Here is a 112567-nt window from a genome sequence, read left to right as displayed (position 1 = left end):
AAGCCGATGATCGGCGTGGAGATCTCCATTCGCGACGTCATGACGGGCGAGGAGTTGCCGCCCAACGAATCCGGAGAAATTGTCGCGCGCAGCAGAAACAACACACGCGGATACTGGCGACGTGAACGCGAAAGCGCCGAATTGTTCACGCACGACGGCTTTCTTCGAACGGGCGACGCCGGGCACCTGGACGACGAGGGCTACCTGTTTGTCACCGACCGTCTCAAGGACATGATCATCACCGGCGGCGAGAACGTCTATCCGATCGAGGTGGAATCGATTCTGGCCGAGCATCCTTCGGTTGCCGAAGTAGCAGTTGTCGGGGTTCCCGACAAGCGCTGGGGTGAATCCGTCACCGCGGTGATCAAACTGGTCGACGGTGCAGACGTGCCAAGCGTCGACGAGCTGATCGCCTTCAGCGCAGCGAGGTTGGCGTCGTACAAGAAGCCCAGACAGATCCATTTCGTGGACTCCCTACCTCGCAATGCGAGCGGGAAACTGCTCAAGTCGAGCCTGCGAACCACGCTGAGTGCGAGCGGAGAAGCATCGTGATCGTGACCGAAGACGTCGGCGTCGCACAACGCGAGGCCTGGGCGAAGAACATTCTTCCGCCGGTGGAACAGGTACGGGACGGTTTGTGGTCGATTCCGGTTCCTATGCCGGACAACCCTTTACGTTACGTGCTTGTCTACGCACTCGCGCTCGACGACGGGCTTGCACTCATCGACGTCGGTTGGGATCACGAACAGTCGTGGCAGGCTCTCGTGGACGGCATCGCGTCGATCGGTTGCCACGTTTCCGAAGTGCGGTATGCGGCAATCACACACCTGCATCCCGATCACTTCGGTCTGGCGCCGCGTCTTCGGCAAGTCAGCGGCGCAACACTGGCAATGCATGTGGCTGATGCGACGCTACTCGGATACCACGGTCCCGAGCAGACACGCGAGGACATCACCGGCTGGAATGTGCAACTGTCCGAACTCGGAGCGCCGACTGCAGTACTCGACGCGTCTCGGGTCGATCTGGTGCGGTTCGGCGAGCATGAATCAATCGACGTTGTTCTGGGCGATGGCGATCCACTCGATCTACCGGGATGGAATCTCCGCGCGCAATGGACGCCGGGGCACACACCCGGACACCTCTGCTTCGTGGAAGAGGACAGGGGCTTGTTGTTCAGCGGTGATCACATGCTGCCGCGGATCAGTCCGAACATCTCCACGGTTCCCGGTGAACTCGAGAATCCGCTGCATCGCTACCTGCTCTCACTCGAGGCAACAACAGCCTTGGGTGAATGCGAGGTGCTGCCCGCACACGAGTATCGATTCCGCGGGATCGCCGATCGCGCACGTCAGTTGATGGGACATCACGAGGCGAGGCTGTCGGAAATCGTTGCGGCCGTTGCGGCCGATCCCGAATCGACGGCCTGGGAACTGTCGCGCACGATCTCCTGGTCTCGCCCGTTCGATCAGATGTCGCCGCGACTACTTCGCCTGGCAGTCCGCGAAACCCACGCTCATCTGGTGGTGTTGGCCAAGCGCGAGATGGTGACCGCGTCCGGCCGTTCGCCCGTGCGATGGAGTCTTCGATCGCTGTGACCATTCAAAAATTCTCATCACGGAAGTAGGAACCGAACATGAGCGTTGTGCTCACCGACTTCGCCGACGGCATCGCCGTCATCACACTCAATCGACCCGAGGCCAAGAATGCGGTCAACCTCGAACTTGCACAAGCCTTGGCTGCGGCGATCGACGAGTTCGAGGCGAGGTCAGATCTTACTATCGGCATTCTGACCGGATCTGGTGGAACCTTCTGCGCCGGTATGGATCTCAAGGGATTCGCGCGCGGAGAACGGCCGTCACTCCCCGGTCGTGGATTTGCCGGATTGACCGAGGCCCCGCCGTCGAAGCCGCTGATCGCAGCGGTCGAGGGTTGGGCGCTGGCAGGCGGCTGTGAACTGGCCTTGGCGGCCGACCTGATCGTGGCGTCTACCGATGCGAAATTCGGCTTGCCCGAAGTGAAGCGGGGGCTTGCCGCTGCCGCCGGCGGTCTTCTGCGTCTGCCCAAGATCCTGCCGTATCAGCTGGCCATGGAGATCGCAATCACCGGTGACCCGCTCAGCGCCACGTTGGCGCATCATCACGGGCTGGTCAATCGGCTCGCCGAACCTGGACAAGCACTGGCGGTCGCACGTGAACTTGCGGCGCGGGTGGCGGCAAACGGTCCATTGGCAGTTCGAGCAACCAAGCAGGTCCTCGCGATGTCCGCGAAGTACACCGACCCGGATGCTTTTGTCGCGCAGCGCGAATTCATCGATCCGGTCTTTGCTTCCCGTGATGCCAAGGAAGGCGCCACGGCATTTGCCGAGAAGCGTTCTCCCGTGTGGAGTGGCTCGTGAGTGCCGAAACCATCGAGCGTGCGGCCGTCAGTGTCGAGCGCATCGGCGCTGTTGCCACGATCGTGCTCGACCGACCACACCGTCGCAACGCCCTGGACCTTGAGGCCTGGATCGCTCTGCGCGAGGCACTGCACGAACTTCAGGAGGACGCGCAGATTCGCTCCGTGATCCTGACCGGCGCGGGCGGCACCTTCTGTGCGGGCTCCGATCTCGACAAGCGAGGCTCGTCGCACCCGCTCGATCGCATGCGAGTCATCAATGCAACCGCGATCGCACTGGGTGAGTTTTCCAAGCCCCTGGTGGCGAAGGTCGAAGGGTTTGCGGTCGGAGCCGGATGGAACATGGCATTGCTCTGCGACTTCGTGGTGGCGGCACAGGGTACGAAGTTCAGTCAGATCTTTGCCAAACGGGGGTTGTCCGTCGACTTCGGCGGGTCGTGGATCCTGCCGAGACTGGTCGGCGTCCAGCAAGCCAAACGTTTGGTGATGCTCGCCGAGACGATCGACGCACGGGAAGCCTACGAACTCGGATTGGTGACCTATCTGGTCGAACCGGCCGAACTCGACGAACGCACGGCCGAACTTGCGCAGCGGTTGGCTGACGGTCCGCCTGCCGCATTGAGTCAGTCTGCTGCCATGCTCGAGCAGCACACCTCGCTGACCTTACGAGAGGCGTTGGACAACGAGGCGAGGGCACAGGCCGTCAATTTCGCGACGGACGCTACCGACGCAGTTCGAGCCTTCGTGGAAAAGCGCGAACCGGTCTTCACCGGAGAGTGGGCGGTATCAGGGGCACCTAGAGTGGAATGAGGGATGCATCGCTGGTCGTATGATGGGTGAGTGGATCTGCACTTTGTTACCTACTTCGTCGCTGTTGTCGACCACGGTGGGATAACGAAGGCGGCTCAGTCTCTCTACATTTCGCAACCTTCGCTTTCTCAGGCGATTCGTACGCTTGAACGCCGATTGGGTGCCACTTTGTTCGACCGGACGGGAAGACGTCTGGTCCTCACCGATGCTGGCCGCACATTCGATCTCGCGGCCAGGCGAATCCTTGCCGACGTCGAGCGCGCGAAGGCCAAGGTGACCGCCGTCCGTGAACTCGAGTTCGGTCGTGTCGACGTCGTGTCGTACTCGGCATTCTCGATAGATCCGATGGTCGAGTTGGTTCGGCGATTCCGGGTCAACTTTCCGAAGATTGTCGTGCGGGTTCTCGATACCTTCGGGCCGGCCGGAGTGGATACTGCCCTGAGGCGTGGATCCGCCGAGGTCGGAGTCACCGATCTGAGTATCGGATACGAAGGTCTGGTCACCGCACCGATAACGACCCAGGAGATGGTGCTCGCCACACATGTGTCGTTGTCCGACAGGCTTGTGAAACCGTTGGTCGATCCGGTTCGGCGCGACGTCCTCCATGCTCTGCCACTGGTGGTAGATCTCGGAGATCAATCGAACCAATTCCGTTCTCTGCTCAGTGCCGGTGCAGAGAACGTCGTGGTGGATTGTGTGCATCCCGTGACCACCTGGGAACTCGTACGTCGGGGCATCGGAGCCACGGTTGTGCCGAGAAAGGTTGCGCAGCAACAGATGAAGGATGTGCTCGCGTTCTCGTTCGATCCGCCGCTGGCCCGAGACGTCGGTCTTGTCTATCGCGCCGGTGAGCAGTCACCCGCGGCCGCCGCTTTCATCGCAACAGCAGCCGAAATGGCCACCGCTTCTGCAGGATCCACGGCGAAGGAGTGAACTGTGGAATTTCGGCAGATGGAGTACTTTCTCGCGGTTGTCGAGAACAAGGGAATCAGTGGTGCGGCTGCCGCGCTGGGCGTCGCTCAGCCGACAGTGTCTCAGGCACTGCGCGGGCTGGAACGCGAACTGGGAGTAAGGCTCTTCCATCGGATCGGGCGGGGGATGGTGCTCAGTGCGGCCGGACGCAGTCTGGTCGGGCCGAGCCGTCAGGTGCTCCGCGATGTTGCTGCCGCCGAGGGGCAGTTGACTGCTGCTGACGGCGCCGTCGTCGGTCGACTCGACATCATGGCGTTTCCCGCTCTCACGTCCGGGACCATCGTCGATCTGATCGCCGAGTTCTGCATTCGGTATCCCCGGGCGCGAGTGAGGTTTTCGGAGTTGGAGCGTGAAGACAATCTCGATTCTCTGATCCGTGACGGCCATTGCGAATTCGCGGTTGCCCATTTGCCCCTCGAAGCAGCGAAGGGATTCGAGATCATCGAGCTGGGGGAACAGGACTATCGACTGGTCTATCCTGTCGGAACCGAACTTCCGGAAGGGCCGGTGCGCCTTGCCGAGATGCCCGACATTCCCATGGTTTTTGTTCCTCGCGGAGCAGCGATGGGCGACGCTATCGAAGACTCGATTCGCAAGGCTGGGACGAGAACCGAGCTCGCCGTCGTCACTGAGCAGCGGGAATCGAGGCTGCCCATGGTCATTGCCGGGCTCGGCGGGTCGTTGGTCGAGCGTGCCGTGGCGAAGTCGATGCCGGGACAGGTTGTGGAGCGGGCCTGTGAGCCGAGATTCCTGCGGACGTACGGGCTTGTCTTCGACCCGTCCATCCTTTCTCCGGTGGGGCAGGCATTCGTGGACTTGGTGCACGAATGCCTGCCGGGCTAGAGACGGCAGATGCGTTCGCGCGCAGCATCGAACTCGGCGGCGAGACGCTCGACCACTGCGTGTGTCGGAAGGACAGCGTCGATCGGTCCGATTCCCTGACCGGCGCCCCAAATGTCGCGCCACGCCTTGGCATCGGTGTCGGTCGTCGCGAAACTCATTGCGGAAGGATCGGATTCGGCTAGGTTGTCCGGGTCCAATCCCGCGGCCTCGATGCTGCCGCGCAGGTAGTTTCCGTGTACTCCGGTGAACAGGTTGGAGTAGACGATGTCGGAGGCCCCGGAACCCACGATCATCTCCTTGTACGCGGGATCGGCGTTAGCCTCTTCGGTTGCGATGAATGCCGAGCCGACGTAGGCCAAGTCGGCTCCCGCAGCGAGTGCAGCGAGAATCGAATCTCCGTGAGCGATGGCGCCAGACAACAGAACTGGACCGGCGAACCACTCCCGGATCTCGAGAATCAGAGCGAACGGTGATTGCGTACCGGCATGACCACCGGCACCGGCAGCTACCGCAATCAGTCCGTCGGCACCCTTCTCGACGGCCTTGCGCGCAAAGCGGTTGTCGATGACGTCGTGAAGGACGATTCCGCCGTACGAATGAACGGCATCGTTGATGTCGGTGCGAGCGCCGAGCGAGGTGATGACGATGGGCACCTCGAACTCGGCGATGGTTGCCAGGTCCTCTTCCAGTCGGTTGTTGGACCGGTGGACGATGAGGTTGACAGCAAAAGGTGCGGACGGATTTTCCGGGTGCTCACGATCGTGTTCCTCTCGCGCCACCGTGATCAGCTTGAGCCAATCCCGTAGCGCTGATTGTGGGCGAGCATTCAGTGCCGGGAACGACCCGATGATCCCAGCGGTGCACTGTGCGATGACGAGGTCAGGAGTCGAGATGATGAACATCGGTGAGGCGAGAACCGGTACCCGCAACCGAGAGGTCAGATCGGCGAAGGTTGTCATCTAGGAACCACCTGTCTTGTCGACGGATTCGAGAAGCCTCGAGCGAAGGTCGGTCTTGAGGACCTTGCCCGCGGCGGAGGTGGGGAGTAGTTCGACCTCGACAACTTCGCGAATCTTCTTGTACGGCAGCACCTGTTCGGCGACAAACGACTTGATCTGCTCGGCGTCGAATTCAGTTCCGGGAATCATCACGACAAAAGCCACCGGCTCTTGACCGTTGCTTCCCACCTCGCGGCCGACGACCGCAGCCGTCGAGATCGCCGGGTGTGAGACCAGAATCTCCTCGAGTTCACGGGGGTAGACGTTGTACCCCTTGTAGATGAGCATGTCCTTGGCCCGGTCGCAGATGAAGAGGTATCCGTCCGAATCCTCGTATGCGATGTCTCCGGTGTCCAGCCACCCGTCGACAAATTGCTGTGCGGTGGTTTCCGGGTGGCCGAGATAGCCGTCGGTGACCTGAGGTCCGCGTACCCATAGTTCGCCGCGTTCGTTCTCGCCGAGAACTGTGTGCCTGTCGATCTGGTCGCGAATCTGGATCTCGGTGTCGAAGATTGGGAACCCGACGCTGCCCTGACGGTATTCCGAACCGTTGATCAGCGGAGCTGCCGTGACAACACAGGTCGCCTCGGTCAGCCCGTAACCCTCGACGACAAGAGCTTTGGGAAATGCGCGGCGGAGAGCTGCTAGCGTGACGCTGTCGATCGGGGCGGCGCCCGAGGACACGACGCAGACGCTGTCGGTGTTGCGCACGTTCGCGTCGGGGTGGACCGACAGTGCGTGCCACATGGCTGGTGAGCCGGTGAGATAGGTGGCGCCGTGCTTTTCGATCAATTCGAGCATTCGACCGGGTTCGAACCGGCCGGCAAAAACTTGAGTGAGGCCGGAAATCAACAGGAACGACGTGTTGAGCAACGAATGTGCGTGGAAGAGAGGCGAGACCACGATGGTCGCCCCCGTTCCCGGCGTCGGCCCGAGCACGTCGAGGCCGTCGATGGGCCTCGGCGTGACGAGTCCGTCGGCACCTACGTCCAACTCGTGCCCGGTTCGCCAGCCACACATCTGAGTGACGTTGCCGACGACGTTGCGGTGAAGAACGCGAACGCCTTTGGAAACTCCGGTGGTGCCGCCGGTGAACGCAATGTGCGCGACGTCGTCACCTCGGACGGAGGCAGGGGTGAATTCGGTGGGTAGGCCCGCGATGAAGGAGCCGAACGCGACGACGGCCTCTGGTGCGTCAACGGCGACGTCGGGGTCCTGAACCATGACGATCGTGCGGACGGAGGTTCCCGACGCTGCCCCGAGGAGTGTGTGCAGCTGTGCGCTTTGAGTGACAGCAGCGACGGCCGACGTCTCCTCGATCTGCTTGCGCAATCCCGGTTCCGGCTGCAATGGGTTGACCAACGTGACCGTTGCCCCGGCCTGCAGGCAGCCGTAGTAAGCCTGCAGGAACTCGACGCAGTTTCCGAGGTGCAGCAACACGACATCACCGACACCGACCCCGGACTGTCGCAGCGCGCCGGCGAATTGTGCACTGCGCTCACCGAGTTCGCGGAACGTGCATGTACGCTCACCGTCCACGACGGCGAGGCGGTCACCGTAGAGAGCCGCCATGCTGGGCGCCCAGTACGCCATGGTGGTGTCTGGATACTGCATGTTGTGGCGCAGTTGTGGATTGGCAGTCATGCCCCCGCCCGTCACCTGGGTGCCATCCGGATAGCGCCGTCGAGTCTGATGGTTTCGCCGTTGAGGTAGCCGTTTTCGAGGATCGATACCGCCAGCTGGCCGAACTCGTCGGGGCGACCCAACCGCGACGGATTGGGAACCGAGGCTTCGAGGCCTGCCCGCACGTCTTCGCGCAGACGTGCCAGCAATGGTGTGTCCATGATGCCTGGCGCGATGGTGTTGACGCGGATACCTCGGCTGGCGAGATCGCGGGCAGCGGTGACGGTCATACCGACGATCCCGGCTTTGGATGCCGTGTAGTTGATCTGGCCGATCTGACCTTCGAAGGCTGCGACCGACGCCGTCATGACGATGGCGCCGCGCTCACCGTCCACGACATCGAGTTCTGCCATCCGCTCGGCGCCGAGACGGAGTGCGTTGAACGAACCGACGAGATTGAGTTTGACGACGAACTCGAAATCCTCGACCGATCCGGCTTTACCGTCCTTGTCGAGAATGCGCATCCGACGTCCGGCGCCGGCGCAATGGACAACAGCGCGTAAGCCACCACGCTCGTGCGCCGCGTCGAGTGCTTCCGCGAATTGTTCGCTGTCGGTGATGTCGGCCTCGACGAACTGTGCCGCAGCCCCGAGATCGGCTGCTATCTGCTTACCTTCGGAGGATGGCAGATCGATCAGGGTGACGTGTGCTCCGGCGTCGAGCAGTCGTCGAGCGGTTGCCAGGCCCAAACCTGAAGCGCCGCCGGTGATCGCGGTGGAAAGTCCCTCGAGTTTCATAAATCAGTTCTTCTTTCCTGCTGGATGACGAGTAGACCGGACAATGACGTCGGGTCAGATCAATTCGAGAATTGTCGCGTTGGCCATGCCGCCGGCTTCGCACATCGACTGCAGTCCGTAACGGATTCCGTTATCGCGCATGTGATGCGCGAGCCGAGTCATCAGAATTGCGCCGGATCCTCCGAGCGGGTGGCCGACCGCGATCGCGCCGCCGAGCGGATTCAGACGATCGATGGCGGCGCCGGTTTCCGCCAACCAGGCCAGTGGGACGGGCGCGAATGCCTCGTTGATCTCGAAGGCGCCGATGTCGTCGATGGACAACCCTGACCGCTCCAATGCCTTTGCCGTGGCGGCAATCGGACCGGTGAGCATGATGACAGGATCATCGGCCGCGACAACTGCTGTGTGAATACGGACGAGGGGCTTCCAGCCACGTGCTCGGGCGTACTCACTGGTCGTGACGAGTGTGGCGCCCGCTCCGTCGGAAATCTGAGAAGAGTTGCCGGCGTGGATCACTCCGTCTGCGTCGAACGCTGCCGGCAGTTTCGCGAGCGACTCCAGGCTTCCTCCTCGCCGAATTCCTTCGTCCTGAGATAAGTCGGCGATCGGAGCAATCTGTCCGGTAAATGCACCCGCATCGGTAGCGCGCGCCGCGAGTTCGTGTGAGCGGAGGGAGTATTCGTCGAGAGCCGTCCGTGTGAGTGCCCATTTGCGAGCCATCATCTCGGCGCCGGTTCCTTGACTGAATCCGTCGACGCCGAATCGTTCGAGTACCGAAGCGGGAAAATGCTCACCGTTCTTGCTGGCAGTTCCCATCGGCACTCGCGACATCGACTCGACGCCGCCCGCTACGACCACGTCGTTCTGACCGGAGATGACGGTGGCCGCGGCGAAGGAGACTGCCTGTTGGCTCGATCCGCAGGCGCGGGTCAGCGTGACCCCGGGAACGCTGTCGGGCCAACCGGCGGCGAGTGCGGCTGTGCGGGCGATGCTTCCGGCTTGTTCGCCGACCTGACTGACGCATCCCCAGATCACGTCGTCGACCGTTGCCGCGTCGAGTCCGGTCCGTTCGGCGAGTGCACGCAGCACGTGTGCAGACAGATCCGCCGGATGGATCTCCGAGAGGGCGCGGCCGCGTCGGCCGATCGGTGTACGTACTGCGTCGACGATGACGGCATCTCGCATGTGTCTCTCCTGCTGTTCGTGCCCGGTGTTGCGACTGTGCGGTCGGGGCGTGCTTCGAGTCGATCACGAGCAAGGGCGACCCGGCAATGTCTTTCGGTGAATGGCTTTGTTAGCGAATGGCTATGAGATCTCAGCCGCGAATGAGCTTTCGGTCGCGGTCGGGATTGGCGAAGACGAGTACCAGAACCGCTGCAATGACGCCGATGATGCCGATTGCCTGGAAGGACTGGGCATAACCGTCGGCAGCCGTTGCGGCGTTATCCACGATGACTCCCGTTGCGTAAGGCGCAATCAGGCCACCGATCGACATGATGGCGAGGAAGAATCCCATGGTTCCGGCAGTCTGCTGCGGCGGGCACAGTTCGGAGATCGCGGCGTTGATGAGTGGGAAAGTGATTGCCGAGAATCCGTAGCCGATCGACACCATGGCGACCGCGAGGGCGGGAGCGGAGATCTGGGGGAGGAACAGGAGAATCGATCCGCAGATCAGAACGCCGACACAGGGAACGATGATGCGAACTGTGCGAGACGTGAAACCGCGGCCGATCAACTTGTCGGTGACGGAACCGGAGGTGATCATGAGGATCAGGCCCACGATCGACGGCAGTGCAAACATCGAACCGGCTTGCATCGCACTGTAACCGAGGCCGACCTCGAAGTACGACGGCAGCCAGGTGAGGACGACGGTGGTCAGCGCGTAGATGGCGGCGATGAGGAAGCAGCAGCTGACAAACGTTCGGGAGAGCAGGATCTTGCGCCACGGAACGTTCGGTTCGGTGACTGCTTTTGCAGTCGTCTCGAATGCTACTTCGGTATCTGCTTGCTTGGTCGCCTTGACTGCCTTGCTCGTGTACGGGCCTTCGGACCAACCGGCCAGCCAGCAACCCATCCACACCAGACCGAGAACGGAGAGCGAGAGAACTGCTGCGCGCCAACCGTAATGAACGGCGATGAACGTCAGCACGGGAGCGAGGGCGATCTTTGCGACGGAAGCGGATCCGGCGAGCATCGCGCCGGGAAGGCCGCGTTTGGCCGGTGGGTGCCACGAATATGCAGCGGTGTGCATCAGAGCCGAACTGGGTCCTTCGGCAAGTCCGAGCAGCATCCTCGAGACGATCAGCATTGCGAGACTTGCGCCGAGAACGAGGGGGAGCATGACCACGGACCAGATCGCCGCCAAGATCAGCAGCGCCCAACGAAGGGTCAGGTACTTGTTCAGGGGTCCGGCCATGAAGCCACCGATGCAGAACATCAGGAAGAACAGTGAGCCGACCATGCCGATTTGCGACGACTTCAGTCCGAGCTCACGTGCAAGCGGCTGAGCGATGATTCCGAGGACTGCTTTGTCGGCGTAGTTGACGACGTAGAGGAAGACGACCAGTCCGGTCATCGTCCATGCACGCTTGCGGGTGCCGAAGACCGGGACGACAGACGATTCTGGTTGGACGTCGTTACGATGCTGCGCGATGTTGGTCACGGGCGTCCCTTCGAGGTTGGTAGGCGGTGGCGATCGTGATCGAAGCACGGCCTCGAAGCGATCGATTGTGTGCGTTGCCGGCAGTCCTATTCAACGTGTTCTGGATCACTTTCGGCAATGTCGCGTCGGTGATCGGAACGATAGCGGTTACCTATGTATCGCAGGTCAGGGGGTATTGGAATGCCCTATCGGACACATAGGTGATGGGTGTTGGATCGCACGCAGCAAATTGAGGCAAGGTGAGAAAAAGGATCACCCTCGTTTCCCTTGACCGACTGGAGTTCATACATGCAGCGCACCGTGTTCAACGAGGATCACGAGGCATTCCGGGCAACCGTCCGCGATTTCATCGCGAAGGAAGTGACGCCAGTCCACGAGAAATGGGAAGAAGACGGTCACCCGCCCCGTGATTTCTATCGCCGGTTGGGTGAGCTGGGCGTACTCGGAATTCAGGTTCCGGAGGAATATGGCGGAGGCGGTGAGTCCTCGCTCAAGTTCAATGTCGTCGTAGCTGAGGAAGTTGCCGCGGCCGGGGCGTCGTTCGGCTCGCAGTCGGTCCATACGAACCTGATCCTGCCGTACCTGCTCGAGTACGCAAACGAGGAACAGAAGAATCGGTGGCTGCCCGGGTTTGCATCCGGCGATCTGATGTTCGCGATTGCGATGACCGAACCGGGAACGGGTTCGGATCTGGCGAACATCGCGACGTCGGCCAAGCTGTCCGAGGACGGTACGCACTATGTGCTCAACGGAGCCAAGACGTTCATCACCGGCGGGGTGCTTGCCGATCGCATTCTGGTGGTGTGCCGGACCGCGCCCAGTACCGCGGAGAACCGTCGTAGTGGATTGTCGATTCTGGTGGTCGATACGTCGTCACCGGGTTTCTCGGTGGGGCGCAAGATCAACAAGATCGGGCTCAAGACCTCGGACACCGCGGAGCTGTCGTTTGTCGACGTCCAGGTGCCCGTCGAGGATCGGCTCGGCGAGGAAGGTGACGGCTTCAGCTATCTGACCCACAACCTGGCGCAGGAACGACTGACCATTGCTTTCGGTGCGGCCGCGACGGCCACTGCAGCACTTCGATTTGCCATCGATTACGTCAAGGATCGCAAGGTCTTCGGCAAGCCGGTTGCGGCGTTCCAGAACACCAAATTCGTTCTGGCGGAGTGCGCTACCGAAGTTGATGCAATCCAGTTGGTGTCCGACAACGCACTGGAGTGTCATGACCGTGGCACGCTGACCATCGCCGATGCAGCAAAGGCAAAGCTGTTCTGTACCGAGGCGGCCGGTCGAGTAATCGACAAATGCCTCCAGTTGCACGGTGGGTACGGGTACATCACCGAGTACCCCATCGCTCGCCTCTACGCTGATACACGCGTCACGCGAATCTACGGTGGTACAAGTGAAGTCATGAAAACCATCATTGCCAAAGATCTTGGCCTCTGACAGTTCCCTTGCGCGCATACAACTTCGGCCTCGGAAAGCATCCCGAGGCCGAAGTTGTATGCGGGTGATCAGAGTGAGGCAGTGCCGACTATGCCGTTCTTTGCCAGTTCGGCCGCACGATCTGCAGTCGTGCCGAGGATCTCGGCCAGTACGGTCACGGAATCTTCGCCGACCACCGGGGCGGGTCCGGTCGTGAAGTGAGTTCCGTTGAATGATGCGGGATGACCGGCGGCGAGGTAGGAACCGATACGAGGTTGTTCGAGCGTCGTGAACATCGGGTTCTTTTCGAGTTCGCCGGATTCGACAACCGTTTCGAAACTCCGGTAGCGCTCGGACAGGATCGATGTCTTGTCCAGTGCTGCAGCAACTTCGGCGCCAGTGTGTTCGCGGAACCATCGCGAGAACAGTGCGGTGAGCACCTCGCGGTGGGTGTACCTGTCGGCTTCGGTGGTGAAATCTGCGCCCAGTGCGGCTTCGACGGCTTCGACGGCGACGGTTGTGCCGGTCATGGCCGTGAGGTCACGGAAATGGCGGGTGGTCAGCGCGACGATCATGAAACGTTCGTTGTCGCTGGTGAGGAAATCGATTCCGTACGTTCCGTACACCGCGTTGCCGCCGGACGTGCGGCTGTGTCCGTTGATCTGGACCTCGGTGAAGTACCCGAGTGTGCCCGCCGTTGCGAGCGCGACGTCTTCGAGGGGGAGCGTGATCTGTGAACCCTCGCCGGTGTTGTCACGTTTGCGTGCTGCGGAGGTAATCGCCAGTGCCGCATGCAATCCACAGGCCATGTCCCAGGCAGGGAGTACGTGATTGACGACGCCGGCGTGGTCTGCAGGCCCGGTCATCATCGGAAATCCCAACCCGGCGTTGACGGTGTAGTCGACTCCGGGGGAGCCGTCGCGGCGGCCCAGGATTTCGAGGGTGATGACGTCCTCTCGCAGGGCGGCGAGGGTGGTGTGGCTCATCCACGCGCGTCCGCCCGCGTTGGTGACCAGGATGCCGTTGCCGGGGCCGGGTGCGGTGACCAGTTGTTGCACCAATGCCTGTCCCTCTTCGGAGCGCATGTTCACGGCGAGTGACTTCTTGCCCTTGTTCAGACCCGTCCAGTAGATGCTCTCGCCCTGGTCGGTCACCGGCCAACGGTTGTAATCGGAAGCGCCGCCGATGGGATCGATTCGGATGACCTCGGCGCCGAGTTGGGAGAGAGTCAGCCCGCACAGGGGAGCCGCGACGAAGCTGGAGATCTCGATGATGCGGAGTCCTGCCAACGGGCCGGCGGAGGTGTTCTGGGTGGTCATGATGGTCCTTAGCGTGTCGGTCATGCCATCAGAGCTGTGAATCGCCAGTCCAGCACGGGAGTGTCGGTGGCAGAGCTGTTGTGGGAGTAGACAAGTGATCGAAGCTCGACGGCAGTGCCGTGTTCGAGTGGAGTGGCGCTCTCGACGCGGAGTTCGCTGGTGAGTGTATCGCCTTCGTGGACGGGTCCGGTGTGATCACATGAGTGCCATCCGAGGACGGTGACCAGGTTCGGGAGTGCCCGAGTTGCCTGCGCGAGGGCGATACCGATGGTGTGGCCACCGTAGACAAGACGACCATGGGCGCCGACGCGTTCGTCGTGATGTGTCGCCGCGATGTTGAGGCTCAACCGGGCGAGCTCGGGTGCGCTGGAGACGACGTCGCCGCTGCTGCGGTGGATCGAACCGACCAATTCCGGCTCGAAGTGCTTGCCGGGAACCTTGTTTCGATAGGCGTCGAGGTTCCAGTCTTTCGGCGTCACGTACGGGGCGAGCGCGTCAGGGCCGATGGACGACAGATCGTCGTCGTGCCGCGTGCGCCCGTCGTCTGGATTGCCGCTCAGTGGCAGCATCGCACATCGGTAGAAGTCGAGAACGGTGTTGCCGTTCTGGTCGGTGGACGTCATCCGCAGTGCCGCAAGGCCGGTGGGGGCGCGGCCGGGCTTGGACGAGTTTTCGCGCAGTCCTACCACCTCGGTACGCGTGTACAGGGTGTCGCCGAGTAGTGGGAAGCGGTGGAATCGCAGTCCGCGGTAGAACAGGTTGGCCTTCACATGGTGGGTAACCACCGTGGACTGGCCGATCGCGATGTCGGTTACCAAGCCGGGATTGGCAACGGGTGCAGCACTTCCCGTAACTGCAGTCGAGAGATGGGCGTCGAGGGAAAGTCGCATCCGGTCGCCGAGGATGGCCTGATGGGTGGCGGCGAGGCCACTCGTCAGCGTTACGGCGGGCGCTTCGTCGTAAACCTGCCCGTGGGTGAGCTCGTCGAAATACGGTCCACCTACATAATGCTCGGCGGCGTAATGGTCGCTCCCATTCTGTGTGCTCATACGCTGACTCCTTCTGCTCGGGCAAGTGTGCGACGTGCTGCGACGGCGACGGCTTCGTCGAGCATCTGGCCGTCGAGTTGCGCTGCGCCGGCGCCGGAGGCTTCGGCTTCTTCGAGTGCGCCCAGGACGCGTCGAGCGTCGGTGACATCGGAGTCCGATGGTGTGAATGCCTCAGTAGCGGAATCGATCTGTGCCGGGTGGATAACCCACTTTCCGTCGAATCCGAGCGCGCTGGTCCAGGCCGCGGAGTGGCGGAAGGCGTCGTCGTCGGTGATCCCGAGGAAGGGGCCGTCGATGGCAGCGATACCGGCAGTGCGGCAGGCGATCAGAATTCTGTCCTGCACGGCCAGCCAGTGCTCCGGGAGAGCGGTCCGCGAGCGTCCCAGTGCTGCACCGAGATCGGCGTATCCGATGACGATTGCCTGAAGGCGCGTCGTCGATCGGGTGACGGCGTCGACGTTCGAGACGCCCAACGGTGTCTCGATAAGCGCCTGCAGGGTAACGGAGTTTCCGCCTGCTGCCACGAGAATTCGCTGCGCTTCGAGGAGTTCCTCGGGAGACTCCACCTTCGGGACTATCGCACTGGTCAGCGATTCGCCGAGTGTGCCGCACGCGGTCATGTCGCCCTCGAACCACGGGGTGGTCGGTCCGTTGACGCGCACGGACACGGTTCGGGTTGCGCCGAACTCGCGAACGAGTTCGGTGACAAGCTCGCGGGCGGCGTGTTTATTGGCCGTGGTGACGGCGTCTTCGAGATCGAGGATCACCTCGTCCGCGGTCGAGTTCAGTGCTTTGCGTGCTTTGCGCTCGTCGCTGCCGGGCGCAACCAGGGCGGTGCGGCGTCGGACAGTTGGGTACTCGTTGTTTGTCACGTGTGTCGATTACCTCGATCAGGGCCCAAATGTACGGCCAGTTGAAAATGTGGTGAGTTGCCGTGAATCAGTCGAAATTGCGTGGCTATTTCCAGAATTGCACTGGTTTTCCCACGATGCTGGCAGCATTTGCGGGTGACTGTCAAGGCGAAGTGTTGACAAAGGGCCAACAATGGCTAAATATGGCCGTACAAACTTTGAACAATGTCGAGGCGGATTCATGCTCAAGCTCAACGACGAAGAGACCTTCCTGGTCGACACGGTGCGATCGTTCATAGATCGCGAGGTCAAGCCTTCCGTGCAGGAGGTGGAGCACGCGAACGAATATCCCGAAAAGTGGATCGACCAGATGAAGCAGATCGGGATCTACGGCCTCGCCATTCCCGAGGAATACGGTGGATGCCCTGTATCGATGCCTTGCTATGCGCAGGTAACCCAGGAGCTGTCCAGAGGTTGGATGACGCTAGCGGGTGCGATGGGTGGCCATACGGTGGTAGCCAAGCTCATCACCCTGTTCGGCACCGAGGAACAGAAACTGAAGTATCTGCCGCTGATGGCAACCGGTGAAATTCGAGCCACCATGGCTCTTACCGAACCGGGTGGTGGCTCCGATCTGCAGGCGATGACAACCAACGCCAAGAGTGACGGTACCGATCTGGTCATCAACGGAGCCAAGACCTGGATCACCAATGCGCGGCGATCCGGTGTGATCGCACTGTTGTGCAAGACGGATCCTTCGGCAAGTCCGCGGCATGCCGGTATCTCGATCGTCCTGGTCGAACAGGGCGAGGGGCTCAACGTTTCCCGTGATCTCCCCAAGCTCGGCTACAAGGGCGTCGAGAGCTGCGAGTTGTCCTTCGACAACTACCGCATCTCTGAAGACGCGATCCTCGGCGGCGTGCCTGGTAAGGGTTTCGGTCAGATGATGAAGGGCCTCGAAACCGGCCGTATCCAGGTGGCTTGCCGGGCGCTCGGTGTTGCGACCGCTGCACTCGAGGATTCGCTTGCCTACGCGCAGCAGCGTGAAAGCTTCGGCAAACCGATCTGGAAGCATCAGTCGATCGGTAACTACCTCGCGGACATGGCGACGAAGCTGACCGCGGCTCGGCAATTGACCTGGCACGCGGCAGAGAAGTACGACAGCGGCGAGCGGTGCGACATGGAAGCCGGAATGGCCAAGCTGTATGCGTCCGAGGTCGCCATGGAAATTGCGTTGTCCGCGGTCCGCATTCACGGTGGCTACGGTTATTCGACGGAATACGACGTAGAGCGCTACTTCCGGGACGCCCCACTGATGATCGTGGGCGAGGGCACCAACGAGATTCAGCGCAATGTCATCGTCGCGCAGCTGGTTGCGCGCGGTGGTCTGTGACCACTCGGTGAGCCAGTAGAATCTGAATGCTATGAGCGGTAAGGAAAGAGAGACGGAGCCGGCGTATCAACGCCTCTCCCGTGAGCTTCGTCAGCAGATATCCGCCGGAACTTACCGCGACGGCCTTCAGCTACCCACCGAATCCGAACTGGCGGCGCGGCACGGCGTGAGCCGCCAGACGGTTCGACGAGCATTCCACGACCTGGTTTCCGAAGGCATCGTGTATCGGGTCCCGGGTCGCGGCACGTTCGTGACGGAGAACACCGGCCAGTATCTGCGGCATCTGGGGTCCATCGAAGACCTGATGAACCTGTCGAAGGACACGACAATGGAAGTCGTCGCGCCACTGGTTCGGCGTGTGGACATCGAAGCGGCAAGCAGGCTCCGGTTGGATACGGATGTGGTGTATACGGTGGTGTTTCGCCGATTTCACGAGGGCATTCCCTTTGTGCAGACTACCGCGCACCTGCCCGAAGCGGTTGCCCGTCACATCGTCGACGCACCCGAAATGTTGGCAGGTGCCGTCAGCTCCTATACCGTGATCGGGTTATTGGAGCCACTGTTGGACAGTCCGATAATCGAAGCAGCGCAGTCGATTACAGTGGCACCGGCTACTGCTGACGTTGCCAGGGACGTGAATTGTGAACCCGGGCATGCGATGTTGCGCGTCGATCGCCTGTATACCAACGCTGCCGGTCTGGCCAACGAATTGTCCGTCAGCTACTTCCTGCCCGAGCAGTACACCTATCGAGTGACGCTACGACGAGGCGCGCACTAGCGGTTCCCGCGGTCGTATCTCGTTGTCACCCAAAATCTCTCAGGAGAGACCATGCGAGTATTCAACGGAATCGACGACGTCGAGTCGGCAGTAGGCGAGCACCTCGGATACAGCGAGTGGTTTCCGGTCACCCAGGAGCGAGTCGACAAGTTTGCCGACGCGACAGAAGATCACCAGTGGATTCACGTGGATCCCGAACGCGCCGCGCAGGGTCCGTACGGCGGCACCATTGCACACGGCTACCTGACCCTGTCACTGCTGCCTGTGCTCGGTGCCCAGGTGATGCGCGTCGACGGCATTGCCATGACTGTCAACTACGGCAGCAACAAGGTTCGCTTCCCAGAGCCGGTCAAGGTCGGTTCGTCGGTTCGCGCAGGCGCTGAAATTCTGTCGTTCGAGCGCACTGCGAAGGGCGCGACGATTGTCGTGCGCTACACGATCGAGATCAAGGGCGCTACCAAGCCTGCGCTTGTTGCCGAGACGGTTCGCCTGCTTGTCGCCTGATTCATTCTCACACTTACAGAACAAGATTCGAGGAAATCATGAAACGAGCAGCGCTGGTTGCGCCGGTTCGGACCGGGGTGGGCCGCTTCGGCGGGGCACTGCGTGACGTACCTGCCGAGACTTTGGCAGCCACAGTGATCAAGGAGACGGTTCGTCGCAGCGGCATCGACCCTGCCCGCATCGACGATGTTGCGATGGGGCAGTCGTACGCCAATTCGGAGGCACCGTGCATCGGCCGGTGGGCAGCGCTCGAGGCCGGGCTTCCCATCTCGGTTGCCGGTTTCCAGACGGATCGCCGATGCGGAACGGGCCTGCAGGCCATCATCACCGCGGCGATGATGGTTCAAACAGGCGCTGCTGATGTGGTTCTCGCGGGCGGTGTCGAATCAATGAGTGGCATCGAGCACTACACCACCGGAGCGCGGTGGGGCACCAAAGCCGGTGGGCTGCAACTGTTCGACAGGCTTGATCGTGGGCGTGAGCGGTCACAGCCGGAGTGGCGATTCGGCAAGATCAGCGGCATGATCGAAACCGCCGAGAATGTTGCGCAACGCTGCGACATCAGTCGCGAGCAGTCTGATCAGTTTGCGGTGGACAGTCATCGCAAGGCGACGGCAGCGCGAGATTCCGGCCGTTTCGACACCGAGATCGTCTCCGTGGAACTGACCGATCGTAAGGGCAACGTCACGGAGTTCCGCAGCGACGAGGGAATTCGCGACGACACGTCGATGGACACACTCGGTCGGTTGCGGACCGTCACGAAGGGTGGCGTCGTCACGGCCGGAAATGCCAGTCAGCAGAATGACGCTGCGGCTGCGATGTTGGTGGTTGCCGAAGATCGACTGGACGAGTTGGGTCTCGAACCGATCGGCTTCCTGGACAGTTGGGCTGCCGCCGGCTGTGAACCCGCGCTGATGGGACTCGGACCCGTCGCAGCAGTATCGAAGCTCTTTGCCCGGACCGGCGGCAGCTTCTCCGATTTCGAGTTGGTGGAGCTGAACGAGGCATTTGCGTGCCAGGTTCTCGGCGTCGTGAAGGAATGGGGCTTCGAGGACCTCGATCGGCTGAACGTCAACGGGTCCGGAATTTCACTCGGACATCCCGTCGGTGCGACGGGTGCCCGAATGACGACTACAGCCCTGCATGAACTCAGTCGCCGCGGTAGCGGAAAAGCGCTGCTGACCATGTGTATCGGCGGCGGGCAGGGCCTGGCCGCTGTGGTGGAATCCGCCTGAGCGTCCCCTGGGTACACTCCGTATGAGGGATAACAGCACTACGGAGGCGGTCGGGCATGGAGTCAAGCGGCGCTTTGAACATCGCCGATGTCCGGCGCGGGCAGGCGGCGCTCGAGGGCCTGGACGTGACTGTGTGGTCCAACAGGTTTGAACTGCTGTCCGATGCCAATCGCCTTCGGCTTCTCCTGTGTCTGCATCACGCGCCGGGGATCTGTGTCACGGACTTGTCCGTGGCATTGGGAATGAGCGGGACGGCTGTCTCGCATGCACTTCGGCTGCTTCGGAGCCAGGGGTGGGTGACAGCCACGCGAGACGGCCGTTCGATGCGTTACCAATTGGCTGACGACACCGTTCACCAGCTACTTCACTCGATCGGCGCCACGCACTTCGGCGACGATCCCACACATGGTCACTCGCACGACTGAACTACCACGCCTGAACTACGGAGTGGCGAAGAATTTCTCCACTGCCGGTGCGGCATTCGGGTTTCCGTTCATGATGCCGTTGCCCAGACCGATACCCGTTCCGATGGCTCCGCCGACGATGCATCCGGCGATGAAGTTGGGGAAGATCGACAAGCACCCAATCCCGATACCCGTGGCCGCACCGCCGAGCGTCGACTGCAAGCCGCCGTTGTTCCACCCGATATTGATTTCGTTCGTCATGGTGTCGAACGCAGCTTGTTTGGCATCGTTACCGGGGAAAAGCGTCGCTGCAGTTGGACTGTTCGTGCTTACCGGTTGGTTGAACGGATCGAAGCCGGTGTTCGGAGCTGCAACAGCCGTGCCGGCGCCTGCGCCGACGGCAGCAACGACAATCGCGGTCATGGTCAGAGTTCGGGACAGTTTCATGGGGAAAGCCAATCTGTCTGTGTGGAACTTTCGGGCACAAGCGGACCCGTCGACTTCCTCGCGACGGGTCGTGACAAGTGGCTACCCGGCTCCGATACCTCTGAAACCGCCCAGTCTCATTCGTTATTCGACACTCGAGCGCGGAGCGCTTCGTTCTCGGCGGCGAGCCTGGCAACGTCCGCCTGGAGTGAGTCGATCTGTTCCTGTAGTGGCCTGCGGGCAAGCGCCAGAGATTCGTCCATTCGTTCCTTGTCGTAGCGCGGAGTGATGTTTCGCGCGCAGTTCCAATCGAATGCTTCCACGTCGATGACTATCGAGCGCTGCGCCTTGGCCGACATGATGCCGCCGGGAACCTCCAGAAGTTGTTGCAGCAGCGTGGGGTCGGCATCGGCGTCGACTACGTGAGCGCGGCCGTAGATTTTCAGGCGGGTTCGTGTCGGATAGTCGACGACAAAGAGCGAGACGCGGTTGTTGGTCTCGAGGTTGCCGAGTGTCACGAATTGTTGATTTCCGGGCAGGTCGGCAAAGCCGATTCGGTTCGGACCCAACACGTGGAGAAACCCGCGGGGACCACCACGATGCTGGATGTACGGCCAACCGTCGGAAGTGACCGTGGACAGAAAGAACGAATCGACAGATGTAACGAAACCCTGAGCGCGAGAGTCGAATTCCATGGGGCCGGTATCGGGATGATCGAGTTTGGATCCGTAGATCGTGAAACTGCCCGACTCGCGCTGGCGCTCGACAGCAGCGGGTGAGAACGCGATGTGTGCGTATCGACTCGACATGATTACTCTCCTTGCGCTCAGTGCCAACAATGATCTTGCGCTCAGTGCCAACGGTGATCGGCGATTGCGGTGCGCGGCCCGAACTTCGGTTTGACGGCCTGGCCGCTGACCTGCAGGAGCCGGACCGCCCGATACCGATGCGGTTGCAGGGGAGCGAGGTACTCGACCATACGAGCGTCGTCGATCGGTTCGCCGAGGAGTGACCAGCCGACAACTGCGGCGAGATGGTAGTCGCCCACCGACAGAGCGTCCGAATCGCCGAATGCACGCTGGGCCACCTCCGCGGCCGTCCAGATTCCGACGCCGGGCACGGCTCGCAATCGCCTCGTCGCCTCCGCCCTCGAGAAGGTCGACGCTTGCTCGAGCCGATCGGCGACCCGAGCGCACTGCACGATCGTCTTGGATCTTGCCGGGTCCACGTTCGCGCGATGAAACTCCCACGACGGCATCCGTCGCCACTGATCCGCGGTGAGTGGAACTCGCATTCCGTCGGGCGCCGGTCCGGGAGCTCGTTCTCCGAACTTGGTCAGCAGACGTCGCCACGCTGCAAAGGCGTCGACGCCGTGGACACGTTGTTCGAGGATGGCGGGGACGAGAGCCTCCATGACGCGTCCGGTGCGTCCGATCCGCAGATGCGGGAAGCGTCGATGAGCTTCGGCCAGCTTGGGATGTTCGGGAGCAAAATCGTCGGCTTCGTCGTCGAGACCGAGCAATGCTTCGGCTCCGCTCAGGAACTCCGTAGCGCCGACGCCCCACGACTGCACGCGGACGGTGTGGCGATCCGACTGTGTAATGCGGTAGGTCACAGGACCCGAAAGTTGGCGGGAAACTCGCCAGATCGCGCCGTCCGGGGTACGCCTGTGAGCGGGGTCGCCAGGTCCGCGCTGATGCGGGCTGAGCGTCAGCGCGGCATCGAGTGGTCGCTGAGAAGTCACCGTGACTTCGGCAGCCTCGAGTTTCGGCGTCATCGTCGGCCAGCGTATCTGCAACGGTCGCCCCGCGTTCAGACACATGTCGGTGGGGCAACGTAAGGTCCGAGCCATGATCATCGTGAGCACCGACGGATCCTGTCTGCGCAACCCCGGCGGAGCTATCGGCTGGGCTTGGGTAAATCACGAGGGTCCGTCGATGTCGGGCGGCGAATCATCCGGAACCAACCAGATCGCCGAGTTGAGGGCGCTCTTCGAGGCCGTTGTCGCTCACCCCGGAGACGAGCCTTTGCTCATCGAATCGGACTCCCAGTACGCCATCAAATGTGCATCCGAGTGGCTGCCGAGTTGGAAGCGCAAGGGCTGGAAAACCGCGGGCGGCGGCGCTGTCAAGAACCTGGAACTGGTGCAGAGCATCGACCGTGCCATCACCGATCGTGTCGGGCCGGTGCGTTTCCGTTGGGTCCGCGGGCACGTGGGCAACCACTACAACGAGATGGCCGACAAGCTGGCAGGCGAAGCCGCCCGTGCGATTGTCTCCGGGGACATCGAGTCGGTACCACTTGCTGCGCAGACACCGGTGCCGGTGAAAAAAGAAGTAACCGCCGTGAACTCCTCGTACAAGGAGAAGTCCACGACGGCTGTCGAACCGGAAGATCTGTTCACACTGTTCTAAAAAGGCCTTCGGCCCTGTGCGCCTTTTTGGTAGTGGGCACTACCAAAAAGGCGCACAGGGGGCGCAGCCCCCTAGATCAAGCTGCCCTCATGCACCGCTCGATCGAATGCCGGCAAGGGACCGCCGGCACGCAGGGTGGTGGCGAGTGCCGGATCAGCCAAGTGCAAGCGGCCGATCGCGATCAGATCGAACTCTCCGCTACCGATGCGCTCCTCGAGCTGGGGGATGTTGTCCACGACGGGTGCAACGCCTTCGATGCGACTGTCGCGCAACGACTTTCCCAGGCCGACGCTGCCCACGGCCATGGTGACGGCGCCAGTCAGCTTCTTGGCCCAGCCGGCGAGCGAGAGGTCGCTGCCTTCGAAGGCGGGAACGTCGAAGCGTCGGATGCTGGCGTCCAGCACATCGACCCCGGCATCGACCAAAGCGCCCAGGATCACGCCCAGCTCTTCCGGGGTTTCCGCGATCTTCGCGGTGAAATCCTGCTGCTTGTGCTGGGAGAAGCGGTAGATGATCGGCAGATCGGGGCCGATGGCTTCGCGGATCGCCGCAACGACGGCTGCGGGGAATTTGGTACGACGCTCCAAGTCGCCGCCCCACGCGTCGTCGCGCCGGTTGGTGCCTTCCCAGAAGAAGGAATCCAGTAGGTAGCCGTGGCCGCCGTGGATGGCGATGCCGTCGAAGCCGAGCTCGACAGCGTGCTTCGCACTGCGGACGTAGGCGGCGATCACGTCTTCGATGTCCTGCTCGGTCATCGCGTCGGTTGTTGCCTGAGCGCGCTCGACGTAGGCGGCAGAGTACGAGGTGACACCGAGCGGGCCCCACTCACCGGACGGGCGCATCGGTTTGAGCGAAGGATCCATCTGCGTCATCGCGCCCCACAACGGGCCGACGTGCCAGAGCTGCGGCACGATCTTGCCGCCGGCGCCGTGAACGTCGTCGATGACCTTGCGCCAGCCGGCCTGAGCGGCGGGCGTATGCAGGTTGGGGACGTTGGCATGGTCGACCGCAGTTACGTGGTCGATCGCAACGCCTTCGGTGACGATCAGGCCGGTGCCGCCCTCAGCGCGTCGACGGTAGTAGTCGGCGACATCCTGACCGGGGACGCCCTCGATGGAGTAGGTCCGCGTCATCGGGGACATGACGATGCGGTTGGGCAATTCGAGCGAACGAATGCGCAAAGGCTGGAAAAGGGGACTGGTCATGTCAATCACAGTGCTTTCATGAATCGGAAGAATCCGGGGTCCTGATCGACGCGCAACCTCGTGAGAGTGCGGTAGCTGATCAGCCACTTACCGTTCTCTTTGCGGTATTCCTCGTGGTAGTGGCCGTAGCCGTGCAGGTGCAATTCCTTCTCACCGTCGTTCCACCACAGCATGTCCTCCATCGCCCAGATTCCCGTGGCGGTGGTGGGGGAGGTCAACACGATTTCAGGTGTGTGTGCGTGGTGCGCCGTGGTGAGAGGAATCTCGCCGTCGAGCATGTTCCGGATGGCGTTGGTGAGTTTCTCGATACCGACCACCTGATTGGAGGTGTCACCGGTCTTGGGTTGCTTGTCCGTGGGGAGGCCGCCCCAGGTTTCGCTGACGACGTCCTCGGTGTGCAGTGTCGGGTAGATATGCCACTGCTTGGTGTCCATGCAACGCAGGCGAGCCGAGAAGACCTTCTTGATTTCCTCGATTGCGAGTAGTTCCTCGACAGGACTGAGTGACGCGACTTCGGACTCGGTCAAAGACATGCAACCTCCAGCAGTAATCGGCAAGATGCCTTCAGATTCGAGTGCGTACGGCCTTGCCGTCAATCACCTGTCTCAGTGAGCGCGACAACACTCGGTATGGTCGAGCAAACGGAAGGAGCGCTCGCTATGTGCGTAGATACGGATTCGGTCCCCGGGGCCGAGGAGATCGCCGCGGTTCGGGACTTTTGGGATGAGCTGGGTGTTCCGGGCTTGATCGACGTTCACACCCATTTCATGCCCAAGAGTGTCATGGACAAAGTGTGGGGGTACTTCGACTCGGCAGGGCCGATGATCGGTCGACCATGGCCGATCACGTATCGCCTGGTGGAAGAGGAACGCGTACAGCGGCTGCGTGAATTCGGAGTCCGCGCCTTTACCTCGATGATCTACCCGCACAAGAACGCGATGGCTGAGTGGCTCAATCAGTGGGCCGTCGAGTTTGCCGCCCAAACGCCGGATTGCCTACATACGGCCACGTTCTATCCCGAAGAGACGGCCGCGTCGTACGTCGGGAAAGCGTTGGAGTCGGGCGCGCGAATCTTCAAGTCCCACATCCAGGTCGGCAATTACGACCCTAACGATCCGTTGCTCGACAACGTGTGGGGCCAACTCGAGGACGCCGAGACACCCATCGTCATTCACTGTGGCTCAGGGCCGGCGCCGGGTACGTTCACCGGGCCGGATCGAATCGCGTCGTTGCTGGCGCGCTACCCGAGGTTGCCGCTGATCATCGCGCACATGGGTATGCCGGAGTACAGCGAATTCCTTGATCTTGCAGAGGCGTACGGGAATGTGCGCCTGGACACCACCATGGCGTTCACCGACTTCACGGAAGAGCAGTGTGCCTTTCCCAAGTCGGATATCTCTCGCCTGATCGACATGCAGGACCGGATACTCTTCGGGAGCGATTTCCCGAACATTCCGTACCCGTATCTCAAATCGTTGCAAGCACTTACGCGGTTCGATCTCGGGGACGAGTGGTTGCGCGCCGTCGTACACGACAACGCGGCCAAGCTCTTCTCGGTGAGCTGAGCTCACCGAGAAGAACTTCGACTCAGCGCAGTGAAGAGCTTCGCTCAGCGCAGTTTGATACTGCCGCCGTCGGCCATCAACGTCTGACCGGTCATGTACTGCGAGTCGTCGCTCGCGAGGAACACGACGACGGGAGCGATGTCGGTTTCGGGATCACCGATACGTCCGAGAGGAACCTTGGCAACCGACGCGGCTGCACGCTCGGGGAAGGCTTCCTGCCACTTGACGACGCCTTCGGTTGCGGCGAACGGGCAGACCACGTTGACGCGGATGCCTTCCGGCGCCCACTCGTTGGCAACGACGCGGGTCAGACCGCGCACAGCTTCCTTGGCCGCTGCGTACGACGTCTGGGTGGGCATACCGTCCAAGCCTGAACCGGAGGCGAAGTTGATGACCGAACCCTTGGTCTTCGCCAGTTCGTCGTGGCACGCCTGCATCAGGTGGACAACCGGGTAGAAGCCGGTGTTGAAGGACAGGTCGAACATGTCCTGCGTGGTTTCCAGCAGCGGGGCCTGACGAGACGCGTGAGCGTTGTTGACCAGGATGTCGAGCTTGCCGAACGCCTCGAGTGCGGCGTCGCGGATCTGCTCTGCCGAACCTGCGGCGGCAAGGTCGACGTTGAGGAACTTGCCGGCGCCGGCCAGTTCCTGCTCGAGGGCCTGGCCCTGCTCGTCGTTGATGTCGACGAACAGGACCTTCGCGCCTTCACGGGCAAAGACTCGGGTGATTGCGCGACCGATTCCGCCGGCGCCGCCGGTGACAATCGCTACCTTGCCGTTCAACCTCATGAAAACGCTCCTTCTGTGTTTGATGCTGTTTAGACGGTTGCGGTCTCGTCGACTGCGAGTGCGATCTTCTCGAGGCCGGCGATGCTGTAAGCAGCGTAGGTCTCGTAGGGGCCACGGCCCGAGAAGTACGACGAGAGCTGACCACCGAGCTCCTCGACGGTGAACGCGGATCCGGCTGCGTCGAAACGGTTCTCGACCTTCGGTGCTTCCATCAGCGCCACCATCTTGCCGTAGACGACAAAGACCTGTCCGTTGATCTCGTCCGAGGCGGGCGAAGCCAGGTAGCTGACCAGAGTTGCAACACGCTCGGGTGCAAGCGGATCGAGACCGGTGACGCCGGTGTTGTTCTCGCCGAACGCATCTGCCGTCATTGCGGTCCGGGCGCGCGGGCAGATTGCGTTGCTGCGGACGCCGTAACGGGAGAGGCCGGCTGCGCTCGAGAGCGTCAGAGCCGTGATGCCGGCCTTGGCTGCCGAGTAGTTGGGCTGTCCGGCGCTGCCGAAGAGGAAGGCTTCGGAGGAGGTGTTGATGATGCGTCCGTAGACGGGAGCATCGGCTGCCTTGCTTGCGGCGCGCCAGTGCACTGCAGCTGCATGGGAGGTTGCGGCGTGGCCCTTGAGGTGCACGCGAATGACGTCGTCCCAGTCGGATTCGGTCAGGTTGAAGATCATCTTGTCGCGCAGGATGCCCGCGTTGTTGACGAGGATGTCGAAGGAGCCGAAGTTCTTGACGCCTTCCTCGACGAAGCGCGCACCGAGAGACCAGTCGGAGACGTCGCCCGTGATGGCGATGGCCTGTCCGCCTGCAGCCTTGATCTCGTCGACCACGTCATTGGCTGCGGGGCCCATGTCGTTGACGATGACGGCTGCGCCGGCTGCTGCGAGGCCGAGTGCCTCCGCGCGGCCGAGTCCGGCGCCGGCACCGGTGACTGCGGCTACTTTGCCTTCCAAGCTCAGTGATTGCGTCATGTCGTGCTCCTTCGATCCGGGTCAGAAATTAGTATTCATTCTAATTTGTTCAATCTATTTTGGCGTAAATTCGGCAAAACTAGCAGAGTCAAAATCAGAATTAGTTCTAGTTTTGATCAGAAATGCGAGCCAGAACACTACAGTCCCGGTCAGTGGGAGCGGTGATGTAGGTCACGAGCTGGACATGCCACCTTGTGGCTACGCGCCGACCGGGCGCGCACGCACTTGCGTCACCGCCGACACTGCCCGGAGCAACCCATGTTCAACGACTCGCCTGCTCGGAAGCATCTACGCCCCAGCCAATCGTCGGAGATCCTCACAGCAGGATCCGCTCTGGCTGCATCGGGTGGAACAACGGGAGGATCTGCGCAGCTCCTGGCATCGTTGTTGGGACGTCGGATCGGCGGATGACGCACTCGAAGTATCACTAGATGCGGCCGGGCCGGACCTGCCGCACCTGAAATAACGGAAGGCACCAACAGTGTCACTGAATTTGGCAGATCTGTACGAGGGCGTAACGGACTTGATCTCGGACCGCACGGCAATCGTGTGCGACGGGCGTCGACGGACATACGCGGAACTCGACGAAGGCTCGAACCGCATCGCCCATCACCTCGCGAGTGTTGGCGTCGGACCGGGAGATCACGTCGCCTTGCACATGCGCAACAGCATCGAATACGTCGAGAGCCTGTTGGGCTGCCTCAAGATTCGCGCAGTGCCGATCAATGTCAACTACCGCTACGTCGATGCCGAGCTGACGTACCTCTACAACGACTCCATGGCGGTCGCACTCATCGTCGACGAGGAGTTTGCCGACACCGTCGCGTCGATCCTTCCCACAACGCCCGGCGTCAAGCATGTTGTCGTCGTCGGCGAGGCCGAGCTTGCCGGCGTCGACAGCATCAGTTACGACGTTGCAACGCAGGCGCAGTCGGCCAAGCGAGACTTCGGGCCGCGCAGCGAAGACGACCTCTTTGTCATCTACACCGGCGGCACGACGGGTATGCCCAAGGGCGTCATGTGGCGTCACGAGGATTTCTACTTCGCAGCGCTCACAGGTGGAAACCCGTTCGGCCCTCCGCACGTCAAGGCCGAAGATCTGTACGCCGCTGTGCCGCACGTCCCCGCGATGAACATGCTCAGCACTGCACCGCTGATGCACGGCGCGGCGTCCTACTCGTTGTTCACCGGATTCTTCATGGGCGCCAACGCAATTCTGATGGCGCGTTTCGACGCGAAGAAGACGCTCCAGCTTGCCGGGAGTGAAAAGGCTGTCTCCATCACCGTTGTCGGCGACGCGATGGCGCGCCCGCTCGCCGACGAATTGGCTGCGAACGCCGCGGAATACGACCTCAGCACGGTGGGCATGGTCTCGTCCGGCGGAGCGTTGTTCTCGCTCTCCCTGCGTGAGCAGTTGAAGTCGATTCTTCCGAACCTGATCATCCGCGACGGTTTCGGTTCGTCCGAGTCCGGCGTCGACGGCAACCTCGAGATCGGCGCGGACGGCTTGATGCGGATCGCCGCTCGCGACGAGACTCGTGTCGTGGACGATCGGATGCGTCCGCTCGAGCCCGGTTCACCCGAGACCGGGTACATCGCTCGTTCCGGTCACGTTCCGGTCGGATACTTCAACGATCCCGTGAAGACGGCAGCGACGTTCCCCGTCGTCGACGGCGTCCGCATGTCGGTTCTCGGCGACATCGGACGGGTCGAGGCCGACGGCTCGATCGTTCTGCTGGGGCGCGGTTCTCAGTGCATCAACACCGGTGGCGAGAAGGTGTACCCCGAAGAGGTCGAGCAGGCACTCAAGAGTCATCCGGCTGTTCTCGACGCCTTGGTTGCCGGAGTGCCGGACGACAAGTTCGGCGAGCGCGTGGCTGCGGTCATCACCACTCGTGACGGTTTCGCTGTCCCGGACCTCGCCGAGATCGGTGAGCATTGCGCGTCTCAGGTCGCGCGGTACAAGGTGCCTCGTACCGTCGTGAGCGTGTCGGAGATCCGTCGTTCTCCCAGTGGCAAGGCCGACTACCGCTGGGCCAAGGCAACTTTGACGGAAGCTAACTAGTTCGACGTCATCCAGCGCGTTTTGTGAGGGACGCGCTGGATGACGTTCGGGCAGAGCAAGAAGAGCTAGTTCGCCACCCCTGCGGCCAAGAGGGCGCGGGCTTCGGGGCGGCCGTCGAGGAGCGCGTTCGTACGCAATTCGACCTTCCAGACGCCGTCGTTCTTGACCAGTTCCCACCGGTTCGCGGTGATCCGGAGAACCTTGAATCCGGACGGGTTCTCGGGATCCTTGATGACGAGCTGCGAGTGGCAGGTTGCGACGGCTTTGTTGCCGTCGATGCGGATGTGCGCCGGCGTCATCATGTGCGCTGCGCCGTTCATGATCCAGTTCTGATGAGCGGCACTGCGCACCATGGCGCGGAGTTCGCCACGGCCGTGCATTGCTCCCGTGTCGACGTCGTAGACACCGTCCTCGAGCCACAGGTTTGCGACCTCGTCGGCAGATCCACTGTCGACGGCCGGGCTGTACGCGGTGAGCAGTTCGGTGATGGCCAGCTTGTCTTCGAGCAATTCGACTCGGGCAATCAGTGATTCGACCAGGGCAAGTGAGTTGCTCAGTGCGGTGGCGTCGGTCATCGGCATTCCTTACGTAGACGAAGTGGATCAATCAGGTGAAATCGATGCCCTCGGCGAGGGCGATGCGGTGAAGTTCCTCGAGTTGTTCCGCGAAGTGCTCAGCGCTCGACGCGCTGATCGACGTGCTGGCGATCGTGGCACCGGCGTCGCGGACTCGGGTCAGTGAGCGGACGACGCGTTCCGGGTCGCCGAGCGGATCGAAGGCTGCGCCAGTGGACAAGATGACGTCGAAGTTCTCGGGGAGCGGCGCTGCCGCGAGCATGTCCGCGAGCTCCGAGAGGCGCAGTCCGAAGGGAACCCAGCCGTCGCCATGGGTGAGTGCGCGGCGCAGTGAGCGCTTGGTGCGGCCACCGATCCAGAGAGGCACTCGTGGTTGGACGGCGTGCGGCTCGACAACAAATCCCGAGTAGTCGTAGAACTCGCCGTGGTACTCCGGGAGCGGAGTGGAGAGCGAGGTGCGCAGCGCTGCGAGGGCGTCGTCGGCGCGAGCTCCACGATCGGTGAACGGAGCGTTTATGAGATCGAATTCTTCTTTTAGCGTCCCGACTCCGAGGCCGAGGACAAGTCGCCCGTTGCTGACCCGATCCAGCGTTCCGTAGCGCTTCGCGATCTCCAGTGGGTGGTGGTATCCCAGCACGAGCACTTGAGTTGCGAGCCGAATAGTGCGTGTTCGAGCCGCAAGATATCCGAGTGTTGCGAGCGGATCCCAGTAGGTTCCGCCGCGTTCTCCGGCTATTTCTGTGGGAACTGCGATATGTTCACTGCAGGTCAGGTGGTGAAAACCGAGGCGATCAGCAGTTTCGGCGATCTGTGCGACCTCGTCGATCTCAGCCGTCGCTTCCCAGTCTGATCGGGTGCTGGGGTGCTGGATCAGTACCGGTGTGACGAGTCCGAGGTGCATCGAGCGTTTATAGCTGCGACGAGCAGTTCTGGCACAGAAATTTCCGGTGATCGGGATGAGATTGTCGGATTGGCTTTCCAGATACTGTGACCTGGGTTATAGTCACTAGAATCAATTCCAGTTTCCGGGAGGCGTCAATGACCATCGTTGAAATCAACGACACCATGACCACTGCTCAGCCGACCAGCGCTCAGGCTAAAAAGGATCTTCCGCCGTCGATGGTCGAGCGGATGACGCTGATTCTCGACGCCTTCGACGGACGCGCAGCACGGCTCACCCTGGAAGAGGTGGCGTGCCGCACGCAGTTGCCGCGCTCCACCGTCCACCGCATTCTCGATCAGCTCGTCAAGCTCGACTGGGTAGATCACGCATCGTTCGGCTACTGCCTCGGACGGCGTGCACTCGGCCTCGGTGGCGGCGACGGTGGCCACAGCCAGATTCGTGAAGCTGCTGCACCCCTCCTGCACGAACTGCACCTTCAGACCGGAATGGTTGTGCACCTCTCGGTGCTCGACGGCCGTGAAACTGTTTATCTCGACAAGGTCGGCGGCCGGTTTGCCGCTGCACTCCCGTCGCGCGTCGGTGGCCGGGTTCTTGCGCACTCCACCGCGGGCGGCAAGGCGATGCTCGCGTGGATCGATCCGGAGCGCGTCGACGCCTTGTTCGGCGCGACCCTTCCGCGCTGTACGGAGAACACCATCGCGGAGATCGGCATCTTGCATCAGGAACTCAACCGCATCCGTCAGCGCCGGGGCTTGGCCTTCGAGCGCGGTGAATCCGCTCGCGGCCTGGCATGCGTGGCAGCTGCGATTCGTGGGCATGAAGGCCCCGTCGGCAGCATTGCGTTGTGCGGCGACATGCGGACGGCTCAGCTCGAGCGAGTCGCCCCGTTGGTAGTGGACGCGGCCCGTGAGGTCTCGCGCTCGCTGTACCCCGAGCTGGGTGCGCCGCGTCGTGGTCGCAAGGCTCCTCCGATCCCGACAAACACCTTCTCGGCAGACACGATGGACCGACTTCTGGCGGCGTCCACCGAGCAGTGGATCTGAGTTTTCTTGCCCTTTCTGTCTCGCTGATCGGGACGGTTCGTAGCAGCTCAGCGGCGGTGATGGCACCGTTCCGGGTATGACGACTGAACTGAGCTACGAGGACACTCTGAAAGAGCTGCAGACCGATCTCGGTGTGCTTCGGTATCACGAGGCCGGCGACGGTCCGCCGCTGGTGCTGCTGCACGGATCAGGTCCCGGAGTCACCGGGTGGCGCAACTACCGCGGCGTTCTCGCGGACTTCGCCGAGCACTTCCACTGCTACGTTCTCGAGTTCCCCGGCTTCGGCGTCAGCGACCCGGGCGACGGCCATCCGATGATGATGGCTCAGGCTTCGGTCAGCGCGTTCCTCGACGGACTCGGTCTCGGTCCCGTCCACCTGATCGGCAACTCCATGGGCGGCATTGTCGCCACCAAGGTCGCGATCGACGAACCGCACCGCGTCAGCAAGCTCGTCACCATCGGTGGCATGGGCAAGAACACCTTCTCGCCCGGCCCCGGTGAAGGCATCAAGCTCCTCATGGAATTCACCGACAACCCCACCCGCGAAGCCCTGATTCGTTGGCTGCAGTCGATGGTCTTCGACCCGGCCGTTGTCACCGAGCAGCTCATCGAAGAGCGTTGGGCGCTCGCCACCGAGCCGACGACCCTCGAGATCGCACGCCGGATGTACAGCAGCAAGGCCATGGCCGCTATGGGCGCCGCCGCTGCTGCGTCGACGGATGTTCCGTACTGGGCACAGTTGAACAAGATCAAGGCTCCGACACTGCTCACCTGGGGTCGCGATGACCGCGTCAGCCCCGTCGACATGGCGATTCTGCCGATGCGCGACATTCCCAACGGTGAAGTGCACATCTTCCCCAGGTGCGGTCACTGGACGATGATCGAGGCCCGCGACGCCTGGGTCTCGGCAGTTCTGGCATTCCTTACCCGCCCGTAAGGGCCTTCGGCCCCGTGCGCCTTTCCGGCAGTTCCCACTACCAAAAAGGCGCACAGGGGCTGCTCCCACTCACCGGGAAGCATTTCTGCACTACCGATCCGCACCTGCCACGGTTTCACCAACAGATTTTCACCTCGCCAGATCTTCCAGGAGGACGCGATGCTCAGTGATACGCAGCGAGTTTTCCGCCGCAAGGTAGTTGGTGGGCAGGAAGACCAGTTGATCGACATCGCGCTTGGACTCGCCGCGAAGAAGTCTGCCTAGGCATTCGCCGGGTACCGAAACCAGAAAGCCGAGAAAACCATGGGACAGGTTCTAGACAACATCTCTCAGTTCGCCGACGAGATCCGCGCAGGCGGCGTCGAGGGCGACAAGATCATGCAGCTGTCGGACGGCAACGCGAAGCGTCTTCGCGATTCCGGCGTCATCCGCATGTTCCAGCCCAAGGAATTCGGTGGGCTCGAATCGCACCCGCGTGAGTTCGCCGAGACGGCAATGGCTATCGGCGCGATGGACGGCGCAACCGGCTGGGTCAGCGGCATCGTTGGCGTCCACCCGTGGGAGCTTGCATTCTTCGACAAGAAGGCACAGGAAGAGGTCTGGGGCGAGAACCCGGACACCTGGATGGCTTCCCCGTACGCACCGATGGGTGTTGCTCGTCCCGTCGACGGTGGCTACATCCTCAACGGTCGCTGGTCATTCTCCTCGGGAACGGATCACTGTGACTGGGTCATGATCGGCGCGATGGTCGGCGACGCCGAGGGCAAGCCCCTCATGCCGCCGAAGCACCTGCACGTCCTGCTGCCGCGTAGCGATTACGAAATCGACCAGGACAGCTGGAACGTCGTGGGCCTGCGAGGCACCGGTTCCAAGGACCTCATCATCAAGGATGCTTTTCTCCCCGCCTACCGCACCATCGACGCGTCCAAGGTGTACGACGGCAGCGCGTGGAAGGAAGCCGGCCGCACGGAGACCCTGTACAAGTTCCCGTTCTCCTGCATCTTCCCGCTCGGCATCACCTCCTCGTTGATCGGTATCGCCGAAGGCGCATTGGCCTGCAACATTGCAGCCCAGCGTGAGCGCGTCACAGTCAGTGGTGTCCCGATCAAGGAAGATCCGTACGTACTCTTCGCCATCGGCGAGGCTGCTGCGGAGATCGCGGCTTCGCGCGCGGCGATCCTCGAGACGGTCGACCGTTTCTGGGACATGACCGAAAAGGGCCAGGAAGTTTCGTTCGAACTTCGTTCCATCGGCCGACGCACTCAGACGGCTGCCGCGTGGCGTGCAGTGCGCGCAGTGGACGAGATCTTCGCTCGCTCCGGCGGCGGCGCCCTCCAGCTCAGCACTCCGATGCAGCGATTCTGGCGTGACGCGCACGCGGGTCTCTCGCATGCCATCCACGTGCCCGGATCGATCTTCCACGCGTCGACCCTGACGCAGCTCGGTGGCGAGCCGCAGGGCATCCACCGCTCGATGATCTAGTCCCACAAATACTTTCGAAGCAAGGACGGTTAGGCATGACTGAAATTCGGGGCCTGGGGTATCTCAGGATCCAAACGCAGGACGTGGCTCGCTGGCGCGAGCTCGTGGTTGACGGACTCGGTCTCGCGGTCGGCAGCGGCCCGGAACCCGACGGCCTCTACCTCCGTCTGGACGAGCGTCGCTCGCGACTGATCGTCCTTCCGGGTGAGTCGGACAAGGCGCTGGCAGTGGGCTGGGAAGTGCGAGATCAGTTCGCCCTCCAGCGCGTTCGCGAAGCGGTCGAGAAGGCCGGAGTCGAGGTCGAGGTTCTCTCCGAGACCGACGCCAGCTACCGCGACGCCGAGCAGGTCATCGCGTTCAACGATCCCAACGGAAACCGCGTCGAGGTCTTCTTCGGACCGGTTCTCGACCACAGCCCGTTGGTCACCCCGCACGGTGGACGCTTTGTCACCGGCGACCAGGGACTCGGCCACGTCGTGCTCCCCGTCACGGCCTTCGACGAAGCGCACACCTTCTATACCGAGGTTCTGGGCTTCCTGCCGCGCGGCTCCATTCGCCTCGGCGGCATCGACGCGCCGCCGCCGGCTCGCCGTGTCCGCTTCATGGGTGTCAACCAGCGTCACCACAGCCTGGCTCTGTGCCCCGCCCCGCCGGTCGACGAGCCTGGTCTGGTGCACCTGATGATGGAAGCCGAGACCCTCGACTCTGTCGGTCAGGCACTCGATCGTGTCGCCAAGCTCGGCTTCACGATCTCCTCGACCTTGGGGCGTCACACGAACGACAAGATGGTGTCGTTCTACGTGCGCGCTCCCGGTGGTTGGGACCTCGAATTCGGTTGCGAGGGAATGCTGGTCGACGAAGCGTTCTACACCGCTGAGGAAATCACAGCGGACAGCTACTGGGGCCACGACTGGTCCGCAAGCGAACCGCTTGCGGCCTTCACGCCCAAGAGCTAGTTTCACCCGGCAAAAGGCTCGGCCCCGACTTTCGCGTCGGGGCCGAGCCTTTTGTTGTCGGCGATCAGGAAGCTGCTGCAGCCAAACCGATTTCGAGGTCGGCGAGGATATCGTCGATTCCTTCGATTCCGACTGCCAGGCGGACGAGTCCCGGGGTAACGCCCGACGCGAGCTGCTCCTCGGGAGTGAGCTGCGAGTGCGTCGTCGACGCGGGATGGATGACCAGCGAGCGGACGTCACCGATGTTGGCGACGTGGCTGTGCAGAGTCAGGGCGTTGACGAACTTCTTACCCGCATCGACCCCACCGGCCAGCTCGAACGCCACGATCGCGCCGGTGCCCTTGGGCGCCAGCTGCTTTCCGCGCTCGTGCCACGGAGATGACGGCAGTCCGGCGTAGGCCACCGACGTAACCTCGGCGCGGCTGTCGAGGAACTCGGCCACCTTCTGCGCATTGGACACGTGGCGCTCGATACGCAGGCTCAACGTTTCGATGCCTTGCGAAATCAGGAACGCGTTGAACGGTGCGATTGCCGAACCGAGGTCGCGCAGAAGCTGAACGCGGGCCTTGAGAGCGTAAGCGGGCGCACCGAGGTCGGCAAAGGTGACGCCGTGGTAGCTGGGATCCGGGGTGGTGAAATTGGTGTGGCGACCCTGGGTCCAGTCGAAAGTTCCGCCGTCGATGATGACGCCGGCAATCGCGGTGCCATGTCCGCCAAGGTATTTGGTGGCGGAGTGTACGACGATGTCCGCGCCGTGCTTCAGCGGCTGAATGAGATACGGAGTTGCAACGGTGTTGTCCACGATCAGCGGGATGCCGTTCTCATGGGCAATCGCACTGATGCCGGGGATGTCGAACACGTCGTTCTTCGGGTTGGAGATGGTTTCGCCGTAGAACGCCTTGGTGTTCGGACGGATTGCGTCGCGCCAGTGATCGAGGTTGTCCGGGTCTTCGACGAAGTCGACGGTGATACCGAGCTTGGGCAGCGTGTAGTGGAAAAGGTTGTACGTGCCGCCGTACAGACGCGGGCTCGAGACGATGTGGTCACCGGCTTCGGCGAGGTTGAGGATCGCGAACGTCTCCGCAGCCTGACCGGACGCGACCAGTAGAGCCGCAACTCCGCCTTCGAGGGCAGCGATGCGCTGTTCGACTGCATCCTGCGTCGGGTTCATGATGCGGGTGTAGATGTTGCCGGGTTCGGCGAGGCCGAACAGCGCGGCGGCGTGGTCGGTGCTGTCGAAGACGTAGCTGGTGGTCTGGTAGATCGGCAGTGCCCGAGCATTGGTGGCGCTGTCGGGGCCCTGCCCGGCGTGGACCTGCTTGGTTTCGAACGACCAGTTGGCGGTCGGATCAATTTCGGCTGGGGTGTTCTCGCTCATGAATTCATACTCCGTAGTGAAGGTGATTGATGCGGGTCAGGCGGTTTCGACGACTGTATGCACTGGAACAGGATTGCGGGTGAGATCAAGCACGGGGCAATGGGCGTCGACCGTCTCCTGCAACTCCAGGTAGCGCTCACGCGATTCCGGGCCGGTCAGTGTGACAACCACACGAACCTCGGAAAAACCGGGGCGGACAGCGTCGTCGAATCCGAAGAAGCCGCGCACGTCGAGGTCGCCCTCGGCGCGTGCCGAGATGTCGTCGAGTCGGATGCCGAGCTTGTCCGCCCATACTCGATACGTCACCACCTGGCAGGACAGAAGTGAAGCGAGGTAGTACTCGACCGGATTGGCGGCAGTGTTCTCGCCGCCGAGGGCCGGCGGTTCGTCGACCTCGACGCTGTATTTGCCGAGCGTGACTGTGCTGGCAACGGCATCGTGGGCTTGCGCCGACGCCTTGAAGACGACATGAGCCTTGCCGGAGTCCTTGCCGATCGCGTCAGCGTTCGCGGCGACAACGGAACTCAAGTGTGAAACGGATGCGGTGGTCATGACAGAAAGATCCCCTGATCTGGGTGAGCATACGAATACCTTCCGCGGGCGGTGACCGCGGAAGTAGGTCCGATCAGAAGATCGGACACCCAGAGGTACAGACGTGCGCAAAATCGACATGGCGACGCCGCGTCAGCAGCGTGCGTGTCGTGTATGCGCCGAATCCCGTCACGCCAGTGACTGTAACCGGCTGGCAACCTTTCCCACCAGCCCTATAGGGAATCTGTCCCGAATGCTGGTTGCTCATGCGGTCGGGGCGTTGTTCCAACGTGGCACTCGGCGGTTGGCAAATGCGTCGAGTCCCTCGGCGATGTCCGGCGATTGCAGGATGTGATCGCGCGCCGTGTCGGTGACATTCCAGCCCTGCGAATCATCTTCGGTGTACAGGGCATTCACCGACTTCAAAGTCAGGCTCACCGAGGTGGGGGAGGATTCGCAGATTTCCGACGCCATAGCCAATGCTTCGTCGAGCGCCTTGCCCGGTTCGGTTACCGCATTGACGACGCCCAAATTCAGCGCGCGTTCGGGATCGAGTGTGCGGCCGGTAATCAAGAGTTCACGGGCAACGTTGAGAGGTAGTGCGCGTGGTGCCCGGAACAGGGCTCCCGACGTGGCGACCAATCCGCGGCGGGTCTCGGGAAGGCCGAATTGTGCTGTGCGAGAAGCAACAATCAAGTCGCAGGCCAGGGCGATTTCGAATCCGCCGCCCAATGCGTATCCCTCGACTGCTGCGATCAACGGCGTGTTGCGCTGTCGCCGGATGATGCCGTATTCGCCACCGCGCGGCATGCGAAGGTCGGCGCGCTCACGGATGTCGGTGCCGGCGCAGAAGACGGAGGTTGTGCCGGTGATGATGCCGACCCACAGCTCGGGATCGTCGTCGAGGAGGTCGAGTGCGGATTCGATGCCTTCGGCGGTTTCGCGGTTGATGGCGTTGCGACGTTCTTCGCGTTCGATCCGAACGATAAGTACTTTGCCCTGGCGTTCAGTGGTTACAGTCGACATAATTGGACTGTAGTCCATCTATATTCTTACGTACGCTGATTGCAAGGCCAAGGGCTGAGGAGGCGAGTCCGCGTGGTTTCGAAAGACGTGGTTTCCAAAGACATGGTTTCCAAACGCGAGCAGAACAAGCGCGACACCAACGATCGGTTGTTGTCCGCGTCCCGTGTTCTCTTCTCGGCGCAAGGATTTGCCAGCACTACCGTCGAGGATATCGCCGAACGGGCAGAAGTTTCGCGGGCTACTTTCTTCAATTATTTTCAGGGCAAGGATGCGGTTCTCGAAGCGCTGCACAGCGACCATCTGGATCGGCTGGCGTCAATGGTGGACAAGCTCATGGGTACGCCGATGTCCACGACGGATCGAATCGTCAAGCTCTTCGAGGATTTTGCACTGCAAGCGGTGAAGCATCCACGCTATTTGCGTATGGTGACAACGGAATTGGAACGCGACTTTGCCGCATCCGGTGCGGGAGCCGCCCACGACAAGCGGTTTCACGTGGAACTGTTGCGCATCGTCACGGCCGGTCTCGAGACCGGTGAAGTTCGAGCCGACTATCCACCGTTGTTCTTGGCGCAGATGATCGGTGGCGTCTACAGCACGCTGGTCAGGTTCTGGCGTCAGGATGCCGGCTACGATGTGGTGGCCGAATTCGATCGTGGCGCAAGGTTTGTCACGGATAGTATCGCTGCCCGCTAGGCGTGTGGTGTGGGCACCACCTGTAAGAGAATCGACTGTACGGCGCCGGACAGATACGTGGCTGCGCTCGCGTCGCCGGAGAAATGGCGAAGCAGACTCTGTTGGAACAGGCCGTCGAAAACTCCGTACATAGCGGCGGGCGTAATGGTGGGTTCGGTGTCGAGGAGCTCTGCGTAGCGGCTGACGATGCGCCAGATCATGTTTTCGAGGCTTTCATCGATCGCGGCCACATCCGCGCGGAAAGAATCCTCGAACAGAGACTGTGCTCGCAGGTCGTACCAGAGCCGGTGCATGGTCGCCTCGTTGATCATGGTCTCGGCCAAGATAGCGCCGAAGCCCGCTCGCAGCTCGTCGGGTGTCTGCGCAGTGGAGACTATGCCGTCGTAGCGGGTGACGCAACGCGCCTTGTAGTGGCGAACGCAGTGTGTGATCAGGTCGACTTTGTCGCTGAAGTAGTAGTGCAGGACGCCGTGGGAAAACTCGGAGTTCTGAGCGATTTCGCGCAGGCTGGTACGCGCATATCCGAGTTCGGCGAGCGTTTGCAACGCTGCTTCGGCCAGCTCGTCGCGGCGATCCGAGAACTTGTCGACCTGCCGACGTGAGACCTTGTCGGCATTGCTCGGGGAGGACTTTTTGGTTGTCCCACTTGCATTCTCGACGGTGGTAGTCACGGCGTTACGTCCTGTTCGTGCGATGTGTGCCATCAGTATGACCGGCTGCTGGAAACAGTGTAGTCCCTGCTCTTTGACGATCGTGTAACAAAATCTTGACAGTCGTCAAGATTTCTCTTGACACTCGTCCAAAGTTGAATACTCTGTGACTCACACCACTTGGCAGCGTCGCTGTGAACGGTGGCATCGCGAGATTCATTTCAGTCATGGAGGCAGTGAAAAATGAGCGTGTTTGATCTCGAGGGACGAAAAGCGCTGGTCACAGGCGGTGCCAAGGGTCTCGGTGCCGGAATGGCAGAGGCGTTGGCAAGGGCGGGAGCGTCGGTGATGATCGGCGACGTTCTCGAGGACGAGGGCCGGGCAACCGCGGAGGCCGTCGGTTCGGGCGGAGCCAAGACCGGCTTTGTGAAGCTGGACGTCACCGACGACGCCAACTGGGCTGACGCGGTCGCTGCCACGACGGAGACCCTGGGCGGTTTCGACATCCTCGTCAACAATGCGGGCATTGAAATCTCTTCGCTCGTGGTGGACCTGGACGCGGATGACATCCGCCGGATGTGTGAGGTGAACATCCTCGGCACCGCGCTCGGCACCAAACACGGTTTGCGCAGCATGCGGCCTGGTGGGATTGCCGGCGGCGGCGGTTCCATCATCAACATCTCGTCGGTTGCGGCCACTATTCCGTTTCCCGGAATCAGTGGGTACTCGGCCACCAAGTCCGCCGTCGACCGCTTTACCCGCGTTGCTGCGACGGAGTCCGGCAAACTCGGCTACGGAGTACGCGTGAACTGCGTCTATCCGGGACTTGTCGCGACGGAGATGGGGCTGGGTCTCGCGTCGGACATGGAGAAGCTCGGTTTGTGGCCGAGCGCGGAGGCGGCCGTTGGCGACGTCATCGGCCTTACGCCACTCGGACGTCTCGGTGAAGTGAACGACATGGCGGACGCCGTCGTCTTCCTGTCCTCGGATGCTGCCCGCTTCATTACCGGTATCGGCCTGCCCGTCGACGGCGGCATGGGTATGTAACCCACACAGTCTTTTTCGGCTCGACCCCAACTTCGAAAGGTTCAACCAACATGTCTGACAAGAAGCCAGTCGTCGTCTACGGCGTTTCCGGGTACACGGGACGCCTCGTGTGTGAATACCTGCGTGAGTTCAACATTCCGTTCATCGCCGCCGGCCGAGATGCCGCACGCATCCAGGAAGTGCTCGACAAGATCCCCGGCCTCGACACTGTTGATCACGAAGTGGTCGAGGTGGACCATACGGTAGAAGCATTGACCGAGTTGTTCACCGGCGCACAGGTAGTCAGCAACATGGTTGGCCCGTTCATCAAGTTGGGTGGCACCGTGGTCGAGGCAGCGCTCAATGCCGGCTGCCACTACATGGACACCACCGGTGAGCAGGACTGGGTTCTCGACGTCCAAGAGAAGTTCGGCGACAAGTACCAGGAGAAGGGCTTGTTGCTCTCACCTGGTATTGCGCAGATGTACACGACAGGTGAGATCGCTGCCAACATCGCGCTGGAGAATCCGGGCCTCGACACGCTCGATATTCTGGTGTTGTGGAAGGGCTTTCCCACGTACGCGTCCACCCAGACCATCTTCACGATCCTCAAAGCCAACTGGTACTACCTCGAGCAGAACAAGTACGTGCAGTGGGCGCCCGGTTCGACCTTCGACGTTGTTGTTCCGGGTCAGCACGAAACCGCTCTCGCTTTGCCGTGGGGCGGAACCTGCCATCCTGTGTGGTTCAAGAACGACCCGCGCGTATCCAACGTCAAGGCTGCGGGTGGCGTGTTCGACCGATCTGTGATGGAAGGTGTTGTTGCCACCCAGAAGATGGTGGAAGAGCAGATCAAGACGTTGCCCGCCGATCAGCAGGAGGCAGCGCTGGCGGAAATCGCCGGCTCTGTGCAGGCAGGCATGCCGCCCCGCGAAAACCCGCGCATCAACACGTCGATGGACTCGGTGTACGCATCCGGTCCGCTCGGACGTGCTCACGTCGTCATCCACGGCAACTGCAACTACAAGCAGACGGGCCTGCTGCAGGCGTACGCGGCTCACTCGCTGCTGCAACAGCCGCCCAAGCGTGCCGGGTTGGCGTCGGCGTGCCAGGCCTTCGGCCACCGTGAATTGCTCGGTGCGCTAAGGAGTTTCGGTTTGGTGCTGGAGCCGGAAATCACCGTCAACACCTAGACCACCATTCGATTCTGCCTGAGAGGCTCCCGCTATGCGTTTGACCGACTATCTCGACAAGGGAGCCTCTCTCGGTTCCACCGCGCCATGTTTGACGATGGGGGAGCGCACGCTCACCTACGGTGACGTTCAACAGTTCAGTCGCCGGTTTGCCTCATCCCTTGCAGCCTCCGGGATTGCCCCGGGAGACAAAGTGGCCATCCTGTCCGGCAATGATCCGATCTCGTTTTCATGCGTTTTCGGTATCAGCCGGGCGGGTGCGGTGTGGTGTCCGATCAATCCACGTAACGAGGCTGCGGAAAACCGTGACCTGTTGGATCTGTTCGACACTCGAGCCCTGTTCTTTCAGAAGTCGTATGCGCCTCTTGTCGATTCGATCCGGCAGGCGCTGCCGAAATTGGCGACGCTGGTCTGCATCGACGGTGAGACCGACTGGGCGCCGTCACTCGAGAAATGGCTCGGGGAGCAAGATTCGGAGGCGTCGCCGCCCGACGATGTGACCATGCTCGTCGGAACCGGCGGCACCACCGGGCGCCCCAAGGGTGTGATGCTGACCGGCCACAATATCGAGACGATGACAGCGATCACGTTGATGAGCTACCCGTTCGAAGGTCGTCCCGTGTATCTCGCGTTGGCGCCGTTGACACACGCGGCCGGGGTTCTCTGCTTTCCGATTATGGCGTTGGGTGGGGAGGTTGTCATCATGCCGAAACCCGATCTCGGTGCGTTCTTGGAGAACGTGCAGAAACATCGGGTCACGCACACATTCATGCCGCCGACGCTGATCTACATGCTGCTCGAGCATCCAGATCTGGCGGACACGGATCTTGGCTCGCTGCAATGCTTCTGGTACGGCGCAGCGCCCATCTCGCCGACCAGGCTGGGGGAGGCGATCGCCAAGATCGGGCCGGTCATGGCGCAACTGTTCGGCCAAAGCGAAGCGCCGATGATGATTTCCACGATGGCACCGAAGGACCATTTCGGCCCGGACGGTGCCATTGCAACCGAGCGGCTGTCCTCCGCCGGACGCCCGTCGCCTTTGGTCACCGTCGCAATCATGAACGACAAGGGGCAACTGCTCGGGCGCGGGGAACGCGGTGAGGTCGTGATTCGCAGTTCGCTGGTGATGGCGGGGTACTTCAAGAACCCCGAAGCCAGTGCGGAGGCATCGGCACACGGATGGCATCACACTGGTGATATCGGATATCTGGACGAGGACAACTTCCTGTTCATCGTCGACCGGGCGAAGGACATGATCATCACCGGGGGATTCAACGTCTATTCGGTGGAGGTCGAGCAGGCCCTCATGGCCTATCCGGGAATTCAGGACTGTGGGGTGATCGGCCTCCCTGACGACAAGTGGGGCGAGCGCGTTGTGGCTGTAGTGCAGCCGCATCAGGGAGCTGTCATCGACGGAGCCGAAGTCATGGCCTTTGTGAAGGCTCGCATCGGAAGCGTGAAGACACCGAAAGAGGTTGTCGTCTGGGAAGATCTGCCGCGGTCGAAAGTGGGGAAGGTGCTCAAGAACGAGATCAAGGGGGTGTTGCAGGGATAAGTCCGGGATGAGTCATTGACAGGTTAAGGGCATCTCCTTAAAGTTGAAGTGATCTGGTTCACTGTCGCTGTACTCGAGGGAGTCTGAAGATGGCCGTCCTGTTTCCCACCATGATCTTTCCGATTCCGACGGACCCATTGGCTGCGTATGGCCCGCTAGTGGCAAAACGGAATCCGGAAACGGTTGCACCAGAGCCGTATATCCATTTTGCGGTCAAGCCGCACACACCCACCATCGGTGCGGAAATCTCGGGGCTGCGGCTGAGTGGCGACCTGTCCGACGAGGTCATGGCCGAACTACGCCGCGCCTTGCTCGAGTGGAAGGTGCTGTTCTTTCGGGACCAGGACATCGACCGCGCGGAGCATCGTGCCTTCGCGGAACGATGGGGTTCACTGGAGCAGCATCCGTTCTTCAAATACACCCAGCCTGGTCAGACCGACATCGACGTCACGACGCTGGCCAAGGACGCAATGGTTGGGGGCGTCGAGAACAACTGGCACAACGATGTGACGTGGCACGAGCATCCGTCCTTTGCGGCAGTTCTTCGGGCCGTCGAAGTGCCGGAAGTTGGAGGCGACACGTTGTGGGCTGACACTGCTGCGGCGTACGACCTCTTGCCGCAGGACATCAAGGAACGCATCGAACACCTTGAAGCCGAGCATGATTGGATCAACGCGTTCGGAAAGTCGATGCCGGCCGAAGCGGTAGACATGCTGCGCCCCAAATTTCCGCCGGTTCGCCATCCGGTTGTGCGCGTTATTCCCGAGAGCGGCCGACGGGTCCTGTTCGTGAACATGACTTTCACGCAGCGGATCGTCGGCGTTTCGCAAGAGGAGTCGAACGAACTTCTCACCCTGCTGTACCGGCACGTCAACCGTCCGGAGTTCCAGGTCCGGTTGAAATGGGAGCCGAATACCGTTGCCTTCTGGGATAATCGGACGTGTCAGCACTATGCGTCGAGTGATTATTTTCCCGCGCGGCGCGTGATGGATCGGATCTCGATCGTCGGTGACCGGCCGGTTGGGATCGTGTAGCCGCCCGCCGAATTTCGGGTGTAGCAGGGGCAAGGTCACTCGTCACGTACTTGTGAGTTCATTCAAGAAAGTTGAACCGAGCCGTTCGTCAGGCGTTCACTGGGATCAATTGGGTATTTCCCGCCTTACGGGAGATCCGGAGCTCGGTGATACGCCGAAAGGAACGAAGATGAACAGGCTCGAAGGTAAGAATGTTGTGATCACGGGGGCGGCCAGCGGGATCGGGCGCGCTGCGGCAGGGTTGATGGCTGCAGAAGGTGCGAAGGTTCTGGTTGCCGATCTTGATGCGTCTCACGCGGAGGAGGCTGCTGCTTCGATTCGTGAATCAGGCGGTATTGCAGTAGGTTTCGGCGTCAATGTGATGGACGAAGATGCCGTCGCCGCGATGATCGACCGAGCAGTAGCCGAATTCGGCGGCATCGACGTGCTGTGTAATCACGTCGGTGGAAGCAATCCGCGCAAGGATCTTGATCTGCTTCGGATGGACTTGGACGAGTGGGATCGCGTCATGGCGCTCAATGCTCGCAGCACCGTTGTCGCGTCGCGGCTGGCGATTCCGCACATGATCAAGGCAGGCGGTGGGTCGATCGTGAACAACGCGTCGGTGGGCGGATTGATCGGTGACTCTTTGCAGTCGGCCTACGGCGCGGCCAAGGCTGCGGTGATCCGGCTGACTCAGTACATCGCAGTCCAGTACGGACCGAACGGTGTTCGGTGCAACGCCGTAGCGCCGGGTGCGATCATGACACCCGCACTCGTGGACAACATCCCGGCTGACGTCATCGAAGGAATGAAGCAGGCAAACGCTCTGCCGTACCTCGGGCAGCCGGAAGACATCGCGCACGCCATGGTCTACCTGGCCTCGGACGAGTCTCGCTACATGACGGGGCAGACCTTGGTGGTCGACGGCGGACTCACCAGCAAGAGTCCCCTCGCAACCGGTCGTTCGTCGATGTTGAGCTGAGTCAGCTCCGCCAACCGCTGGGGCCGGTGCCCAGAACCTCGATAGATCCCTGGCTGGCGTGGGAATGTTTGGTGCGGTGAGTCATTCGCCACGTTCCGTCGATCCGCGCCCACGAATCGTGGTAGTCGCCGAGGGTGAAGAAGTTCAGGTGAGCTTTGCTCCCGGTGCCAACATGCATGTCGCTGACATAGGAGCGGCTGGTGGCGAGATCGCCGACCACCTCGACCAGCACGTTGCCGATCAGATGTTGGGTGGGACCGCACTCGTCGAGGAACGAGCGGATGGAAGCCACCACCTCGGCAGGTCCGCGCAGAGTTCCGGTACCCAGTTCTGCCGTAGCGTCCGCAGTCATGATCCGGTGGAGTTCGTCCCAGTCCCGCGCATCCATGGCTCGGGCGAACTCGAAGATGGAGCGGGTGATCTCGCGTTCGTCGAGAAGAATCGTGATGTCGACGCTCATGCTGTGCGCCTTTCTTAACGTCGGGGGGTTAATAAAGGCGCACAGCAGAAGTCAGCGGTTGAGCAGCTTGCGCATCGCTTCGGCAGCGCCCTTGACCATCTTGTCGCGGGGGAAGCCGCTGCGCTTCTGAGCGCCCTCGTAGTTTCCTGCGGCAACCCAGATCGGGCCGTCGGCAAGGTGCTCGAGGCCTTCGCGTGCAACATCTTCGGGCTCGGCGACGTTCATGCCGGGGATGTCGAAGTTGAGACCGGCGCGAATCATAGCCGGTGTGCGCGTCACCCCGAGAATGAACTCGACGACGTGAACGCCGTACGGCTGGAGTTCGAGCCACAGGCTCTCGGCAAAGATGCGTCCGAATGCCTTGGACGCTGCGTAGATGCTCTGGTGCTCGGAACCCATGAATCCGGCCAGCGAACCGAGCAGCATGATGCCGCCGCGTCCGCGATCCTTCATCAATCCGCCGAAGTGGTGCGAGAGTTCGAGCTGCTTGTTGATGTTCAGCTCGATGACTCCGGCAAATCCCGTCAGATCACCGGTGACGAACTCGTGGCCGTAGCTGTTGGCGCCGGCGTTGAAGATGAGCAGGCCAACCTCGACGTCGTCGGTGACAGCCTTGATCTGATCGAGCGCGTCGGGAACCAGCAGATCCAGTGCAAGAGTGCGTACTTCGACGCCGTTGGCGCGTGCCTTGGCCGCGGTCTCCTCGAGCGGGCCCGGCTTGCGGGCGATGAGCACGAGGTTGATACCGAGCTTGCTGAGCTCGTCGGCGAACCCCGCGCCGACACCTTCGGAACCGCCGGCGATGACTGCCCACGGGCCGTAGTACTGAGGATCGATCATTACTACCTTCTTCGAAAGATGTTGGCTTGACTAATGAAACGGAGCGGGAACGGGTTCGCTGTCGTCGACGATCGGCTTGGGCACCGGCTCGTCGTTGAGGATCTCGAGCTCGCCTGCCGTTGCAGCGTTCACGATGGACGCGATCAAGGCGCCGCACTCCTTGCGAGGAGCGCCTGGGCGTCCCTCACGTTGCCCGAATTCACGTTCGTCGGCGATCTCGAGGCACTTGGCGCGGGCCTGGTCACTCCACTGAACGGTGGTGTGTTCCCAACTGTTCTTCTGGACCAGGACCTGCGCCTTGCACTCAGCGCACTGAAGAGGCTGCATCTTCGTCTGCCTTCTTCGCAGCGAGGTTGTCTTCGACTTCCTTCTGCCAGGCGGCGACGGGGCGTGCGGTGTCGAGTTCGAATTCGAAGCGTTCGGTCATCTCGGGTGCGATGTCCGCGACGTCGACGTAGAACTGCTCGTACCAGCGACGGAGCTGGTAGACCGGGCCGTCCTCTTCGCACAGGAGCGGGTTCTCGATGCGAGTCTTGTTCTTCCAGATCTCGACGTCCTGCTCGAAGCCCTTGGCGATGAACGTGCCGAAGTTCGCTGCCATCGCGTCGGCGGCTTCACCCTGGAAACGATCCGACTTCTTGACGATGATGCCGTACTGGAGCACGAACTTGTCTGCGCTGACCGGGTAGTGGCAGTTGATGAGTACCGAGTCGACGTTGTAGTCCTCGTACTCGTAGGTCAGGTCGTCGACCATGAAGGAGGGGCCGAAGTACGTGGCGACGGAGTTGCTGCCGACCATCTTCGGGGTGCCTGCTGCGTGCGGACGCATGTCCGAGCGAGCGACGCCGCGCATGTACTGCGTTGCGGCGTGGCCTTCGAAGACGTTCTTGAAGTACGTCGGGAAGGAGTAGTGCACGTAGAAGAAGTGCGCCATGTCGACGATGTTGTCGACGATTTCGCGGCAGTTGGTGTCGACGGTCGTGGTGTACCAGACCCAGTCGCTCCACTCGTCGCTGAGCGCGCCTTCGATGCGGGGGATGGCTACGTCGTCCGTCGGCGGGTTGCCCTCGGGGTCGTGCCAGACGAAGAGCATGCCGTCCTGGTCGAGGGTCTGCCATGCACGCGTCTTTGCGAGCGGGGGAACGCGGCGTGCGTACGGAATCTTCTGGCACTTGCCGTTGCCGCCCCAACGCCAATCGTGGAACGGACAGGCAATGGCGTCGCCCTTGATGGTGCCCTGGCTCAGGTCGCCACCCATGTGACGGCAGTACGCGTCGAGAATCTTGACGTTGCCTTCACTGTCGGCGAAGACGACGAGCTTGGTGCCGAACGCCTCGATGGAGTGCGGTTCGCCGTCCTTGAAGGACTCCGTGAGTCCAATGCAGTGCCATCCACGTGCAAAGCGAGTAGGTGCGGTTCCAGCTTGGATCTCGCGAACCTCGTCGTTGTCGGACTGATTGATCGTCACGATGAGTCCCGTCCTTTCCAGGGTCAATGTCAGACTGACGCTAGGTGAGCCGTGATGGGCGCTCTGGCCGTCGTCTCACTAGGCGGGACCAGTGTGTGACCGAGTCGAAGACGGCATCAGTCCCGGCCTCCGGGACTTCCGGTCAGCGGAATCGCGGAAGAAGATATCGTGACGGGGCATCCGCTATGTCTATTTGCCGATCCAGTTTCCGTTGATCGGTGCAAGGAGTGTCTTCCCATGGTCAACAAGGTTCTGAGCGCCGTTCGCGATCTGCTTCCCAAGATTGCCGAGCGAGCTCAGAAGGTGGACGACTCCAGGAAGATACCGGATCGAACCATTCGTGAGCTTGGCGATGCGGGTGTCTTCGCGATGCTGCAGCCCAAGCGCTACGGCGGCGCCGAGAGTGATCCCGTCCAGTTCTACGAAGTGGTTCGTGCGATTTCTGCAGCCTGCGGGTCGACCGGGTGGGTCGCCTCCGTCGTCGGCGTACATCCGTGGCATCTGGCCCTCTTCGACGACCGTGCCCAGGCAGATGTCTGGGGCGAGGACCAGTCGACGCTCATCTCGTCCGCCTATGCGCCGGTCGGTCGTCTGACGGCGGTGGAAGGCGGATACGAACTGTCCGGCAACTGGGGTTTTTCCTCAGGCTGTGAGCACGCCACCTGGGCTTTGCTTGGAGCGATGGTCGTGGGCATGGACGGGCGTCCGGTCGACTTCATGACTGTGTTGGTACCGCGCACGGATTACGAGATCCGTGACGTCTGGGACGTGGTGGGCATGCGCGGGACGGCGAGCAACGAAATAGTTGTGAAGAAGGCCTTTGTCCCCGAGCACCGGTTGAAGCGCAACTATGAGACGGCCCACTTGCAGGGACCCGGCCAGGCGGTCAATCCCGGTCCGCTGTACAAATTGCCCTTCGGAACTATCTTCACGTCGACGGTGGCAGCACCTTGCGTGGGAATTGTCGCCGGTTGCTACGAGGGTTACCTCGAAGTCATGCGCGAGCGTGTTCGGCTCAGCCTGGGCGGTGGACGGTTCAGCGAGGACCAGTTCGCTCAGGTGGCCGTGGCGCGGGCGTCGTCGGAGATCGATGCGGCGATTCTGCAGATGGATCGCAACGTCCGCGAGATGTACGAACTCGCCGCGGCCGGTAAGGAGCTGCCGCTCTCGATGCGGCTGCGTGCTCGGCGTGACCAGGTTCGCGCTACGGAGCGTTCGGTGGAAGCGATCGACATGCTGTTCAAGACGGCCGGCGGAAACTCGCTGTCGCGCGGCAACCCGATCGAGCGGGCGTGGCGTGACGTTCACGCGGGCAGCGTGCATGTGGCAAACGAACCGGAGCGGGCGCTGGCGCTGTACGGACGGGCAGCATTCGGTTTGCCGGTCGAAGACAATCTGATCTGACTGTCCCGGGTTCACAATGTGAGGTTGCGGGGTAACCTCCGCCCTGTGAGGTACACCTCCGAACTGATCATCGGGTCGATTGTCGATCTGGCTGGTGTTTCGCGGGCGAAAATGGTGCCCGCGAACAGGGTTGACGTTTTTGTCACCAGCGGGATGGGTGCGTCGCCCAGTTGGAGTGTGTTCTGCGCCGACGACGCCCTCGCCTTCACCGAGGAGCTTTCCGCGGTGGGTGATCTTCGGTTGAGGATCGCAGAATCAGACCTGCGTGCCGTGGGGGACGATGTGTCCTGGGCGCCTGCGACCCTGCACGAGTTGGACGGATCGATATCGGCGGTGTGCAGTCGAACGGCACTACGACGCACAGTCCAGACGCTTGCGCACGACAATCTCGAAGCTCGGGTGGGTCACGAAATCGAGTTCACACTCTTCGGCGGGGTTGTGGCCGAACAATGGTCAGCCTACGGACTCGGAGCTGCACTTGCGCAGGAGAGCTTTGTCAGGGATCTGTTGGTGAATGCCGAACGCGCCCAACTGAATATCGAACAGTTTCACGCGGAGTACGGCCTCGGACAGTTTGAGATCTCGCTGGCGCCGGCGTCACCGCTCGAAGCGGCAGACAGCGTGATCACAGCCCGAATTCTGATCTGCCGCACCGCCCGATCGCACGGAATGGCTGCATCGTTCTCGCCGATGCCCATCGTGGGTGGATCGGGAAACGGTGCACATCAGCATATTTCGTTGACTCGATCCGGCGAGTCGATCTTCTCCGGTGGAAGACAGGATTACGGGATGACCGCAGACGGTGCCGGTGCGGTGGGTGGCTTGCTCGCTTACCTCGCAGACCTGGGCGCGGTGTTGGCGTCGTCGCCGCTTTCGGGACTGAGGTTGCAGCCCGACACCTGGTCAGGTGCCTTCATCTGTTGGGGTCATGAAAACCGCGAGGCCGCAGTCCGATTCTGCGCCGAATCCATCGGAAATCCTCACGGCGCCAACGTCGAAGTGAAAGTGGTGGATGCCTCCGCGAATCCGTATCTTGCTACTGCCGTCATTCTCGGCGCCATGCATGCGGGTATTGCCGGTGCGCTGACACTGCCGCCGGAAGTGAGCGTCAATCCGTCAGGTCTGGCTGATGCACAGCGGGCGGCACTTTCGATTACGCGCATGCCGACCGAGATGGGCGAGATGCTGCAACGCCTGCGGCTGTCGGAAGTTGCGAAGAGTGTCCTCGGAGACACGATCATCGATGCAATGGTTGCCGTGAAAGCACTCGAAAAGTCACGGTGCTCGGAGTTGGACGAGTCGGTGCTCGTCGAGCGATTGCGATACGCCTGGAGTGCTTGACGGGGACCGATGAGCGTTCTAAATTTAAGTTGTTCCTTAATTAAGGAGTTGCTTAAATGAGCAATGAACTCGACGCGGTATTCGGGGCGTTGGCAGATCCCACCCGGCGTGCGATGCTGACGCGCTTGACCAGCGGTTCCATGACCGTGGGGGAATTGGCCGAGCCGTTCGAGATGAGTCGGCCGGCGATATCGCAGCATCTGAAGGTGCTCGAAAAGGCCGGATTGATCGAACGGACTGCTTCCGCGCAATGGCGCACCTGCACCCTGCGCGCCGAAGGTCTCAACGATGCAGCCGTCTGGGTCGAGGAACACCGTCGCGGTTGGAACGAGCGTTTCGATCTTCTCGACGAGCGACTCCGTGAACTGAAGAATCCCGAATTGAAGAAGGAGAAGGGCAATGAGTGAGCACAATGTCGATCAGACCGCAGAATTCACCATCATCCGAATCTTCGACGCACCACGTGAACTTCTCTGGCGCGCGTGGACCGACCCGGACGAGGCGGCGCGCTGGTGGCACCCGCGTGGTGTGAGGAGCCCCCGCGAGCACGTCGCCATCGACCCGCGCGTTGGTGGGACATACAGCTATTTGATGATCAACGACGAGGACGGCGCCGAATACCCGACAGGCGGAACGTATCTCGAAGTCGAAGAGCCGAAGCGGCTGGTCTTCACCTGGGGTAACCCGGAGGAGTCGGTCGAGAGTGCACCCCGCATCACTGTCACGTTGGTGGAGCAAGGGGACAAGACGGAAATGACGTTCCACCTGGTTGGTATCCCCGGATTCAAGGGCGATGGGAATGTGTACGACGGTTGGAACGAGGCCTTCGACATCTTCGAGGAGTTGATGACTGAATAGTCGCAATCGGGCCCTGTGTCCGGGTGCCGGTGATTGAATGGCGGAAAGCTCGCACTTCACCGATACCGCACTTCACCGATTTAAGGGGAGTCCAAGGCCATGGCGCGTGAGACGACCGTCGTACTCGACGGCTACACCTATTTCGAATGCCCACGTTGGCACGACGACCGCATCTGGGTATCGGATTTCTATAGCCACCAGGTGGTTTCGGCTCGCGAAGACGGAACGGATGTTCGCGTCGAGGCCGAAGTTCCCGGGCAGCCGTCGGGTCTCGGCTGGTTGCCGGACGGCAGGTTGCTTGTGGTGTCGATGCGCGATCAGAAGGTCCTTCGTCGCGAACCGGACGGGCAACTGGTCGTTCATGCGGACCTGTCGACGTATGTGAGCGGCAACGTCAACGACATGCTCGTCGACGCTCACGGCCGTGCGTACGTCGGCAACTTCGGGTTCGATCTGATGAATCTGGCGGCGGTGGAGACTGCGGATCTGCTGCGGGTCGATCCGGATGGCAGCGTGCATGTTGTGGCGCGGGATCTGCACTTTCCCAACGGCATGGCACTGACTTCCAGTGGGGAACTGCTGGTGGACGAGACCTTGGGCAATCGCATCAGTGTTTTCTCCGTCGCGGACGACGGTTCCCTGGGGGAGCGTCGTGATTGGGCGACGTTCGGCGGCGTGCCTGATGGTTCGACGATGGAGTCCACCATTTCCCAGATGGTGATCGCGCCCGACGGGTGCTGCATCGATGCGGACGATTCGATGTGGGTAGCCGACGCAATCGGTAGTCGGATACTTCATGTGGCGGCGGGATCTGGAGTGATCGACGAGATTCCCTTCGAAACCGGGGTGTTTGCCTGCGGGTTGGGTGGGGCAGACGGACGAACACTGTTTGTCTGTGCGGCACCGGATTTCAACGAGCACGCACGTAAGGTGGCAACGGAAGGAAAGTTGTTGTCGATACGTCTGGAGTAGTTGGATTCACATGGAATTAGTGACGTCGCTGCCTGCCGATACCCCGCTCCGGCACGTTGCGGAACGGGTGCGCCGCATCGAGGAACTCGGTTTCGACACCGTGCACATTTCGGAGACCGTTCGAGATCCGTTTGCCGTTGCGGCTCTGGCCATTGAGCACAGTTCCAGGCTCACCGTGCGGACGTCCATGGTGGTGGCGTTTGCGCGTAGTCCGATGCTGACGGCATTGGCGGCCTGGGATCTGGCGGACTTCTCCGGCGGCCGATTCCAGTTGGGTTTGGCAACTCAGGTGCGCGGAAACATCGTCGGACGGTATTCGATGCCGTGGACGGACCCTGTTGCGCAACTGCGCGATTACGTCGGCGCTGTTCGGGCGATATTCGAGGCTTTCCGATCCGGTAGTGCTCTCGACTACGAGGGCACACACTACACATTCAATCGGTTGCAGCCGTATTTCAATCCGGGGCCGATCGACGTCCCCGCACCCGAGATCTGGACGGGCGGGGTGAACGCGCGGATGTGCGCCCTGGCAGGCGAGGTTGCCGACGGTTTTGTTGCACATCCGACAAGTTCACATCCGAAAGTGCTCGGGGAGAAGATAATTCCGGCGCTCGAGTCCGGTGGTCGGAAACCTCGGATTGTCGCAGTTCCGAAGGTGATCACCGGGCGTGATGGCGCCGCAGTAGCTGCGGCCCGTGAGCCGGTACGCAAAGAGCTTGCGTTCCTGTACTCCACACCGGCCTACCGAATTGCGTTGGATGTACTGGGATCCCCTGAGGTCGGTGAGAAGTTGACGTCGATGGCGCGCTCTGGTGACTGGGCCGATCTGGCCGGCGTACTTACCGACGACGTTCTTGACGGGTTGATCACACAATGCACGTATTCAGAGTTGCCGGAAGTGCTGACTACGAAGTACGGAAGCATCTGTGACGGCGTTGCCTTGGCGATCCCGACGGATCCGGCCGACGATGAAGGTTTCCGAAGTATGTGCGCGGAGCTTCGAGCCGCGGAGTAATGCTGCTGCGGAGTGATCTCATCTCTTGCGGGTGATGCGCCGACGGTGTCGGCAGGCCAGATTGACTCCTGAGGGTTCTGAGACGAAGTCGGAGGAGACGTCATGTCCGGGCAGGAAAAACCAGCAACAGCATTCACCGCTGAGGTCAACCGCGCGGCGGTGGCTGATTACCCGATGTCGGATCGGGAAGATTTCGGCGACATCGATCGTGGATTCATCGCAGGCTGGAAAGACGACCAGGTCTTCAACGACAAGGGCGAACTGATCCACGATGGCCGGCCTCTCGAATACATCGCTGATGACAAGCAGGCGCCCGAGTCGGTGAATCCCAGTCTGTGGCGGCAATCGCAGTTGGTGAAGCGGTGCGGTCTGTACAAGGTTGTCGACGGTCTGTATCAAGTCCGATTCGCGGTCAACCTGACCATCGTCGACGCCCCTGACGGACTGGTCATCATCGACACCACCACCAGCGCTGATCTCGCCAAGGCAGGTCTTGAACTCTTCCGCCGTGAACTCGGCAACAACAAGCCGATCGTTGCAATCATCTATACCCACACCCATTTCGACCACTACGCGGGCGTCAAAGGACTTGTGGACGAGGCCGATGTGGTGGCGGGCAAGATCCCCATCATCGCCCCGGGCACCATCGAGTCGTTCAACAAGCACGCCATTGGTGAGAACGTCATCACCGGAAACGCGATGTCGCGTCGGATGGGATACACCTTCGGTTTGATTCTGCCGCAATGTGATTGCGGGCTGGTGACCGTTGGCCTGGGCTCTGGCGCTGACGGAATGAACATCCACATGACCTACATTCCGCCGACCGACGGCATCACCAAGACCGGTGAGGTACGCAATCTCGGCGGGTGGGATTTCGAGTTCCTCTACGCTCCCGACACCGAAGCACCGGAGGAGATGCACATCTGGATCCCGGCCATCAAAGCACTCACCTGTGCCGAGAACGCCAATCACTCGATGCACAACATCCAGACGATCCGCGGCGCACGCACCCGAGATGCGCGCAACTTCGCCAGGTACCTGGATGAGACCTTGGTGCGGTGGGGCGACGAGGTCGAAGTTCACCACGGTCCGCACACGTGGCCGGTATGGGGGAACGCCACGGTGGTGGAATTCCTTGAATCGCAACGGGACATGTACAAGTTCATTCACGATCAGGCGCTACGATTCGCGAACCAGGGCTACACGCCGCTCGAAGCTGCGGAGGTCGTCCGGCTACCGGAAGCCATCGGACAGAAGTGGTACAACCGCTACTACCACGGCGGACTGCACCACAACATCCGCGCGGTCTTCCACAAGGAATTGGGATTCTGGGACGGTGACCCGGCGACGATCTTGCCGTTGCTACCCGAGGATCACGCCAAGCGGCACGTCGACCTGATCGGACGAGAGAAGATACTTGCCGAGGGGCGCAGTGCTTTTGAAGCGGGCGACTATCGGTGGGCGGTGCAGCTACTCCATCACCTGGTCTTCGCCGATCCTGACGACGAGGAAGCGAAGAATTTGCAGGCGGACGCCTACGAACAACTCGGATACCAGCAGGAAGTCCCGCAGTATCGGTCGATCTTCCTCGCCACGGCGATGGAGCTACGCAACGGAGTGACGAGCGCCGGCCAGATCAACACCGACACCACCGACACAATTCTTGCGATGCCAATCGATCTGCTTTTCGACTATGCGGGTGTACATCTCATCGCCGAAAAGGCGGACGACGTCGACATTTCCGTCAACTTCAGTTTTGCTGACACAAAACAGGATTGGCACATGTGGGTGCGACGGGCGGTGTTGAACGCTCGGGCAGGGCACGTCCCGGATGCGCACCTGACGCTCAGCGGTCCCAAGCCTCTACTTGCGGGAATCCTGCTGAAACCGGGTGACGCATCAGCGATTCTCGACGGTGGGAAAGTAAGTGCAACAGGTGATCTGTCGGTTTTGAAGACCCTGGCCGAGGTGATGGATACCTTCGATCCGAATTTCGATATCGCCACGCCGTGAAACAAAGCAAGTGGGGCAGGCGGTACGACATCGCCTGCCCCACTTGCCTGTGTAGTGCTACTTCGCCATATCCTGGGCTGCTCGGTAGGAGAAGACCATGGCCGTACCCAGCGGGACGCCGGGGCCGGGGTAGAAGCGGCCGCTGAGCGACGCGCTCGTGTTGCCTGCTGCGTAGAGGCCGTCGATCACGGTACCGTCGGCGCGCAGAACGTGGCCGTCGATGTCGGTGACCAAGCCGCCCTTGGTGCCGAGGTCACTGAGAACGATGCGTGCCGCGTAGAACGGGCCGGTCTCGATTGCGGTGAGTGCTGCGTTGGCGCCGCCGTTGGGCGGGCAGAAGAACGCATCGTAGGGATCTTCGCCGCGGTGGAACTGCTCGTCGACACCCAATTTTGCTGCGTCGTTGAACTTTTCGACGGTGCTACGCAGCGCGTCAGCCGGGATGCCGGTCTTTTCTGCGAGCTCTTCGAGAGTGTCTGCAGCAACCCAGGTTCCAGCCTCGAGGTGCTTGGCGGGAGGGGTGTTGGGGATGCTGATCGCGGGCAATCCGCCGCGTTCACGGGAATCGAAGATCATGAACGACGGTACGGCAGAACCATTGTCGTTGTGCGCGTCCATCGCGCGGCCGAACTGGTCGTACGGCAGCGACTCGTTGAGGTAGCGCTCGCCGGCCTTGTCGACGACCAGGCCGCCGCGGACACCGACCATGAATGCGGCGCTGCCGTCGGGCTGCTCGACGCCGGGGCAGAACCAGGCCTGATCCAGCAGCGCTGTTGCGCCGCCGACAGCAACGCCGGCACTGATCGCGTCGCCGGTATTCGCGCCGAACGGGCCCATGCTCCAGATGGCCTTGCCCGGGGTGCCTGACTGCTCGCGCAACGTGTCGTTGCCTTCGATTCCACCGGCTGCCATGAGCACGCCACGGTTTGCCTTGATGCGCTGGGTTTCGCCACCGGATTCGACCTCGGCGCCGACAACGCGGCCGTCTTCGACGATCAAGGAGGTGAGAGTGGTTTCGGTGCGCAGATCGGCCTTGCCGGTGCTCTGAACGGCTGCGAGTAGACGGCCGATCAGTGCACGTCCGCCGATCATCTTGCCGGGCGCATGGCCCTGGCCGGTTCGGTCCTGATCGAGCTCGGGACGAACCAGTTCTGCGAGGTCGCCGATGTCAGCCGGGTCGAGATCGAGCGGGTTGATGGAGCGTCCCGTGTCCATCCGGCCTTCAGCCTTGTAGTAGTCGGGGAAAGCCCGGAACTCGAATTCGATGTTCGGGTTCTTCTCCAGTAGCGCGACGACAGCGGGGGCTGTGTCGACGTACGCGTCCTGGCGATCGGACTCGGAATCACCGAGCAGCGAGCGCAGGTAGGTGCGCGCGTTCTCGGTGGAATCGGGCAGGCCGGCACGTTCCTGGACCTGAGTTCCCGGCAGCCAGATGGAAGCTCCGGAGTACGACGACGTTCCGCCGAAGCGGTTGGTCTTTTCGATCACGATGGTGCTCAATCCGGCAGCTGCGGCGGTATAAGCACCGGTCAGCGCGCCGCCGCCGGAACCGACGACCAATACGTCGCACTCCGTGGTCCAGTCCTGCATCATTGCGTCCTAACTCGAAGAGGGTGGGGCCTATACGCAATACCCAGTGGCCCGCGTTGGCTATGTCAGGTCTCACTCAGCGGGCAATATGCCGACATGCGGGGATTGGGTGCGAGAATTGACTCGGTCGTCCGCGGCCGCTACACACTCACAGGATGATTAGGGGCGACGGTGCCGAGAATTGCCGAGGTCAGAGACGCGGCCGAGCCCAGTTCGGACGAGCAGCGGGCACGCCATGTCCGGATGTTGCAAGCTGCAGAAGAGCTGGCGACGGAGAAGGAACTTGCTCGCGTCCAGATGCACGAGGTCGCGAAGCGTGCCGGAGTCGCTATCGGGACGCTGTACCGCTACTTCCCGTCGAAAACTCACTTGTTCGTTGCCGTGATGGTCGAGCAGATCGATCAGATCGGCGACACCTTCACCAAGCATCAGGTGCAGTCGGCAAATCCGCAGGATGCTGTCTACGAAGTGTTGGTGCGCGCCACCCGTGGATTACTGCGTCGGCCGGCCCTCTCGACAGCGATGCTGCAATCAACCAGCACCGCCAACGTCGCAACAGTTCCCGATGCAGGCAAGATCGATCGGGGTTTTCGTCAGATCGTGTTGGATGCGGCGGGAATCGACAATCCCACCGAAGACGACAACACCGCATTGCGACTGCTGATGCAGCTGTGGTTCGGCGTGATTCAGTCCTGCCTCAACGGCAGGATCTCGATTCCCGACGCGGAGTACGACATCCGCAAGGGCTGCGATTTGCTTCTGGTCAATCTTTCGCGGCACTGACAGCGATTCGCCTCCGGGCGTTGAGCTTGTCTTATTCTCAAAATTGAAATGAATTCTAATTCAAGAACCGTACTGAACGTGGACCGCCGCGTTGCTCTACTTAAATAAATAGAATACATTGCAGAAAAGTGATAGGTGAGCCAGCTCACCAACCGATATCTCTACGAAGGAGCGCTCATCATGGGCCATGCAGTCATCGTCGAAGCCGCCCGCACACCGATCGGCCGTCGTCGCGGCGCGCTGGCGGGACTGCACCCCGCCGAGATTCTGGGAGCAGCGCAGCTCGGAGTTCTCGAACGGGCAGGCGTCGCCCCGGAAGACATCGGACAGATCATCGGCGGCTGTGTCACCCAGGCGGGCGAGCAGTCCAACAACGTCACGCGTCAGGCATGGCTGCACGCCGGACTGCCGTACAGCACCGCGGCAACCACCATCGACTGCGCCTGTGGATCTGCCCAGCAGGCAGTGCATTTGATTTCCGGCCTCATTTCCTCGGGTCAGATCTCAGCAGGTATCGGCTGTGGCGTCGAGGCTATGAGTCGTGTGTTCCTGGGCCAGGCAAATGCGCCCGGAACGGGAAACCCGTACCCGGACGACTGGACGATCGACATGGGCGACCAGTTCACCTCTGCGCAGCGAATTGCCGAGAAGCGTGGCATCACGCGCGCCGACGTCGACGCGTTCGGTCTCGAGTCGCAGCGCCGCGCAGCCCAGGCGTGGGCCGAAGGTCGCTTCGACCGTGAAATCGTGCCCGTCAAGGCTCCGGTCGTCACCAAGGAAGGTACGCCGACCGGCGAGATCGCTACGGTGACCCGTGACGGCGGCCTTCGCGAGACCACTGCGGAAGCGCTCGCCGGACTCAAGCCGGTCATCGAGGGTCATATCCACACCGCCGGCAACTCGTCGCAGATCAGCGACGGAGCCGCAGCAGTGCTGCTGATGAGTGAAGAGCGCGCGCAGGAACTGGGCCTCAAGCCCCGCGCGCGGATCATCGCATCCGGCATGGTCGGATCCGATCCCTTCTACCACCTGGACGGACCGATCGAGTCCACCCAGATGGTGCTCGACAAGGCCGGAATGACCCTGAACGACATCGATCTCGTCGAAATCAACGAGGCTTTTGCCTCCGTCGTCCTCTCCTGGGCGCAGGTCCACGGGGCAGACCTGTCCAAGGTCAACGTCAACGGCGGCGCAATTGCTCTGGGACACCCCGTCGGTTCCACCGGTGCTCGCCTGATCACGACGGCGCTGCACGAACTCGAGCGTTCCGACAAGTCCACGGCTCTGATCACGATGTGCGCCGGTGGAGCTCTCTCGACCGCCACCATCATCGAACGCATCTGATCCGTACTCACACTTTCGAATTGACGAGGTAGACATGACTATTGGATTGAGTGAAGAAGATCGCGACCTCCGCGATTCCGTACGGGGCTGGGCCGCGCGCCACGCAACGCCCGCCGTCATCCGCGAAGCTGTCGAGGCCAAGGTCGAGACCCGCCCGCAACTCTGGGACGGGCTTGCCGAGCAGGGCCTTCTGGGTCTGCACGTAGCCGAGGAATTCGGTGGCGCCGGATACGGATTGGTCGAACTTGCGATCGTCGTCGAGGAACTGGGGCGTTCGATGGTTCCCGGCCCGTTCCTGCCGACCGTGCTGGTCAGCGCAGTCCTCAGCGACGCCGGAGTCACCGCGCCGCTTGCCGGCCTGGTCGACGGCAGCACACTCGGAGCTGTTGCCGTGCAGCCCGGTTCGCTGAAGATCACCCGTGACGGTGACACCGCTACCCTCAGCGGAACGTCGAGCCACATCCTCGGCGGACATGTCGGCGACCAGTTCCTACTCGCCACGGACAGCGGTTTCGTTCTGCTCGGACGCGACCGGCTCGAGGTCACCGACTTGGCCAGCTACGACGTCGTGCGTCGTAATTCCGAGGTCACCGTCGACGGACTGGTGCTCACCGCCGCCGAGATCCTCGACATCGACAGCCAGCGTGTACTCGATATCGCCGCAACCCTGTTCGCGGCCGAGGCGTCGGGTCTGGCCGACTGGGCGGTGACCACTTCTGCCGACTATGCGAAGGTGCGTCAGCAGTTCGGGCGCCCGATCGGTCAGTTTCAGGGTGTCAAACACAAGGCTGCCCGGATGCTTGCTCTTGCCGAGCAGGCCCGTGTCTGTGCTTGGGACGCAGCGCGTGCGCTGACGCCCGCAAACGGAGTCGGTGCCGAAGAGGCTTCTCTCGCAGCAGCAGTCGCCGGAGCCACGGCCCTCGAAGCCGGTTTCTCCGTCACCCGTGACTGCATCCAGGTGCTCGGCGGAATCGGCTACACGTGGGAGCACGACGCGCACCTGTACCTGCGCCGCGCGCAGTCCCTGCGGATTCTGTTGGGCTCCACCGCTTCTTGGCGTCGCCGCGTCGCCGCGCTGACCATTGCCGGCGCCCGCCGCGTGCTCAGCATCGAATTGCCGCCGGAGGCCGAGGCGATCCGCGCCGATGTTCGCGCTGAACTCGCTCCGGCTCTCGAACTCGAAGGCGCCGCGCAGAAGACGTACCTCGCGGAAAAGGGCTACACCGCACCGCACTTCACGGCTCCGTGGGGCAAGTCCGCCGACGCCGTCAGCCAGCTCGTGATCGCCGAGGAACTGCGCGCGGCGAAGATCAAGCCGCACGACATGATCATCGGCAACTGGGTTATCCCGACGCTCATCGCGCACGGCAACGAAGAGCAGCTTGCCAAGTTCGTCCCACCGTCACTGCGCGGTGACATCGTCTGGTGCCAGCTCTTCTCCGAGCCGGGCGCAGGTTCCGACCTCGCAGCTCTGAGCACGAAGGCCACCAAGGTCGACGGTGGCTGGAAGTTGCAGGGCCAGAAGGTATGGACGTCGATGGCACGCGACGCGCACTGGGGCATCTGCCTCGCCCGCACCGACGCCGACGCCCCCAAGCACAAGGGCCTGTCCTACTTCCTCATCGACATCAAGAACAGCGGCCTCGACATTCGCCCGCTGCGCGAGATCACCGGTGAAGCACTGTTCAACGAAGTCTTCTTCGACGACGTCTTCGTTCCCGACAAGTGCCTCGTCGGCGGGCCGGGCGACGGCTGGAAGCTCGCTCGAACCACGCTGGCCAACGAGCGTGTCTCGCTGTCGAACGACTCCTCCCTGGGATCGGGCGGCGAGGCACTGCTGAGCCTGGTCGACGGACTGCCAGGCGGTATCGACGACGAGCAGCTGACGGTACTCGGAAAGGTGCTGTGTGACGCGCAGTCCGGCGGTTTGCTGGGTCTGCGGACCACGCTGCGCTCGCTGTCCGGTGCGCAGCCTGGTGCGGAGTCCTCCGTTGCGAAGCTCATCGGTGTCGAGCACATCCAGCAGGTGTGGGACGTGGCCATGGAGTGGGCCGGACCGAGTTCGCTACTGGGCGACCAGCATCGGATGTCTGCAACTCAGATGTTCCTGAACTCGCAGTGCATGTCCATCGCGGGTGGTACAACGAATGTTCAGCTCAACATCATCGGTGAGCGAATCCTGGGTCTACCTCGTGACCCCGAACCGGGAAAGTGATCTGCACATGAGCAATCGCACATTCGTCATCGGCGTGGGTATGACCAAGTTCGAGAAGATCGAGACCCGTGACTGGGAATACCCGGACATGGTGACCGAAGCTGTCACGAACGCACTCACCGATGCAGGGATCAGCTACGACCAGATCCAGCGCGCTGCAGTGGGTTACGTGTTCAACGCGTCGACAGCGGGCCAGCGTGCCCTGTACGAAACAGGTCTGTCCGGTATCCCGATTTTCAACGTCAACAACAACTGCGCCACCGGTTCGACGGCGCTGATGATGGCTCGCGAGTGGGTCCAGGCCGGACAAGCCGACTGTGCACTGGCCGTCGGGTTCGAGAAGATGACCAAGACGGCACTGACCGGCAACGGTGAGATGCCCAAGGTCACCACCTTGGACTCGCAGTTGAAGATCATGGTCGAGGATTACGGGTTCGCCCGCTCGCCGATGACAGCTCAGCTGTTCGGTAACGCTGCCGTCGAGCACATGCAGAAGTACGGCACCACGGTCGAACAGATCGCTGCCGTCGCGGTCAAGAATCACAAGCACTCGGTCAACAACCCGTATGCGCAGTTCCGTGACGAGTACACCCTCGAACAAGTGCTCGAGGACAAGATGATCCATGCGCCGCTGACACGTTCGCAGTGCTCGCCGACCTCGGACGGTGCCGGTGCTGCCGTCGTCGTGAGTGAGAAGTTCGTCCGTGAACACGGACTCGAGGACCGTGCGATCGAGATCGTCGCTCAGGCAATGACCACCGACACCGAGGCAGCGTTTGCCGAGAAGTCGATGATCGACGTGGTCGGCGCTCCGATGACGGCTGCGGCCGCCGAGCAGGTCTTTGCCGAAGCCGGCATCAGCATCGACGACGTCGATGTCATCGAACTGCACGACTGCTTTGCGATCAACGAGATCATCACCTACGAAGGTCTCGGAATGTGTGCGGCCGGTGAAGGCGGCAAGCTCGTCGAGTCCGGTGCCACGACGTACGGCGGCCAGTGGGTCGTCAATCCGTCTGGCGGCCTGATCTCGAAGGGCCACCCGCTAGGTGCCACCGGGTTGGCGCAGTGCGCCGAACTGACGTGGCAGCTCCGCGGTACCGCAGACGCCCGTCAGGTCGAGGGCGCTCGAATCGGATTGCAGCACAACCTCGGACTGGGCGGCGCGTGCGTCGTGACGGTCTACCGAGCCGGAACTTTGGAGAACTGATGGCTATCGATCTCGAGGTGGCATTGGCCGCCGAACCGACTGTGCGCGAAGCGTCATGGACTGACCGCGACGTCATGCTCTACCAGCTGGGCCTCGGAGCGGGAGTAAATGCTCTGGATCCTGCCGAGCTCACCTGGGTGTACGAAAAGGGTCTGAAGGTTCTTCCGACCTTCGCGATGGTTGCGGGTCAGGGCATTTCGGCAGGCGTACTGCCGCCCGCGGCGATGAACATGCCCGGCATCGACATCGATCTGCGCAAGATCCTGCACGGCGGACAGTCGCTGACCCTGCACGCGCCGATCCCGTCGACGGGTACTGCGCGCATCTCCACTCGCATTGCCGATGTGTGGGACAAGGGCAAGGCTGCCGTCATCGTGCTCGAGACTGCGGCCGCGGACTCCGACGGTAATCCGTTGTGGACCACCGGAATGCAAATCTGGGCCCGCGGTGAAGGTGGATTCGGTGGAGGCGCCGGTCCCGAAGTTGTTGCCGGAGTTCCCGATCGTGCGCCCGACGCCGTGCTCACCTCCGCAACCAGCTCGTCGCAGGCGTTGCTCTACCGGCTCAGTGCAGACATGAACCCGCTGCACGCTGATCCGGCATTCGCGAAGATGGCCGGCTTCGACGCACCGATCCTGCACGGCCTCGCGTCGTACGGCATCGTCTGCAAGGCCGTCGTGGACGGTGTGCTCGGCGGCGACCCCTCTCGGGTGAAGAACTACTCGGTGCGCTTTGCCGGTTCGTTGTTCCCGGGCGAATCCATCACCACGTCGGTGTGGCAGGACGGCAACACCTTGACGCTGGCTGCAACCTGCCCTGAGCGCGAGAACTCCCCGGTTCTCACGCACGCCACTATGGAGATCAACTGATGACCGTCGGAACCCACCCCACTGCCGCAACACATCCGGGCGGAACGGTTCTGACGTCGCCGCCGCAGGATGCTCCCATCGATCGGGCGACCGAGGCGGCGCGCAGGCTCATCGACGCGCTACAGCGCACTGACCGCGACAACGCAAACCTCGATCGAGTTGCCGAGGAACTCAACAGCATCGTCGCTCACCTCGAGCAGCATGCGCCCGAGGTCGAAGAGCGATTGATCGACATGTGGAACGGTGAAGGCGTCACTCGTCACGACCCGGTGACCGGTCGAGAAAACGCCATCGCACCGCCGGTGGTTCTCGAAGGACTCGAAGACGGTTCGGTGCAGGGCGTTGTCACGTTGACATTGCCGTACCAGGGCCCTCCCGGCCACGTGCATGGTGGCGTGTCGGCGATGCTGCTCGATCACGTCCTCGGTGTCGCGAACGCTTGGGGTGGAACAGCCGGTATGACAGCACAATTGAGCACGCGCTATCACCGTCCGACCCCGTTGTTCGTGCCCTTGACCATCAGCGGCAAGTTCATCTCCAAAGAAGGCCGCAAGGTTCACACGGTGGGCGAGATCAGGACGCCCGACGGTGAAGTGTGCGTTTCGGTCGAGGGTCTGTTCATCGACAAGACAATTCCGCGCCCCAGGTAGGGGTTCTGACGAAGGAGGAACCCCAGTGGGGAAGCTCGACGGACGCGTAGCTGTTGTGACCGGCGCCGGCATGGGCATCGGACGTGGTGTGGCAGGTGCCTTCGCGCGTGAAGGCGCGTCGGTGCTGGTTGCCGAGATCGACGAGGCGGCCGGCCTCGAAACAGCCCAGTGGTTGCGCGACGAGTGGGGCGCGGAAGCAGAATTCATCCGCACCGACGTCACCGACAAAGCTCAGGTTCTTGCCATGGTCGACAAGGCCGTCGAGCGGTTCGGACGCCTTGACATCCTGGTCAACAATGCTTGGCGGACTTTCGGTTTCGCTCGGCTGGAGAAGATGACGGACGAGCAGTTGCGCGGCGGTTTCGACATGGCAGTGATGGCCGCTTTCTGGGCCATGCAGGCGGCGCTGCCGGAACTCGAGCGTCACGGCACCGGCCGCGTGATCAACATGTGCAGCCTCAACGGCGTGAACGCTCACATGTACTCGGTGCAGTACAACGCGGCCAAGGAAGCGCTGCGGACACTGACTCGCACTGCTGCCCGCGAGTGGGCTCCCAAGCACGTGAACTGCAACGTCATCTGCCCCGGTGCGCAGAGTGCGGCGTATAAGCGTGTTGCCGAAGCTAATCCGGAGAACGTGGCCGTCATGGCCGCGCAGAATCCGATGGGGCGGATCGGCGATCCCCTCGACGATATCGGCCCCGTTGCAGCCTTCCTGGCAAGTGACGACAGTCGTTATGTCACCGGCAATACCCTCTTCGTCGACGGTGGTGGGCACATCAACGGTGTGCAGTGGGCGCCTACCGTGGACTGACTTTCGCCTCCATAGACACATGTGGCTCGACGCTGATTCAGCGTCGAGCCACTGTGCGTTTGTAGGCCTTGTCCCGTTCCTGCATCGAGTACCCGAAACAAACCACGTCCTTGACAGCGCCTCGTGGCTCACCGATAGTAGTCAAACGAACGATCGCTAACCTGTCGATTGCAGGTTGAGGCTTCACGGCGTTGCAGTGGCGTCTGCGATCGATCGCTCAGGCTATTCTTCCGAGCTGAAAGTACCGAGGCAGACATGGAAATCGAGCATTCGACTCTGTTCATCGACGGTGAGTGGGCAAAGCCGGCGACTGGTGGTGCGATTCAGGTATTCTCGCCAACTACCGAACAGTTGTTTGGCATCTTTCCGGAATCCTCGACGGCAGATGTCGACTCGGCCGTCGCTGCCGCAGGCCGTGCACTGCGCTCCTCGGAGTGGGCAAACCTGGACGGATCCGATCGCGCCGCGATTCTCGACAGGTTCGCGGATGCCGTCGAACGGCGATCGGAGGAGCGTGCTTCGCTGGTCAGCCGGCAGAACGGTATGCCGATCACTCTCGCCCGGTTTGCTGAGGGGGACGCCCCGGTGCAGCTGCTGCGCTACTACTCCGATCTGATTCGTTCGTCGTCGGTCGAAGAAGTGCGTCAGAGTCTCTCCAGTGCCGGTACGACGATCGTTCGCAAGGAACCGGTCGGCGTCGTGGCTGCGATCGCGCCGTGGAATTACCCGGCGATCCTGTCGATGTTCAAGATCGCTCCTGCACTGGCCGCCGGTTGCACGGTGGTGCTCAAGCCTTCTCCCGAAACGACACTCGACTCCTACCTCCTGGCGGAAGCAGCCGTCGAAGCCGGCTTGCCTGCCGGCGTTCTCAACATCGTGACAGGCGGCCCCGATGTCGGTCAGTATTTGGTTGCCCACCCTGGCGTCGCCAAGGTTGCGTTCACCGGTTCGACGCCTGCCGGTAGGCACATCGGTCGGGTCTGTGGTGAACTTCTGCGTCCCGTCACCCTCGAACTCGGCGGAAAGTCAGCCGCGTTGATCCTCGACGATGCTGATATCGAAACGACCGTGGCAGGCCTGGCCACGGCGTCTCTGCTGAACAGTGGTCAGACGTGCTACATGTCGACGCGAATTCTTGCACCGGCCAATCGGTATTCCGAATTCCTCGATGCGGTGACTGCAATGGCGGCGTCGCTGCCGATCGGTGACCCCGCTGATGCCGGTACCTTTGTCGGCCCCTTGGTCAGCGAGCGTCAGTACAAGCGAGTTCTGTCGATGATCGACGCGGGAAGTGCCGAGGGCGCAACGGTCACGACAGGTGGCAAGCGTCCTGCGCACCTCGATCGTGGATGGTTCGTCGAGCCGACAGTATTCGGCAATCTCGGCAACGACGCGAACATCGCGAAGGACGAAGTGTTCGGGCCGGTTCTGACCGTGATCCCCTACAGCGACGAAGCCGACGCCATCGCGTTGGCGAATGATTCCGAGTACGGCCTCGGCGGCACGGTGTGGACTGCCGACCGCGATCGAGGGATCGACGTGGCCCGGAAGGTGGAAACAGGTTCCTTCGGTGTGAATACCTATGGCCTGGACTGGGGTTCGCCCTTCGGCGGCGTCAAGGCGAGTGGGGTAGGCCGTGAATTGGGGCCGGAAGGGCTCGCGTCGTACTACAGCCTCAAATCGATCTTCCTGCCGGAGTAGCACTGCTCGAATGCCCCGGAGTGCGGAACTCCGGGGCTGCGGTTGTCTATCGGCCGGCCGCCGAGATACCGGCTCTGCGGCCGAAGAAGGTGCCGTCTCCCAACGAGGTTCCGCTGATGTATCCCCAAGAATGCAGGTCTGATGTTGCTCGGCCGGCCGCGAACAGTCCAGGGATAGCTTCCCCGTCCAGATTGAGGACCCTGCCGTCGACAGTGGTCCACAGACCGCCGGTGGTAAACACCTCGGCACCGCCCCCATTCGATGCGCCAAGCTCGGGAGGCGCCATCCCGCGTCGAACATCAATTGCCGCGTAAGGAGATTGGAGCGGACGCAACCATCGCGCAGATTTGTGGAAGTACGGGTCGACTCCATCTGCTGCATGCTTGTTGTACTCACCGATCGTGGTGACCAACGCTCCTGCGGGCATCCCGATTTCTTCCTCGAGTTCTTCGAGGGTTTCGGCCACATAGTGAGGCTGCACCCCCCAACGTTCTACTTCGGGGACTTCTTCGTACGCCTGCTCATCGAGGATTACCCAGACATCGAGACCGTGTCGGTACAACGCAGCCTGCCCAACCAAGCCGGGATATACATCCTCGTTGATGAAGCGTTGCCCCACGTTGTTGACGATCATGCCGCGCACCATCATTGCGGGAACCAGCGTGATTCCCACCTGGCCGGCAGACATGTGTTTGACGGCAGCTCCGACTGCCTGGGCGATAACGATGCCCCGACCGTCGTCGCCACCATCACTATTCACGCCCAATCCCACAAGTTGTGGTGCGTGTTGAGCCACCATCTCGGCATTGTCGGCGAAGCCACCTGTGGTGAGAACAACCCCGCGTCGCGCGCGGTAGGTGACCGTCTTGCCGAAACTACGTGCACTGACCCCAACGACGCGAATGCCGTCCATGATGAGGCGGGTGGCGTATGTATCGGTGTGTACGCCGATATTGCGGGCAGCCACCTGTTCGGAGAGTTTTGCCATCAGCACCTTGCCGCCGAAGCCATCGGCGGTGACGCGGTGACCACGCGGAGCTGGTTTGGCGAGTTCGTCGTAAGGCCAGCTGTTTTCGCCCAGCCACATCAAACCGTCATCAGTGGGTGGCACCCACGTAGGAGAATCCCACAACGACGGTTTGAACGGCACACCGTGATCGACCAGCCACTGGTAGTGCTCCAAACTGCCATGGGCGTAGGCATCGATTTTCTCTTTGTCTGCGTCCGGCCCGAGCGCAGCCATGAGGTACGCCGCCATATCTTCGGGAGTATCGGAGAATCCGCATGCACGCTGAGTTTCGGTGCCGCCGCCGAGATAGATTTCGCCACCGGACAGTGCGGACGACCCGCCTCCACCGCTTGCCCGTTCGAGCAGAATCACGTCACTGCCACGAGCGCAGGCCTCCAACGCTGCCGCTGCACCCGCGCAGCCGTATCCGACGACGAGGACTTCGGTTTCGTGGTCGAAATTCTCTACATCGTGGATATTCAGTGGGGCTACGGGATGGCGCGCACTCATAGAAGATCTCCAGTTCAGTTGTGTTTTCCGCACGCTACGGTCGCTCGTAGTGCTGGTGAAGTGCTTGTGCCATCCAGCGGGAGATGTCGGGTCTGAGTAGATAGCTCGGCAGCCAGTCGGCTGACTCGCTGAGGCCCGGCGACGTATCCTGAATCCAGAAATCGAGAACTCCGTATTGAAGAGACGAGGCTCGGGATGTCCGATTGGGTGAAGAAGATCGAGGCCGAGGCCAAAGGTCTGCTAGCCGAGGCAGAAGAAGAGCTGACGGTGTTGGAGGGCGTCGACACCATCGATCCTCTTGCCGAGCAGGATGAAGACACGCCCACCTCGGAATGAGCGTTGTAGATCAGTCGCGACCAAGCCGGAACAAGTTCGCAGAACGCCTGTTGATCCTGGCCGACACCAACCAGGCGCTGGCCGGGTTTGCCTCAGCGGTCTGTGGTTCGTCGTGTGGCCGCTGAGCGGCAGAACTCGATTACGGTGAGGTTCATTGTGTCGGAAATTGGACGAAATCGTCCGTCGGATTGACTTGGAGTCGTCGAATGAACTCGGCCAATCCGATTCGCTTCACAATTTCGTAGACGCGTCTGAAGCCGACGCCGTAGAGATCAGGTCGACGAGAAATCGATCTGCATTCGGCTCGTGCCTCAACGGTCGCGACATCGTGATAAAGGTATGCATACGACGCGAGCTCGGCAAACCCCTCACTCAGGACGAGCGGAACATCGAACAGACACTGATGGGCCATGAAGGCATGGCCGAACTCATGCGCGACCGTCGCTCGGCATTGAATATCGGGGAGTCCCATACGGACTGTGATCTCTACGTTTGTCGGCTGGGTTGTGCCGTGGAAGTACTCGATTTCGGTGACTCCGTGGTGGTGCGGCCCGTTGTTCAAGCCCTTCGAAGCCAGTCGGCGGGAATCCGCCAATGTGATTCGCACCGGTGTGGGGACGGCTAGTTCGCGCTTCGTCATCGATCGACTGACGTCGGTGATAATCGTCCGCGCCGCAGCCGGGGTGCGTATCGCGGTAAGTGCGCATCTCCTGCAGTAGCGGAAATTGTCAAATTTCCACGAAGAGGGGATACCGCAGAAGCTGCAGGCAGGATCGGTTCGGTGCTTTTCGTAGAAACGAGCATTTCCTATTTGATAATAGTTGCCGCGCAGCATATTTCCACATTCTCCGCAGATCGGCTCGTTGGTCATCGTCTGCTTCTCGGTCGGCGGATTCAGCGACCGACTTGTTCCAGTGCCGCCGCAATTTTTTGCAGACTACTCTGGAGTTGTCGGAGGTTGGTTGACATGGCCCGGGATTGTGCACTTGCTGCACGCACGATTTCGTCAACTTGGTGCTTGTTGGCGACAGCGAAGTGGGTGGCCTGGTATCGCTTGTCGAGACGTTGCGCTATGGACTCGATATCGGCGGCGGCGGCTTTCGCTTCCTGCGCGAGTTTGCGAAGTTCGGCTGGATCGCCTGTAACGGACATGTGTCGACTCCATTTCACTGTGGTTCGAGTAGTGCTGTGGCACGGTGTAGTTCCATGTTCAGGTGTTCGAGTTCATTATGCAGCGCAAGCATTTTCGATCGTAGGTCGTTCTCTACGACGTCCTGGAATCGGGCGCGAGATGCATCTTGGTACCCTTGCGCACTTTCTCGCAGCATCGTGGTCATACGATTCGACAGTTCGTCGACTAATGCGAGAGCGCCACCGGTGTAGTCCATTTCAGCCGCCCAGTATCAGTGCGGGCACATGGCTTCTGCCGGTATGGGCAGCCACCCAGATTCGATGCTGTCCGTTGCCCACTGTCAATCGGCCGCTGCCGTCGCGCTCGAGACGAATCGCCTCCGAGTGGTTGTCGAGGAAATTGTTGTAGGTCATCGATAATGAACGGGTACCGACAGCGCCGGTTCTGCGGTCTATTTCGGCAAAGTAGTTGGCGTCCGCTCCGTTTGCTATCGCGGGAATTACGACTGTAAACAGGGCTTCGAACGCTGCGTCGAGATCCTGAACCGAGTATCCCTTCTTGAAGTCTTCGATGCTGCGCACAGTGCTGTGCGTGACATCGATCAATGAGATCGGCACCATCGCGTAGTTGGGTTTCATTCCTGGAGCGATGTAGATGGAATCATGTGGCAGTGAAGAATTCAGCGCCGGTGCGGTGATGCCGACCTGAGGTGCGCTATTTAGCGGTACCGAAGTCGCTTGGACTTTAATCCCGCGTATTCCTTCCAGCTTTCGCATGAGGTGTTGGTCGAGTTTTTCGGTGATTTCTATTGATTGGCGGGCTAGTCTCGCAGCGTTGGTGCGAAACCGCAGTAATGCTTCCTCCGCGATCCTGACTGCCAGTTCCGCTTCAGCATGCTCGTGGGCGGCCCGTCGGCAGCGCAACGTCAGCTCAAGGCAATCAACTGAGTCCGACATCAGGCAAGAATCGAGCGCCACTTGGGCTTGGTCGAGAATATTTCTGCGCTGAGCGCGAACCCGGTGACATCGTTCGAGTACTCGAGTCGCACTGTGAACTGCTGAGTTTATTCCGTGGATGAGGTGTGGCGGGACCACTCGCACATCGGTTCGGAGCTTTTCGATGACGGACAACTCCAGTACCACCTTCATCGCGTCAACTTTCGCCATGCGCGGTCCGGAAAGGCTGCGAACGGAATAGTTCGATGTCGGGTTCCGCTGGTCGAGATGTAGAGCACCTCGCGGTCGCTGAGTTTGGATGCTTGATAGTCTCCGGTGAGACTCATTGAGTCTTCCGCTGATATGCGACTGACTACTTTCGCCCCGAACAAGTCCATTGAGTAGCCGACCACGCGTTCGGCGGAGATCCGTGATTCCGCAGTAGCAACTATGTGTATGCCGTGTGACGCGCAATCGGAGAGCAAAGCCTGGAATCGGTCGGCAAGCGCGTTTCCGCTTGTAGTTCTGAGCGCCAGTGCACCCTGTAGATGGGTGAGTATCAAAAGACGGGGTTCGGCGCGCTCGAGGCCGGCCCGTCGGAGGTCCAGGATCCTCTCGAGATCGATCATGACAAGTTCGAGCATGCCGCTCCGGCAGAATCTTTGGTTCGGTTCAGCGGAGATACTCGTTCGTATCATCTCCAGATTTCGGTGAAGGAGCGACGATGGTGTTGTGAAGTCGACAAGGTCGAATGCGATTTTGGAGCGAAGCGCTGTTGCAAGGAGTGGGCCGAGAAGACGCGCCGTGCCCGATGACGTACCCGTGTCGAGGTCTGTGCCGACGACCAAAAGGAGGTTTCCGAAAGGTTCGTTGTCCAATCTGATGGTTTGTGAGGATTCAAGCCCATAGTGAATCGACATCGGAACTTTCACTCCAGATTGTGTCCGTCCCCGTCCGAACTTCGAGATGACATCGGGGCTCGGATATGTTTTCCCTCCGAAGTCGACTACTTTGGGAACAGGACTGAACTTGTACCTCTTTGAGGCCAATTCGGCTGCGGTCTTTGCAGATTGGTTGACAGTCGCGGAAGTCTCATGGGTTACTTGAATGGTGTCCGCGTCGCTCGAGTCCACGCCGCGCTGAAGTATCGCCTGGCCTGCGCGGGTCAGTGATACGGCGTGGCCGCGCTTGTCACCGAGTATCTTGCGTGAGTCGTCGTCTCCCATGGGCAGCGCGATTCGAGTCACGATGAGGTCGACGCTCTTCGGTAGGTGTGTGATTCCTTGTAAAGTCTGTGTCGCGAGGACGGGGTGAATGCCGAACGCGCGCGATTCTCGGATGAGACGGTCCAGAACGTTTGATGCCCGAACTGAAGTCGAATCGTCCCCAGTGTTCAGCAGTTTTTGGAACTCGTCGATGATGACGACGATCCTGGCCATCGCATGTCCTGAGGTTGCGAGATACTCGTCGATGTTCTTAGCTCCCGCAGCGCGAAAGACATCACCACGACTCTTCATTTCTGCCAGCAAATTCTCGAGGATACCGATCGTGCAATCTGGTTCCGAGTCGAGCGTGATCACTGCTGCGTGCGGTACCGATTGTTTTGCGTATACGGAGAACTCCACACCCTCTTTAGGATCGAGCAGATAGATACGTACTGCGCTCGGTGGGTAATTTCTGATGATTCCGCATATGAGTGCGTGTAAGAAGACAGACTTTCCGCTGCCTGGTCGGCCGCCGATCAATGCTGCACTGCTTGCGCCGGAGGTTCCTAGGTCGATCGTCGCGACATCCCGGTCTCCTTTACGGCCGACCGCGACGGAAATCCCTTTTGCGGCTGACTGTTTCCACCACGTCGAAGGATCAGATGGTGTGGCAACACTCGCCGCAGACCCGTTGGCTGTGCCGATTGATGCTGCCAAGTTGGCGACCCTGTCAGGGGTAACACTCACTCCTGGTGCGGCTGCGACATCACGGTCCAGTTTGCGGACAACAGAGGATGCTGCGGCGAGAATGTCATCGATACTCTGGGCAGCAGGTTTCCAACGAAAACGAGGAGTTCGCTCCAGAAGACTGTGCGATTGGTTAGATCGCAGGCTCTCCAAAACGCTATGCGGGTATCCCCCACCGGATTGCTTGACCTGCGGAATGCTCGATTTGAGTAGTGCTGGCCACGTCATTGGAGTTTCGGCGTACTCGACGTCACCGAGCAAGAGGGGAAGTCCGACGGGGTGAGCTGGCGCAGTTGAACTCCACTGATCTCGGTAGGAGGATTGCTTACGGTTCGACACATGAACAATCGTGTATACGCCGCATGCTGGGCCCGCGCGAATGACCGTCTCCAGCCGGGCTAGTTTGCTGGCGTCGACGCCTCCGCCCGGCGCCTCAACTCCTGTGGGAAAGTCGAACAGGACGAGGAGTCTGTAGGCTTCGGCAGTTTCCCCAGCCGAGGCGTTGTACGAGGCCAAAGAGGTATGTCGGGAGCCTAGATATCGTTGTGTGACGTGTGCGATATGCCCGACTGCTTTGTCCATCAAGTCATCGAAATCGGACTGTGTTGCATAGATCCTTCCGCCGGTAACCTTCTTCTTGGTTTCGTCGCCGAGGTCGTTCAGGAACTTCAGTGACGAACCGAGATTGATGGGATCGTATGTCGCGATCTGGAGGTCGCCACCAGGAATCAACGCCAGCAGTCGTAGTACCGCAGATGCGACGGTGGACGGCTGATCTGTAACAAAGCCGCCATCGGCTTGAAAATCGACCAGGGCGGGAATCGCGAGTGGCTTGGAAAATGCACCCGTCGGCTGATCGTACGTGAATTGTTTTGAGGCATAGTCAAATTGGGGCAATGTGCAATTGATTTGAAATCCGAAGTAGCCAACTTGCAGCACATGGCGACCACTGCCGGGGGTGACAGATGAGAGTGCCTTCATGCGGTCGCACACACCAGCCGGGAGCGTTTGGTTTCTCAGTCGACTCTGGACCGTGTCGCGGCCTGCTGCTTTGCCCGGGAGCGTGGCTCGCAAAGCCCTCAGAATCCCAGCAGCCGATTCTTGGGTCAAGGTGTCAAGTTCTGTGAGAACTGTTTGTGCACTCAGTCTTTCGCGCTTGATCACACGAACTTTGCCGCCGGTCAACAACGGCATCCATGATGATCCGAGTTTGTCGGTCAGTTGCTGCGACGCGCTGACCGCTGCGACGACAGATCGGAGAGGAGCGCCGTCGTCCTGGATAGTCAATTCTGCAGACCACCTAAGGCGAAACGCTTCTCGTAGTCGCACGGAAGCTTGGTGAAGATTCTGCAGGTCCGATACGTGCCCGCCTTGCGACTTGAATGCTCGCTCGAAATCTGCTTCGGACCGGTCGAGTGCATTTTTCAGTTCCGATGCAAGTATGTGGGCAAGTCGCTCGGGTCCGTTTGCTCCCCACGCTGACAATGAAGGTTTCCTGGTCACCATCTTCTCATGATCTCGTCGAATGTCGGTCTAGCCGCTGGATTTTCGGAAATAGTAGACAGAAGGAGTTGAGACCTTTTGGTGCCGAACAGTTTCTTCAGGGTCGCTTCGGATCTGGTCGAATGGTAGAGAGACATTGCATCGTCGGTGCCATCGAAGAGTCTCAGTACAAACAGTCCGAATTTGAATACGTCGCTTGCTTTGTTTTGAATCGCCAGTCTGGCGCGAAGGTGCGCGGTTTCGGCGGGTGTCTTGCCTCCCTTGATCATCCGCTTGAGCTCGTCGCGCGTGATTTGCTTCTCGGGCGCAAACCAGAGGGGTGTGTCAGGTTGCGCAATGGGTGCAGATTCACCGGCCAGGCGGAAGGAGTCGACGTCCAAGAATTTTGGATGGAAGCGACCGCCCTTGGTCGATGCGGGAACCTTCTCCGGATTACTGACTACGATATTTCGTGGGCTGAAATCGCCTATAACAAGGTCGTTGGTGTGGAAGTGCTTCATGGCCAGCATCAACTGGACGACGAATAGGGCCTTCTCCATCGTATCGGGAGTTGGTGCCCCGACGGATTTCTGAGAGTCGACACTGCCAAACAAGAAGTCGGCTGAATACAAACACGGACTCGGGCCACACGAGAGGTTTACCATGAACTCGAATGTGGGTGGAATGAGCTTCATGGCAAGGCCAAGTGCGTTGCCGTTCTCGACAACCAGGGCCTTTGGCCACACCGACCATCGCATGAGCTTCACTTGGTCGGCGTCCGAGAGGGATCGCGGGTAATCGATGAGACCCGGCAGGCTGTGGCCGATAACTTGGCCGCTCTCGGCCCGGATCTTGGCGGAGTACTTTTTGTAAACCAACGGGCCCTTGTCTGAGCCGATTACCAGGTTCGGTGCGAGGTACAGCTTTCCTTGGCCCCCTCGACCGATTTCTGTGAGTGTGCCCAAAGTGGAAGCATCAATTGTTGTCATAGTCCCACCCAAACGACAACAGCGGTGCGATCGTCGTCCCCGTTGGCGTTGAGGACAGATGCGCTCTGGAGCAGACGTACCGAATCTACGGGCCCACCCGCCCACTGCTCGAACAAGAATCGACCCACAGGGCGGCGTCCTTCTTGGATGAGGTCACCGAATCCGTCGGTTACGTGCACAAAAACCTGTCCAGCTTGTAAAGCTCCGGTGCTGATGGTCGGCGTTCCCTGCTCCATAGGTAGTGGTATGACAGCGTTGTTGATCTGGGAAGCATCAGTCGACTTGCCGAGAGCGATGGAGTGCCAGCCACGATCTGGGTCCAAAACGTAAGCGCTACTGTCACCCGAAATGCCGACGCGTACAAACGGGTAGGCATTGTTCTGGTCCGGTTCGATTGCGATGAGCGCGATGTCAAGAGTGGTCGACATCTTCTTTGCCAACGTCGAACTATGTGCATCGTTGATATCGATTGAACCATCAGACGTGGACATGAAGCGGGAAAGAACTTGTCGTGCATACGAATCCACAGCGTCGCGACATGAATTGCCAATGGCAATCCAATCGAGCCCGCGCACTGAATCAGCATCCGTTGAGTTTGCGGCGCGCAATGCGGCGCGGACCTGAGAGGTGGCTGACAACACAGCGCGTTCAGCAGCGAGATGTGACATCGCCCCCACAGAGACGCCGTCTGCGATGACTGAAATAACCCAGCCGTCCTGGACTCCGAGTCCGTAGTGATCCTGCCGAGGAGCGGTCTTGCTCATGTGATGGCTGAGGCCGCGCATCGACACCGCGCCCACATACGCGCGTTCGCTGACATAACCCGCCTCGAGCATGACGTCGGGCCGGTGTCCGCCGTGAAGTTGAGCGAGAACGGTTGGGCGAATGAGGTCCATGCCCTCGAGACCCGAGCTTCCCTCGGCGGCATATCTTCCCTGGTAGTAGCCCGAGTCGATGATGTACGCAGCGCGTCGTCCACCTGTTGCCGGCAACACCCACAGGTCGTTCTCGGCATTGCTTGTGCGCACCGAGGACGTCGTTTCCTCGGGTGTGCGGCCCAGGGAAGGCGTGGATATCGTGTGCTGGCCGCCAAGTTGGGCTACCGCGGATTGTGAGTCGCCACGTGCCTGTTCTTGGGGATACCGCGAATCTTGATTTTGGTTCGGCGCGGGACGGGAGTGCGTTCCATGTGAATCCGAGTGGCGAGGGACATCGTCTCCGAGGGATTCGCTGTCCGACAACGTATCTCTGACCGCAGTGTCTGTATTCTGCTGGGCGTTGTGCGTCGCAGGAGCGGGATGCCGTTCGGTGCCACCGTGAACCAGGTGGTCGGACTCCTCGTCTGTGGCAGGTCCTGTGTGAGACACAATATTGCGGTCGTCGATGTCGTGTTGCGGATCAGTCATCTTCGATTTCTTTCGTGAACCTAGTCGCTTAAATGAATAGATCATCGTCGGCGCCAGCCACCATCTCGATGTCATCGGAGTCTTCTGGATCAAACACAAAGTTGAATATGTCATCCTCATCGACCAGATCATCGGCGACTCCGACAACCGAACTCACCACGCTGGCCAGAAATGCTTGTGTCATATCGGCGATTGCGTGCGCAGCGTCGCCACCCGACTTCGTGATGAAGGCAGCGCCGTTCTTGCTTTTGTAGTGGGCGAGGGTGCTTACTGTGACGTCATCTCCGACGCCGAACATCACGATGTTAGGTCGACGTTTGAAAGATTCGGCAGTCAATTCGGCGAAGGCGGCTTTACGTCTACTTTCATCGCAAATAGGCTCACCGTCGGTCACGAAAAGTACTGCAGGGCGGTAGATCTCGATCCCGTCAGCTTTCAACTGTTGATAGTCGCGCTCTATCGTCACCTTCAAAAGCTCGAAGGTTTCGGCATAGTTGGTGCCGCCTGAGGCTTCGAGGTGCAAACTGCTGGGCATTTCGGTGCCACTGGACAAAACTACGACCACTCGTGCGTGTGTGTCCATCTCGATAACCGAAAACATTGCTTTGTGCGCGAGCATGGGGTTTCGTTTCGTGGCGTCGTAGATCGCAGGCACGATTTCACGAACTGCGTCGATGCGGCCGCCGGCGGACATCGACCAAGATGTGTCGATCAGGATGTAGATCGGTAAACGCCGCTTGGCATCGTCTTCGAGCGATTCTTTTGCAGTTGCCTCAGGCATGAAATCTCCTCGTTGTGTTGCGCCGTTACCCGTGCGTAGTCATTCGAATTGAGGCGTGGTTGTTCGAAAGCTACAGGGGAACAAGACAAATTACTGTCATCCGTTCGAATGAATTCAGGTATGCGGGCGTGACTGTGAGGCGCGACGTGGATAGAGTCTTGGCGTAATGCAGGTTGTTCGGGTTCTTGGCATGAATTTCGAGAAGGGTCGAGAACTGGTGGCATCCAGAACGGCTGACATTTTCGTCGTAGACAGTGCTGGGGCGAGTCGACTGGACTGGGAGGTACGCCGGCAAAAGTTCGTGGAGTCGGCACCCGACACGATTATCGCCGTTTATGCGGTGGGGGCTACGACACGCGACGTGCTCGCTGGCACTTCCGCCGCTCGTAGCCCTTCAAGCCTGGGGATAGGGACGATCGAGCCTGGGCCGAGCGATGCCGGGGCGCTAGATGTCAAGATACGGATCCTCGCGGAGGAAACCGGGGTGTCCAAGGTTAACGTTCACGTCATAGGTACCTCGGCTACCGGTATCGCAGTGTCGAGTGCCTTGCGCAAGAACCCAGCGGTGTCCGTGCACAAACGGGAAGTGCGCGACACCGCTACTGCCTTGACTGCGGGAAGTAATTTCGCCACATCATGGTGGTGGAATAGGGCGTTCGATTGTGCGTACCTACTGGTCACGTATCTCGTGATCTTGTCGATCTTGATGCTCGTTGGAGGCATTGGCGCTGCCCGTGCATTGCGTGGGTCGCACGATGAACACGCAGTGTTGGTCGAAGTGTCAACTCTGTTCGGTGCCGTCGCCGTACCACTCTTGTCTGCATTGGTAGTAGGTGTCTTCGTCGCCAAGGCGTTTCGGACTCTCACATATGTAATCGTGGTGGGGGTGTGGGGTCCGGCACTGTTGGTTGCATCGACAATTGGGCAGACGTCCTCGGTATCCACGATGGGGAATTGGTGGACCGCAGTGGATTTCGCCTACCCGGTCGAGTACGTACCGCTCTGGATCGGGGAGAAAGGCGCAGAACTCTACAACACATTGATTCTCCTACCGACCATCGGAGTTGAGATTGTGGAGAGCCTCATCCTGGTGGGCTTGGCAGCGCTCCTCTTTGGCGTTACCCGCTTTTTTGTTGATCTGGCGGAGATCTGACGTGACGGAGGCTCGCAAAGTGGTCATCGATTGCGGAGGATCAAGCACACGTCTGGGAATCGTGGAGCCGGGTGGCGTGCGACTTGTCAAACAGGTCCGCACTACCTCCTATGACGAGTTTGTCAGTGCGATCAGATCAGTAGATCCGTGTCCGATCGTGCTCTCCGTATCTCTTGCGGGGTTTGTCGACCGATCCTCGGGGTTTGTCCGCCTCAGTCGCGCCGCACCGTGGGCTCGGGGAACCTTTGCGCAGCGCTTGAGTGCAGATTTGCATTGCCCGGTTTCGGTCATGAACGATGGTGATGCACATGCGATGTCCATGCTCGCAATCGGTGGTATCGAGCTGGGTGCAGTCGCGGTATCGCTTGGTACGTCTGTCGGTATCGGCGTCGTCGGTCGTGACCGAAAGCTGATTAGTCCTGCTTCTGGGGAGAATTGGGATTTGGGTGAGTGGCGATTGGATACTCGTGCCACGAATCGTGACCTATGGTGGGCGCTCGGGTCAGCGGGGTTGTTCGAGCTGGAGAAAAACCTGGGTGTCAAGGCGGGGCGCGTGCAGTTCGGCTATCGCCTTGGAGCATTTCTTTCGAGGCTGACCTGTTTCTTTCAGATGAAGACGGTCGTTCTTTCCGGTGGGATCGCGCAATCGCATTGGGGAGTAATCAAAGTGCCACTTCGAGAAGAATTGCGAAATGTTCCGGATCACTACGCGCCTCCGCGAGTGATGCTCTCTCCCTATGTAGAAGCTGGCCTTGCTGGTGCAGCGCATCGAATAACGCTCGGTTTTTGAGCGACAGGCTGCGTCGCCTAAGTTGATATTGCGGGCGTTGAAATCCGAAAATCGAACTCAGTGCGCTTGAAAGGTTTTCCGCAAGGCGGCCAACGGATCTGAATCGTCGCGCCGTCCTCGGGGACCGGCGCTCTCGGGATTCACGAAACGACCCTCGTCGGAGCGGGTCCATTCGCGTACGGCCCATCGTTCCTTGATTGCCCAACGCCCATTTCGACGCTCCATATGGTCGATGAAACGTGCGCCGCTGGTGAAGTTGATCATCCCGACGCCTTCGGGTCCGCCCCAGTGGGTGGACATCGAGTACGCCTCGCTGATCGCGTGGTCGCCGTGCAGTTCGACGAGGTGGTTGCCGATGTGATGCATCGTGCCGCCGATGACGGAGAGTTTGGGCTTCACCCAGGCAATGTATTCGTCGATGTTGCCGTCGAATCCGGTGTGATGATCGATGGCGTCGGGGTGATAGGCGCTGCGAACGAGATCGAAATCGAGCCGGTCGATGCCGCGGGCATAGGTCAAGACCACTTCGCGAATAGCCTGCTTGTCCAGCAGATCCTGCAATTGCCGTTCCATTTCAGGACTCCTTGACGCTGATCATCCAGTCGAGCAGTTCCGGTAGTTCTTCGCTGGCACAGTCGAATACGACCGGACGGAAGACGACGACGGATGCGCCGCGGTGGGACCAGTCGTGAGCCTTCTCAGCAGTGGCTTCGAGGTCGACGGTTCCGTTGTCACGACGAACCGGCGAAGCAGACACCTGCACGCGCGCGGTATCGGGATCACGATCGTGAGCTTCGAATGTGTTGCGCAGCAGCGCAACACTGTCGGTGAAGGTCGCCAAATCGGCAGGGTTGACGGTCCAACCGTCGGCGACACGTGCGATGCGGTCGAAGTTCCGCTGGCTGGGCCCGAACCCGAAGAGGACAGGAACGCGGTCTTGGGTCGAGAGCGGAATGCTGTGGTAGTTCTCGAAGGAGAAGTCGCGCCCCTTGAAGTTGGCGGGAGCCTGTGTCCAGAGTTCGCGGCACGCTGCGACGGTTTCCTCCATGCGCCCGAACCTGGCATCGAAAGGCATGTTCGTGGCGGTGTATTCGGCCTCTTGCCAGCCGACTCCGAAGCCCATGGTCACGCGTCCGTCCGACAGTGCGTCGAGGGTGGCGACTTGTTTGGCGAGCAGTGCCGGTGGGCGAACCGTTGCAATGAGAACCGACACTCCGAGGCGAGCGCGTTCGGTGACTGCAGCAATTGAGGAGAGCAGTGAAATCGGCTCGTACCAAGGATGATCCAACGGAAAGAGGAAGTTGTGCTCGCTGACGCGCTGCGCATGAGCGTCAGCATTGAACCCGAGGTGATCGCCGGTGCAGATCAAGTCGACGCCGGCGTGATCAGCGGCAGCGGCAAAATCGAGAACCGGTCTGATCTTTCCCTCGAACAGTGCCTCGAGGCCCAATACGTTGACACCGATTTCCATGCAAACAGTCCTTTCCGAAAATCTGCGGGAACGACGGGCGAGTCTCAGCAGTGCGGCAATTCGCGCTCGTCGGTAACAAACTGAATGATCTTGCTCTGATCGAGAAAGTTGGATTCGTCGGCCCTGATTCGATCGCCGACCTCCGGGCGGGCATGAGTGGCCAGCATGTCTTCGTACCCGGCCTTGTCGTGGAACCACAATTCGGTGATGACATCGAAAGCCGGGTCGGGGACGCCGTCTGCGCGCAGAGCCTGAGCGAGATCGGGGTAATTCCGCCGGTACTCGATGATCGACGGGAAGGTTGCGGCAATCAGTGGGGCATGGTTGTTCTCGTAGTAGTCGATGAACTCTTCTTTCGTGAGTCCCGGCTTACGAGTGAGTAGCGCGATTGCCTTGAACATCGTTCGTCTCCCCGTTGAAGGTGCTGCGAGATGTGCTCAGAGTGACCGGTTGGCATGAGCAGACATATCGCCCATGTTGTCCATGCAGAAGAGTCGTGATGCAAACTGCCACGATCCCTCGACGCACGTGAATCGATCGAAGTACCGTCCCGACAAAATGGGTTGCAGGGCAAAATCTTCGGTGCCCTGGATGACCGTGATGTAGGACAGCGCCGACGCCTCGTTTCCGTCAACCGAGATACGGGTATTGGTCAGCAGGTGTTTGGTTCGCGGGACCGCGGGAGTGCCGTACATCCGGATGAAGCTGCTGCACGCGGCGAACACAGCGTCGGCATCGGACGAAATCAGAGTTGTTGCAACACCGTCCGCGCCGCACTGGCCGTAATCGGAGTGCGCAAACAATGATGCGACATCACGCAACCTACCCTGATCGATCAGGTGCGTGTACTCGCAGAGCAGGTCACGGATCGCCGACTCGGCGACGATCCGTGACAGCTCTTCGGTCATACCGTGATCTCGCGGCGAACCATCTTTCCGGTTGCGTTGCGGGGCAACAGATCGCCGGTTATACGCCACTTCGAGGGCACCTTGAAGTACGACAGACGCTCAGCCGCGAATTCGCGGAGGTCTTCCTCGGTCGTGACTGCACCGGCGCGCAGAACGACAACTGCTGACACTTCCTGGCCGAGGTCCGGGTGAGGCGAACCGATAACGGCGCATTCGATGACGTCGGGATGCTCGTCGAGGGTCTGTTCGATCTCTGTGGGGTAGACGTTCTCGCCGCCACGCAGAATGAGATCCGACCGGCGTCCCGTCAGACGGAGGCGACCGTTCTCGATCACGCCGAAATCGCCGGTGCGGAGCCAGCGTCCGGGAGAAATTGCCGAAGCGGTGGCTTCTTCGTTCTCCCAGTAACCGAGCATCACGAACGGGCTGCGCACGCAGACCTCACCCTCGATGCCGTCGGGCAGCCATTCACCGAAGGGGTCACGAATTTCCATGGACACGGTGATGATGGGACGTCCGAGCGTCCCGGGGAACTCTTCGAGCTCAGCTCCGACGGCAACGGCGATAGCCGTGCTGCACTCGGTGAGGCCGTAGCTGTCGACCAGGGCGTTGCGGGCGAACGGTACCTGCTCCTTGAGGCGTTCCTTGAACGCGGGCGACGACGGCGCCGATGCCAGGGAGAATGCCGTCAGCGAGGACACGTCGTACTTGCCGATGTTGCCGTGTTCGAGCAACCGCGACGCCATGGTGGGAACCGCGCCCCAGTTGGTGATGCGTTCGCGTTCGACCAATCCGAGCACCTTGTCCACGTCGAAGCCGCCGTCGATCATCACGACAGCGCTGCCGGTAGCCAGACGCGGGATGACCAGGTTATGGAGGCTCGCGATGTGGAACAGGGGAGAGGTCAGGAGGTAGCGGAGCGGGCTGGGCTTGGAGCCGTCGTACTCGCGGCCCGTGAACGCAGCGCCGATGGCGTCGCTGTACTTGTGGTAGTCGACAACAGCCATCACGTTGCGGTGTGAGTGCAGGGCGCCCTTGGGGCGGCCGCTGGTGCCACTGGTGAAAAGGATGACAGCCGGATCGTCCTCGTCGATGTCCGTGGCGGGTACATCTGCGCCGGCGTATTCGGCGATGAGTGCGGGCAGATCCTCTTCCATGGTCAGAACGCTGATGCTTGCCGGCAGTTCGGGAAGCGCAGCGCCGCGCTTGGCGTCGACTACCAGCACCTTCGGGCTCGACAGCTCGATGCCGTGTGTCACCTCGCGCGGAACCCACCAGCCGTTGAGACCGACCGCGATGGCGCCGAGTGCCTGCGTCGCGAAGAAGGTCATGACCCATTCAGGGTTGTTGGCGGCAAGAATTCCCACTCGATCGCCCTTGCGGACGCCGTACTTGTCGCGAAGCGCAGTCGCCAGCGCGGCTACAGCGTCGGCATGCTCCGTGAAGGAAATCCGACGGTCGCTCGTGACGAGATAGTCGCCGTCGCCCCAGGCCCGGGACGCGGAGATGAGCTCACCGATGGCATGTCCGCGATTCTTCATCACGGGCATGACGGTGCCGAGAACCTCTTCTTCGACGATCTCGAACGGCCCACCGGGACCGGTGAGGCGCGAGACCGCCTGGTCCAGGAGCAACTGCGGATCTGCGGGGGCAGTCATGGAATGGCCTTTCGTATTGTGGCGCTTTTCACGTCACAAAATGTCACGGGACAATCCTATCTGTGGGGCGGTTACCACTGAGCGAGACTGAGCGGGTTACTGACATAACGCGCAGTTAGCGTTCCGAAAGAATCGCAGCCGAAGGAATGAGCGTGAGCGCACACGAATTCCCTCCCTCTCGAGTAGGACACAGGATCACGATGACGAACACCGCCACCGAAGCACCTCCGAGCAGTTCCGTTGCCACTCCGCAGCGCGCGGACGTCGCACAGATGTTGATCGATCGTGTCGGTGATCAGCATCTGGGACTGCGGACGCGTACTCAGGACTGGACGTGGGACGAGGTTGTCCATGAAAGTGCCGCCCGCGGTTCGTACGCCAAGTCGCTTCGCGCGCCGGGCCCCTTCCACATCGGTGTTCTCCTCGAGAACGAGCCCGAGTTCCTGTTCTGGCTTGGCGGCGCCGCACTGACGGGCGCCACGATCGTCGGAATCAACCCGACTCGTCGCGGTGCCGAACTCGAAGCCGAGGTCCGGTATGTCGATTGCCAGATGATCGTCACCGACAAGGCCGGCCACGAGAAGCTCGCTGGTCTCGATCTCGGTCTGACCGACGACCGCTTCATCCTCGTCGACGACGCGTCGTATGCCGAAACCGTTGCTGCGCATCGCGTCGAGACGCCGCAGATCGACCTGGGCGTCGATGCGTCGACGCTTTTCCTTCTCCTCTTCACCTCCGGCACTACCGGTATGTCGAAGGCTGTCCGATGCAGCCAGGGTCGTCTGACGCGTCTGGCATACGCGAACTGTGCCAAGTACGACATCGATCGCGATGACGTCTGCTACTGCTGCATGCCGCTCTTCCACGGCAACGCGCTGATGGCACTGTGGGCTCCCGCGCTGTCGCAGGGCGCTACGGTCTGCCTCGTTCGCAAGTTCACCGCTTCGGGCTTCATGCCCGACGTCCGGTTCTACGGCGCAACATATTTCACGTATGTCGGCAAGGCACTCGGCTACCTGATGGCGACGCCGGAGCAGTCCGACGACATCGAGAACACCCTTACACACGGTTTTGGTACCGAAGCGTCGCCGGGTGACAAGGCCGAGTTCATTCGTCGCTTCGGCGCACAGCTTTTCGAGGGCTACGGCTCGAGCGAAGGCGCCGGTTCGGTGGTTCTCGATCCGAACCAGCCCGCGGGAGCGTTGGGACGTCCGGCTAACGAGAACATCGTCATCGTCAATCCCGACACCAAGGAAGAGCGTCCGCGCGCGATCCTGGACGAGCACGGCCATGTGCTCAACTCGGACGAGTCCATCGGCGAAATGGTCGACAAGGCAGGTTCGCAGAAGTTCGAGGGCTACTACAAGAACGAAGACGCCATGGCGGAGAAGATCCGTGACGGTTGGTACTGGACAGGCGATCTCGGTTACGTCGACGAAGCGGGATTCATCTACTTCGCCGGCCGTAAGGGTGACTGGATCCGCGTGGACGGTGAGAACACGTCGGCTCTGATGATCGAGCACATCCTGCGTCGCCACCCCAAGGTGATCGCAACCGGTGTGTTTGCCGTACCTGACCCGCGCTCGGGTGATCAGGTCATGGCGGGCATCGAGGTTGCGGATCTGGCGGATTTCGACCCCGTCGAATTTGCGGCTTACCTTGCCGCACAGGCAGATTTGGGAACAAAGTCGGCGCCGCGCTTCATTCGCGTATCGACCAACCTGCCCGTCACCGGTTCCAACAAGGTGCTCAAGCGTGACCTTCAGGTCGATCGCTGGCGGACCGACGAGCCGGTGTACCACTGGGTGGGCCGCGGCGCTCCCGAGTACACGCTGATGACAGAAGCTGATATCGAGAGCCTCGAGAAAGAGTTCGAGACTCACGGTCGTTCGAGGTTCCTGTGAACCGAGTTGCGCTGGTAACCGGGGCTTCTCGCGGTATCGGCCGCGAATGTGCACTGGCATTTGCTCGCGCCGGGTTCGATGTCGCGATCACTGCCCGCACCGTCCGTGAAGGTGAAGGCAGAGCCGCACCGCGAACGCGCGACGGCGAGCAGGTTATCCCTGTTACCGGAAGCCTCGAGACGACAGTTTCCGAAATCGAGGCCTGCGGCGTGCGGGCCATGGCCGTTCCGATGGACCTCCTCGATCGGGCATCGGTTGTTGCGGCCGGTGAGCAGGTACTGCGCGAGTGGGGCCGGGTGGATGTGCTGGTCAACAACGCCTATGCACAGACCGTCGGCAACATGGACCGGATTCTCGACATCGAGATCGACGATGCCCAGGCAATGGTTGTCGGCAACTATCTGCATCAGCTCGCCTTGGTCCAGGTGATCCTTCCGTCGATGATCAAGAGCGGCAACGGTGTTGTCATCGGTCTCGCATCCGGTTCGGCCACCATGGACCCACCGGCGCCTCCCGGTGAAGGCGGCTGGGGCCTGTCGTATGCAGCGTCGAAGGCCGGCTTCGGGCGTATCGCGGGTGCGATCAATTCGGAGTACCGCGGCGCCGGTATCAAGGCATTCAATCTGAGTCCGGGGTTTGTGATCACGGAATCGGGTAAGGCTCGCGGCGGTGCGGACGCGATCGTGGACGCAGGATTTGCCGCCACACCGGCGTCGGTTCCGGCAGCCGCCGCAGTCTGGCTTGCAACCGACCCCGATGCCGACCGCTTCCTCGGCCGAGTGGTGGACGGTCCGAAACTGATGGCGACGCTTCACGAGAAGAAATGAAGCTTGGGGTTCATCGACGAGAAGGCCGAATACTCGAGCAGTTGACGGCAAATTCGTAGCACCCCACAGCTCTCGATCACGGTGTTAGCATCCGATGGTGCCCGGGTGAACAGCTCGGGCACGAGCGATGTTTGCTGTCTTTGGCCAGCGAAAGCGCAAGTACAGCAACCCTTCACATAAGGAGTTTCACATGGGATCGATCGCCGATCTTCTTGCCCAGAGCCAGGCTTTGGCTGCGTTCAAGTACCTCCTCGGTGTGCTCGGTGGAGCGTTCGGTAGCTGATAGCGCGCCCGGACTGCGGTGACTACCAGTAGTCGCCACCGCACTTCAACGTGCGCTCTATCCGAGCGCGATCAATTTTCTCGAAAAGGCCGGTTTCTTCGGCCTGGTCCAATCATGGAGGCACACAATGGGTTCCCTTTCGACAATTCTCATGATCCCGGTCGGTAGCGCAGACCTCGTCCTCAAGGGCGTGTTCGAATCTCTGACGAACACCGTGAACAGTCTCGTCGTGGTTTTCGGTGGGTTGAGCTAGTTCCGCATCGAATCGACCGAGAAGGTCCGCGCGCCTCTGGCATGCGGACCTTCTCTGGTTTGAGGCTACGGCCGTGCGCTCGTGTCGTAGGCATATACCGAGACCCAATCGAGCATCAGGTTCCCGTTGCTGGTTCCCGTGCCTTTTGTCTCGGTCTGCAACTGCCAGCGCATCGGGGTGGACGGAACCCAGGACGTGCTTTCCAGGACTACCTGGTTGTCGAGTAGATATTTGATCCGCCCGGGCGACCACTCGATCGTGTATGTGTGCCAGTCGGTGAACCGCGCTCCGATGTCCGTTGCGAGGTCCTGACACCCGCCTACGCAAGAACCCGCACCGGAGTAGTGGTGGAAACCGCCTGCAGTGCCGGACAGTCCACCTTCGGGGAAGTCGAATTCACCATCGCGCGGCCATACTTCGGACTGCGGCCATAACAACCAGGCAACGTAATATTCGTTGAGATTCGGGTTGTCGACCTTGAATCTCGCAGAATAGCGGCCGTAGGTTTGATTTTGATTCTGGCCGTTGATGACGGGTGACGGGCTTGCCCCCGCCGGTTGCCCGTTGACATTGTGCAGATTGAAATTGAGGACGCCATTCTTGACGCTGAGAACTTGGTCGGCGCGATACGGCCGCTGTTGATATGTATCGAGATAACAAGACGGGTATGTTCGCCACCTTTGCCCTTGTGCGCCGGTGTAGACGATCTTGTTGGGATCACACGTATTTGCCCACGTCCCCAGCGCAGCGTCTTTGGTGAAGTCGTCGTAGAAGATCTGGCGCCATCCATTGAGATTGCCGACCGGTACCGCAACCCCTGACGGAGACGGAAGCGTCACGATGGCTCCGGTGTACGACCAACTCTGCGCCTGTGTGCCATCGCATACCTGTACGACAGCTGGATTTCCGTTTGCATTGACACCACCGCGATTCTCGACGCAGAGTCCGTTGACCTGGCTTCGAACGGTACCTCCGGGACCGGAGGTCCATTTTTGGAATGCTGCGCCTGTGCAATTCGATATGACCAGGGCAGTCCCTGCCGCCAGAGAACCACCCTGGGGACCCAGGCATTTCGTCTGTACCCGGACGGTGCCATCGCTTTCAACGCTCCAGATCTGTGCGGCCGAGCCGTTGCAGTCGTAGATCTGAACCGGGTTGCCGTCCGATGTCACGCCCCACTTGTTTTCCAGGCATCGCCCACTGGGTGTCTTGACCGCGCCGATCACGGCAGCCTCGGACACGGCAGGAGAAACTACCAGTGCGCCCATCGCCATGACGATGGACGCGATGAGAAAACAAACGGTTTGTTTCGAATGTCGATCCTTTGTTGACGATTCCCCCGAAATATACGAAAACACAGTCACTCTCATTGTGATTCCATTCTTTTGTGCGGCGAGAACCTAGCCCGGTGGAAACAATTCCACAGGCTTTGTTGGCGAAATGCTACACAAAAGGATCGGGGTTATTTGCACCTTTCGGGAAGGTTGAAATAGTGCAGATATTGACGAAATTCGCCGATGCGTGATGCTCTTCGGTTGCTGCCGGCGTCAGTCGAGTGAAGGAGCGTCTGTGGCTTCCGTATCGAGGATCATTTCGCCGTTCGTGGACTCTTCAGGGAAGACGAATTTGCGCATCGCCCACCAACGGAAGGCCGTTGCGAGCAGCGTGCCGATGATGGAGCCACTGATGAAGTCGGCGAAGTTCTCCATCAATACGGAGACGTTTGGCTGGCGGAGGTCGAATACGTAGCTCGAGATCCAGAGTGGCACCTGGTTGATGGCCAGGCCGATACCGGCGACGATGAAGAACAGTGCCGCCTCGTGATGACGTTGGCGTCCACCCCGCTCAGCGAACGACCATTCCCGGTTCAGTACGTACGACAGGACCGTCGCGACCAGGACCGCGATGATGTTGGCGGTAACCGGATGTTGCGGCAGTACGGTCCACTTGATGCCGAAGAACAACACCGTGGTGACGATGAAGGCGATGCCGCCGACCACCAGAAACTTGAGCATCTCCGCGTGCGGCAAAACCCGTACGAGAATCTTCTCAGGAAGCCAATTGACCAGTTTTCCTACAAACGCCATTGGTCGAGGCTAACCGTGTCGGTGCCGTTAGGCATAAAAATCGCAAGCGCCGGAGCGTTCGGAAAGTCAGAAACCATACCCCATGACTGCGGGGCGCGTGGTGCCGAAAGCGAAGTCGAAGTCGCGTATCTCCTGAGGGGTGGAGGCCTGGACGCGCCCTGCTGCCGCGAAGATTCGAGCCTGATGCGAACCCAGGTAGATGCTGGACAAGATATCGGACGGCATCGTGATCTGTGCGTCGGCGTCCGTGGGTCGGCAGGTGGCCTTTCCACCCCGAATGCTGAGCGCGAACGTACCACCGGAGTCGAGGAACGGATCCTCGATCTTGATGACAGTGTCGAGGTCAGCGACATATTCACGAGCTTCGAGCGCTGCTGGAACATCCATGATTCGCAGCCACAGACGGTCGGATCGGCGGGTTGTCCGCACCGAACGGTAGTCCGTCAGCATCAGTCGCAGCGGATCTTCAGGATGCTGCTCGGCTTCGATGCGGGTCACGAGATCGAGCCCGCACATTGTCCGCCACAGCGCGGCGTACGCGTCGTCGTTGATGGCAACGAACTCGGCGATGTCGACGACGCTGTCGGAGCCGTCACTTCGGTGGCGGTAGGAAACGTAGCCGTCGGGATGTGTCAGAAAGAACAGTCCCGAAGCGCCGGCGCGATGGTCGGAAGGGTCGGCAAATGTGAAATCCCAATGCGCCTGCGGACGCCTTTGCGCGCCGGGGGTAACGAGGCGCCAACGGTCGTAGATCGCGGGCAGCAGCGTGGCTGCGGTTTGCGCGTCGGTGATCCGCACGCCGCTTCCGGTTGGAGCCTGCGGGCGGAAATCGGCAAAACGCCGATCGATCGTGATGCTCTCGCTGACGGTTGCGGGGCCGTAGCCGAACCGGTTGTAGATGCGCGCGTCGCTGGCCGTCAGAGCTACCAGGGGAGCACCCGTCGACGCGATGTGGTGGTGCAACCGGACGAACATCGAGCGCAGAATTCCGCGGCGACGGTGCGTCGGGGCGACGGACACCCATGTGATTCCGCGAGTGGGTAGCTGGTTCCCGCCCGGAACCGTGATTTCCATGTCGAACTCGATGGCCAGTCCGACAACTTGATCACCTTCTGTCGCGACGACGATGTCCTCGGGGCGATAGAGCGTCCGAGTGAGTGTTTTGTCGGCGCTCGACGGATGGAATCCGAACCCAGTCGAGTCGAGTAACTGGATCGCCGGCCAATCGGCTTCAGTGGCAGTTCGGATGGTGATCTGGTTGTCGGTGCTCACGCTCATTGATGCTGGCACAGATTGCGCGGTGACGCACGTAGCGCGCGAGTCGACGTTTCACCGGTGATTCATGGGGGTACCGTCCGACGAACCGGCCCCGCGACAGGAGTGAACACAGTGGCGATCACCGATATCAAGGAATATGCGCACCTCACCGAGGAAGACGTCGAGGCACTTGGGCGTGAATTGGACGCTATTCGGCTCGACATCGAGGAGAAGCGCGGTGCGCGTGACGCTCGATACATTCAGCGAACTATCGCGTTTCAACGCTCTCTCATGGTGGCCGGTCGTGTCGTCCTGTTTGCCAGCAAGAAGAAGCCCGCATGGATCCTGGGAACAGCGCTTCTGGGGGTCGGCAAGATTATCGAGAACATGGAACTCGGCCACAACATCATTCACGGTCAGTGGGACTGGATGAACGATCCCGAGATTCATTCGAGCAACTGGGAGTGGGACAACACCTGCCCATCGTCGGGTTGGAAGCACTCGCACAACTTCACCCATCACAAGTTCACCAATATCGTCGGTCTCGACAATGACGTGGGCTACGGCATCATGCGCGTCACGCGAGATCAGAAGTGGCACGCGGACTATCTATTCCAGCCGATCACCAATTTCGCGTTGGCAACACTGTTCGAATGGGGCGTCGCACTTCACCATCTAGAGACAGACAAACTTCGCAAGGGGCAGGTGAAGTGGTCCGACAAATCCGAGATGGCAAAGGAAATCGGCAAGAAGATCGCACGGCAGGTGACCAAGGACTACATTCTGTTCCCAGCTCTGACCGGCCCAGCGTGGAAGACCACGCTGACGGCAAATATCGTCGCAAATCTCATTCGCAATTACTGGAGTTACGCAGTCATCTTCTGCGGGCATTTTCCCGACGGAGCCGAGAAGTTCACTCTCGAGGAATTCGAGAACGAATCGCGCGCGCAATGGTACCTACGACAGATGCTCGGCTCGGCCAACTTTCACGCCGGACCGATCATGGCATTTATGAGCGGCAACCTCTGCTACCAGATCGAGCATCATTGCTTCCCCGACTTGCCGAGCAACCGATACTCGGAAATCGCTGTGCCACTTCGTGAATTATGTGACAAGTACGATCTCCCGTACACAACAGGTCCGCTGTGGAAGCAGTACGGACTGACATTGCGCACCATCTGGAAGTTGTCGCTCCCCAACAGGTTTCTCTCCGCCTCCCAGGACGACGCACCGGAAACGCACTCCGAGTTGAAGTTTCGAGTTCGTGGCGGCATCAAGGAAGTATTCGGCGTCGACCCGCACACAGGTAAGCGTCGTGGGTTGCGAACGGCCATCGCCATGATGGCGAGTTGACGCTCGCCTTTAACTGCCGAGCAGAATGACCGGCACGTCCTCGGCGAAGTCCACAACCAATTCGCGACGAGAAAACAGCCAGGTGCCGTCGACCTTGTCGAAACTGTCCTGGTAGCGAATCTCGATTCGGTTGTTCCGGAACCCCTCGCCGCGGGGATAGATGTGATGCGCGGAGCAGTACGCCTCGCCGTGGGCCGTGGTGGCGCTGTCCTGATCGAGGACCTGCTGCTCGACGATGTGCCGCGTCGAGTGCAGGTGTGCGACGGCGCCGACTATCGAATCGGACAGAGTCGACCGGCCCTGAATTTCGGTCGGCCCGGCGGTGCCGTTCAATGCCGGAGGCAGGACAAACGTGGCGTTTTCGGTGAACAGGGCTGCGAGAGCGGCCGGATTTCGGCGGTCGACTGCCTGTGCGTACCTGGCAGCCAAGTCGGTGAGGGCGATCCGATCCGAAGGTTCCATGGCAGCATTTCACCTTATGTGACGGCGCTCATGTTTCGCCTTCCCGCTCAACGAGACACATTCAGCGCCCAAAGATGCATCTAGTTAGCGTCCAGATCAAAGTTGCTAGCCATGAATGCCATAGGAGAACCGCGATGGATCTGAGGGAATCGCCCGAGCAGCAGGAGCTCCGCAAGGAGCTGCGCGCGTACTTCGCGACGCTGCTGCCGGAGGAGAAGCGCCGCGCTGCCGGTGAACAGGGTGTTGGCGGCGAATACTTCCGTGAAATCGTGAAGTTGCTGGGCAAGGACGGCTGGCTCGGTATCGGCTGGCCCAAGGAATTCGGTGGCCAGGGACGCTCCATCGAAGAGCAGTTCGTGTTCTTCGACGAGGTTCAGCGCGCGGGATTGCCGTTCCCCTTCGTGACGGTCAATACCGTCGGGCCGACATTGATGAAGTACGGCACCGAAGAGCAGAAGGAACGATTCCTGCCGGGCATTCTTGCCGGCGACATCGTTTTTGCCATCGGCTACACCGAGCCGGAGGCCGGAACGGACTTGGCTTCGCTCAAGACCCGTGCAGTCCTCGACGGTGACGAGTGGATCGTCGACGGCAACAAGATCTTCACCAGTGGCGCCAACACTGCCGACTACGTGTGGCTGGCCTGCCGCACCGACGCGGACGCCCCCAAGCACAAGGGCATCTCGATCCTGATCGTCCCCACGGAGGACGCAGGCTTCGAGTGGTCACCGATCAACACCGTCGGCGGCTTGATGGTGACGTCGACGTACTACTCCGGCATTCGCGTCCCGTCGAAGGACGTTGTCGGCGAGGTCAACGGCGGCTGGCAGCTCATTACCGCTCAGCTCAACCACGAGCGAATCGGCCTGGCGGCCATCGGTGGTCGCACTTACGGTCTGTGGAACCTGGTTCTGGACTGGGCCAAGGAAAACGGCGCCATCGACATCCCGTGGGTGCAGCAGGACTTCGCTCGTACACACGCCAAGCTCGAGGCCATGCGACTGCTGAACTGGAAGATGACGGCAGCCGTCGCACAGGACACGCTCTCCGGAGCCGACGCCGGCGCTACCAAGACATACGGGACCGAGACTCACGTCGACGTCTACCGCACTCTGCTCGGAATTCTCGGCTCCGCCGGACGCATCCGCCCCGAGTCTCCGGGCGCTTTGCTTGCCGGTCAGATCGAGCAGATCTCGCGTCAGGGTGTCGTGAACACCTTCGGCGGCGGCGTCAACGAGGTTCTGCGTGACATGGTCGGCACCATCGGCTTGGGACTCGTTCGCGAAAAGAGGGTCAAGTGAGCGACATTTCGGCGCAACTCGACGCTTTTGTCGGCCAGACGCTTGTTCCCACCACCTGGGGACCCGACGAGGTCAACATCCCCATGATCCGGCATTGGGCCGAGACCATGGGCGATACCAACCCCGTCTACCTCGACGACGAAGCTGCCCGCGCCACCGGCCGTGACGGCGTCGTCGCTCCCGCTCAGATGCTTCAGGTCTGGATCATGCGGACGTTCACCGACAAGATGGCGGGCAACGACCCGTCACAGGTGTGGACCGATCTGATCGCCACCCTCGACGCTGCGGGCTACAGTTCCGTCGTCGCCACCGATTCCGATCAGGAGTTCTTCGGCGAACTGCGCCCAGGCGATCGCGTGAACTACACCGAGGTCATCGAGTCGATTTCCCCGGAAAAGAAGACCGGCCTAGGCGTCGGACACTTCGTGACGACGCTCAAGACGTACCGCAACGGCGACGACGAAGTTGTCGGCACGCAGCGGTGGCGGACACTGCGGTTCAAGCCGCAGGAAGCCAAGGCTCCGGAGGCTCCGCGCGCACTGCGTCCGCGTCCGGCTCTCAACGCGGACAACGCTTTCTGGTTCGAAGCGGCCAAGGAGCACCGTCTGGTGATCCAGCGCTGCACGTCCTGCAAGACGTTGCGTCATCCCACCGGCCCGATGTGCGGTGAGTGCCAGTCGCTCGAGTGGGACACGATCGATGCGTCGGGCCGTGGCACGGTGTACAGCTTCGTGGTCAATCATCACCCCAAGATCGACGCGTTCGACTACCCGCTCATCGTTGCGGTCATCGAACTCGAAGAGGGAACCCGATTGATCGCCAACATGGTGGGTATCGCGCCCGAAGATGTCGTGGTCGACATGCCCGTGGAACTTGACTGGATCGACGCCGACCCGGATTTGACGCTTCCCGCGTTCCGGCCGGCCGCACGCGAGGAGCACTGATGGACTTCAATTTCAGCGAAGAGCAGGACGCGATTCGCTCACTGGCCGACGAGGTCTTCACCAGCAAGGCCACGATCGAGCGCACCAAGGAGATCGAACTCTCCGCCGAGCGCGTCGACCGTGAACTGTGGCGCGAACTCGCGACCACCGGCCTGCTCGGTATCGCCCTGCCCGAGGAGTTCGGCGGCGGTGGACTCGGCTTGTCCGAGCTGTACACCCTGCTCGAGGAACAGGGCCGCCACGTTGCGGCCGTGCCGATCTGGGAGACGGCGCTCGCCGCGTTGGCGATCAACGAGTTCGGTTCCGATTCCCTTCGCGCAGAGCTCCTTCCGAGTGTTGCCGACGGCAGTCGATTCCTCACGATCGGGCTCGAGGAATTCGGGCCGTACACTGCCGGCGACCCGCTGACCACGGCCGCCGAGGATACCGACGGTAACTGGACGCTGACCGGTGAGAAGGCCGTTGTGCCGATCACGAACATCGCGAACCTCGCGCTCGTCTCGGCAACCACGTCCACGGGAACAGCTCTGTTGCTGGTGGATCTGAATGCAGACGGTGTCACGGTGGAGCAGACGCAGTCCACCAACCACGAGATCTGTGCCAACCTCACGTTTGCCGGTGCCCCCGCGCAGCTGATCGGTGCGGCTGACGGCACCACGGTTCCGTGGCTGATCGACCGAGTTGAGCTGGCATTGGCCGCAATTCAATGGGGCGTCGGCTCCGGCGCCGTTGCGCAGGCTGTCACGTACCTGAACGGCCGCATGCAGTTCGGCCGTCCGCTCGCGACCTTCCAGGCGGTCAACCACCAGCTCGCGGACTGCTACATCGATCTCGAAGCGATGCGCGTGACACTGTGGCAGGCTGCATGGCGCATCTCCGAGGGACTGGATCTCGGCACCTCGGTACTCGTCGCCAAGTGGTGGGCCACCGACGGCGGACAGCGCGTCGTGCATCGCACCACGCATGTCCACGGTGGTATGGGCGTCGACACCGACTACCCAGTTCACCGTCACCTCTTGTGGGGCAAGCAGATTGCTGCCACCCTCGGCGGTTCCAGCTCCGATCTCGCGCGTCTGGGTGCGCAGCTCGCATCCGGTGTGGAGGTGCTCGCATGACCGTTCTTGCCGGTCGTAGCTACGCAGACGTCGTTGTCGGAGAGGCATTGCCCGAGTTGGCGATCCCGCTGACCCGCACGTTGATCGTCGCCACGGCAATCGCCACTCGCGATTTCCAGGACGTGCACCACGATCCGAGCCTGGCTCAGGAGCGCGGCTCCAAGGATGTCTTCATGAACATCCTCACGAGCAACGGCCTCGTCGGCCGGTATGTGACGGACTGGGCCGGATCGGCATCGACCCTGCGTCGCATCGCCATTCGTCTCGGCGCGCCCAACTACCCGGGTGACACCATGACGATGACCGGTGAGGTCGTGTCCAAGGAAGACGGTGTTGTCGTGGTCAAGGTGCAGGGCGCAAACAGCCTCGGCAACCATGCATCCGGCACCGTCACAGTTGCTTTCAAAGAAGAGGGGAAGCCCTGATGGCGATCAGCCCGCTCTCGGGAGCCGCTGCCATCGTCGGCATCGGATCCACCGAGTTCTCCAAGAACTCCGGTCGCACCGAACTGCAGTTGGCCTGTGAGGCCATCGTCGCTGCACTCGCGGACGCGGGTATCGCCCCGTCCGAGGTTGACGGACTTTCGACCTTCACCGCGGAAACCAACGGCGAAGCCATTGTGGCTCGCAACTGTGGTCTCGGCGAGCTGAAGTTCTTCTCCCGCATCGGTTACGGCGGTGGCGCCGCATGCGGCCCCGTGCAGCAGGCAGCCATGGCCGTTGCGACGGGTGTCGCCGATGTCGTGGTCTGCTACCGCGCTTTCAACGAGCGCTCCGGTGAGCGTTACGGCCTGGGTCAGCATGATCGCCCGATGGCAACCACAGCGGACCGCGCGGCTTATGCGTGGATGACACCGCAGGGCCTGTCGACTCCCGCTCAGTGGGTCGCTATGTTCGCACGGCGGTACATGCACCAGTACGGTGCGACGAGTGAGGACTTCGGACGAGTTGCAGTGGTGGCGCGCAAGCACGCTGCCAACAACCCGGCTGCCTGGTTCTACGAGCGTCCGATCACACTCGAGGATCACCAGAATTCCCGCTGGATCGCCGAACCGCTGCACTTGCTCGACTGCTGCCAGGAAACAGACGGTGGCCAGGCGCTCGTCGTCGTCTCCGCTGAGCGCGCCAAGGATCTGGCCAACAAGCCGGCCTTCATCAAGGCCGCTGCTCAGGGCAGTGGCAAGGATCAGCACATGATGACCAGTTACTACCGACCAGACATCACGGGTATCCCGGAGATGGGTCTGGTCGGCCGTCAGCTGTACAGCCAGAGCGGCCTGACACCGGACGACATCAACGCGGCTATCCTGTACGACCACTTCACTCCGCTGGTCCTCCCACAGCTCGAAGAACTGGGATTCTGCAAGCCCGGCGAGGCCAAGGACTTCATCCGCGAAGGCAACCTGGAACTCGGTGGACGCCTGCCGGCGAACACTCACGGTGGTCAGGTCGGCGAGGCGTACCTGCACGGTGTCAACGGTGTTGCCGAAGGTGTGCGGCTCATTCGTGGCACGTCGACCAATCAGCCCGATGGTGTCGAGAACGTATTGGTCACTGCCGGAACAGCAGTACCTACCAGTGGTCTCATTCTCGGCGTGGTGTGAGAGAGGAATTGAACGTGACTACTTCGGAAACTGCGAAGACTGCCGGCGATTGGCGCGGAGCCGATCTCGGTACCCGCACCGTGTCGTACACCGAGCGCGACGCGATCCTGTACGCACTTGCCGTGGGCGCCAAGGCAACCGAGTTGGACCTCGTTTTCGAGGATCAGCTTCGGGTGCTGCCGACATTTGCTCTGACACTGGCGCAGTGGGCTCCCGACGCTCTGGGCTCGGCGGGCGCTTTCGACACCTCGACGGCACTGCACGGCTCGCAAGAGTTGAAAGTGCTTGCTCCGCTTCCGCGTAGCGGTGAGGTGACGCTGAAGGCTTCGGTCGGCGAGGTGTGGGACAAGGGTGCTGCAGCCGTCTTCGAAGTGAAGGTCGAGTGCGAGTACTTCGTCGCGACCTGGTCGCTGTTCGCTCCCGGCGCCGGTGGATTCGGCGGAGAACGTGGGCCGTCCCGTCCCGCAGAGCCGACGGGCGAGCCTTCACTCACCGGTGTGCTGACCACGGCGGAGAATCAGACGGCGATGTATCGCCTGCTGGGCGACATGCACCACATCCACATCGATCCAGAGGCCGCGGCACGGATCAATCAGCCGCGCCCGATCATGCACGGCCTGTGCACGTTGGCTGCCAGCACGCTCGAGCTTGCCCGGGTCGCCGGAGTGCATCCGGCAGACCTCGTGAGCCTCGAGGGTCGATTTGCGGCGGCTATTCATCCGGGTGAGGCGCCGTCCATCGTTGCGTGGGGTACTCCTGACGACCTGGCCTTCCAGGTGCACAAGGATGGTCAGGTAGCGATTTCCGGTGCGCGAGTGAGCTTCTCCGCTCGCTAGCATCCGCAGACTCAACTGCGGGGCGCTTGACCCCCCCGTCGCGCCCCGCAGTTGTTCACACAAAACGAGGAAGCCCTCGAGCAATTGCTCGAGGGCTTCCTTGGTTGCTCGGTCTTACGAGCTGGTTCGCGAAAACAGCTCGGGGTGGGTAGCAAGGTAACGGGCCGGGTATTCGCCGCCGCCGTGGACGGCGATGTCGGTTCCCGTCACGTACGACGAGAGCGAACTTGCCAGGAACAGGCAGGAATTCGCGATGTCCGACGGTACGGCCATGCGCTCCATCGGGATGATCTCGGTGACGGCCGCGCCGCCGTCGGCGCCGTAGACCTCTGCGGCTGCTTCCGTGCGGATCAAGCCGGTCGTGATGTGGTTGATGCGGACCTTGGGGGCCCATTCGAGCGCCAAAGCCTTTGTCAGGACCAGCAGTCCGGCCTTGGCGGCGCTGTATGCCGCGGTGCCGGGCTGCGGGTCGATGCCCGAGACACTGCCGATGTTGATGATGGCGCCGCCGTTGTCCTGTGTCTGCATGACGGCGTTTGCAGCCTGAGCAACGTTGAAGGGGGCCAGCAGATTCAGCGCCACGATCTTCTCCACGAAGCGCGGGGAGACGGTGGCTGCGTCGGCGTCGGGGGAGCCGCCGGCATTGTTGATCAGAACGTCCAGTCGGCCGAAGCGATCGACGGCATCCTGGACGAGCGCTGCGGCGTCTGCAGGATCGCGGACGTCCGTGGCTTTGAATGCTGCAGTGCGTCCGTCAGCCGACGGGAGCTTTTCGGGCTCGTTTCGGCCACAGACCAGTACGTTTGCCCCGGCAGCCAGGAAGGTTTCGGCGATGACAAAGCCGATGCCCTTGGTGCCGCCGGTGACGATCACCGAGCGTCCGCTGAAATCGACGGGGTTGGGGAGTGTCACGGTGGAGCCTTCCTGATGTTGGGGCCGAGCCGATTTGCCGCCCAGTGTGATTGACGCGACAGTGCCGGTCGTCATAGGGTTCAAGCAAATGCTTGGTTGCTTAGTTCGTTGAGTGTAGACGACCAACACCGGCAGTCACCAGAATCGACCAGTCCCCGCAGGCAACAGGACATTGGAGCAATCACATGGGCACGCTTGACGGCAAAGTTGCACTCATCACCGGTGCAGGTCAGGGAATCGGGCAAGGCATTGCCTTGGCATTGGCGAAAGAAGGCGCCGAGATCGCGGTAGCCGGTCGCACCGAGTCCAAGCTCCACACCACGTGCGGGCTGCTCGCCGACATCGGTGCCCGCGGCGAGGTAGTCGTGTGTGACGTCAGCAAGAAGGACGACATCACCGCCGCCGTGGACCGTACCGTCGAACTGTTCGGCGGAATCGACATCCTGATCAACAACGCCAACGACTGCAAGCCCGGCCCCCTGCTCAGCGTGCTCGACGAAGACTTCGAACGCTCCTTCGCGACGGGACCGCTCGCCACCCTGCGCATGATGCAGGCGTCGTATCCCCACATGAACAGCCGCGGCGGCGGCGTCATCATCAACATGGTCACCTCCGCGGCCGTGCGCTGGGATGCCAGCAACTACGGTGCCTACGGCTCCATCAAGGAGGGCATGCGCGCACTAACCCGCGCTGCGGCCTGCGAGTGGGGCAAGGACAACATTCGTGTGCTCAACGTTGCGCCACACGCGCAGACCCCGGCCCTGCAGTGGTGGATGGACAAGAACCCGGAAGAAGCGGCAGCCTTTGTCGCGGGAATCCCGCTGGGTCGCGTCGGCGATCCCGAAACCGACATCGGGCGTGCCGTCGTCTTCCTGGTCGGCGAAGATGCCGGTTACCTGACCGGCGCAACCATCCCCCTCGACGGTGGACAGTCACGCTGGGGGTAATTCCGTCAGGTGCGGTCGAGCCACTCCCTGGCGTCCGCCGGGAAATCCGTGGTCGTGCCGTCCACTCCGAGTTCGAGGGCTCGTGCTGCATCTACCGGAGTGCGCAGGGGCCACGCGTGAACCTGCAGTCCGGCTTCATGGAGGTCGCGGACCAGGTCGGCTGTCAGGCCGTCCCAGCCGCAGTAGAACGCGCCGGAACCGGTGGCCGCAAGAACGGATTCGATACCAGCCGGGTGAGCGTCGGCGCTTGGATACGCCGACACGATCAATCCGCGCGGGATGAACGGTGCTGCCTCGGCAACTGCGAGCAGAGCCTCGGCCGAGAAGCTCGTGAACTGAATGCGCTGAGCGTCTTCCGGCCGCGCCGCCACGATCCGTCCGAGTTCCGGCACCACCTCGATGGCCTTGATCTCCACCTGCAAGGTCACCGTGGTGTTGTCGAGCGCTTCGTCGAAGGTCAGGACGCCGCGTCCGGAGTCCAATTCGATGTCTTTGATCTGGTCGAACGTGAGTTCCGCAACGGGTCCGAGCCCACGCCCGGAATCGTCGGCGGCGGTGCGATCGAGCGTCGCGTCGTGGAGCACGATCGCAACGCCGTCGGCGGTCAAGCGCACGTCGAGTTCGATCTCGTCGACGCCCATCTCCTCGGCGAGACGAAATGACGCAATGCTGTTCTCGGGTGCGTGAGCCATGGCGCCGCGATGGCCTACCAAGGTGAATGATTCGGATCGCATGGTCAGGCCACTTTGCTTTCGTAGAGTTTGCGCACGGATTCCGTGTCTGCGCGTAGCTTGGTTGCCGTTGCCTTCAAAGTTGCGCCGGCGTCGGCATTTTCGGTGTACAGCTTCTGAATTGCGGTGCGCATTTCCGTGATGGTGCTCTGGACGTACCGTCGAACCGCGTCAGGCTGGCGGGCGAGCTCGAGTTGGTCGACGGCCAGTTTGTAGTTCGGATTGTCGGCCATGACCTGACGCACCTTGGTGGAGTTTGCCGCGGAGATTGTCGACGGCAGGTATCCCGTTCCGACGGTCCAGGTCGACGACGCTTCCTCACCGGATAGATACGCGAGTACCTGCGCGGCAGCTTCCTTGCGTTCCGGGCTGGCATTCTTCATGATTCCGAGTCCGGCACCACCGGTCGGCACGCCGTGTGTGGTCTGTTGAGGCAGGAAGCCGGCACCGACTTCGAACTGGGCGCCCTTGATCAGTCCGGTCAGCGATCCGGTGGAGTTGGTGATGGTTGCGACCTGGCCGTTGATGAAATCGTTGTTGATTTCCTGTGCGAGGTACGCGATCTTGTCGTCGTTGATCACGGCTCGGTCGAACTCTGCGGCGGCAATTGCAGCTGCGGAGTCCACGGTGACGTCGAGTCCGTCGGAGATCGATCCGCCGAAGTTCCAGAGCAGTCCCTGCATGTACCAGTCGTCGGCACCGGTGTATGCGCGCATCTTCAGAGAATTGCCATTGTAGTTCTGGCCGGTGATTTGTTTTCCCCACGAACGGAATTCATCCCAGGTGGCGGGGGCGCGATCCGGCAAACCTGCGGACGAGAAGATCTCCTTGTTGTAGTAGAACAGTGGTGTCGATCGGCCGAACGGGATCCAGTACGACTCGCCGCGGACAACGCCCTCGGTGAACAGGCGCTCGTTGAACGTGCTCGGGCCGAAGTTGTTGTCGAAGTATCCACCGAGCGGTTCGAGTGTGTCGTTGAGGAAGAACTTGTTCCACGACACGTCGGAGAAGACGCCGATGTCGGGGATCTGCCTGGCCTGGAGTCCGGCGGCGATCTTCTCGGTGACGCCGTCGTACCCGTTGAACTGCTGAACTTCTGCGTAGATATCGGATTGCGAGCGGTTGAATCCGTCGACCACTCCGGTGAAGACTTCGTGGTTGTTGCCCGACCACGGGCTCCAGATGACGACGTTTGTCCTCCCGGCAAATTCGCTGGGGGCCTTGACGTCCGGTGCTGAGAACGAAGCCGTGCCGCCGGCGTTTCCGCACGCCGCGAGTACGGGGAGTGCGATCGCGGTCATACCGGCAGCAGTGAGAAAGCTGCGGCGAGAGATGTTCACAGGCTTCTGCGCGGAGCCTGATCGGGCAAATAACGACATGATGGGTATCTCCTGGAGGATGCTGAACTGGCAGGGGAAGGTCGGAAAACTGATCAGCGTCGAACGGACGCTCCGGCAAGCCCGGCAACGATGAACCGCTGGGCAAAGAGAAAGAGCAACAGCATGGGGAGGACAACCATGGTGGTTCCGGCCATGATCGCGCCCCAGTTGTCAACACCCTCACTCTCTTTGAGTGCCATCAAACCGATGGGAAGAGTGCGCATCTGAACGGAATTGGTGACGAGAAGAGGCCAGATGAAGTCGTTCCACTCGTCGATGACAGCGATCAGCGCAACGGTGACAACCGCCGGAACTGACATCGGTAATGCAAAGTAGAACAGCTTGCGGATGTGTCCGGCGCCGTCGAGCTCTGCAGCCTCCATGACTTCCTTCGGGAGACTCAGAAAGTGCTGGCGTAGAAGGAATGTTCCGAATGCGCTTGCGAGTCCGGGCAGAATGATTCCGGCGTACGTGTTGATCATTCCGAGATTGCCGATGGTGATGTAGTTGAGCAACAGTGTCACGTGCCCCGGCACCATCAACGCTCCCAGGACCGCGAGGAAGATCCACTTCTTGCCGGGAAAGGGAAGGAAGGCAAAGGCATAGGCGCTGAACACTGCCAAGGTGACCTTCGCAGTGGCACCGACGATCGTGACGATCAGTGAGTTGACGAAGAAGTCGCCGAACGGAACGGCATTCCACGCGTGGCTGAAGTTCTCCCACGCCAGACGGCTGGGGACGAATTGCAGTGGCCACTGGTAGATCTCACTCTCCGGCTTGAACGCCGACGAGATCATCCAGTAGAACGGGATGGCGAAGACGAGGCCGACAACAACAAGTCCGATCCAGGACAGGCGAAATCTAATGCGCGTCTTGTTCGGGGTTGTCGCTCTGCTGGGTGCGGACATCAGTAGTGCACTTTCTTCTCGACGAATCGCATTTGGAACACTGTGACGCCCATCAGGACGACAAACATCACCATGGATCCGGCGGCGGCAGTGCCGGCACTGAATGCCTTGAATCCTTCTTGGTAGATGAACCAGCTGAGAGTGGTTGTGGCGCCTGCGGGCCCGCCGCTGGTCATCATCGCGATGACGTCGAAGGACTGAAAGGCGCTGATGACCTGGGTGATCAGGAGGAAGAACGTTGTCGGTGAGAGGAGCGGCATGGTGATGTGGCGGAATGTCTGCCACGCCCCTGCCCCGTCGAGACGTGCCGCCTCGAGGACGTCGGCCGGCATCGACTGAAGCGCAGCTAGATAGACGATGGCTACAAAGCCGACACCTTTCCAGATCGAGACGATGATCAGCGCGGGCATCGCCCACGAACTCGAGGTTGTCCAGTGTGGTGAATCTGCTCCGAACAACCCGAACAGCGCTCGGGACAGTCCGTAGTTCGGATCGAAGATGAACAACCAAATCGCGGCCACCGCCGCGCCCGAGAGGATGTGCGGCGAAAATGCCAAAGCGGAAACGGCTGCGCGTCCTCGTGATTGGCGATTGAACAGGCACGCCAGGGCCAGTCCCACGGTCAGGCTGATGCCGACAATCGCAACAACCCATACCAAGGTCAGGCGTAACACCCGGAGAAACGCAGGATCGTGCAGCAACTTGGTGTAGTTGTCGACGCCGACGAACAGCGGCGTCGGCGCGATCATGTCCCATTCGGTGAGGCTGAGGTAGATGTTGCCGATAACGGGCCAATATGCGAAGACCGCTATCAGCAGCAGGTTCGGGAATGTGAAGAGCACAAAGAGCTTGTAGCCCTTGCGTTCACGCCTTCGGGTAGGGCGACCCCGGGTTGATCCGCGACTCACAGGGGCGGAGACCGTCGGCGGTGCCGGGCGTTGAGTTGTCAACGACATGTCGAGACCATTTCTTCCGGGGGTGTCGCTTTCTTGATGCGAGACGGTGAAGATCACATCGACGGTGTTACGTCTTCGTTGATCGCAGTGATCGTTTCACTCGTGCGGATGGTCGTCAAATGGACAAAACGGGTAGATCTCGCGAGTGTGAAATGTCTACGTGACGTGTCAAATATGTTGTTACACAGCAGATTTAGTCGATTATGCGTCTGCGGTTCTGGCGGTGACCGAGCTGAAGTTTCAGTTTGTCATGCCTAAGCTTCTCGACTCGTTCATCGAGCATTCATATCAGGAAGAGTGATATAAATGACTCGTAATCACACCAGCAACAGCAAGGTCTTGGATGAGTCGACGATTGATCACCCACACCAGGCAAGAACGGCTGGACGGCATTCTCGAATGCTTGATGGCAGATGAATCGGCGTCCGCACAATCGCTGGCCGCTCACTTCGACATGTCGTTGATGACGGTCCACCGTGATCTCGACGAACTTCAACGCCGCGGAATAGTCCGAAAGTTCAGGGGCGGAGTCAGCATCGAACGAACCAGCAGTTACGAGATTGCAGCACCGCTGAGGCGTCGCATCGCCACCGAACAAAAGTTGGCGATCGGCGCTGCTGCTGCCACCGAGGTTGCTCCGGGGCAGGTGATAATGCTCGACGATTCCACCACCGCCTCCCACATGATCCGCCACTTGATCGAGATCGAAGAACTTCGGGTTGTGACGAACTATCTGCCCTCACTTCGTGAACTGTCCGAAGTGACCGGCATTTCGGTGACCGCTATCGGCGGCGACTTCGACTCCGGTCATGAATCGTTTGTCGGCGAGGGTGCAGCCAAGGCCGTGCGCGAACTGCGCGTCGACGCTCTGTACTTCTCGACGTCGAGTGCTGATCGCGACGGCATGTATCACCAGGAAGAGAAAGTCGTTCGGCTCAAATCGGAGATGATTCGGTGTGCCGGTCGGCGGGTTCTCCTGATGGACAGTTCCAAATTGGCGCACACCTCGCTACATCGAGTGTGTGGTTGGGACGTGATCGACGAGTTGATCACCGATGACGGTGCACCACTGGGGATTATCGAGGATATCCGTGCACAGGGTGTTGTGGTGCGCGTCGTTGGATCCGATCGTGTTGAGCTACAAGAGGAAGGAAAGTCCTGATGCTGCAAGCGGTCTTCTGGGACATGGACGGCACACTGGTGGACACCGAGCCGAGTTGGTTTGCGGCGGAGCGTGCCTTGATGTCGAGGTACGGGGTGGAGTGGTCTGACGAACAGGCAACAGCACTGGTGGGGAAGGCCTTGCCCGACTCTGCTGCGATCCTTCGCGCGGCGGGGGCGGATCTCACGATCCGCGAGATAGTCGATGAACTGGTGGCCGCCGTCGTGGCGGGTGTTCGGCAGTCCATCGAGTGGCGTCCGGGTGCCCGTGAGTTGTTGGCGCAGGTTCGCGACGCCGGAATACCCAGTGTGTTGGTGACGATGAGCGAGGCGCCGTTGGCGGAGGCTGTTGCGAGCGCGCTCCCACCGGGAACATTTCAGTTGATGGTTACCGGAGACATGGTCGAGCACGGTAAGCCGCACCCGGAGCCGTACTTGCGGGCCAGAACGGATCTCTCGGCGCTGACCGGCCCGATCTCCATGGATCAGGTTGTGGCGATCGAGGACTCGATTCCGGGATTGGCGTCGGCGATTGCCGCGGGCGCCGTCGCAGTGGGCGTGCCGAACATGGTGAGTCTGAAGGAAGATCCAGGCGTTGTCCTGTGGGCGACGTTGGCCGGAAAGTCGGTCACGGACCTCGAGGAGTTGGTGGCTGGGCGAGCAGCGTCGCTCGAATTGCAGTCGATCTGAAGACGTGAAGGTCCCGCCGCGAACGAAACTGCGGCGGGACCTTCGTGATTCAGTGCTTACACGTGCACAGCGGTGTCATCGGTGGACAGGCGGGTGCCGGTGGTCGGGTCGAAGAGGTGCATGCTTTCGGCTACGGGAAGAACGTCGAATCGTGAGCCGATCGGCGGCGCACTATTTCCTTCCTCGCGAATCACCAACTCATGGCGCTTGCCGTTGATCATGGTGTGGCCATAGACAAATGCATCGGCGCCCAGTTCTTCGACAACGTCGACAACGACGGTAATTCCTTTGTCCACCCGCACAAACGACTCCGGCCGGATACCCACTGTGACGTGGGGAGTCAGTGAGGCATCGGTGACGGAACGTGGAACGCGGTACGCCGTCCCGCCGAGTGACATCTCGCCGTCGTCGAGGTCGAGATCGATGAAGCTCATGGCGGGTGAGCCGATGAATCCGGCAACAAAGATGTTGGCGGGACTCGTGTACAGGCGGCGAGGCGTATCTACCTGCTGCAACACACCGTCTTTGAGTACCGCAACACGATCACCCATGGTCATCGCTTCGACCTGGTCGTGGGTGACGTACACGGTGGTGACACCGAGTCGGCGGGTCAGGGAGGCAATCTGCGTTCGAGTCTGCACTCGCAGTTTGGCGTCGAGATTGGACAGCGGCTCGTCCATAAGGAATACCTGGGGATTGCGAACAATGGCCCTACCCATGGCAACTCGTTGCCGCTGCCCACCCGAGAGTGCCTTCGGTTTGCGATCGAGGTACTGCTCGAGATCCAGCACTCGGGCGGCTTCGAGCACTCGAGCTTCCCGTTCCTGCTTCGGAACCCCGGCAATCTTGAGGGCAAAGCCCATGTTTGCTCCCACGCTCATGTGTGGATAGAGCGCGTAATTCTGGAAAACCATCGCGATATCGCGATGCTGCGGTTCCACATCGGTGACATCACGATCGCCGATCAGAATTCGGCCCGAATCAACGGGTTCGAGTCCGGCAAGCATCCGCAGAGACGTCGATTTCCCGCAGCCCGACGGTCCGACGAGTACAAGGAACTCTCCGTCTGCGATATCCAGCTCGAGTTGGTCGAGTGCGGGTCGATCGGTTTCCCCATATGAACGAGTTGCGCGGTCGAAAGTAACGCTGGCCATGGTGATTCCCTTCACGGGCAGGAACGTGCCCGACGATCCGAGTGAGTGGGCGAGAGTATCGCCTCTGCAACTGAACACGAGCCGGGTGAACGGAGTGTGGCGCACAGCAGAAATGCCGGGTATCGCACTTCCATTGAACTACAATGCAGCGCATGCTGATTCATCCGACACTTCGCGTACAGTCCTGGGGCTTCGTGATCGGATCGACGCTCTTTGCGCTTGGTTCAGCCCCCTACTTGTCGTCGCTTTTCGGAGCAACGCTCGTGAATCTTCTCTTCTTTGTCGGGTCGTGGTTCTTCACCGCAGCGGCGATTGTTCAATTGGCGCTCGCTGGTCCCGTCATCATCACTGATTCGGGTAGGCCTGCGGTACGCGTTGTGTGGTTGTCTGCAGCGGTGCAATTGCTCGGCACCATCATGTTCAATATCAGCACCGGATCAGCTATGCGCACGCTCAATGTTCGTGGAGAGATCAACCTCGTGTGGAATCCCGACGCCGAGGGGTCGATTGCGTTCTTGGCGTCAAGTTTTCTGGCGATACTCATGCTGTGGCGCTCGAATACGCGCTGGGCGTCTCGATCGGCGGAATGGCAAAGTGTGTGGCTCAATGCTCTCGGATCTATCGCATTTGGCGTGTCCGCAGTCGGTTCGTTCATTCTGAAAGACGGGAACACGCTTGATCCCAACGTGGCGAACATCGGCACCTTTGTCGGCGCACTGTTCTTCCTGTTCGCTTCTGCGGTATTCCTCGGAAGAAGTCGCCCCGGTGCGCTAGTGGCGGAACCGGCCTAGCAAGACTGTGCTGCTCGGAAGGAGCCGTCTTGCGCGATCAGTTTTAGTCACTTAGACTAAAACTCATGAACACGGTGAAGAACGATCTCGAAACTGTCGAGGCGGCAACAACCTCGACCGAGCTGTTCGGAAGTGCCACCACGGATTCGGAATCGCGCCGGCGGGCGAAGCGTCAATTCCATTGCTTGGTTGCTGCGATCCATCCGGATCGGGCGCAGGCGAGGGATATTGCGCGATACGCTGCCGCAACAACTCGGTTGAATGAGCTGTACCGCAGTTGGGTGGCGGAAGCCGAAGCAGTGCAATCATCCGCGACATATGTCGGGGACAACAACGAGTACGTGTTGGGTGATGTCCTCGCCCGAGGTTCGGTGGCAACTCTCTACCGTGCTCAGGACCGATCCGGGGCATCTGTTGTGGTGAAGATCCCTCGGAGTCGGCGAGCGAACCCGCTGATGGAGACTGAGAGGTCGGCGCTCACCGACATCCGCGGCGCGCCGTACGTCCCGACGCTGGTCGACCGCATTTCGGCGGCCGACCCAGCTTCGGGGGAAGTTCGCCGGATCAATGTGCTCGATGATCTGTCCACCGGCTTTGTCACCCTCGCCGATGTTCGCCGCGCTTACCCGAACGGCCTCGATCCACGAGACTGGGCCTGGATGCACCGACGCCTGTTGCGCGCACTTGCGGCAGCCCACCAGGCGGATTGGGTCCATACAGCGATCGTCGAGGAAAATGTGCTGATACAGCCCGAATTACATGGCGTGGTGCTGGTGGGCTGGTCGTTTGCCACTCGTTCAGGAATGCGGCCGGCAGCAAAGATCAGTTCCTGCCGAAGTGCCTATCCGCCGGAACTTGGCGAAGCAGCTTCCCCGGGGTGGGACGTCTACATGGCGCATCAGTTGATGACGACCATGCTCGGCGACCGAATCCCCAGTCGCATGAAGACTTTTGCACTGGGGTGTATGCAAGACAATCCACGACTACGGCCCGACGCCACTGATCTCCTCGGCGAGTTCGACGAACTCCTCGAGCTTCTATACGGCGAACGCACCTTTCGGGCGTTTACCGTCCGCCCAATCTGAAAGGCAGTGATTTATCATGGGATACGGATATTGGGACGACAACACATACCTGGCGGGCAAGACATTCCGTGCCGCACGCGGTGTCGACGATTTCGGGTACACCGACACGCTACGGTCGCGTCCGCGAAACAGTTGGAAAGCAGATCCCACTCTCGATCCGTTCGGTGTAGACAAACGAGAATGCCGGGATTCGGATGGACACCCTGATTCTTTGCCTATTGCAGTGCTTTTCGACGTCACCGGTTCGATGGGTGCCGTTCCGCGCATCATGCAGGACAAGCTCGGGAAGCTGCACGGATTGCTGCAACGCAAAGGATATGCAGACGACCCGCAGATTCTGTTCGGTGGAATCGGAGACGCGGATTCCGATCGGGTTCCCCTGCAGGTAGGGCAATTCGAATCGGGTAACGCGATGGACGAGCAGTTGCGCACCATCTTCCTCGAAGGGAACGGTGGTGGCCAGAAATCGGAAAGCTACGAACTGGCAGCATATTTCATGGCTCGTCACACGAGCACCGACGCTTGGGAGAAGAGGGGCCGCAAAGGTTACCTGTTCATCATCGGCGACGAATTGAACAAGCCGCGACTGTCGGGTCGTCACATTCGCGACGTGATCGGTGACAAGGTTCGGCGCGATATTTCCGTTCCCTCGGTGTATCGGGAACTGGAGCAAAAGTGGAACGTCTACTTCGTGTTGCCCAATCAGTCGTCGTACTACAACGATCCGGAGATCGCGGGCCACTGGACGGATCTCCTGGGTGAGCGCTTCCTCAAGCTCGACGATCCTGCTGCCGTGTGCGAACTCATCGCCCTGACCGTGGGGATCGGTGAAGACCGCATCGACTTGAGTGACGGATTGGCCGACCTTCGCGATGTGGGATCGACAGCCGAGGCCAAGACGGTGCACAAGGCACTGGCGAGAATCACGAGAAGGACGCCCGCACGGGCGGCTGCATTGCCGAAGGATCTCGGAACAGGCTCGGATGACGTCGATTTCGACTGAGTTAGGACACAGACTGAGGGAGGACACAATGGACGCTCGGAGTGACATTATTGTCGTCGACCTCGGCTTCGGCGACGCCGGAAAGGGTGCCACGGTCGACTGGCTCTGCTCACCGCAGGCGGATCTCGATGTTGCGGCAGTGGTTCGATTCAACGGAGGTGCGCAGGCCGCTCACAATGTCGTGAACGGAGAACGCCACCACACCTTCTCGCAATTCGGATCGGGGACGCTCAACGGTGTCCCCACGTTTCTCTCCCAATTCATGCTGGTCGAGCCGATCTCTTTGGCGAGGGAAGCGCGAGCGTTGGAAGCTGTTGGCGTGCAAGATCCATTCGACCTGTTGACCATCGACGGGCGGGCACTGTTGACCACGCCGATTCACGTTGCGGCCAATCGAGCGCGTGAGGATGCGCGAGGTGACAATCGACATGGCTCGTGTGGCAAGGGAATCGGTGAGACGGCGGCGTATGCGCTCGAGCGCCCTGATGCGCCGACTGTTGGGGACTGCCAACGGCCGGATGTGCTTGCTCGCAAGCTCGAGAACATGGCGGCGTACTACGGACCGTTGATCACCGACAGTCGTCATGGGTTTCCAGAGATAGTGGACATGGTCGACATGTACGCGGAATGTGCTGCAGTAGTGGATATTGTCGGCCCTGGGGCGCTGGAGTCCATCGGTGCACGTGGCCGATTGGTCTTCGAAGGCGCACAGGGTGTCCTCCTCGACGAGTGGCGTGGATTTCACCCGCACACCACGTGGTCGACGGTGGAACCGTCTAATGCCCGCGCGATGGTCTCCGAAATAGGCAGGGAGAGTTATGTGCTCGGCGTGACCCGCACGTACACCACGCGTCACGGTGCCGGGCCCCTTCCGACGGAGGACAGCGCGCTCGGGGCGGTCCTGCCGGAACCGCACAACGGCGTCGGCGAGTACCAGGGGTCATTTCGGGTAGGGCACCTCGACACACTGCTGCTGCGGTACGCGATCGAGGTCTGCGGCGGCGTCGACGGGTTGGCCCTCACGCACCTCGACGCGCTGGAGCGTGCGACAACGGCGGGAACCCCGATCCAGGGTGTGGACAGGTATGACGGGTGCGCGGGTATACCTGTCGGAGAGTGGAAGGATCTCGAACACCAGGCGGCGTTGACGGAAGCGCTGCGGGCCATGTCGGCTGTGAGACGGGACGTTCCGGCAGAAGCCGAGCCGTTTATCGATTACCTGGGTAGCGAGGCCGGCGTTCCGGTAGTGCTTACTTCGGACGGACCGGACCGGGCCGACCGTCGGCTTCGCGCCGGCGTGCCTGCATGATGGATGGCGTGGAACAGTCACTTGTCTCGATCGACGTTATCGCTCTGCGTTTCGGCAATCCGGAACCGGGCCAGTTGCGTTTTGCCGTCGCGCAGCGGCAGGCAGAACCGTACACCGGGCAGCGTGCGTTGCCCGGTGTACTGCTCGGTGCGGGTGAACGGCTCCAGGATGCGGCTCGGCGAGCGGTGACCACCAAGCTCGGGCTGCCCGACGATGCGATTCTGGCGAGCGGACAGTTGGCAGTGTTCGACGAACCTCATCGAGACCCGCGTGGTCCGACACTGTCGGTAACCATGTGGGCCGTTATCACCTCCGAAGATGTGCCTATGGGTGACATCACTCCGGAATGGGTGAGCTGGGACAACCCGGGTGATCTTGCATTCGATCACAATCGGATAGTGGCGGATACCCGGCCGATCCTTGCGGACTCTCTGTTGTGGCGCGATGAGGTCTTCACTCGGGCACTGACCGGTGCGTCGTTTCCGGCGTCCTATGCGTTGGCCGTCGCCGAGGAACTTTCCGGCGCCCGTCCGGACCCTGGCAATCTCAACCGCACACTCAAATCCTTACCCGGACTGGAACGTACCGACGAGCGGGTGCGGGTCAGTACAACGGGTCGCCCGTCTGTTGTGTGGCAGTGGAGCGCAGACACCTAGAAGTTTCCGCGCATTGCCTGCTCACGCTCGATCGCCTCGAACAGTGCCTTGAAGTTGCCCAAGCCGAAACCGAGTGAGCCGTGGCGTTCGATGAGTTCGAAGAACACGGTGGGTCGGTCGCCGATCGGTTTGGTGAAAATCTGCAAGAGGTAGCCGTCCTCGTCTCGATCGACGAGGATGCCTCGTTTCTGTAGTTCGTCGATGGGGACCCGCACCTTCCCGATTCGGGCCCGCAGCTCGGGATCTTCGTAGTACGACGCCGGTGTCGACAGGAACTCGATTCCTTCGGCAACAAGTGCGTCGACGGCGGCCAGGATGTCGGCAGTGGCGAGTGCCAGATGTTGGGCGCCCGGGCCTTGGTAGAACTCCAGGTACTCGTCGATCTGTGATCGCTTCTTCGCGATGGCGGGTTCGTTGAGCGGAAACTTGACGCGGTGGTCGCCGCTGGAGACCACTTTGCTCATCAGCGCGGAGTAGTCGGTTGCGATGTCCCCACCGACGAACTCCGCCATGTTGGTGAAGCCCATGACGCGGCGGTAGAAGTCGACCCACTCGTCCATCTTCCCGAGTTCCACATTCCCGACCACGTGATCGAGAGCTTGGAAGATGTGCTCGGGAGTGCTGTGGCGGGCAACGAATGACGATGTGCGACTGACATATCCGGGCAGATACGGTCCGTGGTATCCGGACCTGTCGACAAGTGTGTGGCGTGTGTCGCCGTACGTCGCGATGGTGGCGAGGCGGACGCTGCCGTGATCATCGGCAATGTCGTGCGGTTCGGCAATGACCCGCGCGCCCTGCGTAATTGCGTGCGCTATGGCTTTGTCGACATCGGGGACGTTCAAGGTGATGTCGCGGATACCGTCGCCGTGTACGCGATGGTGCTCGATCAACTCGCTTGCCGGGTCTACGGCTCCCTTGACGATGAAACGCACTGCACCGCTTTCGAGTACAAACGCGTGGTGGTCGCGGTTACCGGTGGACGGACCCGAGTAGGCCACCAATGTCATGCCGAAGGCGGACTGATAGAAGTGGGACGTCTGGGTGGCGTTTCCGACAATCCATTCGAGTCCGTCCCATCCGTGGACCGGAAAGGGATCCGAAGCGTCGTCGTATTCGACCAGTCCGACCAGTTGGCGTAGTTGCTCGAGATCGAGTCCGGC

Annotated in this window: 113 protein-coding genes (2 of these 113 running past the window's edge); 63 read left to right on the top strand and 50 right to left on the bottom strand. The window is 61.0% G+C overall.

What is annotated here, in order from left to right; all coding sequences use genetic code 11:
* The 6 genes in view from EEB13_RS10370 to EEB13_RS10345 are tightly spaced (at most 38 nt apart) and all read left to right on the top strand, a layout consistent with a single transcriptional unit that may run on beyond the window.
* A protein-coding gene (locus tag EEB13_RS10370; RefSeq protein ID WP_141485171.1) for an AMP-binding protein crosses the window boundary here: on the top strand, positions 1-552 show its end. The gene continues 1008 nt to the left of window position 1, outside the view; the window shows 552 of its 1560 coding nt (coding positions 1009-1560); its start codon lies off the left edge, out of view; the stop codon is at positions 550-552.
* Complete coding sequence (locus EEB13_RS10365) at positions 549-1595, top strand: MBL fold metallo-hydrolase (RefSeq protein WP_141485170.1); 1047 nt, start codon at positions 549-551, stop codon at positions 1593-1595. The genes EEB13_RS10370 and EEB13_RS10365 overlap by 4 nt, the downstream gene beginning before the upstream one ends.
* 38 nt (positions 1596-1633) lie before the next feature.
* Positions 1634-2395, top strand: coding sequence for a crotonase/enoyl-CoA hydratase family protein (locus tag EEB13_RS10360; RefSeq protein WP_033233296.1), 762 nt, complete (start codon positions 1634-1636; stop codon positions 2393-2395).
* Positions 2392-3204 carry an enoyl-CoA hydratase/isomerase family protein gene (locus tag EEB13_RS10355; protein ID WP_141485169.1) on the top strand — a complete coding sequence of 271 codons (813 nt, stop codon included), beginning with the start codon at positions 2392-2394 and terminating at the stop codon, positions 3202-3204. Before EEB13_RS10360 ends, EEB13_RS10355 begins: the two co-directional genes overlap by 4 nt.
* Before the next feature lie 30 nt (positions 3205-3234).
* Positions 3235-4137 (top strand): LysR family transcriptional regulator, encoded by a 903-nt coding sequence (locus tag EEB13_RS10350; RefSeq protein WP_141485168.1) that lies wholly within the window; start codon positions 3235-3237, stop codon positions 4135-4137.
* A 3-nt stretch (positions 4138-4140) separates the two neighbouring features.
* Positions 4141-5019, top strand: coding sequence for a LysR family transcriptional regulator (locus tag EEB13_RS10345; protein WP_033233289.1), 879 nt, complete (start codon positions 4141-4143; stop codon positions 5017-5019).
* Here EEB13_RS10345 and EEB13_RS10340 read toward each other — a convergent pair.
* The 5 genes from EEB13_RS10340 to EEB13_RS10320 form a co-directional block, all read right to left on the bottom strand.
* Positions 5016-5978, bottom strand: a complete 963-nt coding sequence (locus EEB13_RS10340; protein WP_141485167.1) for an NAD(P)H-dependent flavin oxidoreductase — start codon at positions 5976-5978, stop codon at positions 5016-5018. The genes EEB13_RS10345 and EEB13_RS10340 overlap by 4 nt on opposite strands.
* On the bottom strand, positions 5979-7661 hold the full coding sequence (locus EEB13_RS10335) for a class I adenylate-forming enzyme family protein (protein WP_187328525.1): 1683 nt from the start codon (positions 7659-7661) through the stop codon (positions 5979-5981).
* Positions 7662-7672: 11 nt separating this feature from the next.
* Positions 7673-8437: an SDR family NAD(P)-dependent oxidoreductase gene (locus EEB13_RS10330; RefSeq protein ID WP_045065012.1), complete on the bottom strand. Its 765-nt coding sequence runs from the start codon at positions 8435-8437 to the stop codon at positions 7673-7675.
* A 54-nt stretch (positions 8438-8491) separates the two neighbouring features.
* Complete coding sequence (locus tag EEB13_RS10325) at positions 8492-9622, bottom strand: thiolase family protein (RefSeq protein WP_141485165.1); 1131 nt, start codon at positions 9620-9622, stop codon at positions 8492-8494.
* A 130-nt stretch (positions 9623-9752) separates the two neighbouring features.
* A complete protein-coding gene (locus tag EEB13_RS10320) occupies positions 9753-11090 on the bottom strand; it encodes an MFS transporter (protein WP_410055761.1) in 1338 nt (445 codons plus the stop codon).
* Positions 11091-11387: 297 nt separating this feature from the next.
* Here EEB13_RS10320 and EEB13_RS10315 point away from each other — a divergent pair, with 297 nt between their 5' ends.
* On the top strand, positions 11388-12545 hold the full coding sequence (locus EEB13_RS10315; RefSeq protein WP_045065007.1) for an acyl-CoA dehydrogenase family protein: 1158 nt from the start codon (positions 11388-11390) through the stop codon (positions 12543-12545).
* Between the two features lie 68 nt (positions 12546-12613).
* Here EEB13_RS10315 and EEB13_RS10310 read toward each other — a convergent pair whose 3' ends face one another.
* From EEB13_RS10310 to EEB13_RS10300, 3 genes are read right to left on the bottom strand one after another with little or no spacing between them, the layout of a single operon-like run.
* The gene (locus tag EEB13_RS10310) at positions 12614-13843 is read right to left on the bottom strand and encodes a CoA transferase (protein ID WP_141485164.1); all 1230 of its coding nucleotides are present in this window, start codon (positions 13841-13843) and stop codon (positions 12614-12616) included.
* Between the two features lie 20 nt (positions 13844-13863).
* A complete protein-coding gene (locus tag EEB13_RS10305) occupies positions 13864-14892 on the bottom strand; it encodes a MaoC family dehydratase (protein ID WP_141485163.1) in 1029 nt (342 codons plus the stop codon).
* The gene (locus EEB13_RS10300; protein ID WP_141485162.1) at positions 14889-15764 is read right to left on the bottom strand and encodes an HpcH/HpaI aldolase/citrate lyase family protein; all 876 of its coding nucleotides are present in this window, start codon (positions 15762-15764) and stop codon (positions 14889-14891) included. The genes EEB13_RS10305 and EEB13_RS10300 overlap by 4 nt, the downstream gene beginning before the upstream one ends.
* Before the next feature lie 220 nt (positions 15765-15984).
* Between EEB13_RS10300 and EEB13_RS10295 the strand changes: the two genes are divergently transcribed.
* Genes EEB13_RS10295 through EEB13_RS10275 form a run of 5 tightly spaced genes read left to right on the top strand, consistent with a single transcriptional unit; the run spans position 15985 to position 20078 of the window.
* Positions 15985-17136, top strand: a complete 1152-nt coding sequence (locus tag EEB13_RS10295) for an acyl-CoA dehydrogenase family protein (protein ID WP_033233268.1) — start codon at positions 15985-15987, stop codon at positions 17134-17136.
* A 31-nt stretch (positions 17137-17167) separates the two neighbouring features.
* On the top strand, positions 17168-17914 hold the full coding sequence (locus EEB13_RS10290; protein WP_033233266.1) for a GntR family transcriptional regulator: 747 nt from the start codon (positions 17168-17170) through the stop codon (positions 17912-17914).
* A 51-nt stretch (positions 17915-17965) separates the two neighbouring features.
* Positions 17966-18418: a MaoC family dehydratase gene (locus EEB13_RS10285; RefSeq protein WP_116102726.1), complete on the top strand. Its 453-nt coding sequence runs from the start codon at positions 17966-17968 to the stop codon at positions 18416-18418.
* Positions 18419-18456: 38 nt separating this feature from the next.
* Positions 18457-19653: an acetyl-CoA C-acetyltransferase gene (locus EEB13_RS10280; protein WP_033233262.1), complete on the top strand. Its 1197-nt coding sequence runs from the start codon at positions 18457-18459 to the stop codon at positions 19651-19653.
* Between the two features lie 56 nt (positions 19654-19709).
* Complete coding sequence (locus EEB13_RS10275; protein ID WP_033233260.1) at positions 19710-20078, top strand: ArsR/SmtB family transcription factor; 369 nt, start codon at positions 19710-19712, stop codon at positions 20076-20078.
* 15 nt (positions 20079-20093) lie between these two features.
* Here EEB13_RS10275 and EEB13_RS10270 read toward each other — a convergent pair whose 3' ends face one another.
* The 3 genes from EEB13_RS10270 to EEB13_RS10260 all read right to left on the bottom strand — a co-directional run bounded on the left by EEB13_RS10270 (position 20094) and on the right by EEB13_RS10260 (position 22260).
* The gene (locus tag EEB13_RS10270) at positions 20094-20504 is read right to left on the bottom strand and encodes a hypothetical protein (RefSeq protein ID WP_033233259.1); all 411 of its coding nucleotides are present in this window, start codon (positions 20502-20504) and stop codon (positions 20094-20096) included.
* Between the two features lie 116 nt (positions 20505-20620).
* Entirely contained in the window at positions 20621-21292 is a 672-nt protein-coding gene (locus EEB13_RS10265) for a pyridoxamine 5'-phosphate oxidase family protein (protein WP_095887163.1), read from the bottom strand.
* Between the two features lie 41 nt (positions 21293-21333).
* On the bottom strand, positions 21334-22260 hold the full coding sequence (locus EEB13_RS10260) for a DNA-3-methyladenine glycosylase family protein (RefSeq protein ID WP_033233255.1): 927 nt from the start codon (positions 22258-22260) through the stop codon (positions 21334-21336).
* 73 nt (positions 22261-22333) lie between these two features.
* On the opposite strand from EEB13_RS10260, the gene EEB13_RS10255 reads away from it, so the two are divergent.
* Positions 22334-22897, top strand: coding sequence for a ribonuclease H (locus tag EEB13_RS10255; protein WP_033233812.1), 564 nt, complete (start codon positions 22334-22336; stop codon positions 22895-22897).
* 71 nt (positions 22898-22968) lie between these two features.
* Here EEB13_RS10255 and EEB13_RS10250 read toward each other — a convergent pair whose 3' ends face one another.
* Both EEB13_RS10250 and EEB13_RS10245 read right to left on the bottom strand, forming a co-directional pair.
* Positions 22969-24102, bottom strand: a complete 1134-nt coding sequence (locus EEB13_RS10250) for an NADH:flavin oxidoreductase (RefSeq protein WP_033233811.1) — start codon at positions 24100-24102, stop codon at positions 22969-22971.
* Between the two features lie 5 nt (positions 24103-24107).
* Positions 24108-24635, bottom strand: coding sequence for a nuclear transport factor 2 family protein (locus EEB13_RS10245; RefSeq protein WP_033233253.1), 528 nt, complete (start codon positions 24633-24635; stop codon positions 24108-24110).
* A gap of 126 nt (positions 24636-24761) precedes the next feature.
* Here EEB13_RS10245 and EEB13_RS10240 point away from each other — a divergent pair, with 126 nt between their 5' ends.
* Positions 24762-25667 (top strand): amidohydrolase family protein, encoded by a 906-nt coding sequence (locus tag EEB13_RS10240; RefSeq protein ID WP_051730442.1) that lies wholly within the window; start codon positions 24762-24764, stop codon positions 25665-25667.
* 44 nt (positions 25668-25711) lie between these two features.
* On the opposite strand, the gene EEB13_RS10235 is transcribed toward EEB13_RS10240, so the two are convergent.
* Positions 25712-26455, bottom strand: a complete 744-nt coding sequence (locus tag EEB13_RS10235; RefSeq protein ID WP_033233251.1) for an SDR family NAD(P)-dependent oxidoreductase — start codon at positions 26453-26455, stop codon at positions 25712-25714.
* Between the two features lie 29 nt (positions 26456-26484).
* Positions 26485-27423 carry a 3-oxoacyl-ACP reductase gene (locus EEB13_RS10230; RefSeq protein ID WP_033233249.1) on the bottom strand — a complete coding sequence of 313 codons (939 nt, stop codon included), beginning with the start codon at positions 27421-27423 and terminating at the stop codon, positions 26485-26487.
* 258 nt (positions 27424-27681) lie between these two features.
* Here EEB13_RS10230 and EEB13_RS31485 point away from each other — a divergent pair, with 258 nt between their 5' ends.
* Positions 27682-27834, top strand: coding sequence for a hypothetical protein (locus EEB13_RS31485; protein ID WP_162487725.1), 153 nt, complete (start codon positions 27682-27684; stop codon positions 27832-27834).
* A gap of 70 nt (positions 27835-27904) precedes the next feature.
* Positions 27905-29488 (top strand): acyl-CoA synthetase, encoded by a 1584-nt coding sequence (locus tag EEB13_RS10225; RefSeq protein ID WP_033233247.1) that lies wholly within the window; start codon positions 27905-27907, stop codon positions 29486-29488.
* A 65-nt stretch (positions 29489-29553) separates the two neighbouring features.
* On the opposite strand, the gene EEB13_RS10220 is transcribed toward EEB13_RS10225, so the two are convergent.
* Both EEB13_RS10220 and EEB13_RS10215 read right to left on the bottom strand, forming a co-directional pair.
* Positions 29554-30063 (bottom strand): nuclear transport factor 2 family protein, encoded by a 510-nt coding sequence (locus tag EEB13_RS10220; RefSeq protein WP_045066713.1) that lies wholly within the window; start codon positions 30061-30063, stop codon positions 29554-29556.
* A 31-nt stretch (positions 30064-30094) separates the two neighbouring features.
* The gene (locus EEB13_RS10215) at positions 30095-30964 is read right to left on the bottom strand and encodes a TIGR03619 family F420-dependent LLM class oxidoreductase (protein WP_033233243.1); all 870 of its coding nucleotides are present in this window, start codon (positions 30962-30964) and stop codon (positions 30095-30097) included.
* Positions 30965-31101: 137 nt separating this feature from the next.
* Here EEB13_RS10215 and EEB13_RS10210 point away from each other — a divergent pair, with 137 nt between their 5' ends.
* The 5 genes from EEB13_RS10210 (at position 31102) to bphC (ending at position 35385) form a co-directional block, all read left to right on the top strand.
* A complete protein-coding gene (locus EEB13_RS10210; RefSeq protein WP_033233241.1) occupies positions 31102-32010 on the top strand; it encodes an IclR family transcriptional regulator in 909 nt (302 codons plus the stop codon).
* A 76-nt stretch (positions 32011-32086) separates the two neighbouring features.
* Positions 32087-32947: an alpha/beta fold hydrolase gene (locus tag EEB13_RS10205; RefSeq protein WP_033233239.1), complete on the top strand. Its 861-nt coding sequence runs from the start codon at positions 32087-32089 to the stop codon at positions 32945-32947.
* Positions 32948-33106: 159 nt separating this feature from the next.
* Positions 33107-33211: a hypothetical protein gene (locus EEB13_RS32440; RefSeq protein ID WP_072782658.1), complete on the top strand. Its 105-nt coding sequence runs from the start codon at positions 33107-33109 to the stop codon at positions 33209-33211.
* A gap of 39 nt (positions 33212-33250) precedes the next feature.
* The gene (locus EEB13_RS10195; protein WP_033233236.1) at positions 33251-34429 is read left to right on the top strand and encodes an acyl-CoA dehydrogenase family protein; all 1179 of its coding nucleotides are present in this window, start codon (positions 33251-33253) and stop codon (positions 34427-34429) included.
* Positions 34430-34464: 35 nt separating this feature from the next.
* On the top strand, positions 34465-35385 hold the full coding sequence (bphC, locus tag EEB13_RS10190) for a biphenyl-2,3-diol 1,2-dioxygenase (RefSeq protein ID WP_141485161.1): 921 nt from the start codon (positions 34465-34467) through the stop codon (positions 35383-35385).
* A 64-nt stretch (positions 35386-35449) separates the two neighbouring features.
* On the opposite strand, the gene EEB13_RS10185 is transcribed toward bphC, so the two are convergent.
* The 3 genes from EEB13_RS10185 to EEB13_RS10175 form a co-directional block, all read right to left on the bottom strand.
* Positions 35450-36763: a bifunctional o-acetylhomoserine/o-acetylserine sulfhydrylase gene (locus tag EEB13_RS10185; protein WP_141485160.1), complete on the bottom strand. Its 1314-nt coding sequence runs from the start codon at positions 36761-36763 to the stop codon at positions 35450-35452.
* 36 nt (positions 36764-36799) lie between these two features.
* Positions 36800-37315 (bottom strand): OsmC family protein, encoded by a 516-nt coding sequence (locus tag EEB13_RS10180; protein ID WP_033233232.1) that lies wholly within the window; start codon positions 37313-37315, stop codon positions 36800-36802.
* A 243-nt stretch (positions 37316-37558) separates the two neighbouring features.
* Entirely contained in the window at positions 37559-38320 is a 762-nt protein-coding gene (locus EEB13_RS10175) for an enoyl-CoA hydratase-related protein (RefSeq protein WP_187328524.1), read from the bottom strand.
* 72 nt (positions 38321-38392) lie between these two features.
* Here EEB13_RS10175 and EEB13_RS10170 point away from each other — a divergent pair, with 72 nt between their 5' ends.
* A complete protein-coding gene (locus EEB13_RS10170; protein WP_261984489.1) occupies positions 38393-39016 on the top strand; it encodes a TetR/AcrR family transcriptional regulator in 624 nt (207 codons plus the stop codon).
* Here the strand turns inward: EEB13_RS10170 and EEB13_RS10165 are convergent.
* On the bottom strand, positions 39013-39720 hold the full coding sequence (locus tag EEB13_RS10165; RefSeq protein WP_116102730.1) for a TetR/AcrR family transcriptional regulator: 708 nt from the start codon (positions 39718-39720) through the stop codon (positions 39013-39015). The two genes, EEB13_RS10170 and EEB13_RS10165, sit on opposite strands and share 4 nt — an antisense overlap.
* Positions 39721-39909: 189 nt before the next feature.
* Here EEB13_RS10165 and EEB13_RS10160 point away from each other — a divergent pair, with 189 nt between their 5' ends.
* From EEB13_RS10160 to EEB13_RS10140, 5 genes are all read left to right on the top strand, one after another.
* Entirely contained in the window at positions 39910-40713 is an 804-nt protein-coding gene (locus EEB13_RS10160; protein ID WP_033233227.1) for an SDR family NAD(P)-dependent oxidoreductase, read from the top strand.
* Positions 40714-40763: 50 nt separating this feature from the next.
* Positions 40764-41885 (top strand): DUF5938 domain-containing protein, encoded by a 1122-nt coding sequence (locus EEB13_RS10155; RefSeq protein ID WP_141485158.1) that lies wholly within the window; start codon positions 40764-40766, stop codon positions 41883-41885.
* Positions 41886-41919: 34 nt separating this feature from the next.
* Positions 41920-43440 (top strand): AMP-binding protein, encoded by a 1521-nt coding sequence (locus EEB13_RS10150; RefSeq protein ID WP_141485157.1) that lies wholly within the window; start codon positions 41920-41922, stop codon positions 43438-43440.
* 89 nt (positions 43441-43529) lie between these two features.
* Positions 43530-44474, top strand: a complete 945-nt coding sequence (locus EEB13_RS10145) for a TauD/TfdA dioxygenase family protein (protein ID WP_141485156.1) — start codon at positions 43530-43532, stop codon at positions 44472-44474.
* Positions 44475-44643: 169 nt separating this feature from the next.
* Positions 44644-45438 (top strand): SDR family NAD(P)-dependent oxidoreductase, encoded by a 795-nt coding sequence (locus tag EEB13_RS10140; protein ID WP_141485155.1) that lies wholly within the window; start codon positions 44644-44646, stop codon positions 45436-45438.
* Position 45439: 1 nt separating this feature from the next.
* On the opposite strand, the gene EEB13_RS10135 is transcribed toward EEB13_RS10140, so the two are convergent.
* Genes EEB13_RS10135 through EEB13_RS10120 form a run of 4 tightly spaced genes read right to left on the bottom strand, consistent with a single transcriptional unit; the run spans position 45440 to position 48206 of the window.
* Positions 45440-45898 carry a nuclear transport factor 2 family protein gene (locus tag EEB13_RS10135; RefSeq protein ID WP_141485154.1) on the bottom strand — a complete coding sequence of 153 codons (459 nt, stop codon included), beginning with the start codon at positions 45896-45898 and terminating at the stop codon, positions 45440-45442.
* Between the two features lie 51 nt (positions 45899-45949).
* A complete protein-coding gene (locus EEB13_RS10130) occupies positions 45950-46738 on the bottom strand; it encodes an SDR family NAD(P)-dependent oxidoreductase (protein WP_045064968.1) in 789 nt (262 codons plus the stop codon).
* A gap of 30 nt (positions 46739-46768) precedes the next feature.
* Positions 46769-47065, bottom strand: a complete 297-nt coding sequence (locus EEB13_RS10125) for a hypothetical protein (protein WP_033233220.1) — start codon at positions 47063-47065, stop codon at positions 46769-46771.
* Complete coding sequence (locus EEB13_RS10120) at positions 47043-48206, bottom strand: Rieske 2Fe-2S domain-containing protein (RefSeq protein WP_033233219.1); 1164 nt, start codon at positions 48204-48206, stop codon at positions 47043-47045. Before EEB13_RS10120 ends, EEB13_RS10125 begins: the two co-directional genes overlap by 23 nt.
* Before the next feature lie 237 nt (positions 48207-48443).
* On the opposite strand from EEB13_RS10120, the gene hsaA reads away from it, so the two are divergent.
* From hsaA to EEB13_RS10085, 7 genes are all read left to right on the top strand, one after another.
* Complete coding sequence (hsaA, locus tag EEB13_RS10115; protein ID WP_033233218.1) at positions 48444-49610, top strand: 3-hydroxy-9,10-secoandrosta-1,3,5(10)-triene-9,17-dione monooxygenase oxygenase subunit; 1167 nt, start codon at positions 48444-48446, stop codon at positions 49608-49610.
* A 45-nt stretch (positions 49611-49655) separates the two neighbouring features.
* On the top strand, positions 49656-50951 hold the full coding sequence (locus tag EEB13_RS10110) for a glutamine synthetase family protein (protein ID WP_261984488.1): 1296 nt from the start codon (positions 49656-49658) through the stop codon (positions 50949-50951).
* Between the two features lie 56 nt (positions 50952-51007).
* Positions 51008-51358, top strand: a complete 351-nt coding sequence (locus tag EEB13_RS10105; protein ID WP_045064961.1) for an ArsR/SmtB family transcription factor — start codon at positions 51008-51010, stop codon at positions 51356-51358.
* Complete coding sequence (locus EEB13_RS10100; RefSeq protein ID WP_045064958.1) at positions 51351-51809, top strand: SRPBCC domain-containing protein; 459 nt, start codon at positions 51351-51353, stop codon at positions 51807-51809. Before EEB13_RS10105 ends, EEB13_RS10100 begins: the two co-directional genes overlap by 8 nt.
* Before the next feature lie 99 nt (positions 51810-51908).
* Positions 51909-52781 (top strand): SMP-30/gluconolactonase/LRE family protein, encoded by an 873-nt coding sequence (locus EEB13_RS10095; RefSeq protein WP_095887156.1) that lies wholly within the window; start codon positions 51909-51911, stop codon positions 52779-52781.
* Positions 52782-52791: 10 nt separating this feature from the next.
* Positions 52792-53796 carry a TIGR03617 family F420-dependent LLM class oxidoreductase gene (locus tag EEB13_RS10090; protein WP_141485153.1) on the top strand — a complete coding sequence of 335 codons (1005 nt, stop codon included), beginning with the start codon at positions 52792-52794 and terminating at the stop codon, positions 53794-53796.
* 102 nt (positions 53797-53898) lie between these two features.
* Positions 53899-55809, top strand: a complete 1911-nt coding sequence (locus tag EEB13_RS10085) for an alkyl/aryl-sulfatase (RefSeq protein WP_141485152.1) — start codon at positions 53899-53901, stop codon at positions 55807-55809.
* 57 nt (positions 55810-55866) lie between these two features.
* Here EEB13_RS10085 and EEB13_RS10080 read toward each other — a convergent pair whose 3' ends face one another.
* Positions 55867-57399, bottom strand: a complete 1533-nt coding sequence (locus tag EEB13_RS10080) for an FAD-dependent oxidoreductase (RefSeq protein WP_179300764.1) — start codon at positions 57397-57399, stop codon at positions 55867-55869.
* Positions 57400-57570: 171 nt separating this feature from the next.
* Here EEB13_RS10080 and EEB13_RS10075 point away from each other — a divergent pair, with 171 nt between their 5' ends.
* The 8 genes from EEB13_RS10075 to EEB13_RS10040 all read left to right on the top strand — a co-directional run bounded on the left by EEB13_RS10075 (position 57571) and on the right by EEB13_RS10040 (position 66985).
* Positions 57571-58182: a TetR family transcriptional regulator gene (locus tag EEB13_RS10075; protein WP_033233213.1), complete on the top strand. Its 612-nt coding sequence runs from the start codon at positions 57571-57573 to the stop codon at positions 58180-58182.
* A gap of 180 nt (positions 58183-58362) precedes the next feature.
* Positions 58363-59526 carry a steroid 3-ketoacyl-CoA thiolase gene (locus tag EEB13_RS10070; RefSeq protein ID WP_033233804.1) on the top strand — a complete coding sequence of 388 codons (1164 nt, stop codon included), beginning with the start codon at positions 58363-58365 and terminating at the stop codon, positions 59524-59526.
* Positions 59527-59560: 34 nt separating this feature from the next.
* Positions 59561-61741 carry an acyl-CoA dehydrogenase gene (locus EEB13_RS10065; RefSeq protein ID WP_141485151.1) on the top strand — a complete coding sequence of 727 codons (2181 nt, stop codon included), beginning with the start codon at positions 59561-59563 and terminating at the stop codon, positions 61739-61741.
* A 7-nt stretch (positions 61742-61748) separates the two neighbouring features.
* A complete protein-coding gene (locus tag EEB13_RS10060) occupies positions 61749-62951 on the top strand; it encodes a lipid-transfer protein (protein WP_045064948.1) in 1203 nt (400 codons plus the stop codon).
* On the top strand, positions 62951-63820 hold the full coding sequence (locus EEB13_RS10055; RefSeq protein ID WP_033233210.1) for a MaoC/PaaZ C-terminal domain-containing protein: 870 nt from the start codon (positions 62951-62953) through the stop codon (positions 63818-63820). The genes EEB13_RS10060 and EEB13_RS10055 overlap by 1 nt, the downstream gene beginning before the upstream one ends.
* Positions 63820-64470, top strand: coding sequence for a PaaI family thioesterase (locus EEB13_RS10050; protein WP_033233208.1), 651 nt, complete (start codon positions 63820-63822; stop codon positions 64468-64470). Before EEB13_RS10055 ends, EEB13_RS10050 begins: the two co-directional genes overlap by 1 nt.
* A gap of 25 nt (positions 64471-64495) precedes the next feature.
* Positions 64496-65284, top strand: a complete 789-nt coding sequence (locus EEB13_RS10045) for an SDR family NAD(P)-dependent oxidoreductase (RefSeq protein WP_033233207.1) — start codon at positions 64496-64498, stop codon at positions 65282-65284.
* Positions 65285-65539: 255 nt separating this feature from the next.
* On the top strand, positions 65540-66985 hold the full coding sequence (locus tag EEB13_RS10040; RefSeq protein ID WP_092804015.1) for an aldehyde dehydrogenase: 1446 nt from the start codon (positions 65540-65542) through the stop codon (positions 66983-66985).
* Between the two features lie 46 nt (positions 66986-67031).
* Here EEB13_RS10040 and EEB13_RS10035 read toward each other — a convergent pair whose 3' ends face one another.
* Complete coding sequence (locus EEB13_RS10035; protein ID WP_141485150.1) at positions 67032-68504, bottom strand: FAD-dependent oxidoreductase; 1473 nt, start codon at positions 68502-68504, stop codon at positions 67032-67034.
* Between the two features lie 195 nt (positions 68505-68699).
* Here EEB13_RS10035 and EEB13_RS31480 point away from each other — a divergent pair, with 195 nt between their 5' ends.
* Positions 68700-68840, top strand: coding sequence for a hypothetical protein (locus EEB13_RS31480; RefSeq protein ID WP_187328523.1), 141 nt, complete (start codon positions 68700-68702; stop codon positions 68838-68840).
* Positions 68841-68991: 151 nt separating this feature from the next.
* On the opposite strand, the gene EEB13_RS10030 is transcribed toward EEB13_RS31480, so the two are convergent.
* From EEB13_RS10030 to EEB13_RS10000, 7 genes are all read right to left on the bottom strand, one after another.
* Positions 68992-69480 carry a protein DA1 gene (locus EEB13_RS10030; protein ID WP_141485149.1) on the bottom strand — a complete coding sequence of 163 codons (489 nt, stop codon included), beginning with the start codon at positions 69478-69480 and terminating at the stop codon, positions 68992-68994.
* Positions 69481-69734: 254 nt separating this feature from the next.
* A complete protein-coding gene (locus EEB13_RS10025) occupies positions 69735-69992 on the bottom strand; it encodes a hypothetical protein (protein WP_141485148.1) in 258 nt (85 codons plus the stop codon).
* 237 nt (positions 69993-70229) lie between these two features.
* On the bottom strand, positions 70230-70949 hold the full coding sequence (locus EEB13_RS10020) for a hypothetical protein (protein ID WP_141485147.1): 720 nt from the start codon (positions 70947-70949) through the stop codon (positions 70230-70232).
* 167 nt (positions 70950-71116) lie between these two features.
* Positions 71117-74146, bottom strand: coding sequence for an FtsK/SpoIIIE domain-containing protein (locus tag EEB13_RS10015; RefSeq protein ID WP_187328522.1), 3030 nt, complete (start codon positions 74144-74146; stop codon positions 71117-71119).
* 212 nt (positions 74147-74358) lie between these two features.
* The gene (locus tag EEB13_RS10010) at positions 74359-75330 is read right to left on the bottom strand and encodes a hypothetical protein (RefSeq protein ID WP_141485145.1); all 972 of its coding nucleotides are present in this window, start codon (positions 75328-75330) and stop codon (positions 74359-74361) included.
* Entirely contained in the window at positions 75327-76736 is a 1410-nt protein-coding gene (locus EEB13_RS10005; RefSeq protein ID WP_187328521.1) for a protein phosphatase 2C domain-containing protein, read from the bottom strand. The genes EEB13_RS10010 and EEB13_RS10005 overlap by 4 nt, the downstream gene beginning before the upstream one ends.
* Positions 76737-76764: 28 nt before the next feature.
* A complete protein-coding gene (locus EEB13_RS10000; RefSeq protein WP_141485143.1) occupies positions 76765-77517 on the bottom strand; it encodes a vWA domain-containing protein in 753 nt (250 codons plus the stop codon).
* A gap of 484 nt (positions 77518-78001) precedes the next feature.
* On the opposite strand from EEB13_RS10000, the gene EEB13_RS09995 reads away from it, so the two are divergent.
* The gene (locus EEB13_RS09995) at positions 78002-78670 is read left to right on the top strand and encodes a hypothetical protein (protein ID WP_187328520.1); all 669 of its coding nucleotides are present in this window, start codon (positions 78002-78004) and stop codon (positions 78668-78670) included.
* A 1-nt stretch (position 78671) separates the two neighbouring features.
* The gene (locus EEB13_RS09990) at positions 78672-79460 is read left to right on the top strand and encodes an ROK family protein (RefSeq protein WP_187328519.1); all 789 of its coding nucleotides are present in this window, start codon (positions 78672-78674) and stop codon (positions 79458-79460) included.
* A 57-nt stretch (positions 79461-79517) separates the two neighbouring features.
* On the opposite strand, the gene EEB13_RS09985 is transcribed toward EEB13_RS09990, so the two are convergent.
* Genes EEB13_RS09985 through EEB13_RS09965 form a run of 5 tightly spaced genes read right to left on the bottom strand, consistent with a single transcriptional unit; the run spans position 79518 to position 83497 of the window.
* The gene (locus tag EEB13_RS09985) at positions 79518-80033 is read right to left on the bottom strand and encodes a nuclear transport factor 2 family protein (protein WP_141485140.1); all 516 of its coding nucleotides are present in this window, start codon (positions 80031-80033) and stop codon (positions 79518-79520) included.
* Between the two features lies 1 nt (position 80034).
* Positions 80035-80931 carry a TIGR03619 family F420-dependent LLM class oxidoreductase gene (locus EEB13_RS09980; protein WP_116104848.1) on the bottom strand — a complete coding sequence of 299 codons (897 nt, stop codon included), beginning with the start codon at positions 80929-80931 and terminating at the stop codon, positions 80035-80037.
* Positions 80932-80975: 44 nt separating this feature from the next.
* Complete coding sequence (locus EEB13_RS09975; protein WP_095887111.1) at positions 80976-81332, bottom strand: EthD domain-containing protein; 357 nt, start codon at positions 81330-81332, stop codon at positions 80976-80978.
* Between the two features lie 36 nt (positions 81333-81368).
* Positions 81369-81839: a nuclear transport factor 2 family protein gene (locus tag EEB13_RS09970; RefSeq protein WP_045064933.1), complete on the bottom strand. Its 471-nt coding sequence runs from the start codon at positions 81837-81839 to the stop codon at positions 81369-81371.
* On the bottom strand, positions 81836-83497 hold the full coding sequence (locus tag EEB13_RS09965) for a class I adenylate-forming enzyme family protein (protein ID WP_033236621.1): 1662 nt from the start codon (positions 83495-83497) through the stop codon (positions 81836-81838). The genes EEB13_RS09970 and EEB13_RS09965 overlap by 4 nt, the downstream gene beginning before the upstream one ends.
* Positions 83498-83769: 272 nt before the next feature.
* Here EEB13_RS09965 and EEB13_RS09960 point away from each other — a divergent pair, with 272 nt between their 5' ends.
* The 3 genes from EEB13_RS09960 to EEB13_RS31995 all read left to right on the top strand — a co-directional run bounded on the left by EEB13_RS09960 (position 83770) and on the right by EEB13_RS31995 (position 86764).
* Positions 83770-85401 carry an AMP-binding protein gene (locus tag EEB13_RS09960; protein WP_033236683.1) on the top strand — a complete coding sequence of 544 codons (1632 nt, stop codon included), beginning with the start codon at positions 83770-83772 and terminating at the stop codon, positions 85399-85401.
* Positions 85398-86228: an SDR family NAD(P)-dependent oxidoreductase gene (locus tag EEB13_RS09955; protein WP_033236622.1), complete on the top strand. Its 831-nt coding sequence runs from the start codon at positions 85398-85400 to the stop codon at positions 86226-86228. The genes EEB13_RS09960 and EEB13_RS09955 overlap by 4 nt, the downstream gene beginning before the upstream one ends.
* Before the next feature lie 410 nt (positions 86229-86638).
* A complete protein-coding gene (locus EEB13_RS31995) occupies positions 86639-86764 on the top strand; it encodes a hypothetical protein (protein WP_255285241.1) in 126 nt (41 codons plus the stop codon).
* A gap of 65 nt (positions 86765-86829) precedes the next feature.
* Here the strand turns inward: EEB13_RS31995 and EEB13_RS09950 are convergent, their stop codons facing one another.
* The 3 genes from EEB13_RS09950 to EEB13_RS09940 form a co-directional block, all read right to left on the bottom strand.
* The gene (locus EEB13_RS09950; protein WP_230590376.1) at positions 86830-88032 is read right to left on the bottom strand and encodes a ricin-type beta-trefoil lectin domain protein; all 1203 of its coding nucleotides are present in this window, start codon (positions 88030-88032) and stop codon (positions 86830-86832) included.
* A 279-nt stretch (positions 88033-88311) separates the two neighbouring features.
* Complete coding sequence (locus tag EEB13_RS09945; RefSeq protein WP_045064928.1) at positions 88312-88851, bottom strand: GtrA family protein; 540 nt, start codon at positions 88849-88851, stop codon at positions 88312-88314.
* Positions 88852-88917: 66 nt separating this feature from the next.
* Positions 88918-90129 carry an enhanced intracellular survival protein Eis gene (locus tag EEB13_RS09940; protein ID WP_072782759.1) on the bottom strand — a complete coding sequence of 404 codons (1212 nt, stop codon included), beginning with the start codon at positions 90127-90129 and terminating at the stop codon, positions 88918-88920.
* Positions 90130-90240: 111 nt separating this feature from the next.
* Here EEB13_RS09940 and EEB13_RS09935 point away from each other — a divergent pair, with 111 nt between their 5' ends.
* Positions 90241-91461, top strand: a complete 1221-nt coding sequence (locus tag EEB13_RS09935) for a fatty acid desaturase family protein (protein ID WP_045064924.1) — start codon at positions 90241-90243, stop codon at positions 91459-91461.
* A 9-nt stretch (positions 91462-91470) separates the two neighbouring features.
* On the opposite strand, the gene EEB13_RS09930 is transcribed toward EEB13_RS09935, so the two are convergent.
* Positions 91471-91923, bottom strand: a complete 453-nt coding sequence (locus EEB13_RS09930; protein WP_045064921.1) for a nuclear transport factor 2 family protein — start codon at positions 91921-91923, stop codon at positions 91471-91473.
* Between the two features lie 134 nt (positions 91924-92057).
* Here EEB13_RS09930 and EEB13_RS09925 point away from each other — a divergent pair, with 134 nt between their 5' ends.
* The 6 genes from EEB13_RS09925 to EEB13_RS09900 are packed head-to-tail and all read left to right on the top strand — an operon-like array spanning position 92058 to position 97722.
* Complete coding sequence (locus EEB13_RS09925; protein ID WP_033236626.1) at positions 92058-93224, top strand: acyl-CoA dehydrogenase family protein; 1167 nt, start codon at positions 92058-92060, stop codon at positions 93222-93224.
* On the top strand, positions 93221-94168 hold the full coding sequence (locus EEB13_RS09920) for a bifunctional MaoC family dehydratase N-terminal/OB-fold nucleic acid binding domain-containing protein (RefSeq protein ID WP_033236627.1): 948 nt from the start codon (positions 93221-93223) through the stop codon (positions 94166-94168). The genes EEB13_RS09925 and EEB13_RS09920 overlap by 4 nt, the downstream gene beginning before the upstream one ends.
* Positions 94168-95283: an acyl-CoA dehydrogenase family protein gene (locus EEB13_RS09915; RefSeq protein ID WP_045064917.1), complete on the top strand. Its 1116-nt coding sequence runs from the start codon at positions 94168-94170 to the stop codon at positions 95281-95283. Before EEB13_RS09920 ends, EEB13_RS09915 begins: the two co-directional genes overlap by 1 nt.
* Entirely contained in the window at positions 95280-95708 is a 429-nt protein-coding gene (locus EEB13_RS09910) for a MaoC family dehydratase (protein WP_033236629.1), read from the top strand. The genes EEB13_RS09915 and EEB13_RS09910 overlap by 4 nt, the downstream gene beginning before the upstream one ends.
* A complete protein-coding gene (locus EEB13_RS09905) occupies positions 95708-96886 on the top strand; it encodes a lipid-transfer protein (protein WP_033236630.1) in 1179 nt (392 codons plus the stop codon). The genes EEB13_RS09910 and EEB13_RS09905 overlap by 1 nt, the downstream gene beginning before the upstream one ends.
* Positions 96887-96900: 14 nt before the next feature.
* Positions 96901-97722, top strand: a complete 822-nt coding sequence (locus EEB13_RS09900) for a MaoC/PaaZ C-terminal domain-containing protein (RefSeq protein WP_033236631.1) — start codon at positions 96901-96903, stop codon at positions 97720-97722.
* Between the two features lie 114 nt (positions 97723-97836).
* Here EEB13_RS09900 and EEB13_RS09895 read toward each other — a convergent pair whose 3' ends face one another.
* Positions 97837-98634, bottom strand: a complete 798-nt coding sequence (locus tag EEB13_RS09895) for an SDR family oxidoreductase (RefSeq protein ID WP_033236686.1) — start codon at positions 98632-98634, stop codon at positions 97837-97839.
* Between the two features lie 185 nt (positions 98635-98819).
* Here EEB13_RS09895 and EEB13_RS09890 point away from each other — a divergent pair, with 185 nt between their 5' ends.
* On the top strand, positions 98820-99581 hold the full coding sequence (locus EEB13_RS09890; RefSeq protein WP_033236632.1) for an SDR family NAD(P)-dependent oxidoreductase: 762 nt from the start codon (positions 98820-98822) through the stop codon (positions 99579-99581).
* Positions 99582-99586: 5 nt separating this feature from the next.
* On the opposite strand, the gene EEB13_RS09885 is transcribed toward EEB13_RS09890, so the two are convergent.
* From EEB13_RS09885 to EEB13_RS09870, 4 genes are read right to left on the bottom strand one after another with little or no spacing between them, the layout of a single operon-like run.
* Complete coding sequence (locus EEB13_RS09885) at positions 99587-100315, bottom strand: glycerophosphodiester phosphodiesterase (protein ID WP_141485139.1); 729 nt, start codon at positions 100313-100315, stop codon at positions 99587-99589.
* A 2-nt stretch (positions 100316-100317) separates the two neighbouring features.
* Entirely contained in the window at positions 100318-101691 is a 1374-nt protein-coding gene (locus EEB13_RS09880) for an ABC transporter substrate-binding protein (RefSeq protein ID WP_092803809.1), read from the bottom strand.
* Positions 101692-101744: 53 nt separating this feature from the next.
* A complete protein-coding gene (locus EEB13_RS09875) occupies positions 101745-102599 on the bottom strand; it encodes a carbohydrate ABC transporter permease (RefSeq protein ID WP_092803806.1) in 855 nt (284 codons plus the stop codon).
* A complete protein-coding gene (locus EEB13_RS09870; protein WP_116104791.1) occupies positions 102599-103555 on the bottom strand; it encodes a carbohydrate ABC transporter permease in 957 nt (318 codons plus the stop codon). Before EEB13_RS09870 ends, EEB13_RS09875 begins: the two co-directional genes overlap by 1 nt.
* 343 nt (positions 103556-103898) lie before the next feature.
* Between EEB13_RS09870 and EEB13_RS09865 the strand changes: the two genes are divergently transcribed.
* Both EEB13_RS09865 and EEB13_RS09860 read left to right on the top strand, forming a co-directional pair.
* Entirely contained in the window at positions 103899-104717 is an 819-nt protein-coding gene (locus EEB13_RS09865) for a DeoR/GlpR family DNA-binding transcription regulator (protein ID WP_045064910.1), read from the top strand.
* On the top strand, positions 104717-105406 hold the full coding sequence (locus EEB13_RS09860) for an HAD family hydrolase (RefSeq protein ID WP_116104782.1): 690 nt from the start codon (positions 104717-104719) through the stop codon (positions 105404-105406). Before EEB13_RS09865 ends, EEB13_RS09860 begins: the two co-directional genes overlap by 1 nt.
* Before the next feature lie 56 nt (positions 105407-105462).
* Here the strand turns inward: EEB13_RS09860 and EEB13_RS09855 are convergent, their stop codons facing one another.
* The gene (locus tag EEB13_RS09855) at positions 105463-106560 is read right to left on the bottom strand and encodes an ABC transporter ATP-binding protein (protein WP_141485138.1); all 1098 of its coding nucleotides are present in this window, start codon (positions 106558-106560) and stop codon (positions 105463-105465) included.
* 152 nt (positions 106561-106712) lie between these two features.
* Between EEB13_RS09855 and EEB13_RS09850 the strand changes: the two genes are divergently transcribed.
* The 5 genes from EEB13_RS09850 (at position 106713) to EEB13_RS09830 (ending at position 111404) form a co-directional block, all read left to right on the top strand.
* Complete coding sequence (locus EEB13_RS09850; RefSeq protein ID WP_033236690.1) at positions 106713-107351, top strand: hypothetical protein; 639 nt, start codon at positions 106713-106715, stop codon at positions 107349-107351.
* Positions 107352-107416: 65 nt separating this feature from the next.
* Complete coding sequence (locus EEB13_RS09845; RefSeq protein WP_141485137.1) at positions 107417-108436, top strand: serine/threonine-protein kinase; 1020 nt, start codon at positions 107417-107419, stop codon at positions 108434-108436.
* A gap of 16 nt (positions 108437-108452) precedes the next feature.
* On the top strand, positions 108453-109439 hold the full coding sequence (locus EEB13_RS09840; protein ID WP_141485136.1) for a hypothetical protein: 987 nt from the start codon (positions 108453-108455) through the stop codon (positions 109437-109439).
* A 28-nt stretch (positions 109440-109467) separates the two neighbouring features.
* Positions 109468-110748: an adenylosuccinate synthetase gene (locus EEB13_RS09835; protein WP_141485135.1), complete on the top strand. Its 1281-nt coding sequence runs from the start codon at positions 109468-109470 to the stop codon at positions 110746-110748.
* A complete protein-coding gene (locus EEB13_RS09830) occupies positions 110745-111404 on the top strand; it encodes an NUDIX domain-containing protein (protein ID WP_141485134.1) in 660 nt (219 codons plus the stop codon). Before EEB13_RS09835 ends, EEB13_RS09830 begins: the two co-directional genes overlap by 4 nt.
* Here EEB13_RS09830 and hppD read toward each other — a convergent pair.
* Positions 111401-112567, bottom strand: the 3' portion of a protein-coding gene (gene hppD / locus EEB13_RS09825; protein ID WP_141485133.1) for a 4-hydroxyphenylpyruvate dioxygenase. The gene runs 39 nt beyond the window's last position; only the last 1167 of its 1206 coding nucleotides appear in the window; the start codon falls outside the window, past its right edge — the gene reads right to left on this strand; it ends in the stop codon at positions 111401-111403. The genes EEB13_RS09830 and hppD overlap by 4 nt on opposite strands.

This window comes from Rhodococcus sp. WS3, from assembly GCF_003797085.1.
Lineage (GTDB): Bacteria > Actinomycetota > Actinomycetes > Mycobacteriales > Mycobacteriaceae > Rhodococcus_F > Rhodococcus_F globerula.
The sequence above is the reverse complement of the archived record's forward strand: the minus strand, read 5'-3'. Positions and strand labels throughout refer to the sequence as shown.

Bases quoted from the DNA above. Each gene is read 5' to 3' on its own strand.
- EEB13_RS32440 (WP_072782658.1), top strand. From the start codon at position 33,107: ATGCTCAGTGATACGCAGCGAGTTTTCCGCCGCAAGGTAGTTGGTGGG.
- EEB13_RS10090 (WP_141485153.1), top strand. From the start codon at position 52,792: ATGGAATTAGTGACGTCGCTGCCTGCCGATACCCCGCTCCGGCACGTT.
- EEB13_RS10055 (WP_033233210.1), top strand. From the start codon at position 62,951: ATGGCTATCGATCTCGAGGTGGCATTGGCCGCCGAACCGACTGTGCGC.
- EEB13_RS10235 (WP_033233251.1), bottom strand. From the start codon at position 26,455: ATGAGGTTGAACGGCAAGGTAGCGATTGTCACCGGCGGCGCCGGCGGA.
- EEB13_RS09885 (WP_141485139.1), bottom strand. From the start codon at position 100,315: ATGCGATCCGAATCATTCACCTTGGTAGGCCATCGCGGCGCCATGGCT.
- EEB13_RS09860 (WP_116104782.1), top strand. From the start codon at position 104,717: ATGCTGCAAGCGGTCTTCTGGGACATGGACGGCACACTGGTGGACACC.
- EEB13_RS09830 (WP_141485134.1), top strand. From the start codon at position 110,745: ATGATGGATGGCGTGGAACAGTCACTTGTCTCGATCGACGTTATCGCT.
- EEB13_RS10210 (WP_033233241.1), top strand. From the start codon at position 31,102: ATGACCATCGTTGAAATCAACGACACCATGACCACTGCTCAGCCGACC.
- EEB13_RS10100 (WP_045064958.1), top strand. From the start codon at position 51,351: ATGAGTGAGCACAATGTCGATCAGACCGCAGAATTCACCATCATCCGA.
- EEB13_RS31995 (WP_255285241.1), top strand. From the start codon at position 86,639: ATGGGTTCCCTTTCGACAATTCTCATGATCCCGGTCGGTAGCGCAGAC.
- EEB13_RS10195 (WP_033233236.1), top strand. From the start codon at position 33,251: ATGGGACAGGTTCTAGACAACATCTCTCAGTTCGCCGACGAGATCCGC.
- EEB13_RS09905 (WP_033236630.1), top strand. From the start codon at position 95,708: ATGGCGATCAGCCCGCTCTCGGGAGCCGCTGCCATCGTCGGCATCGGA.
- EEB13_RS10240 (WP_051730442.1), top strand. From the start codon at position 24,762: ATGTGCGTAGATACGGATTCGGTCCCCGGGGCCGAGGAGATCGCCGCG.
- EEB13_RS10030 (WP_141485149.1), bottom strand. From the start codon at position 69,480: ATGACGAAGCGCGAACTAGCCGTCCCCACACCGGTGCGAATCACATTG.
- EEB13_RS09975 (WP_095887111.1), bottom strand. From the start codon at position 81,332: ATGTTCAAGGCAATCGCGCTACTCACTCGTAAGCCGGGACTCACGAAA.
- EEB13_RS10130 (WP_045064968.1), bottom strand. From the start codon at position 46,738: ATGATCGATCCTCAGTACTACGGCCCGTGGGCAGTCATCGCCGGCGGT.
- EEB13_RS09960 (WP_033236683.1), top strand. From the start codon at position 83,770: ATGTTGATCGATCGTGTCGGTGATCAGCATCTGGGACTGCGGACGCGT.
- EEB13_RS10330 (WP_045065012.1), bottom strand. From the start codon at position 8,437: ATGAAACTCGAGGGACTTTCCACCGCGATCACCGGCGGCGCTTCAGGT.
- EEB13_RS10215 (WP_033233243.1), bottom strand. From the start codon at position 30,964: ATGCACCTCGGACTCGTCACACCGGTACTGATCCAGCACCCCAGCACC.
- EEB13_RS09940 (WP_072782759.1), bottom strand. From the start codon at position 90,129: ATGAGCGTGAGCACCGACAACCAGATCACCATCCGAACTGCCACTGAA.
- EEB13_RS10150 (WP_141485157.1), top strand. From the start codon at position 41,920: ATGCGTTTGACCGACTATCTCGACAAGGGAGCCTCTCTCGGTTCCACC.
- EEB13_RS10220 (WP_045066713.1), bottom strand. From the start codon at position 30,063: ATGACCGACGCCACCGCACTGAGCAACTCACTTGCCCTGGTCGAATCA.
- EEB13_RS10275 (WP_033233260.1), top strand. From the start codon at position 19,710: ATGGAGTCAAGCGGCGCTTTGAACATCGCCGATGTCCGGCGCGGGCAG.
- EEB13_RS10125 (WP_033233220.1), bottom strand. From the start codon at position 47,065: ATGCAGCCTCTTCAGTGCGCTGAGTGCAAGGCGCAGGTCCTGGTCCAG.
- EEB13_RS10270 (WP_033233259.1), bottom strand. From the start codon at position 20,504: ATGAAACTGTCCCGAACTCTGACCATGACCGCGATTGTCGTTGCTGCC.
- EEB13_RS10095 (WP_095887156.1), top strand. From the start codon at position 51,909: ATGGCGCGTGAGACGACCGTCGTACTCGACGGCTACACCTATTTCGAA.
- EEB13_RS10160 (WP_033233227.1), top strand. From the start codon at position 39,910: ATGAGCGTGTTTGATCTCGAGGGACGAAAAGCGCTGGTCACAGGCGGT.
- EEB13_RS10035 (WP_141485150.1), bottom strand. From the start codon at position 68,504: ATGAGTGCGCGCCATCCCGTAGCCCCACTGAATATCCACGATGTAGAG.
- EEB13_RS10070 (WP_033233804.1), top strand. From the start codon at position 58,363: ATGGGCCATGCAGTCATCGTCGAAGCCGCCCGCACACCGATCGGCCGT.
- EEB13_RS09875 (WP_092803806.1), bottom strand. From the start codon at position 102,599: ATGTCCGCACCCAGCAGAGCGACAACCCCGAACAAGACGCGCATTAGA.
- EEB13_RS10250 (WP_033233811.1), bottom strand. From the start codon at position 24,102: ATGACCAGTCCCCTTTTCCAGCCTTTGCGCATTCGTTCGCTCGAATTG.
- EEB13_RS31485 (WP_162487725.1), top strand. From the start codon at position 27,682: ATGTTCAACGACTCGCCTGCTCGGAAGCATCTACGCCCCAGCCAATCG.
- EEB13_RS10265 (WP_095887163.1), bottom strand. From the start codon at position 21,292: ATGTCGAGTCGATACGCACACATCGCGTTCTCACCCGCTGCTGTCGAG.
- EEB13_RS09855 (WP_141485138.1), bottom strand. From the start codon at position 106,560: ATGGCCAGCGTTACTTTCGACCGCGCAACTCGTTCATATGGGGAAACC.
- EEB13_RS10060 (WP_045064948.1), top strand. From the start codon at position 61,749: ATGAGCAATCGCACATTCGTCATCGGCGTGGGTATGACCAAGTTCGAG.
- EEB13_RS10175 (WP_187328524.1), bottom strand. From the start codon at position 38,320: ATGTCGACTGTAACCACTGAACGCCAGGGCAAAGTACTTATCGTTCGG.
- EEB13_RS09930 (WP_045064921.1), bottom strand. From the start codon at position 91,923: ATGGAACCTTCGGATCGGATCGCCCTCACCGACTTGGCTGCCAGGTAC.
- EEB13_RS10010 (WP_141485145.1), bottom strand. From the start codon at position 75,330: ATGACAACAATTGATGCTTCCACTTTGGGCACACTCACAGAAATCGGT.
- EEB13_RS10315 (WP_045065007.1), top strand. From the start codon at position 11,388: ATGCAGCGCACCGTGTTCAACGAGGATCACGAGGCATTCCGGGCAACC.
- EEB13_RS09925 (WP_033236626.1), top strand. From the start codon at position 92,058: ATGGATCTGAGGGAATCGCCCGAGCAGCAGGAGCTCCGCAAGGAGCTG.
- EEB13_RS10085 (WP_141485152.1), top strand. From the start codon at position 53,899: ATGTCCGGGCAGGAAAAACCAGCAACAGCATTCACCGCTGAGGTCAAC.
- EEB13_RS09965 (WP_033236621.1), bottom strand. From the start codon at position 83,497: ATGACTGCCCCCGCAGATCCGCAGTTGCTCCTGGACCAGGCGGTCTCG.
- EEB13_RS10080 (WP_179300764.1), bottom strand. From the start codon at position 57,399: ATGCAGGACTGGACCACGGAGTGCGACGTATTGGTCGTCGGTTCCGGC.
- EEB13_RS09910 (WP_033236629.1), top strand. From the start codon at position 95,280: ATGACCGTTCTTGCCGGTCGTAGCTACGCAGACGTCGTTGTCGGAGAG.
- EEB13_RS10205 (WP_033233239.1), top strand. From the start codon at position 32,087: ATGACGACTGAACTGAGCTACGAGGACACTCTGAAAGAGCTGCAGACC.
- EEB13_RS09835 (WP_141485135.1), top strand. From the start codon at position 109,468: ATGGACGCTCGGAGTGACATTATTGTCGTCGACCTCGGCTTCGGCGAC.
- EEB13_RS10255 (WP_033233812.1), top strand. From the start codon at position 22,334: ATGATCATCGTGAGCACCGACGGATCCTGTCTGCGCAACCCCGGCGGA.
- EEB13_RS10040 (WP_092804015.1), top strand. From the start codon at position 65,540: ATGGAAATCGAGCATTCGACTCTGTTCATCGACGGTGAGTGGGCAAAG.
- EEB13_RS09945 (WP_045064928.1), bottom strand. From the start codon at position 88,851: ATGGCGTTTGTAGGAAAACTGGTCAATTGGCTTCCTGAGAAGATTCTC.
- EEB13_RS10165 (WP_116102730.1), bottom strand. From the start codon at position 39,720: ATGGCACACATCGCACGAACAGGACGTAACGCCGTGACTACCACCGTC.
- bphC (WP_141485161.1), top strand. From the start codon at position 34,465: ATGACTGAAATTCGGGGCCTGGGGTATCTCAGGATCCAAACGCAGGAC.
- EEB13_RS09850 (WP_033236690.1), top strand. From the start codon at position 106,713: ATGCTGATTCATCCGACACTTCGCGTACAGTCCTGGGGCTTCGTGATC.
- EEB13_RS10245 (WP_033233253.1), bottom strand. From the start codon at position 24,635: ATGTCTTTGACCGAGTCCGAAGTCGCGTCACTCAGTCCTGTCGAGGAA.
- EEB13_RS10295 (WP_033233268.1), top strand. From the start codon at position 15,985: ATGCTCAAGCTCAACGACGAAGAGACCTTCCTGGTCGACACGGTGCGA.
- EEB13_RS10140 (WP_141485155.1), top strand. From the start codon at position 44,644: ATGAACAGGCTCGAAGGTAAGAATGTTGTGATCACGGGGGCGGCCAGC.
- EEB13_RS10185 (WP_141485160.1), bottom strand. From the start codon at position 36,763: ATGAGCGAGAACACCCCAGCCGAAATTGATCCGACCGCCAACTGGTCG.
- EEB13_RS10285 (WP_116102726.1), top strand. From the start codon at position 17,966: ATGCGAGTATTCAACGGAATCGACGACGTCGAGTCGGCAGTAGGCGAG.
- EEB13_RS10180 (WP_033233232.1), bottom strand. From the start codon at position 37,315: ATGACCACCGCATCCGTTTCACACTTGAGTTCCGTTGTCGCCGCGAAC.
- EEB13_RS10230 (WP_033233249.1), bottom strand. From the start codon at position 27,423: ATGACGCAATCACTGAGCTTGGAAGGCAAAGTAGCCGCAGTCACCGGT.
- EEB13_RS10335 (WP_187328525.1), bottom strand. From the start codon at position 7,661: ATGACTGCCAATCCACAACTGCGCCACAACATGCAGTATCCAGACACC.
- EEB13_RS31480 (WP_187328523.1), top strand. From the start codon at position 68,700: ATGTCCGATTGGGTGAAGAAGATCGAGGCCGAGGCCAAAGGTCTGCTA.
- EEB13_RS09845 (WP_141485137.1), top strand. From the start codon at position 107,417: ATGAACACGGTGAAGAACGATCTCGAAACTGTCGAGGCGGCAACAACC.
- EEB13_RS10340 (WP_141485167.1), bottom strand. From the start codon at position 5,978: ATGACAACCTTCGCCGATCTGACCTCTCGGTTGCGGGTACCGGTTCTC.
- EEB13_RS10000 (WP_141485143.1), bottom strand. From the start codon at position 77,517: ATGCCTGAGGCAACTGCAAAAGAATCGCTCGAAGACGATGCCAAGCGG.
- EEB13_RS09870 (WP_116104791.1), bottom strand. From the start codon at position 103,555: ATGTCGTTGACAACTCAACGCCCGGCACCGCCGACGGTCTCCGCCCCT.
- EEB13_RS09890 (WP_033236632.1), top strand. From the start codon at position 98,820: ATGGGCACGCTTGACGGCAAAGTTGCACTCATCACCGGTGCAGGTCAG.
- EEB13_RS10105 (WP_045064961.1), top strand. From the start codon at position 51,008: ATGAGCAATGAACTCGACGCGGTATTCGGGGCGTTGGCAGATCCCACC.
- EEB13_RS10260 (WP_033233255.1), bottom strand. From the start codon at position 22,260: ATGACGCCGAAACTCGAGGCTGCCGAAGTCACGGTGACTTCTCAGCGA.
- EEB13_RS09985 (WP_141485140.1), bottom strand. From the start codon at position 80,033: ATGGAACGGCAATTGCAGGATCTGCTGGACAAGCAGGCTATTCGCGAA.
- EEB13_RS09865 (WP_045064910.1), top strand. From the start codon at position 103,899: ATGAGTCGACGATTGATCACCCACACCAGGCAAGAACGGCTGGACGGC.
- EEB13_RS09840 (WP_141485136.1), top strand. From the start codon at position 108,453: ATGGGATACGGATATTGGGACGACAACACATACCTGGCGGGCAAGACA.
- EEB13_RS09980 (WP_116104848.1), bottom strand. From the start codon at position 80,931: ATGGAAATCGGTGTCAACGTATTGGGCCTCGAGGCACTGTTCGAGGGA.
- EEB13_RS10135 (WP_141485154.1), bottom strand. From the start codon at position 45,898: ATGAGCGTCGACATCACGATTCTTCTCGACGAACGCGAGATCACCCGC.
- EEB13_RS10310 (WP_141485164.1), bottom strand. From the start codon at position 13,843: ATGACCACCCAGAACACCTCCGCCGGCCCGTTGGCAGGACTCCGCATC.
- EEB13_RS10290 (WP_033233266.1), top strand. From the start codon at position 17,168: ATGAGCGGTAAGGAAAGAGAGACGGAGCCGGCGTATCAACGCCTCTCC.
- EEB13_RS10360 (WP_033233296.1), top strand. From the start codon at position 1,634: ATGAGCGTTGTGCTCACCGACTTCGCCGACGGCATCGCCGTCATCACA.
- EEB13_RS10305 (WP_141485163.1), bottom strand. From the start codon at position 14,892: ATGAGCACACAGAATGGGAGCGACCATTACGCCGCCGAGCATTATGTA.
- EEB13_RS10005 (WP_187328521.1), bottom strand. From the start codon at position 76,736: ATGACTGATCCGCAACACGACATCGACGACCGCAATATTGTGTCTCAC.
- EEB13_RS10325 (WP_141485165.1), bottom strand. From the start codon at position 9,622: ATGCGAGATGCCGTCATCGTCGACGCAGTACGTACACCGATCGGCCGA.
- EEB13_RS09880 (WP_092803809.1), bottom strand. From the start codon at position 101,691: ATGTCGTTATTTGCCCGATCAGGCTCCGCGCAGAAGCCTGTGAACATC.
- EEB13_RS09970 (WP_045064933.1), bottom strand. From the start codon at position 81,839: ATGACCGAAGAGCTGTCACGGATCGTCGCCGAGTCGGCGATCCGTGAC.
- EEB13_RS09950 (WP_230590376.1), bottom strand. From the start codon at position 88,032: ATGGGCGCACTGGTAGTTTCTCCTGCCGTGTCCGAGGCTGCCGTGATC.
- EEB13_RS10145 (WP_141485156.1), top strand. From the start codon at position 43,530: ATGGCCGTCCTGTTTCCCACCATGATCTTTCCGATTCCGACGGACCCA.
- EEB13_RS10025 (WP_141485148.1), bottom strand. From the start codon at position 69,992: ATGTCCGTTACAGGCGATCCAGCCGAACTTCGCAAACTCGCGCAGGAA.
- EEB13_RS10280 (WP_033233262.1), top strand. From the start codon at position 18,457: ATGAAACGAGCAGCGCTGGTTGCGCCGGTTCGGACCGGGGTGGGCCGC.
- EEB13_RS10065 (WP_141485151.1), top strand. From the start codon at position 59,561: ATGACTATTGGATTGAGTGAAGAAGATCGCGACCTCCGCGATTCCGTA.
- hsaA (WP_033233218.1), top strand. From the start codon at position 48,444: ATGGTCAACAAGGTTCTGAGCGCCGTTCGCGATCTGCTTCCCAAGATT.
- EEB13_RS10050 (WP_033233208.1), top strand. From the start codon at position 63,820: ATGACCGTCGGAACCCACCCCACTGCCGCAACACATCCGGGCGGAACG.
- EEB13_RS10155 (WP_141485158.1), top strand. From the start codon at position 40,764: ATGTCTGACAAGAAGCCAGTCGTCGTCTACGGCGTTTCCGGGTACACG.
- EEB13_RS09915 (WP_045064917.1), top strand. From the start codon at position 94,168: ATGGACTTCAATTTCAGCGAAGAGCAGGACGCGATTCGCTCACTGGCC.